The sequence below is a fragment of the Methyloferula stellata AR4 genome (assembly GCF_000385335.1).
Classification (GTDB): Bacteria; Pseudomonadota; Alphaproteobacteria; order Rhizobiales; family Beijerinckiaceae; genus Methyloferula; species Methyloferula stellata.
Genome location: NZ_ARWA01000001.1, coordinates 1,445,740 through 1,560,158, shown reverse-complemented (window position 1 = coordinate 1,560,158; position 114,419 = coordinate 1,445,740). Strand labels below are relative to the sequence as shown.

The following is a 114,419-nucleotide window of genomic DNA, read 5'->3' as shown; positions in this document are numbered from 1 at the left end:
CCGATGTCGTGCTCGTCCACGACCGCGCCGCCGAAGATAAATTCATGGCCGAGGGTCAGGGCGTCGCACGTTTCGATGTGATGTATAATGATTTTATCATTCTTGGCCCCACGGCCGATCCCGCGAAAGCGGCCGGGCATGACGTCGTCAAAGCCTTGCAGCGGATTGCCGAGAGCAAAATCCCTTTCATCTCGCGCGGCGACCGCTCCGGCACCCATGCCGCCGAACTGCGCTATTGGAAGGAAGCCGGGATCGATCCGGCTCGGATCGGCCCTTCCTATAAGGACATAGGCCAAGGCATGGGACCCGCGCTCAACATGGCGGCGGGAACCGGCGCCTATGTCCTTTCCGATCGCGGCACTTGGCTGTCCTTCAAGAATAAAGCCGATCTTGTGATTTTGGTCGAGGGGGACAGCCGCCTCTTCAACCAGTATGGGGTGATGCTGGTGAATCCGGCCAAGCATCCCGATGTGAAGAAGGCGGATGGCCAGAGCTTCGTCGATTGGCTGATCTCGCCCGAAGGGCAAAGCGCCGTCGCAAACTATAAGATCGACGGCAAACAGCTGTTCTTTCCAAATGCCACCGGCGTGCCGACAAATTGAGCACTCAATTCTGCTCGATAAAGAGATGATTGAGGCTGAAGGCAAGGGTGCTCACGGCGAGGCTGATCAGGATCAGCACGAGACCAAGCGCGAGTGCGAAACTGAGATCGCCTTTATTGGTCTCGAGCGCGATCGCCGTCGTCATCGTGCGCGTATAGAAGCGGATATTTCCGCCGACGACGAGAATGGCGCCGACTTCCGAAAGGAGCCTGCCGAAAGCGGTCAGGAAAGCCGTGAGCAAAGCGCCGTAATCCATTCGCAAAAGCTCGCGTCCGATCCGGAAACGCGATGCGCCGGCGATGGTGAATTCGTCGCGATATTCGGCCCAAGACCGCGCCGCCACCCGCTGCACTAAAGCGGCGATGATAGGAATTGCGAGACAGGTCTGCGCCAGGATCATGGCGGCCGGCGTAAATAAAAGCCCCAATCCGCCAAGCGGCCCCGAACGCGACAGCAAAAGATAGACGAAAAGCCCGACGGTCACCGGCGGCAGGCCAAGCAAGGCATGGCAGAAGACGATGGCGCTATGACGGCCCGAGAAAACCCCGATGGCTAGAACAATGCCAAGGGGGACGCCAATCAGGCTCGCGATAAATGTCGCGCTGAGGCTGACGCGGAGCGACAAAAGGACAATGCCCGCGAGTTCCGGATCGAAACGCAGGATCAATCGGAAAGCCGTTAAAAAGGCGCGCGCAATATCTTCCATGCAAATGGCATAGCAACTCGCAACGCTTGATGCATCCGCCCGCATCCGCAAACGGCACGTCTTACACGCACTTGGATATCGTGATCGCCGTCGATTGAGGCGCCGTCCGCCAGCGCTACCACGGTAGCACGCCGCTGACATAGCCACGGGCTTTAGCGCCCATGGCCGTTTACACATCATTATCGAAGCTTGTGAATAAGCCCGGTTTTCCGCCTCTTAGAGGATGCGGCAACGGATTGACGCTCTGATCCCGCGACTCTACCACTTGGCTGCCTTAGAGTGTTCAAAATGCGCGTAGATGCTTCGCGCAAAGAACATCAGGCGAGGAAATGGATCATGCGGCTCCTGGAAAGAGTTCGTCGCGAGTTGCGCTACTTTTTCGGGCTTGTCCGGATTTTGCGCGCCGTCCACCCCGTGGCCACCGAGAAGACTAAGACGGTCGGCCAAGTGATCGAAAATCTCGCGGAAAAATACGGCGATAAGACAGCGCTTGTCTCGACCCGCGAGACTCTGAGCTATCGAGAGCTGAACGCGAGGGCCAATCTCTATGCGCGCTGGGCCCGCGCGCAAGGGTTCGGGCCGGGCGATACCATCGCTCTTTTGATGCCGAACCGTCCTGAATATTTCTGCGTATGGATGGGCCTGGCGAAGGCCGGCTGCGTCACCGCGCTCATCAATACGAATCTCATCGGTCCGGCGCTGGCGCAATGTATCAATGTCGCGCATCCGCGCGCCATTATCGTCGATGCCTGCCTGCTTGCCTCTCTCGAAGCGGTGCGGACTCTCTTGGGTGACGACACACGGATCTTTCTCCACGGAGAGGCCGCGGGCGCGGGTGCGATTCCACGCGTCGATTCGGCGCTTGGCCAATTTTCGGGCGAAAATCTTCCGGCCGCGGAACGCCCTATCATAAACAGCAAGGACCGTTGCCTTTACATCTATACATCCGGCACGACAGGACTGCCGAAGGCCGCCAATCTCAATCATTTTCGCGTTCTGCTGATGATGATCGGCTTTGCCGGCCTCACGGCGGCAAAGCCGACGGACCGGGTTTATAATTGCCTGCCCATGTATCATTCGGTCGGCGGCATAGCGGCTTTCGGCGCCGGACTGATCAAGGGCGGAACCTTGATCATCCGCGAGAAATTTTCAGCACGCGAATTTTGGAGCGATATCGTCCGCTACGATTGCAATATCTTTTGCTATGTCGGCGAATTATGCCGCTATCTTCTGGCGGCGCCGCCCTGCCCGGAAGAAACCGCGCACCACCTGCGGCTTTGCTGCGGCAATGGGCTGCGTCCGGACGTGTGGATGAAATTCAGCGAGCGGTTCCACGTGCCGCGCATTCTCGAATATTACGCGGCGACGGAAGGCAATGTCGCGCTTTTCAATTTCGATTCGACGCCCGGCGCCGTCGGGCGTCTTCCCGATTGGATCAAGCATCGCTTTCCGATCGCGATCGTGCGCTACGACATCGAGACGGAACAGCCCGTGCGCGGCGCGAACGGCTTTTGCATCGCCTGCGCGCCCGGCGAACCCGGCGAAATCATCGGCGAGATCATGAACGACCCGAAAAAGCCCGCCAACCGGTTCGAGGGCTATTCGGACAAGGCTGCTTCGGAGCGCAAGATCCTGCGCAATGTCTTCAAGTCCGGCGACGCATGGTTTGCCACCGGCGACCTGATGATGCGCGACGCCCGCGGCTATTATTATTTCCTCGACCGGGCCGGCGACACATTCCGCTGGAAGGGCGAGAATGTCTCAACGACGCAAGTCTCGGAAGCCATCACGGCCTTCAGCGACATCACCGAAGCCAATGTCTATGGCGTCTCCATTCCGGGCACGGAGGGCCGGGCCGGCATGGCTGCCATCGTCGTGAAGGATATGAGCGCATTCGACCTCGAAACCTTCAGGCAGCATCTGCAGGAAAATCTGCCGCATTTCGCCCGGCCTTTGTTTTTGCGTTTCCAGAATCACCTCGACATCACCTCGACGTTCAAGCCGCGCAAGATGGATCTTGTCGCGCAGGGGTTCGATCCCACCCGCAGCACCGACTCAATCTTTTTCGACGATCCGGAAGCGGGCACTTTCGTCCCGGTCGATCCGGTGCTGCATGAGCACATCACGCAAGGCCGCCGGCGGCTTTAACTATATCCTCGCTGCTTTCGCTTAAGCTTCGTGTCGCGCCGCGTTCCGGCGCGGAATATGCGGCTGGTCATTGCTGCGGCACCGTCTCACGCCCGGACATCATCGAAGTGTTTCTTGGTGAGACATCGACGCCGCCGATGACCCGAGCTTTCCGTTTTCCTTCCCAATTTGGGACGTGCGATGAGTAGCCTTGCTTTCTTCCAGACCGGGATTGCGGACTTGACCGCCGCACGCCCCAAGCCGGCTTCGGCCTTCGAGTCCCAGCAGGAAGAGTTCTTCGCCGAAATCGTGGACCTTGACGAACTCACGCAGCTTCGGCCGGCCTGGGCCGACCTCGTGACGCGCGCGCTCGAACCCAATGTCTTTCTCGAACCGGCTTTTGCCATTCCGCTGCTCCAACATTGCGGCACAAGCGAAAAGCTGGAGTTCCTTTTGGCCTGGGCCAAGGAGGGTGCAAATACCCGCCATAGACTCCTCGGACTTTTGCCGCTGTCCCTGCCGGGCCCCTTCGGATTTTTCGCGCATGGCGCGGCGCACGAACATGCGCCGCTCGGCACGCCGCTCTTCGACCGGGACCGCGGGCAAGAAGCACTTCACGAGATGATCGGCTGGCTGCGCCGGCATCGCCCAGGTCTCACCGGGCTCATGTTGCCGCATCTGCCTAAACAAGGTCCGACCTTCGCCTTGTTGCGCCTTTACGCGGAAGCGAGCCAGACCCGGTTATATCTCTTCAATGAATATGCGCGCGCGGCCTTGTCGAAAGCGGCCAGCGACGCACCCGATGTTATTTCGGCGAAACGGCGCAAACAATATCGTCAGCAAAGACGGCGCTTGAGCGAAAATGGCGAGGTCACCTATCGGTCTGTCCGCGATCCGGCGGAGATCCGGCAAGCGACGGAAGAATTTCTCTCGCTCGAATACAAAGGCTGGAAGGGTGCGCGCAAGACCGCCCTGCTGGCGGCTTCGTCGGGAGCCACTTTCTTCCGCTCAATGACACGCTCCATGGCGCTCGAAGGCAAATGCCGCATCGATACGCTCGAGATCGACGGAGCGCCAATCGCGATCGGCGTTGTGATCCAAAGCGGCGACCGGGCGCTCTATTGGAAGACGGCCTATGACGAGCGCTTTGCCGCCCTGTCTCCCGGCGTCCAGCTCACCCTCGAGCTGACGCAAACCCAGCTTGCCAGCCCGACCGTCGCGCTGACGGATTCTTGCGCCGTCGCCAACCATCCGATGATCGATCATATCTGGAAAGACCGCATCGCCATGACGAACGCGCTTCTCCCGATCCATGCCCAGGGATTGTCTTTCAGCCTCGGTCTGTGGCTTGAAATTGTGCAGGAGCAGCTGCGTTCGAAGGTCAAACCCCTGGTGAAGCGGCTGCTGCGCCGGCGGCACTGAAGCCCGCGCGGCGAGGCCGATGAATCGCCGTGACCTGTAGCCGCGCTTACAAAATGGTCTTGCCGAAAGGCCCGATTCTTTCCATCTTGAGACTTCGTCTTTTCCTTATGACAGGATCGCGGTTTCCGGCACGGCATGGTCGATCGGCAGCGGCTCGACAAATGGTTATGGTTCGCGCGCGTGGTCAAGACACGGACCTTAGCCGCGAGGCTCGTTACCGATGGCCATGTCCGTCTCAACGGGCACCGGATCGGAACGCCGGCGCATCTGGTCGCGGCCGGTGACGTACTGACGATCGCGCTTGAGCGGCAGGTTCGCGTCCTGCGCGTCGTCGCACCTGGGGCGCGGCGCGAGTCCTATCCGGAAGCCAAACTTTTGTTCGATGAACTAACCTCGCCAAGCGAGCCAGTGCCTTGAATTTGTGCCTTGCGCCTGCGGCAACTTTCTTGCGTCGGCGGATCAAAAGCGTTAGGTCGATATTGATAATGGTTCCAAACACCAATTGAAGTGGCCTAATCGGCTTCAGCCTTAAAGTGCCATCATACCGGGAGGCAATTCATGGCCTATGTCGTTCTCGACAATTGCATCAAGTGCAAATACACAGACTGCGTCGAAGTCTGCCCCGTTGATTGTTTCTACGAGGGCGAGAACATGCTGGTCATTCATCCCGACGAATGCATCGATTGCGGCGTCTGCGAACCTGAATGTCCGGCAGCCGCCATCAAGCCCGACACCGCCAAGAAACTCGGCATCTTCCCCCAGCTCAATGCCGACATGGCGAAGATATGGCCGAACCTCGCGATCAAGCGGAAAGCGCTTCCCGAAGCCAAAGAGTTCAACGGCAAAAAGAACAAATATGAGGAAGGCTTGTTCTCCGATAAGCCAGGAGAGGGCGGCGCCAAGGGCAGTAAAAAAGCCAAAGACGAGTGATATTCGGCATCATTCTTGCTTAATGCGAGAGACTTCAACTTAAGAAGTGTGTGATCCTCGCAGTAGGATCACAAATTCTGTGGGCGGCGGGTTAACTATTACCCGTTGAACTCACACACCAGCGTCATATTTTTTGATTTTCGCGGTTCAAGCTGATAAACTGTTTCTTAACAGGCAGCTGAAGCGTGGCCGTTTTCGTTCGCGCCTTGGTGAGCTCCGTCGGGCTTCCAAGGCGATTATTTTTGCGATGTGGGTAGATCCGATGCAATCGAGCGTGGGACCGACCATATAAAAAGGAAATGACGCGCAAAAGCCGTTTTCAGCCCCGTTTCATGGCGGAGTTGAGCCTGCGCGTGGTGGCGAGCCGAGGCTCCGACGCCAGAAATACGTTCCGTCTCCAAAGCGGAACAAAAAAGGAGTGCGCTGCGTATGTCGTCCGTCAAGAAAAACGATAAATCGACCAAAACCAAGGCCGGTTCGAGCAAGACGGAACGGTCTCAAGCCCTTAAACCCAAAGGGAAGACCGCGCCGCGCGCTGTGCCGAAGCTTAAAAAGGCGGCATCTGCCCCCGCGCGCGGTCGCGCGGTTGCGGCTAAGCCCGCCTCGAAAAAGATTGCTTCTTCCAAGGCCAAGGCTCCGAAGGCCGCTGCGTCCCGGGCCAGATCAGGGGCTACCCGGTCAAGAACCGTAGCCGCGACGGCTCCGTCGCGCAGTGCGGCGCGGACCGCCAAGCCCGTGGTTGTGACAAAAGCCTCGCGGGCTGCTGCCTCGGCCAAGAAAGTTCAAACCGCAAAAGCGGTGAAAACCAAGACCGCGACCGCGTCGCGCGCCGCGGCTGCTACGGCGCGGTCGGCCAGTCTCGCCCATAAGACGAAGGCCACGGCGGCGCCCCGCTCGAAGGCCAATGTCCAGGCGGTCGCTGCCGGACTTGTCAAGGCGCGTGCAAAGGCGAGCGCCACATCCAAGCTCACCAAAGGAGCTCCGGCTCCTGCCAAAAAGACCCTCGTGAAAGCCCCGCCGAAGCCAGCGGCCGTGACAAAGGTAAAGCCCGTTTTGACAAAATCAGCAGCGGCTCCGGCCAAACCGTCGAAGACGGTTCAACCGAAGACGGCCGCCACCAAACCCGTCCAAGCTCCGGCCACTGAGAAAAAATTAGCGAGTGGCGCCTTAAATAGTGCTGCGCCCAAGGTAGCGGCTGCCGTATCCTCCCCAGTGAGGCCGACTGAGTCGCTCGCCGCGGCTTTCAAGAAAGCGGTAGAAAAAAACATGATCGGCAAGGCAGCCAAACCACAAATCAATCAAGGCCCCCAGCCGACTCCTCAAGAACCTAAGGCAGAGGCGAAACCCGCCCCGCTCAAGGCTCCAGAGCAGAAAAGCGAAAGGCCGGGCGTCAAGCCGGCGGTTCCGCACAAGCCTGCTGCGCCGAATGGCGGTCGCGGGTTCAAGGTGATGGAATTCATCGTCTATCCGGCGCATGGCGTCGGCCAGATCATCGCGGTCGAGGAGCAGGAAGTCGCAGGTTTCAAGCTTGAGCTCTTCGTGATCAGTTTCATCAAGGACAAGATGATTCTGAAAGTGCCGACGACCAAGGTCGCAAGCGTCGGCATGCGTAAGCTTGCCGAAGCCGATGTCGTGAAGAAAGCGCTCGACACCTTGACTGGCCGCGCCCGGGTCAAGCGTACGATGTGGTCGCGCCGCGCTCAGGAATATGAAGCCAAGATCAATTCCGGCGATCTCGTCGCGATTGCCGAAGTCGTACGCGATCTTTATCGCTCCGATGCGCAGCCGGAACAATCTTATTCGGAACGCCAGCTCTATGAGGCGGCGCTCGATCGTCTCTCGCGCGAAGTCGGAACGGTCCAGAAACTGACCGAGACTGAAGCGCTGAAACTGATCGAGACCCAGCTTCAAAAAGGTCCGCGCCGCAGCAAAGCCGAAGAGGCCGAAGCTGAGGCCGAGGGTCCCGAAGCCGAAGAAGGCGAGATCGAGGAAGCGGCATAAACCCGCTCCCCGAAATGTGAGTCATAAAAAAGGCGGCCCGACACGGACCGCTTTTTGCATTGAGATAATGCGCGCTGATTTGCGTCGGAGCTAGATCATCGCGCCAGCCGCATCCTCGGGATGCCGCTGCAGCAAATACCGCCGCAATTTCTCGATGGCACGGCTTTCGATCTGGCGGACACGTTCTTTTGAAATGCCGAGACGCGCGCCGAGAGCCTCAAGCGTCGTTGCCTCTTCGCCAAGGCGTCTTTCGCGGACAATGCTGAGTTCGCGTTCGGTCAGGCTCTTCAAGGCATCTTCGAGCCAATCGGTCCGGCGGGTGGTGTCGATTGAACTGCTCACCAATTCGTCAGGAAGAGGCTTGTCGTCGACAAGAAAATCCACCCGTTCCGCCGGCATGGATGGATCGCTTTCGGCGACCGTGGCATTCAGCGAAATATCGGGGCCGGACAGCCGCATGTCCATCATCTCGACGTCGGCGCGATTGACGCCCAAGGTCTGCGCAATGTCTTCATAGACGATCGCATTGCTCGACTCGCCCCGTTGCGCCAATTTCGCGCGCAGGCGCCGCAGATTGAAGAACAGACTTTTCTGCGCGGAACTCGTACCGCCGCGAACGATTGACCAATTGCGCAGGACATAATCCTGAATGGCCGCGCGAATCCACCATGTCGCGTAAGTGGAAAAACGCACCTCGCGTTCCGGTTCGAAGCGCATCGCCGCTTCCAAGAGGCCGATATGGCCTTCCTGAATCAGATCGGCGATCGGCAAGCCATAATGTCTGAACTTGACCGCGAGCGCGATCACGAGCCGCATATGGGCCTGGGCAAGCTGATGCATCGCACCGACATTGCCTTCGTCTTTCCAGCGCCTGGCGAGAACTTGTTCTTCGTCGCGCGCAAGAAATGGAGCAGCCATGGCCGTTCGGATGAACTGACGGCCGACTCCTGAAAGTTGAACCATTGCGTTCAATGGACCGTCCCTCCGTGCAGAACGGCATGGAAGGCCGAGACAAACTTCACAGGATCGTGATGACTGTTCTGTGGTATTTGTGAGGGTTCGAAGTGACCGCGGTCAAAAAAAATGATTGCGAACCAGCGCATTAGAAACCTCTGCAAAAGTCGAGGCCCCCAACCCCGCAGCACCTAAACGGTTCACCTATGCAGCTGGTTCCCATCGGCGGCAGGTCTTTTGATCAGAAAAGTTTTACCTCATCCGTCATTCAGTTAGCACATTCATTCCGTTACGATTTTATAGGTTTCACCGCTGCGCAACGATCCGTTGCGATCGATACCATTTAACAAAAGAAAATAATCGAACGGCCGGTCCGGCACGACCATCCGCGAAGCCAAAGTTTCCACGCTATCGCCATCCTTGGCCACGACCATCGTCAGATGCAGCGGATGAACGGCACTAGCCTCGTCCGGCGCGATCCGCCGGAACGAGTTAATCAGAGTCTGAAATCGCGCTTCTGCATCATCGTTCAAACTCCGCACCGCAAAGATCAGCCGATAGACTTCGCTTGGGTCGAAACGAATCACGGCGAGCAGAAAATTCCATTCGCCGGCCCGCGCGGTCGCGGTTGCAGCCTTCATCGTATTGATCTCGGTCGAAGCGACCGAACTTTGAATCAATCCATCGACCCAGCCCGACGCAATATAGGATTCGAGCGAGGTCGATTGCGCCAAGTGAACGCTGTCGAGGCGCAAAGCTTCATTGCCGCCGCCCTTTACGCCCAAGATCGCCTGCGCCGAATTTTCAAGCACGAATCCGTCAGGTGCAACAAAGGTGAAGCCCAAGCGTGGATGGATAAAGCGGCGGCCGCGGATGGACCCTTCGGATGGATCATCGCCGAACAGCAAACCGTCGATGGCAGCCAGATAACCGGCACGGTCCGCGGTGCCTATTCCCGGCGCACCGATTTGCCGCGCGACAATGGTTGCTTGCGACACGCGTTCGGGAGTCGACGGATGGGTTGCGAGCAGATCCGGCTTGTCCGCGTTCGACTGCCCGACGAGCGACGCGCGAAACGTGCTCCAGCGGCCAAGCGAAACGAGGAAACGCGTCGCGCCATAGGGATCAAAGCCGGCCCGCGCCATCTCTTTGATGCCGATCTCGTCCGCTTCAAGCTCTTGCTGGCGCGAGAAGCTTGCGAAAGATTGCTTGGCCGAGGCCACGACCTCCTCGCCTTTCTGCCGGCTTTGAATGACGCTCGCCGCCTGGCTGATGACCGCTGCCCGCTTTTCCTGCTCGGCGCGCTGCATGGCGTGGCGCGCGGTAATATGCGCGATTTCATGCGCCATGACAGCCGCGATTTCCGACGCATCATTGGCAAGCGCGAGAAGCCCGCGCGTCGCATAAAGATTGTTCGGCGGAAGCGCGAAAGCATTCACCACCGGCGAATTCAAAATCGTGACCCTATAGGGCTCGCTTGGACGATCGCCGGCATTGGCCAGCTTGACCAGAATGTCGTTCAGATAACGTTCGGCCTTCACATCATGATATTCGCCGCCAAACAGCGAGACCATGCGCTTATGTTCGGCATTCGCGGCATCGATCCCGACAGTCTTCGGCGCGGCCGCCGGAATCTCGACAGACGCGGGCTTGGTGCCTTGGACCTCGATCGACGAACAGTCGGCGAGAAGCAGCGCTGCGGCAGGCGCGAGTACCAAGCCCACGGCAGCCCATAGGCGGACCCGCATGTCCTGCCGCCCTTGTCCCAGGCCAAACCGTTTCGAGAACTTCATTCAACCCTTCGATCTATGGCTGCACCATCGCAGGGGCGTTTTGCACCGGCTTTGCGGCTTCGCCGGGACGGTCGGCGATTAATTCGACCTCGCTTGGAGCGGTCACTTCGATCTCCGGACCGAAACGCGTTTCAAGCAGTCCCCGCACGCGAAGGGTTTGCCCGATCAGATCGTGAAAATGAAGCCCGGCGGCCTCAAATATCTTGACGTTGCGTTGCAGGACCGTGACCGCCAAATGATCCCGCCGATGCGGCCCGAAAAAAAGCGTGGTTCGCCCAGAACCGTCGCGGACCTCGCTCACGCGGCCTTCGGCCAGAACGAGGCTTCCGGCGTGTTCCGTGAAAGCCAAAGCGTCCGTCGCCGCTATGATATTGTAATAGGGATCGCTCCAAAGCCCCAGCCCGGCCGCGCGGGCAGCCTTTTCAGCCTCCAAAAGCCGCTTTTCGCAGGGGTTTTTGTGCTGATCCGGTGCAACGCGCGCAAAGCCCTGCCGAACCAGACTTTCTCCGGCCGAGGACGGGCTTGCGTCTCCGGGTACCGGCGCCGCGAAAATCACTGTCGGGACACGGCCCCACCGGTCCGGTCGCGCATCGAGCGCCTGATAGGAAATGTCCCGATTTTCCAGCCACGCCATCAGCCAGTCCCGGCCGCGCGTGCCTAGATCCGGATCGCTCGGTGTCGGCCCCGCCGCTTCGACCCCGGCGATCCGGAGGACGCGGCCGTCGGCCAGCGTCAATTCCAATCTCTCGCTTACGGCGGAAACGGCAGCATGACTTCCACCCTTCAACACACAAGCATCGCCTGCCCCGGCCTCTTTCGCGAATGGCCCCGGCGCCAAGCTTAGAAAGGTGAAAAAAATGGCAAGTCCTGCCGGAGCTACAAAGCCCGAAATGGCTTTTTCGAACCCCTTACAAGCTTGGGCATCCGCTCGGTTTTCGCCCATTTTCAAATCGCGGCCACGCTCCCTTAAGAGAACCATCGGCGGTTTTGGAGTTTGCGCCGCCCACAGGCACGGTGCAACAACAGGTAAGCCTGTCGGGTGTGAAGGATCAAAGGCCCCGGTCTGGCCAGAGGCCGGCAGAGATGTTAAAAATTGACGTCAAGAATTTGTCATAGGTGCTTCATCCTTTCGATCATAGATGGCCTTGGCAAAACTGTTTTTACGCGTGAAATGTCCCGGTAGCTCAGCAGGATAGAGCAACGGTTTCCTAAACCGTAGGCCACTGGTTCGAATCCAGTCCGGGACACCATTTCCAGCCGTCAAACCATCCGCGATTCATCGCGTGCTTGATCTGGAACAAGGCTGCGCGCGCCCGAGATAGTTATTGCCAAGCAGAACTGTTTACGCGGCCGCAACGGCCCGCGGTTCCTTATTGGTTGATCACTTGGGAGGGTTCCATGTCAGACGATCATCATCTGCAACAGGCCGTTCTTGCCGAATTGAGTTGGGAGCCAAGCGTGAACGCCGCTCATATCGGCGTCACGGCAAATGCCGGCGTGGTCACTTTGACGGGCCATGTCGAAAGCTATGCCGAAAAACATAATGTCGAGATGGCCGTCCTTCGCGTCAAGGGCGTCAAGGCCGTGGCCATGGAACTCGACGTCAAACTGCCCATGGATGTGAAGCGCGGCGATGATGAAATCGCAGCCGCTGCGGTCGACCGTCTTGGCTGGGACGTGTCCGTGCCGCGCGACACCGTCAAGGTCAATGTCGAGCAAGGCTGGGTGACTTTAACCGGCGAAGTCGATTGGCATTATCAAAAGCTGGCCGCCGAACAAGACGTGCATCGTCTCTATGGCGTTGTCGGCGTATCCAATCAGATCACCATCAAACCGCGCGTCAACACGGAGAATCTCAGCGACGACATCATGCATGCGCTGCATCGGTCCTGGTTCTTCGATCCGCGGACAATCAATGTCAGCGCGCAAGGCGGAAAGGTTCGCCTGAGCGGCACTGCGCCGTCTCTGCATGACCGGCAAGTCGCCGCGGCGACCGCTTGGACCGCCGCCGGCGTCACCGATGTCGAAAACGACATCGCGGTCGTGTAAGGCGAAAGCTTCAAAGCCTGTATCTCTCGCCGTTAGTGTGCCCGCTTTCATGCTGGCGCCTAGCGGCAGAAGTTGCCTCTTGCCTCTTGCATAAAGTTGAGCGAGACGCTTAGTCCGAAGCGCGCAGCGGGCCGGGCGCTGCGACCAACGGACAAAAGATGCCACAGAGCGCCAAGCCAATGTCTCGTACGCTTGCGATCGAGATCGCAACGAAGACCATGGCCGTCATCAATCCGGCTAACCGCGGATTGCGGATGGCCGATCTGCTTGAGAAACACGGGTTTCGTCGCGTGCCGGAGCCCGAACTCGAGATTCTCAGCGATCAAGCCCGCCTTGTGGCGTGGTTGCGCGAGACTTTCAGGGTCGACTAATGCCGTTTCACGGCAACGTGAAACGCAGGGATGAGATCGGATCGCTCGCGGGAAAGCTTTCCTTCAGCGCTTCGGTCAGAAGCTCGTCCTGCTCGGCCTTGAGCTCATCGTCTTCGGCAACCGATGCCGTCGCGGCAGACGGGCCCGCCGCCTGTTTCGCCGACGCATTCCGATCCGCTGGATCGCTTTGCTTTGATTTCCGGCCCGGCATGTCGAAGGTCCTCGAGCGCGCCACATCGGCGCCGCTTTATATGTAGGTCTCGCACGGCCGAAACCTACCCCTGCGCCGATCATCGCGACGCCTTCTGCACCTCCCACAGGGTCAACCCGTGAACAGCTCGACGACGGCCGCATTCTGCGGAATTTCCAGGGAGCGCTCCTTCAGATTGGCCAAATCCGCGAAGGCCATCCCATAGGCGGACCGCGCCTCCATCCTCGACATGTAATCTTCAAAAACCGGATCTAAGCAGAGCTGATAGGCCCTCGCCCATCTGATGCTAAAGCCAAGCATGCAATCGGCTGCGGAAAACTTGGGCCCGCTCGCAAATCCATCGTCTTGCAGCCGCCGGATCAATTGCGGTTCCACTTCATTACGGAATTTCCTGCGATATCGTTCGACGGTCCGGAAGTCGCGTTCACGATGCGGCAGAACATGTTCGTGAATGCGTATCTGCCAAAGCATCATATCCATTGACGCTCCGCAAAAATGGATCATGTGCATGTAATCCGCCCGCTTGCGCGGGTCATTGGGCGGCGGTGCCAAGCGCTCCTCTGGGAACAAGTCCGCGAGAAGGACGATGATCGCGCCGCTCTCGCTAATGCGAATGAAGTCTCCCTCCGGCGCGTAAATCTCCAAAGTCGGCACGCAGTGGTTCGGATTAATTTCGAGATATCTGTCTGTATACTGTTCGGCATCGGCTATCGAGATGATTTCGGTATTGAAATCGGCTTCGCCGATTTCATGCAGCAGCCATTTCACGCGCGCGCTTCGCATACCCGGGCAATGGTAAAGTTTGAACCTGTTCATCGGCATCATCCTCATCGCCCGGGCACAACCTTTACCGGGATGCGGAGCGACGCTAGGGATCTGAAATTTCGGGAAAATGTCGCAAGCGTTACCGCTGTAACCGCGGCGGGCGCGTCATCTAGCCTTCGCCGATGAGCTTCAACCAGTCGGCCTCGCTGATCGTCTCGATGCCATATTCTTCCGCCTTGGCGAGCTTGGAACCGGCGCCCGGCCCCGCCACGACGAGGTCGGTTTTCTTCGACACCGAGCCCGCGACCTTGGCGCCCAATCTTTCGGCCTGCGCCTTGGCTTCATCGCGCGTCATCTGTTCGAGCGCGCCGGTGAAGACCACCGTCTTCCCGGCGACAGGACTGGCGCTCGCAACAGCTTCCATGGGCTGCGGCGTCACCTCCTTGAGAAGCGCATCGAGCACCGTTTCATTGTGCTTTTCACCGAAGAAATCGGCGAGCGCTTCGGCGACGACCCCGCCGAGACCCTCGATATTTTCGATCTCGCTGCGCGCTTCGGATCCAAGCTCCGCGTGGCGAGCCACCTCGCGAAGCGCATCGAAGGACCCGAAGTGCCGCGCGAGCCGCCTCGCATTGGTCTCGCCTATATGCCTTATGCCGAGCGCGTAGATGAAACGGTTGAGCGGCACGTTGCGGCGCGCATCGATCGCGGCGAAGAGGTTGCGCACCGACGTTTCGCCATAGCCTTCGCGATCCTTCAGCTTCTTGAGACTGCGCTTATCGCGCGCCTCGAGCGTGAAAATATCGGGCGGCGTCATGATGAGACCATCGTGATAGAATTGTTCGATCTGCTTGTCGCCCAGGCCCTCGATATCGAAAGCCAGGCGCGAGGCGAAATGTTTCAGCTTCTCGACCGCCTGCGCCGGACAGATGAGACTGCCGGTGCAGCGGCGCACGACATCGGCGACGCCGGTCTTCTCGTCGATTTCGCGGATCGCGGCCGAGCCGCAGACAGGGCAGATCTCGGGAAATTTGTAAGGATGGGAATGCGCCGGGCGCTTCTCGAGCACAGGCCCCAGGACCTGCGGGATCACATCGCCGGCGCGCTGGATGATGACCGTATCGCCGATACGTATATCCTTGCGCGCGATCTCGTCTTCATTGTGCAAGGTCGCATTGGAGACGACGACGCCGCCGACCGTAATCGGCTCCAGCCGCGCGACAGGCGTGAGCGCGCCCGTCCGGCCGACCTGGATCTCGATATCGTGCAGAATCGTCGTTGCTTTTTCAGCCGGGAACTTGTGCGCCGTCGCCCAGCGCGGCGAACGCGACACGAAGCCGAGCCTGTTTTGCAGCGCGAGACTGTCGACCTTATAGACCACCCCGTCGATGTCATAGCCGAGCGTGGCGCGCTGTTCTTCGATCGCGCGGTAATGCGCAAGCAAATCCTCAGCCGAATGACACAGCACCATCAGAGGGTTGACCGGCAGGCCATAATGTTTGAAGGCCCGCACCATGCCCATTTGCGTATCGGCAGGAAGAGCGCTCGCCTCGCCCCAGGCATAGGCGAAAAAATGCAACGGCCTTTGCGCGGTAATCGCCGGGTCGAGCTGGCGCAAGGAGCCCGCAGCCGCATTGCGCGGATTGGCGAAGACGGGCTTTCCCGCCTCGGCCTGGCGCCGGTTGAGGGCGGCGAAATCCGCGTGCGTCATATAGACTTCGCCGCGGACTTCGAAAATGGCCGGAGGCTTGTCTTTCAAATGATGCGGGATCTCGCCTATGGTGCGGACATTGGCGGTGACATCCTCGCCTTCGAACCCGTCGCCGCGCGTCGCCGCCTGTACCAGCGCGCCATCTTCGAAACGCAAGGAACAGGAGAGCCCGTCGATCTTGGGTTCGGCCGTGATCGCCAGAGGCGCCTCTGCCGGAAGCCCGAGGAACCGCCGCACGCGCGCGACAAAATCCTCGACCTCGGCATCGGAAAACACATTGCCGAGCGACAGCATCGGTACTTTATGCCGGACCTTGGCGAATTTCTCCGACGGAGCCACGCCGACCTTTTGCGTCAGCGAGTCGGGCGTCACCAGATCGGGAAATTGCGCCTCCAGCGCCTCATAGCGGCGACGCAATGCATCATATTCGGCGTCGGAGACCGTCGGCGCATCCTCGGCGTAATAGCTCTGGTCATGCGCCGCGATTTCCGCCTGCAACCGCGCATGCTCCGCGCGGGCGGCGGCGAGACCGGCGCGTTGAGGGGCCTCAGAAGGCGCGGAAGACTTTGGCTTTTTCACGCGAGACAATTAACGCAGAAGCCGCATATGGAGAAGTCCGGGAAACCGTGTTCCTGCCCGTCTCTCGGCTAAAACCGAGACCCGCGGTCCCGGTTGTGATCACAAGGCAAGCCGCCAGCCGCCGCCAGCTCAGCGGTTCGCCTAAGAAAAACCAGCCGAGCAAAGTCGCAAAGACGACGCTGGTCTCCCGCAAGGCCGAGACGATGCCCATCGGGCTGTGCTGCATCGCATAGATCACGATACCGTAAGCGACGAGGGCGACCACCCCGCCCGTTAGGGCCACAGCCCAAGCTTTGAGCGGCGCGACCAAAGCTCCTCCGCCACGCATGGCCACGAAATAAACCGGCATCAAAAGAAAGAACGACGACATCCAGGCAATGTAAGCGAACGGATCGCCGGCCATCCGCACGCCCATGCCGTCGATGACCGAATAAAGCGCGATGAAAACGCCGGTGGTCAGCGCCGCGGTTAGGTTCTCACGTTTCATCCGCTGGCCGTGAAAAGCCATGCCGATGATGCCAAGCGAAATAAGCATGATGGCAATCAGCGAGAAGCCGGTCAGCTCTTCCCCCGCGAAGGCGGCCGCGCCCAGCATGATCAGCAAGGGCGAAGCGCCGCGCGCGATCGGATAGGCTTCCCCGAGATCGCCCGTTCTATATTGCCGGACGAGACTCAAATTATAGCCGATATGGATGAGTCCTGACGCTATGAGATAAGGCCAACTCGCAGCGGCTGGCGATGGCAGAAAAGGCAGCGCCAAAAGCGAGGTGCCGCCAAGGCCGATGCTGATGACCGTCATCGACCACAGCCGGTTGCTGCCGCCACGCAGCATGGCATTCCACGCGGCGTGGAGAAGGGCGGCAAACAGGACCAAAGCTGCGATAAGCGGATTCATCGGCCTTCACCCCGCTCCTTCCAACAGGCGACCGGCCGCGGCGCGCGCTTCATCCGTGATGGTAGCGCCCGCCAGCATGCGGGCGATCTCCTCGCGCCGCGCCGCATCGGCAAGACTCGTTACGCGCGTTGCGACCCGGCGGCCCTTCTCGATCATATCCTTGGCAATGCGGAAATGTCCGGCCGCGCGGGCGGCCACTTGCGGCGCATGGGTGACCGCCAGCACTTGAACGCGCGAGGCAAGCCGTGCAAGGCGCTGGCCTATGGCATCGGCGACGGCGCCGCCGACACCCGTATCGATTTCGTCGAAGACGAGCGTCGGTGCCGAACCGCGATCGGCCAGCACCACTTTCAAGGCCAACATGAAGCGCGCAAGCTCGCCGCCGGAGGCGACTTTCATCAAAGGACCGGGGCGGCTGCCGGGATTGGTCTCGACCCAGAATTCCACCTGATCGGTTCCGTCGGGCCCATGGCCTTCGGTGCGCATCTGGGTGAGGAAACGGGCGCTTTCGAGCTTCAGCGGCGCGAGTTCGCCGGTCACCGCCTTGTCGAGATCGCGCGCGGCTTTCTTGCGGCCGGTGGAGAGACTCTCGGCAGCCTTCGCATAGGCGGCCTCGGCGGCGCGCACGGCTTTTTCCAGATGGACGAGGCGCGTCTCGCCGGCATCCAGCGTTGCGAGATCGCCCGCGATCTTTTCGGCAAGCGCCGGAAGCTCATCGACCGGCACGCCATATTTGCGGCTTGCGCCCCGCAAGGCAAAAAGCCGATCCTCGACTTCTTCGAGTTCGCGCGGATCGAACTGCGCATCCCGCAAGGCCTGATCGAGCGCGGTGCCCGCCAGATCGAGCGCATTCAGCGCTGCGTCAAGCGCTTGCAGAGAGGGAGAAATCAAATCCGGGGCCTGTTGCCGCCGCCGGTCGAGACGCCGCAGAACCGAGGCCAGCACCGGAACCGGCGAGCCCTGCCCCGCGACAGCTTCATAGGCGTCGCGGATTTCAGACGTGACTTTCTCGGCCTGCATCATGACGCCGCGGCGATCGGCCAGGCTCGTTTCCTCGCCGATATTGGGGGCAAGCTTACCGAGTTCCGCGTCGGCATGGCGAAGATAATCGACCTCCTTGCGGACTTTCTCGACCGCTTCCTGTTCGCGCGCGAGATCGGCGCGGGCCGTTTGAAGCGCCGCATGCGCGGCGCGCACCGCAGAAAGCTCGGCGCCAAGGCCGCCGAAGGCGTCGATCAGATTGCGGTGCGTATTGGGATTGACCAGCGCGCGGTCGTCATGCTGCCCGTGGATTTCGACGAGCTCACGCGCGATGAGGCGCAAGGTCTGGAGGCTCACCGGCTGATCGTTGACGAAGGCACGGGTACGCCCATCTGCCATTTGCACGCGCCGCAAAATCAGTTCGCCATCGGTTTCGATGTCCTGCGCGCGAGCCGCCGCGAGGGAAGGATGCAGCACCGGGAGATCGAAGACGGCCGTCACCTGACCTTGCGCCTCGCCCTGCCGGACGAGAGTGCCGTCGCCGCGCGCCCCCAAAGCAAGCGAAAACGCATCGAGCAGAATCGATTTGCCGGCGCCCGTCTCGCCGGTGAGGATGGTGAGCCCGATCCCGAGTTCGAGATCGAGCCTATCGATCAGGACAATGTCCCTGATGGAGAGCTGAACGAGCATGGAGTCGAAAAGCCCTCGATGGGTTTCCGGTCAAAACGCAGCCTCGGCCGATTCGGCAAGCCTCGACCGGTACAAAACTAGAACATTTTAGGGCAGGACGGAAGGCTGTTTCTTCGGTTCAGCCGAGTTTGATCTTCTTGAAGGTCTTCGAAATCCACGAGCCCTCGTCTTCGTGCGGCTCGAGACCGCCGCCCTGCAGAAGCGCGTAAGCATCCTTGTACCAGGGCGAGTTCGGAAAATTATGCCCGAGCACGGCGGCCGCCGTCTGCGCCTCATTGGTGAGGCCCAAGGCGAGATAGGCTTCGGTCAGGCGTTCGAGCGCTTCCTCCGCGTGTCGCGTGTTTTGATATTTGCGAAGCACTTCCTGGAAGCGATTGACCGCCCCGGTATAATTATGCTGGTTCAAATAGAAGCGGCCGACCGACATTTCCTTGCCGGCGAGCTGATCGCGCGTGACCTGCAATTTGTAACGAGCGTCTTCGGCATATTCGGATTTCGGAAATTTTTCGACGATCTGCGCGAATACGACCGAGGCCTTCTGGGCGCGATCCTGATCGTGGGATATGTCCGGGATCTGGTTATAGTAGGACATAGCCTCGAGATAATAGACATAGGGCGTGTCGGGGGTTGACGGAAACAGCCCGATATAGCGTTGCGCCGAGCCGATCGCATCGTCGTAACTGCCGTTTTGATAGAGGCTGAACGTGTTCATCAGCAGCGCCTTCGACTGCCATTGCGTATAGGGATATTGCTTTTCGAGGTCGGAGAACTTCTTGCCGGCCGCCTCGTAATCCCTGTTATGCAGACGGGCGAGGCCCTGATTGTAGAGCGTGTCGGCCGGCTGGTCCGGAACAATCTTGGTTTCGTATTTATCCTTGCCCCACAGACTCGTCGGGTCGAAGTCGCCTATATGTTCGAGGGTCGAACATCCCGCGGCCGACAGAGCTAAAAGACCCACGCCCGCGAAACGCAGGAGCAGGGAAGCAGGAAGCCGGCGCGTGAAAAACATTCGATCTCTACTCAAAATACAAAGCCAATCGATTTTCGGCAGGATAACGGAAATCGCCGCTTTGCGCGAGTGAGCAGTGGTCGGGCCAAGAAACGGCATTAATGTGGCAAGCCAGGTTTCAAGCGCTGCCCATTGCGATCTTTTTTATCCAACCGATTGCCGGTTCGAGCCCGGCGCCCGTCGATCACGGTCAAATCAGCGGCTGCCGGCTGCTAGTTGCGATCCGGCGCGAAAGCGGCGGGGACAAGACTTGCCCCCAGATCCGCGTGCATGGGCTGACGGCGCAGCACCGGCGCCTCGACCACCGCATAGGCCGTCGCATCTGAAAAGAGCGCTTCCAATGCCGCGACATTCATCGCATGGCCGCCGCAATAGGACTTGAACCTGCCGAGAATGGGTGATCCGGCAAGGGCGAGATCGCCCAGCGCATCGAGCATTTTATGGCGCACGAATTCGTCGGAAAACCGCAGCCCCTCAGGGTTCAGCACCATTTCGTCATGCAGCGCCACTGTATTTTCGAGCGAGGCGCCAAGCGCGAAACCGGCCTTCCAGAGCCGTTCCACATCGCTCAGGAACCCGAAGGTGCGCGCCCGCGCCAGATCGCGCCGGAAGGCGCCGGGCGCAATATCCATCACTTTTTTCTGGCGCCCGATCGCGCCGCAAGCAAAGTCGATCTCGATATCGAGCGTCAGCCCGCGATCGCTGGGCAGCAGTTCGCAAAAGGAACGGCCGCGTTCGACCCGGACGGGCTTCAAAACTTTCAAATAGCGGCGCGGCGCGTCGAGACTCACGAGACCGACAGCATCGATCGCTTCGACAAAGGCCGCAGCGGATCCGTCGAGGATCGGCACCTCGGGTCCGTCGATTTCGACGACGACATTGTCGAGGCCAAGGCCGGAGAAGGCAGCCATCAGATGTTCGATGGTCGCAATGCTCGCTTGAGACCCGTCGCCAATTACGGTGCAAAGTTCGGTCATGGTCACGCGCGACCAATCGGCTTCGATCGCACGGCTCGAGGCATTCGGCAGGCCTGTGCGACGGAAAACGATGCCTGTATAGGCTTCGGCGGGATTGAGTGCGATGCGCACCGGAATATTGGAGTGAACGCCGATCCCTGAGAGGGTGGTGCGCTCACCAAGCGTGGTCTGTTTACCGGGCCCCATCCACGTCCTGTCCGTTTTCTGGCGCAAAGCAAATCAAGGCTTTGCCGCAAAAAAACCTACGCTTCGGGGATTCACCGGCCAAATCACGGTTTCTTACGCACTGTTACAAGCAGGCTCCCTTTCGGAGACAGAAAAGGCTTTTAAATCAGTCTATTAGCTCTTTGACAAATGTGTAGCAAGGGGTCCGAAGCCGGGTTTTGCCCGGATCGGCCCAAAAATGATCAAGCGTATGAATCTCCGAGTGGAATCCGGATGCCCGACGCGCGACGACAAGCGAGGCTGGCCGGAAAGTCACACCCTCCGGCCAATCGTCGCCTCACGGCCTCAACCGGCAAATATCAGCTCGATTGCCGGCGCAAAAAGGCCGGGATTTCGAGATGATCCTCCTCAGCCGTACGCGGCTGCGGTGCGACACGCCCATGCTGGTCGAGCGGCAATTGCGGCTGCGCCGCGCGCGGTGCGGGCGCCGCAGGACGCTTAGCATATTCGGCATGGATCGCATTGGGCTGGCCGCGGTGCGGTTGAGCGGCCTGTGCCTGCAGCGGCGCGGCGGGCGCCATCTGAGGCTGCGGACGCTCATAAGCTCCCGGTGGGATCACGTCCTCTTGCCGGCTCATCCCGAACGAGGCAAGGCGTTCGAGCAAAGTCCGGCGCTTGACGTCTGGATGCGATTCGGGCGGCAGTTCGCCGCGTTGAGCGCGGAGCTGATTTTGCGCGGGCATGGGAAGATCGTCGATCTGCGGCATGCGATGCGGCCGCAACGCGGGCGATTCCGCCGCGGGCGGAATGAAAGCCTGCTGCGGCTTATAGTCTTCGGCCGGCTGAGATGCGGCCACCGGAGTAGCATATGGATGCGGCTGCGGCTTGACCTGCTGGACTTGCACGCCTTGCGAGATAACCGGCCGCTGGACCGGCGCTTGATGCTGGGGCGGCGGCGGGGCCTGTTCCAGATCGAGCTCTTCCTCCTCGTAAAGATCTTGCGCCACGGGTTGCACGCGGGCCTGCACCGGCTCTGCCTGCCGCATCGCGGTTTGCGCCCGCAGACGGGTCGCGGCTTCGGCGATGCGGGTTTCGGCGGCATTGAGCTCGCGCATATCGGCCGGCTTATCGATGCCGGTCGCAACGACCGACACCCGGACGATGCCGTCGAGATTTTCATCGAAGGTCGCGCCGAGGATGATGTTGGCGTCCTCATCGACTTCCTGGCGGATGCGGCTCGCGGCTTCATCGACCTCGTAGAGCGTGAGATCATTGCCGCCGGTGATCGAGATCAGCAGGCCGCGTGCGCCGCGCATCGAGACTTCGTCGAGAAGCGGATTTGCGATCGCGGCCTCCGCGGCAAGGATGGCGCGCTTGTCGCCGGAGGCCTCACCGGTTCCCATCATCGCCTTGCCCATCTCGCGCATGATCGCGCGGACGTCGGCGAAATCGAGGTTGATCAGACCTTCCTTGACCATGAGGTCGGTGATGCAGGCGACGCCCGAATAGAGCACCTGGTCGGCCATCGCGAAGGCGTCGGCGAAGGTGGTCTTCTCATTGGCGATGCGGAACAGATTCTGGTTCGGGATGACGATCAGCGTATCGACGGATTTCTGCAATTCGCTGATGCCGGAGTCGGCGATGCGCATCCGCCGCGCCCCTTCGAACTGGAAGGGCTTCGTCACCACACCGACCGTCAGCACACCCATTTCGCGGGCGACGCGGGCAATCACGGGCGCGGCACCCGTACCGGTGCCGCCGCCCATGCCTGCGGTCACGAAAACCATATGGGCGCCTGCGAGATGATCGCGGATTTCGTCGATCGCTTCCTCGGCCGCCGACCGGCCGACCTCGGGCTGCGAGCCCGCGCCCAAGCCTTCGGTGACCTGCAATCCCATCTGAATGATGCGCTCGGCTTTGGATGAGGCCAGAGCTTGGGCGTCCGTATTGGCGACGATGAAATCGACGCCGATCAGACCCGAGACGATCATGTTATTGACCGCGTTGCCACCCGCTCCACCGACGCCGCACACCATGATCCTTGGTTTGAGCTCCCGCAATTCCGGAGCTTTGAGATTGATCGTCATCGTCTGGCCTCTCGACGTCGGGGCGTTTGGCCGCCCCTGGGTTGCATGTCATGTGATTCGCAGGAAAAATGAAATGGCCGCCGCGCCCTTTCATGCCTCCTGCGGCTTAAAAACTCGTTTTTAACCAATGGCCGACGCGCGCGACGTAGCCATGTGTTCCCGTTGCTGCCTGTGGCGGAGCCGCACGGCCCAAGCGGAACCGTTCGGCCTTGGCCATTTGCGGATAGATCAGAAGGCCGATGGCGGCCGAGAAAGACGGGCTCTTCGCCGATTCCGGCAGGCCCTTGATTCCGAGCGGCCGGCCAATTCGCGCCTGTTTACCGATGATGCGTTTCGCCTCTTCGGCGAGACCTGGAAGTTGGCTCGCGCCGCCGGTCAGGATCAGCCCATGCCCGGCAAGACTCGAAAAACCCGACTGTTTCAGACGGTCGCGCGCGAATTCCAGCATTTCCTCGACGCGCGGGCGGATAATCCGCACGAGTTGCGATTTCGGAACATAGACGGGACGATCGGGATCTTCGCCGACCGGCATGATCCCGATCGACTCGCGCTCGTCGGAGGCCGACGGCAGGCACGAGCCATAAAGCGTCTTGAGGCGCTCGGCATCGGCAAGCCTGATGTTGAGGCCGCGCGCAATATCCATCGTGATGTGATTGCCGCCCATGGAGAAGGCATCGACATGGGCGAGATGACCGCCGGAGAAAACGCCAACCGACGTCGTGCCGCAGCCGATATCGACAAGCGCGGTGCCAAGTTCGGCTTCATCGTCGACGAGAGTCGAAAGGCCGGCGGCATAGGGTGCAGCCACCATGGCTTCGACCGAAAGATGGCAGCGTTCGACCGCGAGCATGAGATTGCGGACAGCCGCCGAATCGCAGCTCACCACGTTCAAGGCCGCCACGAGGTCGTCACCCACCATGCCCTTGGGGTCGCGAATATTCTGGATTTCCCCCAGCGCGAAATTGGTCGGCACGGAATGCAGGACGATGCGTCCGCGCGGTGCGGCATGCGAGGCGCAGGCCTCAAGCACGCGATGCACGTCGCCTTCTGTGACGGCGCGGCCGCCGATCGCCACTTTGGCATCGTAAAGGTGAGAGGCGAGGCGGCAGCCCGCCGCCGTCACGATGACGCTCTCGACCTGAACGCCGGCCATGCGCTCCGCCGCATCCACGGCGAGCCTTATGGCTTTTTCGGCCTCTTCGAGATCGACAACGGCGCCGGCCTTGATGCCGAGCGAGCGCTGATGACCGATGCCGAGGATACGGCAGCTATGAGTCCGGCCGCGCAACATTTCGGACGCCGCGATCGGATCGAGCCGCGCGATCAGGCAGACGATCTTCGAGGTCCCGACGTCGAGCACCGAAAGGAAGGCGCTGCGGCGTGCCGAAAGCGGACGCAGACGCGGGGGTGTTGTCCGCGCGCTCATGTCTGACCACCTTTCGGCTTCGCCTTATGGGCGAGCAGCGCCGCGCGCACACCCGCCGCTTCTTCCGAAAGGCGCGCGACGACGCGTCCAGACTGGCGCAGATCGAGCGACAGAATATCCTTGTCAAGCACATGAAAATCGCGCTGCAGGCCGGCAAGCACCGCGGCCGCCGCGAGAGGATCTTTCTCAGGCAGCAGGATCTCGACGCCGTTCCACGCCTTCAGGCTCCAGCGCCGTTGCGACACGAACATTCCGGCGCGGATGCGGCCGCGCAAATCGCCGAGCGCAGCGAGGATGGCGATATAATCGCCGAGCTTTTCATTGGCACCGTCGCCGGCGACAAATGGAAGGCCCGCGAAGCGCGCGTCATGCATCGAATCGATCGGCATGCCGTCGGCGGCTATGATCTGGACCTGGCCGTTTCGCTGCCAAAGCGCATAGGGTTCGCGCTCTTCGATCTCGATCAGGAGACGATCGGGGTAAAGTTTCGCGACGCTTGCCTCCTTGATGAGGGGCACGCGTTTCAGCCGCGCGCGGATTTCCGCGACATCGAGAAAAACCAGCGAATTGCGGGGACCTATACCGGCGGCTGCGAGGATTTCAGGCTCGCCCAATTCCCGTTGGCCCGCAATGGTGACGGCTTTGATGCCAAATCCGAGCGTTTTGGCCGCGAGATCCAAGGGGTTTCCGTAAGCATCGACGAAAACCTGATATTCGCCGCCCCTGATCGCGCCGTAGAGACCCGCTCCGGCCAAGAGAATCAAAGTCAGCATCATTTCGGCCGCCCGGGACCTGACGAAGCTTGCGGATTGTTTTGAATGTTTCGGCGCGACCGAAGACCGGCTCGGAGCACGGCTCACGAGTCTATCTTCGAATCCATTCGATCCAGGGGCTCCTGCATAAGCCAAAGACGGAGATGAGAAGCCCGCACTGACCTCCTTCACCGATTGCAGGAGGCGTCTTCCACCATCCATCGTACCAGCTCACCGAAAGAAAGCCCGGCATAGGCCGCCATTTCCGGCACGAGGGAAGTCTCGGTCATACCTGGCTGGGTATTGACTTCCAACACGATGAGCTCGCCCGTACCTCCGGGGCGGTCATCGTATCGGAAATCAGCGCGGCTCACGCCGCGACAGCCGAGCGCCCTGTGCGCCATGAGGGCCAACTCTTGGACATTTTGGTAAACATTTTCTTTAAGAATTGCCGGCAGGACGTGAATTGATCCGCCTTTTGAATATTTTGCGTTGTAATCATACCACCCGCCGTCCGCGGCGCGGATATCGATGACATCCATGGCCCTGTCGCCGATGACGCCGCAGGTCAGCTCGCGGCCGGCGACGAAAACCTCGACCAGCAGGCTGTCGCCATAGGCCCAGTCGCTGCGCGTTAATTCCTGTGGCGGATATGCCTGATCCTCTTTGACGATGAGCACACCGAAGGAAGACCCCTCGTTGAGCGGCTTCACCACATAGGGCGGCGGCAGGACATGCGCCTTGGCGGCCGTCGCGCGATCGACCGTGACACCTTTCGCCACCGGAATACCGGCGGCTTTCAACACGTCCCTGGCGCGATCCTTCTGCATGGCGAGCGCCGAGGCCAGTACGCCCGAATGCGTATAGGGGATCTGCAACATCTCCAGAACGCCTTGGATGATGCCGTCTTCGCCGAAACGGCCGTGCAAGGCATTGAAGGCGACATCCGGCTTCAATTTGACCAGCGTCTCGGCGATCTGGCGGTCGACATCGACGCGCGTGACCGCGAAGCCCTCCGCTTCGAGCGCTTTGGCGCAGGCCTCTCCAGAGCGAAGCGAAACCTCGCGCTCGGCTGAAAAACCGCCCATCAGAACGGCAATATGTTTGGCCATGTTGCTCCCGCCAGCCCTTTTTGACGCATCATCCTTATCCGAAAAGCCTGCGGCTTTTCAGGATCATGCCTTGTCACGCAGCCAGATCGACACTGTGCCCGCATGCCCCGCCAGATGATAGGAGTCGAAAATATCCGCTAAAGCTGGCTCGTGGCGTGCCCAGGCTTCGAGCTCCGGCGTTTCGGTGAGAAGCACGTCCGGCTGGCCGCGCCGCACATCTTCCGCGAACATGGCCTCGTCGGCCAGCTTATAGCGCAGGAGGCTGGCGCGCCGGGCTTCATCGACGCCGCCCCGGCCGAGAAGATATTTCACCGTATAGGACACCCAAAGGCAATTCTGCCGTCCGATCCAGGTACCGCCAAGCTGACGCACCAGAGGATGGCCGAGGTCGAGTTCTTCCGCCAGCGCCGCGATTTTGGGATGCGCGGGCGCGAGACGTTCGACTGCGGCCTTCACGCCGGGAAACTCCTCCTTATTGCCGAAATCGATGGGCGCTCCGAAGAGCAGAGGCGCGATCAGGCTTGCCGGCAGAAAGATCGAGAGCGCAAACCGCCGCCGGCTTGCCGTCTCGTTTTTGCCGAGGAGGCCGAAGGCCATGGCGAGCAGCGCCAAGGCGAAGCCTGGATAGGCATGGTTCATCCAGCCTTTCGATTGGATGAGGAATGTCACCAGAAATCCGATCGAGGCCGCGATCAGAACCGGAAGGCGCGGATCGGTGAAACGGCCGCGCGCGACGTAGAAGAGTATGAGAAGCAATAGAACATTGGCGAGAAACGCTGGAACCATCAGGACAAAGAGGGGTGACTCGCGCGCTGGCACATAGACATTGGTGATCAGCGGCAGCGCTTGCGTGAGATAGGCCGGAAAGAACCAGACGATCGCCACGAAATAGAGGCCGAGAACGAGGCCCATCGTGAAAATTTCAGGCGTAAACAGCAGGCGCCAGGCGCGCCGGTGGAGAACCGCGTAAAGCACCGCCAAGCCGACGGGGAGCACGTAATAGGGTTTGAACGCGAGACCCAGTCCGGCGCCGAGCCCTGCCAAGAGCGCCAGCCAAAGAGCGGGACTTGCGCCGCCCTTCACCCGTGCCGCGCAAAGCGCGAGCAAAGGCAAGACGAGAATGAGCGCCAGATGCTCCCGCTCGGAGAAACAGAAAGCCGGAACCACGAGCAGCACGAAGCTCGCCGCGGCGAGCGCCGGCATCGTCTCGTCTGGCTGCAACAGGCCGGACCTTTTGAGAATGAGCCCCCCGAATCCGATCGAGAGCAAGGCGCCTGCGAAGGCGAGGCAGATGACGACAGGCTCGGCCGCGAGGCCAAGCGCGCGTGCCAACAGGAGGGACGGGATATAGGCGAGAAACGCCACCGGCGGATTAGGGTCGGAGATGTCGATATAGGGCGTCGCGCCGCCGAGAACCTTCTCGGCAAAGGTCATGAACCAGGAGGTGTCGCAATTCACATGGCCAAGCGCCTGCTGCAGCATGGCGATGGCAACGATCGCGACGGTCAGCCAGGGGCTCCGCGCGCAGCGTTTCAAAAGGCTTTCAAGATCAAATGGTAACGCGACATCGGCCCGCGCGGAAGAAGACATGCTCATCGCTTGATTGCCCCTGCGGGAATTTTCCGCCGGATCATCGTCTCTGAGCCTTAATTTTTATGCCTGCCGACCCGCTCGATCTCCCATTCAAGCAGGATTCCGGAAGCGCCCAGGACGCGGCGGCGCACCTCTTCGCCGAGATTTTCGAGATCGGCCGCGGTCGCATGGCCACGATTGACGAGAAAATTACAGTGAAGCTCGGAAACCTGCGCATCCCCCATGACAAGGCCGCGGCAGCCGGCGTGATCGATCAATTCCCAAGCTTTGCGGCCTGCAGGGTTTTTGAAGGTCGAACCGCCAGTGCGCGTATTGACCGGCTGCGTTGCTTGCCGCGCCTCTGCGATCTCCGCCATCTCCTTGCGGATCTGCTCCTGATCGCCCGGCTTTCCGCGCAGCTTCGCGCGCGTGAAAATCACGCCCTCGACGCCGCAATGGCGATAGGTGTAACCCATGTCGTCAAGCGCGAAGGTCCGCAGATCGCCCTGCCGGTCGATGCCCTCGCAGGACACGAAAATATCCTTGATCTCGGAGCCGAAAGCGCCGGCGTTCATCCGCAGCGCGCCGCCGATTCCGCCGGGAATCCCGCGCAAAAACGAAAAGCCCGCGACCGACACCATCATTCCTGCGCTCGCAAGCTTCACGCCGAGCGAGGCGGCTCCGATCGTCGCGATCTCGCCCTGAAACGACATGTCGTTGAAGCCCGGACCCAACGCGATCACGACGCCTTCGATTCCGCCGTCGCGCACGAGCACATTCGAGCCCTGGCCCAAAATGAAGATCGGCACGTCGGGATCGAGATGCGACAGGAAATAAGAGAGATCCTCGGCATCGGCTGGCGTGAAGACGGCCTGCGCGAGACCGCCCGTCTTGAACCAGGTCCAAGGCGCCAATTCGACATTGGCGATAAGCGAGCCGCGCAGTTCCGGCATCGAGAGCGAAAGCGGCGTGACGATATCTTCGAACATGACGGGCCTGGACCGTACCCTCTCCCAGAGGGAGAGGGTGGCTTGCGGAGCAAGCCGGGTGAGGGGTTAGGATCGCGCAATTGAAGGGATGTAACCCCTCATCCGCCTCGCCTTCGCTCGGCACCTTCTCCCACAAGGGGAGAAGGTTCGCAACGATCAGCTTAACGCCGCGAGCTGTCCCGGCAGGGCATAGGCCCATTGCGTGATGTTTCCGGCACCGAGAAAGACAATATAGTCTCCGGGCTTGGCAAGCCCCCGCACTATGCCCGGCAGCGCGTCGGGACCCGAAAGCGCCAAAGCCTGCCTATGGCCATGGGCTTTCAAAGCCGTGACGAGATGATCGCGGTCGGCGCCTTCGATCGGCGCTTCTCCGGCCGAATAGACGTCCGCGACGATGACCGTATCGGCATCGTTGAAACAGGTCGCAAATTCATTGAAGAGCGAATGGAGCCGCGTATAGCGATGCGGCTGCACGATGGCGATGACCTGCGCCTTGGTCGACGCGCGGGCGGCGCGCAGCACGGCGGCGATCTCGACCGGATGATGGCCGTAATCGTCGAAGACCGTCGCGCCGTTCCATTCGCCCGTACGGGTGAAGCGGCGCTTGACGCCGCTGAAACCTGCGAGCGCGGCGCGAATGGCATCGGCCGACATGCCGAGCTGATGCGCGACGGCCAAGGCCGCCGTCGCATTCATCGCATTGTGATGGCCGGGCATGGGCATCATGAGATTGTCGAGGCGCGTCTCGCCGCCCAGCCGATTGCGGATCACGACCGAAAAGCGTGACACGCCGCCCGTCAGATCGACATCGACGAGGCGTGCGTCGGCCTGCGGGTTCTCGCCATAGGTGATGATGCGGCGGTCTTCGATCTTGCCGACGAGCTCCTGCACCGTCGGATGATCGAGGCACATCACCGCGAAACCGTAGAAGGGAAGGTTTTCGACGAAGGCGCGAAACGCCTCTTTGATCGCGTCGAAGGTCTCGAAATGATCGAGATGTTCTGGATCGATATTGGTGACGATCGCAATATCGGCGGGCAGCTTCAAAAATGTGCCGTCGCTTTCGTCCGCCTCGACCACCATCCAGTCTCCGGCTCCGAGCCGCGCGTTGGTGCCATAGGCATTGATGATGCCGCCATTGATGACGGTCGGGTCGAATTTGCCCGCATCGAGCAAGGTTGCTACCAGCGATGTCGTTGTCGTCTTGCCATGCGTGCCGGCGATGGCGACGCATCGCTTGAGCCGCATGAGTTCGGCGAGCATTTCGGCGCGCCGCACCACCGGCAGGCGGCGCTCCCGCGCGGCAACGAGTTCGGGATTGTCGCGCTTGATCGCCGTCGAGACGACGACGACTTCCGCCAGCCCCAAATGCTCGGCCTTGTGGCCTATGTGGACGAGGGCGCCCTTTTCACGCAGCCGCAAGACATTGGCATTTTCCGAAGCGTCCGAGCCTTGCACCGGATAGCCGAGATTGAGCAAAACTTCGGCTATGCCCGACATGCCGATGCCGCCTATGCCGATGAAATGAATTGGGCCCAATTCACGCGGAAGCTTCATGGCCATCCTCCTGGCTCGAAGCCAGTTGTTGCACAAGATCGGCGAGCCGTTCGGCCGCGTCTGCTATTCCGACGCGCTTTGCCAATTCGGCCCGGCAGAACAAATCGCCTTGATCGTTCAGCGCCTCGGTCAAGGCGCCAGCGAGCCATTGCGGCGTGAACCGCGTCTGCGGCACGACGATGGCCGCGCCGCTTTCGGCGAGCTGCGCCGCATTGCCCGCCTGATCCTGATCGATCGCATGGGGAAAGGGAACCAGAAGCGCGGGACGGCCGATGACGGCCAGTTCGGAAACGGTCGAAGCCCCTGCCCGGCCGATCACGAGATGCGCCGCGGCCATGCGCGCCGGCAGATCCGGGAAGAAGCTTCTGACCGCCGCCTCGACGCCGAGGCGCTGATAGAGCCCGGCCACGCGCGCCATATCTTCTTCGCGCGCCTGCTGGACGATGACGAGCTTGCGCCGAATCTCTTCCGGTAGAAGCTCGATCGCCGCGGGCACGACATCCGACATGATGCGCGCGCCCTGGGAGCCGCCCGTCACCAGAATCCGCAGTCGGCCGTCCGTAAAATCGGGAAACGGCGTTTGGGCCGCCTCCAACACCGAAGGGCGCACGGGATTGCCGGTCAATCGCGTTTTGGCGGCGAGCTTCGCATCCGCACCACCCAATGTCTCGAAGCCTTTGGCGATAATATCGACGCGCGACGCCAAAAAGCGATTGGCGCGGCCCATGACGGCATTGGCTTCATGCAGGATCACGGGCACGTGCAGAAAGCGCGCGGCGAGAACTGGCGGCACCGTGGGATAACCGCCAAATCCAACCAAGACCAAGGGCTTCGTCTCCTTCAACAGACGATAGGCCGCGAGCGTGCCCCGCGCGAGTGTAAAGAGCGCCAAAGCCTTGGCAAAAGGCGAACCGCCGCTTGGCGTCGCGGAGGGAATTTGATGAACGGCGCGTGCCGGGAAGTTGCCGCCATATTTCGTGGCACGTTCATCGGTGACGAGTTCCACCGCATAGCCGCGCGCGATCAGCGCATTGCTCAAAGCCTCGGCCGGAAACAAATGTCCGCCGGTTCCGCCAGCGGCAACAAGCACCGGACGCGTCATGCGCCTTGTTCCACAGGCAAATCGTCATGCTGCATGTGATCTTGCGGCATCTCGTGTTCATGCATGTCGAGCATCAAGGCCGAGTGCGGCCTTTTGCGGGTGACGGCGACCAGGAAGCCCATGCCGAGCGCAAGCGAGATCAAGGACGAACCGCCATAAGAGATGAAAGGCAGAGTCATGCCTTTGGCGGGCATCAGATGCAGATTGACCGCCATATTGATCGCGCTTTGCAGGCCAAAGAGCAGCAAAAGGCCGGCTGCCGCGAAACGGCAAAATGGATCTTCGTCGCGCGTCGCCTTGAAGAGGCCGCGCAGCACGATGAAGCCGAAGAGCGTGACGAGGAACAGACAGGTGACGATGCCGAATTCCTCAGCCGTGACGGCGAAGATGAAATCCGTATGCGCGTCCGGAAGAATGCGCTTGATCGTGCCCTCGCCAGGACCTTTGCCGAACCAGCCGCCGGCGAGAAAACTATCGAGCGCCGTATCGACCTGGAACGTGTCGACGATGCCGCCGCTCGTCCCCGGATCGATGAACTTCAAGATACGCGCCCGCACATGCGGCACGAATTTATAGGCGAGCAAGACACCGCTCATGCCTATGCCGCCGATGCCCGCGACCCAGAACCAGTGCAATCCCGCCATGAAAAACAGGCTCGCCCAGACGAGTGAGATCAGCATGGTCTGGCCGAAATCAGGCTGCAGGATCAAGGGTACGATCGTGATGGGCAGCAATAGCAGCGCGAGAAGATTACCCGGCACATCGTTGCGTTTGGCACCTTCCGAAAAGGCCCAAGCGGCGAGAATGACAAAGGCGGGTTTTAAAAACTCCGAAGGCTGAATGCCGAAGATCCAGCGCCGCGCGCCCTTTACCTCATGACCGAACAGAAGCGCGACGATAATCAAAGCCATCGAAACAATGAAGATCAAGAGTGCCGCACGCCGGACGTGACGCGGCGATAGAAACGAGGCCGCAATCAAAACTGCGAGTGCGGGGACGAGAGCCTCCGCCTGGCGATGCACGAAATGAAATGTCGGAAGGCCCAGACGCTCGGCGACGGGCGGGCTCCCCGCCATGGTGAGCACCAGACCGAGAACGATCAAGGTGCCGAGCGCGGCCAAAAGCCAGCGGTCCACGGTCCACCACCAATTGGCCAGAGCTGAACGTTCGACGCGCGAGACCATGATTGCCCCCTTAGACCTTCTCTCGTTCGGCAAGCAACGCTTTCACAAGTCCGCGGAAATAATCGCCACGCTTCTCGAAATCCGGAAACTGATCGAACGAGGCACAAGCCGGCGACAGCAGCACGACCGGCGCATCGAGCGAACTGGCTTCGGCATCGCGCGTTGCCGCGAGAAGCGCGACATCCAGGGTGCCGCAACGCTCGTAAGGCAAATCATCGCCGATGGTACGGGCAAAAAGCTCCGTCGCTTCGCCGACGAGATAGGCTTTCACGACTTTCGGAAACAGGCTTCGCAAAGGTTCGATGCCGCCTTCCTTGGCGCGGCCGCCGATGATCCAGAAAATCTGCTCGAAGGATAAAAGCGCTTTTTCGGCGGCATCCGCATTGGTTGCCTTCGAATCGTTAACAAAGAGTACTTTGCCGAGCTGGCCGACCTCTTCCATCCGATGCGGCAGACCCGGAAAGCTTTGCAAACCCGCCCGGACGCGGTCGAGATCGAACCCATGCGAGCCTAGCGCCGCGACGGCCGCGGCGGCATTCTGGCCATTATGTTTGCCGCGTAACGACGCGATCCCGGCGAGATCCGCGATGGTCAGCGAGCGGCCCTGAACACGCCGGACGAGACGCGTGCCATCCAATACGATCCCTTCGGCGAGATCGTCATGCGTCACCGAAACGGAGGTTCCGGACTTCTTGGCTTTCTTCAAACGATCGGCAATCGCGACGCAGATGTCATCGTCGAGACAGATGACGGCGTTTTCAGCGCCGGCCACCAGCCTTTCCTTGATCGCCGCGTAATTTTCCATCGTGCCATGCCGGTCGAGATGATCCGGCGTGACATTGAGCAAAACGCCGACCCAAGGATTGATCGACGGCGTGAGGTCGATCTGAAACGACGAGCATTCGATGACATGCACGCGATTATCGGCCGGCGGCTCGAGCGCGAGAATGGGCGTGCCGATATTGCCGCCGACCTGCACGTCATAGCCAAAGCTCTTGAACAGATGCGCGACAAGCGCTGTCGTGGTCGATTTGCCATTGGTGCCGGTAATCGCGACGAAGAGCGAGCGCGGCGCGATATGGGCGCGTTCACGGCAGAACAATTCGATGTCGCCAATGATCTCGACATCGGCTTCTTTCGCCTTTTTGACGCTCCAATGCGGCTCCGGATGAGTGAGCGGCACGCCGGGCGCGAGCACGAAGGACGAGAATTGCGTCCAATCGGCGTCATGCAGATCGACGACGTTGAGGCCTGCCTCTCTGGCTTTGTCGCGGGCGCTTTCCTTGTCGTCCCAGACCGACACATTGGCACCCCCGGCAACGAGCGCCTGCGCGCTGACAAAGCCCGAACCGCCGAGACCGAAGAGAGCGACATTCTTATCCTTGAAAGAAGTAATCGGTGTCATCCTTACCTCAATTTCAAGGTCGAGAGGCCGATCAGAGCCAGCGCGAAGGCAATGATCCAGAAGCGGACCACGACCTGCGGCTCCGACCAGCCGAGCTGTTCGAAATGATGATGGATCGGCGCCATCTTGAAGACGCGCTTGCCGGTCAATTTAAAGGATATGACTTGAACGATGACAGACAGCGCCTCGAGCACGAAAAGGCCGCCGACGATGGCCAGCACGATTTCATGTTTCACCGCGACCGCGATCGTGCCAAGCAAGCCGCCGAGTGCGAGCGAACCCGTATCGCCCATGAAGATTTGCGCTGGCGGCGCATTGAACCAGAGAAAACCCAGGCCCGCTCCGATCATCGCACCAACGACAACGGCGAGTTCGCCGGCGCCGGGCACGAAATTAATGCCGAGATAGGTCGAGAAAATCGCATTGCCCGCGAGATAGGCGATGATGCCGAAAGTCGCCCCGGCGATCATCACGGGCACGATCGCAAGCCCGTCGAGCCCGTCGGTCAGATTGACCGCATTGCCGGAGGCCACGATCACGAAAGGCCCGAAGACCAGAAAGAATAGGCCGAGATCGACGACGAACCCATTGATCGCTGGCAAAGCGAGCCCTGTCGTATAGGGACCGCCGAGCCACATCATCGCGGCGCAGGCGATGACCGCGATCAAAGCCTCAAGCAGAAGCCTGATCCGGCCGGAAAATCCATTGTGAGTCTGCCGCGTCACTTTCAAATAATCATCGTAAAAGCCGATGAGGCCGAAGCCGATCATCACAAGCAGAACGATCCAAATATAGGGATTGGTGAGATTGGCCCAAAGCAAAGTCGCGACGATGAGCCCGGAGAGGATCATCAACCCGCCCATGGTGGGCGTACCCTTCTTCGTCAAAAGATGCGATTGCGGACCGTCGGTGCGGATCGGCTGCCCTTTGCCCTGTTTCAGGCGCAGAGCCGCTATGATCTTCGGTCCGAAAAAGAAGACGAAGAACAAAGCCGTCGCCGTCGCGCCACCGGCCCGAAACGTAATGTAGCGAAAGAGATTGAGCGGACCGTGACTTGAAAGTTCCGCAAGCCAAAAGAGCATATTCTAATCCTTAGACCTGCGTCGGGGCGGGCGCTGCGAAATTCTGCTTGAGCGCATTGACGATTTTGCTCATGCGGCTGCCGTTGGATCCTTTGACAATGATGATGTCGCCATGGCGAACCGCATCGAGCAGCAGCGGTTCGAGATCGGCGACATCTTCGCGCCAGGCGCCCCGCGTCTCGACCGGCAGAACCTCGAAGAGAGACTTCATCAAAAGTCCCGCCGCGAAGACGAGATCGATATGATTTGCGCCGACGTCGGAAGCGATTCCCCGGTGCCACGCGGCTTCGTCGGCACCCAGTTCCAGCATATCGCCGAGCACGGCGATACGGCGGCCTTCGGCCTCGACCGGCAAGGCACCGGCAAGCGCCAAAGCCGCGCTCATCGAAGCCGGATTGGCATTATAGCTCTCGTCGATGACCGTAAACGGTCCTTGCGCGGTCTCCAAAATCAGCCTCTGTCCCCGTCCCGCCTGGGCTTGGAAAAAGGCAAGCGACGCGACCGCATTGTCGAGCGCGAGACCTGACGCACGTGCCGCCAGCAGCACAGCCAAGGAATTCACGGCGAGATGCTTGCCCGGCGCGCCGAGGCGATAGGTCACCTCGCGCCCGAAGATACGGGCATGGATCATCGAATGATCGGCTGCAAGCGTAATATCGAGAAGCCGTGCGTCGGCCTTTTCATGCTCGCCGAAACTCAGGATATGCTCGGCGGGAGAGTCTTTCGCATGCGCTTCGAGCCGTTCGAATTGCGCGCTGTCGCGATGGATGATCGCAGTGCCGCCGCGCATCAAGCCTGAAAAGATTTCGGCCTTGGCGTCAGCGATGGCGTCGACGCTGTCGAAATATTCGAGATGAACCGGCGCGACATTCGTCACGATGGCAACATGCGGCCGCACCATCGCAACAAGCGGCGTGATCTCGCCAGCGTGATTCATGCCGATCTCGAACACCCCGTAATGGGCCGATTTCGGCATGCGCGCCAAAGTAAGCGGCACGCCCCAATGATTATTATAGGACGCGACCGAGGCATGCGTCGGACCGCTTTGCGTAAAGACGAGGCGCAGCGCTTCTTTCGTCGACGTCTTGCCGACCGATCCCGTCACCGCGATGATACGCGCGGCGGAGCGCTGACGCGCGGCTTCTCCCAGCCGCCGCAGCGCGGCGAGCACATCGTGTACGATATAAAGCGGGCCCTGCCCCTTGAGCGCATCGGCATGGGCCTCATCGATCACGGCAGCGGCGGCACCTTTTTCAAGCGCGGCTTCGACATAATCATGGCCGTCATTCGCATCGCCCTTGATCGCGAAGAACAGATCGCCTTGCACCAGCGTGCGCGTGTCGATCGAAATGCCATAGGCGGCCGACGGCACATAGCCGCCGACGCGCGCTTCGAGCGGCGCGACGAGGCCAAGGCCGGTCCATAAGGGCTCAAGTGCTGTTGTCATCATATTCACGTGCCGAGGTCCTTGAGGACGGCTCTGGCACAATCGGCGTCCGAAAAGGGCAAGGTGCGATTGCCGACGATTTGGCCGGTCTCATGGCCTTTGCCGGCGATCAAGAGCACATCGCCCGGTTGAAGCGCCTTGATGCTTTCCGCGATCGCTGCGGCACGATCGCCGATCTCGCGAATGCGCGCTGCGGCGCCGGCGCCCTCAAGGATCGCGCGCCGGATCAAAGCCGGATCTTCGCTACGTGGATTATCGTCCGTGACGACGACCTGATCGGCAAGGCGTGCCGCGACGTCTCCCATGATCGGCCTTTTGCCCATGTCGCGATCGCCGCCGCAGCCGAAGACGACGACGAGATTTTTCGCCGTCAGCGCGCGCAAGGTGCGCAGGGTTTTGTCGAGCGCATCTGGCTTATGCGCATAATCGACGAAGACGGGCGCGTCGCGATAGCGCCCGACGAGCTCCAGCCGGCCCGGCGCGCCTTCCAAATGTTCGAGCGCGGCGAAAACTTCGTCCGGCGGACTGCCCGTCGCGATGCAGAGCCCGGCCGCGACTAAGGCATTCGAGACTTGAAAATCGCCGGCAAGCGGAAGCGTCACCGCATAGGTCTTGCCGTCATAGACGACCCCTATATGCGAGATGAGTCCTTCGCGTGTCACCTTCACCAAGCGTAAAGCCGTGCCCTTCGCGCCCACGGTGAAAAGACGAAGCCCACGTGCCTCGCAAGTCGCAATGACTTTATCGGCCACATCGCTGTCGGCATTCACGATGGCCGGCTGACCCTTGTGAAGCAAAGTATCGAAGAGCCGCAGTTTCGCATCGAGATAGTCCTCAAGCGTCGCGTGATAATCGAGATGATCGCGCGAGAGATTGGTGAAGGCGCCCGCTGCGAGACGCACGCCGTCGAGACGCCGCTGGATGATGCCGTGCGAGGAGGCTTCCATGGCGAGATGCGTCACATCCTCATCGGCCAGGCGCGCCATGGCCCAATGCATCTGGATCGGGTCCGGCGTGGTCAAGCTGCCGTAGCTGCCGCCCAAGGGCGCGACGATGCCAAGCGTGCCGAGCGACGCCGCGAGCTTCCCGAGCCTTGCCCAGATCTGCCGCGTGAAAGCGGCAACCGATGTCTTGCCGCTCGTACCGGTGATGGCGACGATCGTCTCCGGCTGCTCTTGGTAGAAACGTGCCGCGCCGAATGAGAGGCTGCTGCGCACGTCTGCGACCTTGACGAAAGCCGCATCTTCGAAGCCCGTCTCGGGATCGCTTTCCGCCACGACAGCGATCGCGCCTTTGGCGACCGCTTCGGGTGCGAAGGCGAGGCCATTGACCTTGGTGCCGGGCACCGCAAAAAATACAAAGCCCGGCTCGATCGTCGCGCTATGGACACTGAGGCCGCGCACCTCCCGCCCGGCGAAACGCGCCGGAATTTCAGCCGTGGGAAGAAAATCGGCCAAATGCATCAATGGCCTCCGTGCCCGGTTTGCGGAATATTGGCCATTCCATAACCGAGTTTAGCCAGCAGCGGAAAAGGCTGCGTCGGCAGATCGATCCTCGGCGCGATGCCGAGCATCGGCCCCGTGCGTTCGATGATCTTACCCGTCACCGAACCAGAATTCCACGCGGCGGTGCGATAGCCGCCGGTTTCCGGCAGACCTTGCGGTTCATCCATCAATGTGAGGAAGAGATATTTCGGCTTATCGGCCGGAAGGATCGCCATGAAGGTCGTGAACACTCTATCCTGGGAATAGTGACCATGCACGATCTTGTCCGCCGTGCCGGTCTTGCCGCCGATGAAATAGCCCGGAATATTCGCAAGCTTGGCGGAACCTATTTCCGCGTTGAGCCGCATGAGATAGCGCATGGTTTCGGATGTCTCGGGCCGCACGACCCGGGGCGCATCCTTCTTCGCATCCTCTTCGCTTCGCTTCAAGAAGGTAGGCGGCACCATGATACCGCCATTGACAAGTGCGCCGACGGCCATGATCGCCTGCAATGGTGCGACATTGAGACCCTGTCCGAAGGCGATCGTCATCGTATTCAATTCACCCCAGTTCTTCGGCACAAGCGGCTCGGCCGATTCCGGCAGCTCCGTGCGGAGCCGTGTCAATTGGCCCATCTTGCGCAAAAACGCCTTATGGCCTTCGACACCGACCATCAAAGCCATGCGGGCCGTGCCGATGTTCGAAGAATAAGTGAAGACTTCGGGCAAAGTAAGGACGCGATGCTGGGCATGAAAATCATGGATCGTGAAGCGCCCGTAGCGCAGCCAGCTCCGCGCATCGATGCGCGAGTTCAAATTCACCTTGCCGGATTCGAGCGCCATCGCGATCGTGATCGCCTTGAAGGTCGAACCCATTTCATAGACACCGACCGACAGACGGTTGATGTGATTGGGATCGAGCGCATCGGCCGGATTGTTCGGATCGAAATCGGGCAATGAAGCCATAGCCACGACTTCGCCCGTATTGACGTCGAGGATGGCGGCTGCACCCGCCTTTGCCTTGAACTTCGCGATTCCCTTTTCGAGTTCTTCGCGCACGACATAAGTCGCTTCGAGATCGAGCGACGTCACGATGGGCTTCAGAGTCTCGGGCGTCAGACTGAAGCCTGCGCCGTGCAGATCTGCGAGCCCCTGCCCGTCGATATATTTTTCGAGACCCGAAATGCCGACGCCGTCGAGATTGGCGAAGCCAAGCACATGCGCCGCGATGGAGCCATTCGGATAGACGCGCTTGTTCTCCGGCAGAAAGCCGACACCCGGAAGCCCAAGGTGATAGACTTCCTGCTGCTGCTTCGGCGTAATCGCCCGCTTGACCCAAACGAATCCCTTGCCCGAACTCAATCTCTCGCGCAATTCCTTCGCGTCGACATCGGGCAGGACGGCGGTCAGAAGTTCGACGGCCTCGTCCTTGTCGATGATGCGGCGCGGCTCGGCGAAAACCGACATCACTTTGATGTCGGTCGCCAGCACTTCGCCATTGCGATCGAGAATATCCGGCCTTGCCGCGGCAACGACTTCCGAAGCACCATGTTTCAAAGCCTGCTGCGTTCCCGAATGCAGGCCAAGCATCACGAGCCTTCCGCAGATGACGCCATAGACAAGCACGAAGATCACAGCCACGAGCTTGATGCGCCGCGTGCTCTTATCGAGCTTCGTCGCGAAGAGCCCGACACAGAAGCGCCACAGCCTGCGCACGCGCGTCGGCTTCGCTGCAGCGTCTTGGCGATCAGGCTGAGAAGAACTGGGCGCGATGCTCATGCGTTTTGCATCTCATCTTGCAGGGCTGGAAGGCGTGACGGAACCGGCGGCATTGCCGTCGCGCGGCGTATTGGTCGGCTCGGCCAGGCCAAGCGCTTCAAGCTTACGGCCGATTTCGTCGACCCTCATGCCGCGATCGGGTAAGGCTTCGGGGCCGACGATCTGGTTCAGCGCCAAGGGCTGCAAATCGAGGAGCTTATCGGCCAGAGGCTGCACCCGTTCAGGGCGGATGACATGCGCCCATTCGGCCTTGAGCATGCCGATCGAATCCTGCTCGTCTTTGATTTGATGTTTGAGCGAAGCGATTTTCTCGGCATGAAAAATCGTCTCGTATTTGATCGAATAGGCATAGATCGCCGAGCCAACCAAGGCGAGGATCGCAAGGAGGTTTAAAAACCGCACCATCTCAGCGGCCTTTCGCATCATGTTGCGGCAAACGGATCAGCTTTGCGAGCGCTTCATCGAGCCCGCGGGGCGCGGCCTCGCTCCTGATGCCGAAGCGCAGCTTTGCCGAGCGCGCACGCGGATTGCGCTTGATCTCATCCTGCGATGGAGCGACGGGCTGACCCTTCGGCAGGCTGAAAGTCGCCTCTTTTGCTTCCGGTTCGCCGGGCAGACGCCGCGAAGCGGCTTGGCCGCGCCCCGAGCGCGTCGCGAAAAATGTCTTCGCGATCCGATCTTCGAGCGAATGGAAAGTGACGACTGCAAGCCGTCCGCCCGGCTTCAAAAGGCTCTCGGCGCCAACAAGCGCCCGCGCGAGCTCGCCGAGCTCATCGTTCACCGCGATGCGCAAGGCTTGGAAGCTCTTCGTCGCCGGATGAATGTCGCTTGGCCGGTTTGGCGCGACGCGGGCGATCATCTGCGCCAAGGCCAGCGTCGTGGTGTAAGGCGTGATCGCGCGATCATGCACGATCGCGCGCGCGATGCGCCGCGAGGCACGTTCCTCGCCGAAGTGATAAAAAATGTCGGCAAGCTCCACCTCGTCCAATGTGTTGACGAGATCGGCCGCACTTGGCCCCTCGGGCCCCATGCGCATGTCGAGCGGCCCCTCGAACCGGAAGGAGAAGCCGCGTTCCGCCTCGTCGAGCTGCATCGACGAGAGGCCGATATCGAGGACGACACCGTCGAAACCGGAAAAGCCGAGATCTCGCGCCGCCCCGGCGAGATTCGAGAATCGGTCCTGAGACAGGATGAGTCGCCCTTGCGCCTCTTCGACGAGGTCAAAGCCTCCGGCGATCGCCGTCGGGTCGCGGTCGAGCGCCAGCACGCGGGTTGCGGGCGTTGCGAGAATGCCGCGCGAATAGCCGCCGGCACCGAAGGTCGCGTCGAGATAGAGTCCGCCTTCCCGAACGTCGAGGGCGGCCAGCGCTTCGTCGCGAAGCACGGGAATGTGCCGGACCGGTCCGCCCGCAGCGGGCCTATCGGCATCGCTGCGGTCCGCACTCATTCCCGTGCTCCATGCGATCGCGGCACCGGCACGTCCGGCGTCGCGGATCCGGAGCTGAGCTGTCTTCGCATATCGCGCACCCGATGTTTGGCCTCCTCGAGATGCGCCTGAAAACGGTTCGGCTCCCAGATCTGAAACTTGTTGCCCTGCCCGACGAAGGTGACGTCGCCCGTCACCCCGGCATAGGCCTTGATCGTCTCCGTCAAAACGACCCGGCCCTCCGGGTCGACCTTCAAAATCTCGCTTGTCCCGAGGAGCGCGGTCGAGAACAGGTCCCGCTCCTCCGAATAGGGAGACAATTTTGCCAGAAGACCATCGATCTCCTGCAAAAGCGCGTTGCCGCCGCAATCCACCGCCTGCTGGTCCAGAGAGGGATGGACGTAAAGCCCCTCGAAACCATCGCGCATCAAGACAGCTCGAAACGGAGCGGGAATCGATATCCTGCCCTTGGCGTCGAGCCGGTTGGTGAAATGCGAGACGAAACGATCCACTCAAACACACCCGCATCGCCCGAAGAGTCAAAACGAGAGCGTGAGCGCTCCGTGCCGTATCCCCAGTGAGGATGCGGTTTGAAGGCCCCTGCCAAATCGAAAAGCTGTACGGGACAGTTTGGGATATCATGGGAGTTTATGGGGGTCAACGCGATCGAGGGACGGAAACACCGCCTTTTGACGGTTCCGTGATTAAGGCGCGTTAAGGTTAAGGACGGGTGAAATTGAGGCCTTCGCGGTAAAGAGGAACGGCGAAGCTGGGCAAAGCACCCGGAAACGGCTTTGAACAGCCGAGCAGAAGGATCAAAAGCCCACGGCCTCAGACGACCGGCGAATAGGCGGCGCGCCCGCTTTTCAGCGCGTCCTCCAGAAGCTCGAGCCGGTCCTGCCCCCAGAACGGCTCGCCGTCCAGCACGTAGCTCGGCGCACCAACGACACCGGCGGCGACGGCATCAGCGGTATTTCTTTCATAGGCAGCCGCAGCCGCCGGGCTCTGCGCCAGCGCAAGCATCTTCTCGGCGTCCAATCCCGCCTCGGCGAGCAGCTCTGCGATCGTCGCCGGATCGGCAAGATTGCGTTCGTTTTCGAACACGCCGGTGAAGAATTGCGGCAGCACGCTTTCCACCGGCGCGCCGCTCAGGACCAGCGCAACGATCGTCCGGTCCGCCAGCGCCGGATCGAGCGGCCAGAATTTGGGGTGCATGCACATCGGCACGCCGCGCTTGTCGCGCCAGCGCTGCAGCTCCACCAGCCGGTAGTTTTGTCGTGCGGGATGGCGCTTCGCGAGGACCAATCCTCCGGTCGCCTCAAAGACGGCGGCGAGCGCTGCTGGTTTATACGCGACCTTGACCCCTTGCCCGGCCACGATCCGCATGAATTCCGGATGGCCGAGATAGGACCAGGGGCTGGAGAGACTGAAATAATAATCGATCTGGCGGGGTGAGCTGCTCGTCATCAGACCGGTTCCAGAGCGGGATGAGCAAAAGTGTGAAGCGGTTTTGCGCACGCATCCCGCTCTAATTTATTCAACCGATCACTTTCCATGGAAAGTGATCTGGCGGCGCGGAGCCGCGAAATTGCGCGACAGCGCCGAAAAGCGCAAGCCGCGCATCGCCAGTTTAGCGCAGCTAATCCAAAAGCCGCGTCGCGGGCAGGCCCGGAAAATCCTCGAAATCCGGCGCAAGCGCCAAATCCAGGAAGAGCTGCGCCGCGGTGACGAAGAGCCCGGCCTCATAGGCCTCGGCGCCAATGTCTTCGCGCAAGAGCTCCATTTCCCGATTGAGAACGGCTTCGAAAAGCTCGGGCGTCATCGGACGATCATCCTCGAAACGCGCTTCCTTTTCGAGCCACCGCCAAACCTGGGCGCGCGAGGCTTCGGCAGGCTGCGCCAATTCCACCACGGCAGGCGTTGTTTCCGCGCCGCTGCTGCGCAGCCAAGCGTCAAGATAGAGCACGGCGGTGCGAACATGTTCGCGCAGCTTTTGCTCGGACAGGGATTCATCGGCCAGACTGCGCGATGCGGCCTCTTTCGCGGTCGGCGCAGAGGCCGGCATAGGCGCCACGCCACGCGCGGCGCTACGCGCCGGCCGCTGCGGCGGCCCCGCCTTCCGCGTGGGACTGCGCGGCGCGCTTATCGGCTTTGCCGCCGGACCTTCGGCCGGTTTCGCTCTCGACGCCGCCGCTGCGGGCCGCGTTGGACTTGTCTTCGGGGGGCTTGGGCGCGTCCGCGGCTTTGACGCGACGGCTCTTGCCTTCGGCGCTTTCGACGCGCCGCCCTTTGGTGCGGTAGCAGGGGATGTTCTAACCGAGGCGGCGATTTTCGATACCGGCTTTACAACCGGCTTGGCAGACAGGGTCTTCTTGGCCGGGGCCTTTTTGGTGAGGGTCTTCTTGGGAAGAGTTTTCTTGGCAACGGCCTTTTGCACGGCGGATTTCCGCGCCACAGTTTTTTTTGCGGGCACCTTTTTCGCGACGGCTTTCCTGACCGCTGTCTTTTTGGCGGCAGCTTTTTTGACCGAGGCCTTTTTGACGGTGGCTTTTCTTGGAGCCGCTTTTTTAGCAACCGTTCTCTTGGCAACGCTCTTCTTGGCGACCGCCTTCTTCGCGACAGCCTTTTTGGCCGGGCTTCCGGTCCCCGTCACCTTGCGTTTCTTTGATGCGGCTCGCGTCTTGGCCTTGCCAGATGTCTTGGATGCCGACGTCTTTTTCACCGTCATAATCCGCTCCACCCTCTTCTCATTCCCGATGCGCTATCATGCGCCACATCGCGCGATTTGCAATCCGTTCTCGACGAATTTGCAGCCTCACATCAATTCGCGACGATGAGTCCCTCGGGCGCGGGACCGCCATAGGCCCAGTCGAGAAGTTCGATCGTATGAACGATCGGCATCGATAGTCCGGCCTCGAGCTGCGTGAGACAGCCGATGTTGCCGGCAGCCACGATGTCGGCATGCAGCTTTTCGATATTGGCGATCTTTCGCGCCCGCAGCCGTCGCGCGAAAAACGGCTGCATCATATTATAAGTGCCGGCCGACCCGCAGCAGATGTGGCCCTCCGGAATATCGCGCACGATGAAGCCCGCCTCCCGCAAAAGCCGCTTCGGCGCATCCGTCACCCTCTGCCCATGTTGCAGCGAACAAGCCGAATGATAAGCGATAACAGACGCGTTCGGCCGCGCCGGAAGAGCGGGAAGATCGGTCAAATATTCACTGATGTCGCGCGTCAAAGCGGAAATTTTGGCGGCCTTCGCGGCATAGACGTCATCGTCGCGCAAGAGAAAGCCGTAATCCTTGACCGTCGTGCCGCAGCCGGACGCGGTGATCAGGATCGCGTCGAGACCACCGGTCTCGATCTCCGCCATCCACGCGTCGATATTGGCGCGCGCAAAGACCCTCGCCTGTTCTTCCCGGCCCATATGTTCGACAAGCGCCCCGCAGCAGCCCTCACCCTTCGCAGCGACGACCTCGATGCCCTGCCGCGCCAGCAGCCGCGCAGCGGCGGCATTGATCGAGGGTTTCAAAACCGGTTGAGCGCAGCCGCCCAGGATCACCACGCGCCGCCGCGCGGTGCCATTCGCAATCTGGGGAGTTGCCGCCTGCTCTGCCGGGGGTATGGGCAGAGTCGTAGGCGCGAGTTCGAGCATCGCCCGCAGCCGGTCGAAGAGACGCGGCTGGTCTTCCTTGGCAGGATCACGCCCCTTCGGCAAAAGCGCCATCAGGGGCCGCGCCAGCGCAGCGGCGCGAAGTGCCAGGCGAAACCGCGCTTGGTAGGGAAGAACATGCGCCAGCAGAGTGCGGAGCAGCCGATCGCTCCAGCCACGCCGATAGGTATCCTCGACATAGGCGCGGGCATGGTCGATGAGGTGCATGTAATGCACACCCGACGGACAAGTCGTCATGCAGGAGAGACAGGACAGGCAGCGGTCGAGGTGCTTCACCACCTCTTCGGTCGCGGGCTTGCCGCCTTCGAGCATGTCCTTGATGAGGTAGATGCGGCCGCGCGGGCTGTCGAGCTCGTCGCCTTCGAGGAGATAGGTCGGGCAGGTCGCCGTGCAGAACCCGCAATGCACGCAGCTGCGCAGAATCTTTTCAGACGCGGCCGTATGGCTTTCGCAAAGCTGTTCCAAAGTGAAGGTGGTTTGCATGGCCTCAATCGTTTCTCAGATCGAGACCGATGGCAATTGCTGCCACTTCGGTCGCGACTGTCTCAAGCGGCTCCTTGCGTTTCAGCTTGAACCTGTTCTTGACCCGCAGCTCGGCAGAGAAATCCTGTTCCACGATGGACGCGCTCGGCATGTGCCTCAGGGCGGCGTGAAGAGCCTCTCTGCGGCTTTGATAATCGGAAAGCTCCTTCGGCCAGAACCGGAACTGCGCCGAAAACACGTGCTTGTAGGTTTCCACGAGTTCCCTGTTCTGGGTTTCGTCCGGCGGCAAGAGACATTGGGGCTCGAAGCGGAAGTCCTCCGACGTCATGGCCTTGATCGATGATTGCAGCATGAAGAGATAGGCCAGCTTGTCATCCGTGGCCGTTGTGGAGAAACCGCCCGCGTCCGGATTGAACTGTTCGAGCGCCATTTCGATCCGCAAAGCCTGACGCGATCCGAAAATCTCGAAGCCGCCTTTGGCAAGCCGCGTTTCCACGCCCATGATTTTCGCGGTCACGTCATGGACCATGACGCATGTATTGTCATAGACGAGGCTCACGCCTTCATTGACATGCGTGCACCAGATCGGAAAGGCGACATCGAGAATGCGCGCCAGACGCTCTTTCAAGGGCAGCGCGAAGAAACGGTCAGCGACCGCGAGATCGACAAAGGCCATGGCTCTCAAATCCCCGCATACATGAGGCCGGGGTTGATGAGATGGTCGGGATCGAAGCTCGCTTTAATCCCGGCGGTGATTTTCATCAAGGGCTCGGCCAGAGGCTGAAACACGGACGTTGCCGCCCGCGTTTCGGCGGGCGCCCGCACCAGCGTCGCGTGGCCGCCGAATTTCGCCACGGCTTGGCGGATCGCCAGCGCACCTGCATCGCCCGCAGCGTTGACGGAGAGCCACAAAAGGCCGCCGCCCCAATCGTAGAAATACCGCATGTCGAGTTGGCTTTTGATCGCGTCGGCGACTTTGGCGCCCTCGGCCGGCGCGACGGAGATGCGCCAAACGGCTCTATCTCTCGGCTCGGCCAGAAAGGCACAATCGCGAATGTCGCGCCAAAGCTGCGCGGTGCGCTCCTTATCGAAAAACTCGCCCGCCGTATAAGAGGCAAGCAAGGTCCGCATAGCCTCGAGGCGGTAGGATACGGCTGAAGCGAAGCCCTCGATCCGGATCAGCGTCAGTGCGCGGTCGCCGGCAAGACCCGCCGGAAGATGCGCCGCGCCCGTCGGTTGAAAGGGGGATGTCAGCGCTGCCGACAGCGCCGCGATGGCGCGCGTATCGTCGAGGCCGACAAGAACCAACGTGCCCGACTCTTCCGTTGCCGGCAAAACCTTGAAAGTGACCTCCGTCAGAACGCCGAGCGTGCCATGCGCCCCGCCATTGAGCTTGACCATATCGAGTCCGGTGACGTTTTTAGTCACGCGGCCGCCGCCCTTGATGCTTTCGCCGCGCCCGTTGACGAGCTTGAGCCCGATGAGAAAATCCCGCGCGGCGCCCAATTGAATCCGGCGCGGGCCAGAGAGATTGCAGGCGGCGATCGCGCCGATCGAAGGCTCGCCCGTGCTGCCCAAAAGCTGGCGATGATCCATGGGCTCGAAGGGCAAACGCTGGCGATGCGCGTCCAATTGAGCCTCGACCTCGGCGAGCGGCGTGCCCGCACGGGCGGAGATGACAAGCTCGGCCGGTTCGTAAAGCGTGATGCCGCGCAGTCTTTCGGTCGAGAGAATATCTTCCGCCTCGGCCGGACGCCCAAGGCTCGAACGCGTTCCGCCTCCCCTTATGGCGAAAGGACGGCGATTGGTCCGCGCCGCGATGACGGCCTCTCTGACTTCGACTTCCGACGCGGGTGAAAAAATGGCCATTTGAACGGAGCTAGAGCCTTTTCATGAGGATGCGATCGACCGGGTAGAAAGCTAAATCGGTGGTGCGCGAACCTTCTCCCTGTGGGAGAAGGTGCCCCGCGAAGCGGGGCGGATGAGGGGTTACGATCTTTCAATTGCGAGTTCGTAACCCCTCACCCGGTTGGCTCCGCCAACCACCCTCTCCCACTGGGAGAGGGGTTCGCGCATAAAGCCGCGTATCTTAATGTCCACCAATCGCAAAATGCCCATAATCCTCACGCCGCTTCGCGGCCGCCGAGCGGAAAGACCTTGGCCGGATTGAGCAGCCAGGCCTCGTCGAACACCGCACGCACGCGCATCTGCTGATCGAGATCGAACTTCGAGAATTGATAGGGCATCAGCTCGCGCTTCTCGATTCCGACGCCATGCTCACCGGTGAGGCAGCCGCCGACCTCGACGCAGAGCTTGAGGATTTCGTCGCCGGCGCGCTCGGCCTTTTCCTGTTCCACGGGATCGTTGCAATTATAGAGAATGAGCGGATGCAGATTGCCGTCGCCGGCATGAAACACATTGGCGACGCGCAACCCGCGTTCCGCGCAGATTTCCTCGATGCGCCGCAGCACGAGCGGCAATTGCCCGGTCGGGATCGTGCCGTCCATGCAGATATAATCGGCAATGCGCCCCGTCGCGCCGAAGGCCGATTTACGGCCTTTCCAGATCGCCGCGGTTTCCATTGCCGATTTTGATTCCTTGATCGTCATCACGCCATGCATCTTCGCAATCGCGACGATGCGCGCGAGATCGGCTTCGATCTCGGCGGGCGAGCCCTCGACTTCGATGATGAGCAGCGCGCCCGCATCGAGCGGATAGCCCGCATGCGCGAAGCCCTCGCAGATTTCGATCGCGAGCTTATCCATGAATTCCATCGCGACGGGCACAAGTCCCGCGCCGATGATCGCCTTGACGCATTCGCCCGCCGCCTCGCTCGACTCGAACCCAAACAGCACCGGCCGCGCGCCTTCGGGCGAACGCAGGATGCGCAAGGTTGCTTCCGTTACGATGCCGAGCTGGCCTTCGGAGCCGACGACGATGCCGAGAAGATCGAGGCCCGCGGCATCGAGATGCGCGCCGCCGATCTCGACCACAGTGCCATCGACCAGCACCATTTTGACGCCCAAAACATTGTTGGTGGTCACGCCATATTTGAGGCAATGCGCGCCACCGGAATTCATACCTATATTGCCGGCGATCGTGCAGGCAAGCTGCGACGAGGGGTCCGGCGCATAGAAGAACCCGTCGCCCATCACCGCATCGCTGATGCCGAGATTGGTCACGCCGGTTTGAACCTTGATCGTACGATTGGGATAGTCGACGGACAGAATCTTGTTCATCTTGCCGACGCCGACGACAACGGCGTCTTCATGCGGGATCGCGCCGCCCGCGAGGCCGGTGCCAGCGCCGCGCGCCACGACCTTGACGCCCGACTTATGCAGATAGGCCATAACGGCCGAGACCTCTTCGGTCGTGCGCGGCAGCACGACCGCGAGCGGCATCCGCCGGTAGGCCGTGAGCGCATCGGTCTCATAGGCGCGCCGCTCGTTCTCGCTCGTCACGAGACAATCGAACGGAACGAGCTCTGCCAAGCCCGCGATGATCGCCTCGCGGCGATCGATGATCGTGGCGTCTGGGGTCGGAAAACGGATGGCGCTCATCGTGCGGCTCGCTTATAGGAACTCTTCTACATTTGCACCCGGTATCAGACCAGGACAACCCTCTTTAGGCTTATATCGGTAAAGTTTTGTTTGAAGATAGAGTGCGGCTGCCCTTCCGCTGGGCGGCAGCCGAAGGCGCGATGGAGACATAAATGACGATTTCGACGGGACCTCTTTCGGGATCCCGCCCCCGTGTCGGGCTCTTCGTCACCTGCCTCGTCGATCTGATCCGGCCGTCGGTTGGATTTGCCACGGTCAAATTGCTGCAGGATGCAGGCTGCACGGTCGAGGTGCCGCTACAGACCTGCTGCGGCCAGCCGGCTTACAATTCCGGCGACCGCGCCACGGCTCGAGCTCTCGCCCGCAAGATCATCGGCACCTTCGAGGTCTTCGATTATGTCGTCGCCCCATCCGGCTCCTGCGCCAGCATGATGGCAAAACATTTCCCCGAACTCTTCAAGGACGATCCCGATTACGCCTCTAAAGCCGATCGCTTCGCCGCCAAGACCTATGAACTTATAAGCTTCCTTACCGACGTGTTGGCGGTTACCTCCGTGGATACATCTTTTCTTCGCAAAGTGACCTATCACGATTCCTGTTCCGGCCTGCGCGAATTGGGGATCGAAGCACAGCCGCGTCAATTGCTGAAAAGCGTGCGCGGTCTCGATCTCGTCGAAATGGAGGAAGCGACGGTCTGCTGCGGCTTCGGCGGCACCTTCGCGGTCAAATATGAAGAGATCTCTTCCGCCATCGCCGATAAGAAAGCGATGAATATCGAAGCCTCCGGCGCGCCCGTGCTGCTTGCCGGCGATCTCGGCTGTCTCATGAATATGGCAGGAAAGCTCGCGCGGCGCGGCAGCGGGGTCGAAGTGCGCCACATCGCCGAAGTCCTAGCCGATATGACCGATACACCGCCGATCGGGCGAGGACAAAAGCCATGAGCATCACGCCGACATCCGCGCAATTCAAGGCCAATGCGCATCAGGCTTTGGGTGATGCCGATCTGCAATCGGCGCTCGCGCATGTGCCGACAGGATTCGTCGCCAATCGCGCCTCTGCCGTCGCAAATCTTCCCGAGTTCGATGCCTTGCGCGACAGCGCCCGCGATATCAAGAACCACACTTTGGCGCATCTCGATCTCTATCTCGAAGCCTATGAGGCGAAGGTCAAGGCAGCGGGCGGGCATGTGCATTTCGCCCGTACGTCGGATGAAGCCAATGCGATCGTGCTCGCTATTTGCAAGGCCCACGATGCGCATATCGTGACCAAGGGCAAATCCATGATCTCGGAAGAGATGGGATTGAACGCCGTGCTCGCAGCCAATGCCATCACGCCGGTCGAGACCGATCTCGGCGAATATATCATTCAGCTTCGCCACGAGACGCCATCGCATATCATCGCGCCGGCCGCGCATCTGACAAAAGCTCAGGTCGAAGGCGATTTCCGCCGCATCCATGTCAACCTCGACATAGCGCGCAATCTCGAAGAGCCCGAGACGCTGCTGGCCGAAGCCCGCACCATTCTGCGGCAGAATTTCCTCAAGGCCGATGTCGGCATCACCGGCGCAAATTTCCTCATCGCCGAAACCGGCACGTCGATCATCGTCACCAATGAAGGCAATGGCGATCTCACCCAGACGCTGCCCAAGGTGCATATCGTTCTGGCCTCGATCGAGAAACTGGTTCCGACATTAGAGGACGCCGCGCAGATCCTGCGTGTCCTCGCGCGTTCGGCGACGGGCCAGGACATGTCGGTCTATACGACGCTCTCGACCGGCCCGCGCCGCCCCGACGACCCCGACGGTCCTGAACATTATCACGTCATCATTCTGGACAATGGCCGCTCCTCCATGCTGGCCAGTCCCTTTGCCGATATGCTGCGCTGTATCCGCTGCGGCGCCTGCATGAATCATTGCCCGGTCTATCAAGCCGTCGGCGGCCATGCCTATGGCTGGGTCTATCCGGGCCCCATGGGGGCGGTGCTGACTCCCGCCTTGATCGGTCTCGATCAAAGCGCCGATCTGCCAAACGCGTCGACCTTCTGCGGCAAATGCGAAGAGGTCTGCCCGGTGCGCATTCCTCTGCCGAAGCTCATGCGGCTTTGGCGCGACCGCGCCTTCGAGCGCCATCTCATGCCTTGGACGCAGCGCGCGGCGCTCGGATTCTGGGCCTTTTTCGCCAAAAATCCGCGGCTTTATCGTGCCGCGACATCCATGGCCATATGGGCGCTTGGGCTTTTCGGGCGCGGCAAAGACAATCTGAATGCCCTACCCTTTCTCAAGGCCTGGACGAAGAGCCGCGATTTCCCCGTGCCGCAGGGCGGCACTTTTCAGGCGCAATGGGCGAAGCGCAATGCGGGACCTCAAACAAGAGCTCCAAGATCATGAGCGACGCGCGCGCAGAGATTTTCGCATCGATTCGCCATGCGCTCGGCGTGACAGGCAAGGAGGCGCCGCGCCGTTCGATCATCGAGGACAGGCTCGACCACGCCCCGAAAGGCGTTGTCCCCGCGCGAGGTCAAGGCGATCCGCCGACTCGCAAGGAGATTTTCAAAACCCAGGCCTTGCGCGCGCAGGCGAGCCTTGCCGAAGTCGCCTCGCTCGACGCTGTTCCAGCCGAGGTCGCAGCCTATCTGCGCGACAATAATCTCGCGGCAAGAATCCGCGGCGGCGCAGACCCCCGGCTCGCCACTATGACCTGGGCGGAAACTGAATTCGTCCTGGAGCTGGCGAAAGACGGCTCGGATCTCACGAGTATCGGTATCGCCTTCGGCGGCATCGCCGAAACCGGCACGCTGGCCTTCGTCTCCGGCACGGATAATCCGACGCATCTCAATTTTCTGCCGGATCATCATATCGCTGTGCTGCAGGCAAGCGACATCGTCAGCGATTACGAGCGGCTTTTGCGCAAATTGCGAATGGTCTATGGCAAGGGCCTAATGCCGCGGGTGTTGAATTTCGTCACCGGGCCGTCGCGCTCCGCCGATATAGCGCATACTTTACTGCTCGGCGCGCATGGGCCGCGGCGGCTGCATATTATCGTTGTGAATGACGTTTAGACTAGGCAGCTAAAGCCATTTCGGGAGGCCAGATGCGCTTCATCTCGATCTTTGGAACAGCCTGCATATTGCTGTTCGCATCGGCGTCCCTTCCCGCACAGGCCTTTGACCAATCGGTCGCGGCCGAGACATTTGCAGGCTATTTCGCGCAAAGACAAAGCCGGATGCAGGCGCCAGGATTGGTCTTACGCGGCTGGAACGGCACGGATTCGAATATCGACGACTCTTCCGTTGAGCGCATTACCGATGCACCCGCGTGGCAGGCTTTATGGGAAAAACATGCGCCAGGCGAAAAAGCACCCGATGTCGATTTTTCTTCGGCGATGGTCATTGCGATCTTCACCGGCGAGGTCCGCACACGCGTCATCCCCAGTATTACTTTAGCCGATGTAGCGGACGGCGATAAAATCACCCTCACCGCCGAAAATTTTTTCAATGACGTCATCACCGAAGATAAGGGAAACCTCTATCTCATCACGGCGCTGAAACGCTCGGTGAAGCCGATGCGCATTATTGCACGCAGCATTTCCATACACGGGCCATCGGAACAGGTGATCGCGGAGTTCCCTGCCTTGGCTCCGGAGAAATAAACGGGCCTAAGCCGAGACCCGCATCACCGGAAAGGTCACTTCGACCAAAGTGCCTTCCTGCTTCTTGCTCTTGATCGAGAAATAGGCGTGATTGGCTTCGACCAGCGCCTTGGTCAACGGCAGGCCGAGGCCCGTGCCCGTCGTCTGACGCGTCGTCGCGAGCTGACGGAAAGGCTCCAGCGCCGTCTCGATGTCGGTTTCCGACATGCCTATGCCCGTATCCCTGATCCGGATCACGGCATGACCCGTATCGTTCCAGGCGGTCGCGACGATCACCTGCCCGCCCGGCTCGTTGAACTTCACCGCATTCGACAGAAGATTGAGAATGATCTGGCGCAATGAGCGCTCGTCCGCGCTGATCGGCGGAAAGTTCGAGGCCAGCGACATGCGCATGATCACGCGTTCGCGATTAGCCTGCGGCTGCATGAGCGTCACGCATTCCGAGATGATGCGATTGGCATCGACGTCGTGGAAATCGAGTTCGAGCTTGCCCGCCTCTATCTTGGAGAGATCCAGCAGATCGTTGACGAGGCTCATCACATGCGCGCCCGACATGTGGATGTCTTTCAGATAATCCTTGTAGCGTTCATTGCCGATCGGCCCGAAGCGCTCGTCCATGATGATTTCGGCAAAGCCCAAAATGGCGTTGAGCGGCGTTCGGATTTCATGGCTTACTTTGGCGAGGAAATCGGATTTCGCCGTGCTCGCGCGCTCGGCTTCCTTGCGCGCCTCGTCGAGCTCCTGCTCGACCTTCTTCCAATGCGTCATGTCGCGCAGCAGCGCGCAGAACTTCAAATCCTTGTCTTCGGCATGGCTGCTGCTGACGCGCCCGAGCGTCATGAAGATCGGAATGAGCCCGCCCTGGCGGGCGCGGCCGACGACCTCGCGGCCGTCGTTCAACAGGCTTTTCACGCCATTCGTTTTCAAGCCTTCGAGATAATCCTCGGCGATCGCGCGGCTCTCGGCATCGAACAGAAGCGAGAAGGGCTCGTCGATCACCTCGTTCTGATCATAGCCGAAGAGCGCTTCGCCCGAGCGGTTCAGCGTCATGATGCGGCCCGCCGCATCGAGAACCGCGACGCCATCGGTCGCCGTATCGAGAATGGCGTTCAGTTCGCGCGATTCGGTCTCATAATGCGTCAGCTTCGCGTCGATCGTCGAATGCGCTTCGCTTTTTTGCGTCGGCTGCAAAATCAAAAGCGTCGCCGGCAGATGATCCCATTCGGCGCATTGCTCGCGCGCGATCATCGGCACGAGAGCACCCTCGCGCGTGGTCAATTCGACCGTGGTCGATCCCTGAGCCGCCGGCTGCGCGAGAAGGCGCGGAAGTCCGCCGCCTTTCTGAAAGGCTTCGAGATCTTCATAGCCTAAAAGATCGAGCAGAAAGCGGTTGGCGAAAATCGGCTCTTCGTTGCGGCTCACGAGCAGGCCTGCGTTCAGATGCGCAAAAATCGCCGCCGCGTTGCGGGTCAATTGCTCGGCCTCGGAGGGAGGTTCCGGCGCCGCCGCCTCCACGACTTCCACTTCCGCTTCCGGCGCGAGCAGGACCTGGTCTTCCGGGGTTTCGATTGCCGCCTGTGTCTCCGCCGCTTCCGGTGCCATCAACGGCGTGGTATCCGCAACGGATTCGGCGGCAGCGATCGTTTCCTCGCGCGCAGCTGGCTCTTCGCTCGCAATCTCTTCATTGGCAAGCGCGCGCGCGATCTCGTGAAACGCGTGCTGTTCCGCGGCCGATAAATCGGGCGTTGGAACCGGTTCGCTCTCCGCGCTCTCGTCCGGCTCGACACCTATGGACTCGATTTTGTCGGCACTAGAATCGGGCGATACCAGTTTGGTCGCCAAAGGCCGCAGGAAGACGACATTTTCCGTATCGTAGGACGGCGTCCAAAACCCCGCCTCCTCGACTTTGACGGCTTCCGCCGCGGCATGATCCAGGTCGAGAGCCGCTGCCAAATGGCCGGCCGGCGCAGGCGCGACGCGGGTGACACAAATCACGCCGAAGCCATGATAGCCTTCAAAATGCCTGCCGCGATCGAAGGTCGGGAGGGCGCCTAGTCCCACAGGCACGATGGTCGCCGTTCCGGCAATCGGCCATAGGACCTCCACGCCGCTCCACGTCTCGCGCTTGGCAAAGGCTTGCGCCAATGCGCCGCTCGGATCGAGGTGCAGCCTCTCCGAGACGTCGCGGATCGTCTGTCCGACGAGATCGGCCGACGCCTCGCCGACGACGGAAGCCAGAGGCGGGGTTATTTCCGTGAAGCGGTCTTCGGCATCCGTGCGCCATAAAAAACGCACGGCCTTTGTCTCGCGCGGCAGCGCCGCGGGCTCGCTCACATCGGTGGTGGTTTCGGGGCGCTTTGCCGCTGGGCGTTCATTCAAAAGCTGCGCTGGCGCATCGAGCACAGTCGCCGCGAACAAAGGCGCTCGACCGGGCCTTGCCACCCAATGGCAGGCGAAGGTGAACATTTGCGTCGTCAGGCCGAAATAAAACCGCAGACGTTCGAGTCTGGGGGCAGCGCTGCTTGATGCTTTCTGTATGAGGCTTGCCAATCGCTTCGCGCCCGGATCGCTGGCGAGGAAGAGGCGGCGGCCAAGCGTATTAAGATCGGCGGAGCTGAAGAGCGAGAGCATGGCGCTATTTGCAAAAAGCATCTGCGGCGGCGCGACGGCGCTTTCCGCGCAGGCGACGAAAGCTGGTTGCGCGGCGGCTTTGTCCAGCGCAAGCCCGCGCAAGGCTGCCTCGGCTTCCTGCTGCGAAGCCGCCGGTTCAAAATAAAAATCGCTCATAGCGGCAAGGGCTTCTCAAAAGCTCGGACACAGGAAGGCAACCTCCGCCGCCACGGATAGCCTTAATCAAATCTTAAATGAGCCCCGACAAACGGTCCACCGCTTTGCCCCGATAGTCCCAAGAATGCGTAACAAGCTTAATATTGCTGCAATGCAAAATATATATTGCAACGCAACATAAAATAAGCTATGTTTTTGCTTGTTCTGAACCGAGGAAAAACAGGGTGCTCACGATGCCACGCAGCCCTTTCGACATCCACGAAACGCTTCGCCAGGCCGTGGAAACCGGACTGGACCAAACGCGCACGACTTATGAAGGCTTCAAAACCGGCGCCGAAGGCGTCACCTCCGCGCTCGACGCGAGTTTCACCGCAGCCTCGCAGGGTGTAGGCGAACTCAACGCAAAAGCCGTCGAAATTCTCCGCAACGAGACTCTGTCCGCTTTCGACCTTCTGCAAGCCATGATGACGACTCAGAGCCTCTCCGAAGTCATGGCTTTGCAAACCCGCCATCTGCAAGCGCATTTCGAATCCGCCACCGCCCAGGCCAAGGATTTCATGCGCCTCGCACAGAAGATCGCAACCGACACGACCACTCCTTTCACCACCGCGCTCGATCGCTAAATCGCCGGGGCTTTTATAAACTCTCGTCACCCATCGGCCAGCGGCCGTGCGGCGCGGCAAACCCTTGCAATCGCGAAACGATGCACTTAGGGTCCCGCTCAAATCACGCCTGCCGCCATAGCTCAGTTGGTTAGAGCGCTAGATTGTGGATCTAGAGGTCCCCCGTTCGAGCCGGGGTGGCGGTACCATGATAAAAACGTATTTATTGCGGCAATAGGCTCCGGCTGACGGCGATCGTCCAGCTCCGCCCGCGGAGCGGCCAAGAACAATTCCAATACAAGACCCAATTCCAATATGAGCGGATCATAACGCTAGACGGCGAAGCGGCGTCCGCGCTGTGCTTATGCGCTCGACTTTCATCACGCTTGCCACAATGCAGTCAGATGATGAAACTGAACGCGCTATTCCCGGGATTCACGACGACAGGGCTATGGAATTGAAGCTGGCCGATGACGTTAAGGAGCTTTATCAGACGAACGGGCTTCGCCTGACGCGGCCGCGCCGGATCATTATGCAGGTGCTCGGCGAATCGACGGACCATCCCGATGCGATCGAGCTTCATCGCCGCGTGGCCCTTGTCGAACCAGGCATCTCGATTGCGACCGTCTATCGGACGCTGAGCCTGCTTGAAGAAAAGGGCGCGCTCGAGCGCCACACGTTCTCGGATGGGCGGGCCCGCTACGAGCCCGCGGACACGAAGCATCACGATCATCTGATCGACATCGAGACCGGCGACGTCATCGAATTCCAGTCGGAAGAAATCGAGAAATTGCAGGAAAAGATCGCGCGCCGGCACGGCTATAAAATCGTCAGCCATCGCCTCGAGATCTATGTCACCCCGCTCGAGCCCCGCCGGAAGTCCAAGGCTGCCAAGCCGGCCGGAAAAGCCTGAGCCGCCGAGCGCCGGCCTCAGCCATGGCCCGGTTCATCCGTCCAGTCTCCGCCATGGCACGTCGACCTCGCCGTCCGGGCGGCGGCGGTCCAGGCTGGGACAATATGACCACCCTTTCAGCACGAATCGGCCGCGTTTGAAGTTGACCTCGGCTATCGGTTGAACCAATCTGCAATTGCGACTTAATCGCAACTAGAGTTTCGGTACCGACCGCAGTCATTCACGAGGATCCGCTCAAAAGGTCGAAGATTTATGGCGCCACGCCTGCCGGATTAGACGGCAGGCTTGGCGCTAGGCTCCATGGCAGTGGCCACGCCGCCGCTGAGTACCACGCCAGGATGAGCCAGTTTCGGCGCGGGTTTGACGTCATGATTGTTGAGTCCCGCTACGAGGACAGACAAATGCTTTTCAACCCTGCCCATTTGCCCTTGTTCGCCGATCGTCAGAAGGCCTTCTGCACGGCGCGAATCGAGGGCATCCTGAAATCGGCCGGCCTTCGCGCGACGCGGCAGCGCCAAGTGCTCGGCGCCCTGCTTTTCGAAAGCGACCATCGCCGCGTCACCGCCGACGACCTGCACAGAGAAGCGTTGAGCCGGGGCGTGCCGCTCTCCCTCGCGACCGTCTACAATACGCTCAATCAGTTCGTCGAAGGCGGCCTCGTCCGTCGCGTGAGCGTCAATGGCGAGCGGACCTATTTCGACACCGATCCCGGCGATCATCACCATTTCTACATCGAGGCCGAGGACCGGCTGATAGATATTCAGCCGGAGGAGGTTTGCTTCAGCCACCTTCCGACGCCGCCGGACGGCTATGCGATCGACAAGGTCGATGTCGTCGTCCATCTGAAAAGAGTGTCCCAGACATCGTAACGCGGCGCCGGGCCACGCTGTCGGCCCGGCCCGGATAGATACATAATATCAACATATTATTGCGTTTTCAGCTGCATTCTCGCGAGCATCGGCCAATCGGCAGAGCCGGGCTCGCGCCGAATTGAATCGCAATCAGCCGCGCGATCCTTATCTTGCGGCAAGATCGTCTCTTGCGCCGGGCTGGGCCCCACCCAGGCGCGTGGGACATTTAGAGCATCTCCGGTTTCTGCCTTCCGAACCCGAGACAGCAGATTACAGTAGGACCATGGACGCGAAACTCGACGCGCCGGCCGGGCTTGCCCGTCCCGAAGAGACGACACTTTTCGCTATTTTGCTGGCGATTTCGTTTTCACATTTGCTGAACGACATCATCCAATCGCTGGTGCCCGCGATCTATCCGGTTTTGAAGACGTCCTTCGCGCTGGATTTCGGCCAGATCGGCCTTATCACGCTGGCGTTTCAACTGACCGCCTCTCTGTTCCAGCCTTTCATCGGGCTTTACACGGATAAATATCCAAGACCCTATTCGCTGGCGATCGGCATGGGCTTCTCGCTCGGCGGCCTGCTTTTGCTGTCGGTCGCACCAAACTTCGGCGTGCTGCTTCTCGCGGCCGCGCTCATCGGCGTCGGCTCGTCGGTGTTCCATCCCGAGGCGTCGCGCGTGGCGCGGATGGCGTCGGGCGGACAGCACGGATTGGCGCAATCGCTGTTTCAGGTCGGCGGCACGGCCGGCGCCGCTCTGGGACCGCTGCTCGCGGCCTTTATCGTCGTGCCGCACGGCCAGCATAGTCTGGCGTGGTTCTCGATCGTCGCCCTTCTCGCGATGATCGTGCTGACTGGCATCGGCCAATGGTACGGCCGGATGCTCGCCGCCACCCGGGCGAAGCCGCGCGCCGCGGCGCATCCTTCTCTTGGTCTCTCGCGCACCAAGGTCTTCGTGACGATCTCGATCCTGCTCATGCTCGTCTTTTCCAAATTCTTTTATACGGCGAGCATCAGCAGTTATTACACCTTCTATCTGATTCAGAAGTTCGGCCTGTCGGTGCAAGAGGCGCAGATCTTTCTGTTCCTCTTTCTCGGCGCCATGGCGCTTGGCACCTTCCTCGGCGGTCCGATCGGCGACCGGATCGGACGGCGCTATGTCATCTGGGCGTCGATCCTCGGCGTCCTGCCTTTCACGCTCGCCTTGCCTTATGCCGGTCTTGTCGCGACCGGCGTGCTCAGCGTCGTCATCGGCTTGATCCTGTCCTCGGCCTTCGCCGCGATCCTCGTCTATGCGCAGGAGCTTCTGCCGGGCAAGGTCGGCACGGTCGCCGGCCTCTTTTTCGGCTTTGCCTTCGGGATGGGCGGATTGGGCGCCGCCGCACTCGGCGAATTGGCCGACATAACCAGCATCACCTTCGTCTATCGCGTCTGCGCCTTCCTGCCGGCGCTTGGGCTCTTTGCCTATTTTCTGCCGCGGCTCGGCGAAGAGCCGATGGCAAACAGCTAGATACTCTTCCAGAGGGCTGCGCTTTAGGAAGATCGTCATTGCGAGCGAAGCGAAGCAATCCAGAAGCAATCGTTCCAAGCATGGATTGCTTCGTCGCTTCGCTCCTCGCAATGACGGCATAGATTGTGCCGGCTATTCGATCGGCTGCGTCGCCGCCTTCAGCCATTTGCGCGCGGCAGGCTCGACCAGCGGCGAGACGATCTTGCGCACCCGCGCATGATAGGCGTTGATCCAATCGAGCTCTTCCGCATTGAGAAGCTTCGGCTCGATCAGATTGCGATCGATCGGCACCAAAGTAATCGTCTCGAAACCATAGCTCTCGCGTTCGGCACCCGCGATCTCCCGCGGCTCGACGATCACCAGATTTTCGATGCGAATACCCCAATGGCCGGCGTTGTAATAGCCGGGCTCGTTCGACAGGATCATGCCCGGTTCGAGCGGCTGCATGCCGACCTTGGCGATGCGCTGCGGCCCCTCATGCACAGAGAGATAAGAGCCGACGCCATGGCCCGTGCCATGATCGAAATCGAGTCCGGCCTGCCAGAGCGCGAGCCGCGCCAGCGCATCGATCTGCGCGCCCGACGTGCCCTTCGGGAACACCGCGCGCGCAATGGCGATATGGCCCTTCAGCACGCGGGTGAAACGGTCGCGCATAGAAGCATTGGGTTCGCCGACCGCGACAGTGCGGGTGATATCGGTCGTGCCGTCTTGATATTGCGCACCGGAATCGATGAGAAAAATGCCGCGCTTGATCTTGCGGTTGGTTTTTTCCGTCACCCGATAATGCGGGATCGCCGAATGCGGCCCGGAGGCTGAGATCGACGGGAAGGAGACATCCTTCAGTTTCTTCGTATCGCGCCGGAAGGTCTCCAACGCCTGCGCCGCTTCGATCTCAGTCAGTTCGCCTTCGGCAGCCTCGCCTTCGAACCAATGGAGGAAGGAGACCATCGCGGCAGCGTCGCGTATATGCGCCTGGCGCATGCCTTCGAGCTCGGTCGCGTTCTTCTTCGCTTTCATTAAGGCGATGGGATCGGTGCCCACGTCCGCGTGGCCGCCCGCCTTCTCAAAAATCTGAATCAATTTGGCGGGCGCGGTGCCCGCGTCGAAGAGCACGCTCTTGCCCTTCTTGGCAAGATCCTGCAGATCGGCCTTCAGGTCTTTCGGTTCGGCCAGCGCCGCAAGCGGCTTGAGTTTCGCCCTGACGCTATCGTCGAGCTTCTCGAAATCGACATAGAGTTTCGGCTTGCCCGTGCGGGTGATGATCGCAAAGGACAAGGGCAAAGGCGTATGCGACACATCCTGGCCGCGAATGTTGAAAGCCCAGGCAACCGCATGCGGATCGCTGACGACCAGCGCATCCTTGCTGCCGAGCGTCGCGACGATGCGCGCGAGCTTCTTCGCCGAGGCTTCGCCTGCGTAACGCGGCGGATGCACTGTGATCTCGCCTTGCGGCGCCTTCGGCCGGTCGGTCCAGATCAGATCGATGAGATTGGGTTCGACCGCGACGAGCTCGGCGCCGGCTTTCGCGGCCGCGACGGCATAACGCGCGATCTGGCCGGGCGTGTGCAGCCATGGATCGTAGCCGATGCGCGAACCCTTGCGCAGTTTCGTCTCAAGCCAGCGGTCGGGTGAGATTTGCGCGAGCGCAACGGGTTCGAAAACCTCCGGATCGATCTGCGACTGCACCGCGAGCGTGTAGCGTCCATCGATAAAGAGCACGGCTTGCCGCCTCAAGACGATCGCAAGCCCGGCGGACCCAGTGAAGCCCGAAAGCCATGCGAGCCGTTCGTCGGCGGGCGCGACATATTCATTCTGATGGCGGTCCGCGCGGGGGATCAAATATCCATCGATCTGATATTTGCGAAACGTGGAGCGCAACGCTGCGACGCGCTCGGCGCTCTGCGAGGAGTCGGCTGAGTCTTCAAAGGTCTGATAAAGGGCTTCGAACATAGGGATGTCTATTCCTGAGCGTTGCGGAGCGACATGCGAAGCGATTCGCGCACGTCAAGTGAATTTGGCGGTTACATAGCAGATATATGACGCGGAGGCATAGGGACGGCCAGAGGTCGCCGAAATCGCCCATATCCTCGGCATTACGCCTCGTTTGCGCCTTCGCCTTTGAGCGGCTCAACATCACCCCGCCACAACCAATCCACCACAGCGAAGGCCAGCGGGTTTAAAAGGATCGACAGGATCGCGCCCGCGAGAATGAGATCGCGTCCGTGCTCCGGCAGCAGATGGAGCCCGATGCCAAGTTCGGCAAGGATGAAAGAGAACTCGCCGATCTGCGCCAAGCTCGCCGAAATCGTCAGCGCCGTGCGCAGCGGATAGCCGAAGGCAAGGACGATCAGAAAAGCGATCGCCGCCTTGCCGAGCACGATGATCGCCAAAGTGCCGAGGATCGGCAGAGGCTCCTGCAAGAGGATCGCCGGCTCGAAGAGCATCCCGACAGAGACGAAGAACAGAACCGCGAAAGCATCGCGCAACGGCAGGGTTTCTTCGGCGGCGCGGTGGCTCAATTCGGATTCGCTTAAAATCATCCCGGCGAAAAAAGCGCCAAGCGCGAGCGATACGCCGAAAAGCTGCGCCGCGCCGAAGGCGACGCATAAAGCAATGGCGAGCACCGCGAGCCGGAATAGCTCGGACGAGCCCATATCGGCGACATATTGCAGGACCCATGGAATGACACGCCGCCCGACAATCAGCATGAAGGCGACGAAGACCAGGAGCTTCACGAGTGTCAGCCCGAGCACGCCCCAGATGTTGAGGCCAAACCGCAAGGCGAGAGGATCCTGCGAAGCGGCATCGCTGGTGCCGAGCAGGCTTGCCAGCGCCGGCAGCAGCACGAGCGTCAGCACCATGGCGAGATCTTCGACGATCAGCCAGCCGACCGCGATGCGCCCGCGCTCGGTCTGCATGAGGTGGCGCTCCTGCATCGCGCGCAGCAGCACGACCGTACTTGCCACCGAGAGGGCCAGGCCGAAGACAAGCGCGGCGCCGATCGGCCATTTCATCCACCAGGCGAGCGCCGCGCCCATGGCGGTTGCAACGGCGATCTGGATGATCGCACCGGGCACGGCGATCGCGCGCACGGAGAGAAGATCTTTGAGCGAGAAATGCAGTCCCACGCCGAACATGAGCAGGATGACGCCAAGTTCGGCGAGTTCGGTCGCGAGGCTCTGATCCGCGACGAAACCCGGCGTGTGCGGACCGATGAAAATGCCTGCCGCAAGATAGCCGACAAGCGGCGGCATGCGCAGCCGATTGGCGATCGTGCCGAAGACGAAGGCGAGCCCGATGCCTGCGACGATCGTGGCAATAAGCGGGGTCTCATGCGGCATATTCTGAGACTTATCCCATTGATCTGAGCATCGGATTTATCCCAAAACCGGTTCCCACTTTTGGGTCCGATGCTTCACCCGATGTCGTCGAACTGATGGCCCGGCTGGCCTTTGGCCTTCCAGCGCGGACCTATGTCGCGCATCTGCGCTTCCAGACATTCGACGTCGAGGCGGATGGCGGCGCCGCCCGAAAAGGTGAGGGTCACCTCTCCTGCGGGCGCGTCGGTTTCGTTGAAGGTGACACTCAGAAGATTCAAAATGAGATCGGCATTGTGCTGATCGAAACCCATGCGGGAGACTTTGAGCACCCGCTCGAAATGAAGACCGGCGCGGCAACGTTCCATCGCGCCCTGGTTCGCCGCGCGCAGCCAGTCGAAACGCGCCGCGACGATGACGAAGCGCTTGGTTGTCGGAAAATAGGCCATGTCGCCAATCTTGACCAAAGCGTCCTGAAGATTGGCGGAGAGAACCGCCAGATCTTCGCTATCGAGCGCAACAAGACGCAAAAGATCGGACATTAAGAATCCTTGAAACAAATTTTCAGTTGCCGTCGCCCTTCGAGGCTCGCATTCCAAGTCGCATAAGTGCGACTTGGAATTCTCGCACCTCAGGGTGAGGGCTATTCTAGCATTTAAAGGCCCTCATGCTGAGGAGCTTGCGTCTCGAAGCACGAGGACTTCAAATCTTCAACCCGGATTCGAAAGGCGCTCGACCAGCGCACCGCACCGGCTGAGCTTTTCTTCGAGATGTTCGAAGCCGCGATCGAGATGATAGACGCGGTTCACCACTGTCTCGCCTTCGGCCGCGAGCGCCGCGATGACGAGAGAGACGGAGGCACGCAGATCGGTCGCCATGACCGGTGCGCCTTGCAAGCTCTCGACCCCTTCGACGAAAGCGATATCGCCTTCGAGCCTGATCTTGGCGCCGAAGCGCGCCAATTCCTGAACATGCATGAAGCGATTTTCGAAAATCGTCTCGGTGATGCGCGAACAGCCCTTGGCCACCGTCATGAGTGCCATGAATTGGGCCTGAAGATCAGTCGGAAATCCCGGGAATGGCGCGGTCGTCACATCGACGGGCGACAGCCCCGCGCCATTGCGCCTGACCCTGATCCCCTCATTGGTGACGCTCACGCCGGCGCCGGCCTGTTCGATGGCATCTAGCGCGCTTTGCAAAAGCGCCGGGCTTGCGCCTTCGAGCAGAACGTCGCCGCCGGTCATGGCGACGGCCATGGCATAGGTGCCGGCTTCGATGCGATCCGGCAGCACCGCATGGCGCGCGCCCGAAAGGCTACCGACGCCTTCGATCTCGATCGCTGTCTGTCCGGCGCCCTTGATCTTGGCGCCCATCTTGTTGAGGCAATCGGCAAGATCGACGATCTCCGGCTCACAGGCGGCATTTTCGATGCGCGTATGGCCATGCGCCAGCGATGCCGCCATCAAAGCCGTATGCGTGCCGCCGACCGTCACTTTAGGGAAACGGATCTCGGCACCGCGCAGTCCCTTCTGCGCCCGCGCATGAACATAGCCGGCTTCGATCTCGACCGACGCGCCGAGCCGCTCGAGCACCATGATCAGAAGATCGACCGGCCTTGTGCCTATGGCGCAACCGCCCGGCAAAGAGACTTTCGCCTCGCCCATCCGCGCGAGCAGCGGCGCCACCACCCAGAAACTCGCCCGCATCTTGGAAACCAGTTCGTAGGGCGCCATCGTATCGACGATGGCCCGCGCCGAGAGATGAATGGTGCGGCTCGCATGCGGCATTTCGCCCGGGCGACGGCCATCGACCGAGTAATCGACGCCATGATGGCCGAGAATCCGCAACAACATGCTCACATCGGCGAGATTGGGCATATTTTCGAGCGTCAGCGTTTCGCTCGTCAGCAGGGACGCGATCATCAATGGAAGCGCCGCGTTTTTCGCGCCCGAGATGGGAATCCTGCCTTCGAGCGTCCTGCCACCAACGATGCGAATGCGATCCATCGAGCCCCCTGACTGCCTTGCGCCTATTCGGGCGCGGTTTTCATTCTGGCGGTGTTTCGTGCCGCCGCGCCGAGATTTGCGCCTTGCGGCGCTTCAGATTCTCGCGCAAAGCCGCGGCGAGCCTGTCTTTCTTCATGTCCTTGGCTGCCGGAGCCTGCGGACCCTTCGTCTGGTCCCGGCCGGATATTTTGCTGGAGTCCTCGCGCCTGTCCTCGGACATAGGACCAGTTCCTTAAGATCCGGCTGATTTTCGATCGATTCGCGCGGTTCAGCCCCTTATCTGAGCCGTTTGTAAGTCTTCCGCCCCGCCCCGACAAGCGGGGCCACTCGGCGCCTCCCGCGCCTGCTTGCCTCGGCTCATGGCCTATGGCACATACCCCGTGCCTTGCGCGCCGCCTTGGAGTCCCATGACGCCGAAAGGCGCCTTGCTGCGGTAGCTCAGTGGTAGAGCACTCCATTGGTAATGGAGAGGTCGACAGTTCAATCCTGTCTCGCAGCACCATTTCATGCTGCGAAACCGCGATTTTTCCCATTATAGAGTCAAACTCATGTGGACGCTGATCTGGGGAATGGAAGTCAACCGTATCCTCAAAACCTGGAATCGCGAGACCTCCAATACGCTCGACGAGGCGATGCACTCGGCGGCCGAAAAGATGAACAATGGCTATGTCGCCCATGCGGTCATCTCGCCCGAGGGAATCGTCCATTTCGACGAAGAGACGATCAAGCAACAATTGAGAGGCGGCCCGAAAGCGTGACGCTGCCGCATCGTCTTGCCGCCGCCTTGCTAGGCCTCTGCGCAATCCTCGCCCTGCCGGCGCCTGCCGACGCGCAAGCGACGTCGGCCGGCTCCATCACGATCGCGCAGCCCTGGGCGCGGGCGACGCCGCCCGGAGCCAAGATCGGCGGCGGCTATTTCACTTTGATCAACAATGGCGATCAGACCGACAGACTGGTGTCGCTCAGCACTGGGATTTCGGATCGCGCCGAAGTGCACGAAATGTCCATGAAGGACGGGATCATGAGCATGCGCGAATTGGCCGATGGCCTCGCCGTGCCCGCCCATGGCTCCGTCGAACTGAAGCCCGGATCCTTTCATGTGATGTTCGTCGGACTGAAACAACCCTTGAAACAGGGCGAGCATTTTCCAGCCACGCTCACCTTCGAGAAAGCCGGGCCGGTCACGGTCGAATTCGCGATCAAATCGATCGGCGCGATGAAGCCTGATCCTTAGGGCCGCGACCGATTGGCACAAACGGTCAAGGTCATCACGCCTTCAAGAAATTCTGAAATGCGATGACTTTAAAAAATCGCTTTTAGATCCATAAACCGATAACGCTGCGGCGCATGATCCTCCGCTCCCGTTACAGCGGAAATATTCACTTCCGGAGACAAAACGAAATGAACCAAGCCTATCTGGCTACCACGCCAGGCGCGAGACCAGTGCCGAGGAGATTGCAGCTTTTCCTTGCGCTGCCGGTTGTCTCGATGCTCGGAAGCGCGCCGGCCTTGAGCGCAGGCTATAGTTATGAGGAGCAAGAGGCCTGCACCGGCGACGCGTTTCGTCTCTGCTCGGACTATATTCCCAATATTCCGCGCATCACGGCATGCATGCAGGCCAAGCGCGATCAATTGAGCCCGAGTTGCGCCAAAATGTTCGAACCCGGCCGCGAGCGGCATATGGACGATCCCGAGCAACATCCCTATGGCGACCCGGACCAGCCTTATTAGGGCCTAGCCAGTACAAGCGGACAGGGTCCAGGCCCTCGCGGTTTTTTGCGCATGATCTTCACGCGCGCGGCCGCGGGTTTCTCGCCTCGAACTCTTTCTGCTTGGCAAATTCATTGCGGACGGTCAGCAGAAAGGTCGCCGATAAAAGCGCGATCGCATCCTGAAATTCCTGCGCGAGCATGTCCATTTGCGCGGGATCGGCGCCGGGCGACGCCGCGACGGCTTCGGCGCCGCGTGCCCAAGCTTTCGTCAGATTTTCCGCGAAGGCCATAGGCTCGTCCAAGTCGAGGGCCAGGATCGTCAGCGCGGATATAGCCGCCGTTTGCAGCGCATGAATGCGCGCGTTCGCCCCGTAGCGAAACCGCTCCAATTCCCGCACACGGTCTTCCAAAGATAGCGACATTTCATTTCCGCAAAAATTAAGGCCTCTCCAACCGGCAGAACCTGCCGACTGAAAAGGCCTTAATTCAGATCGCGCAACCTGTCGCGTGTTTTACATCGTCACGTTTACATTGTCATGGCAGGGACAGCAGCAAGACCGGTGCTCTTCATATAGGCCGTTATGGCCTGTGTGCGCCGATCGCATCCAAGCTTGTCGAGAATGGCCGAGACATGGCTCTTGACCGTGCCTTCGGTGAGCCCAAGCTCCCAGGCGATCTGCTTATTCAAAAGACCGCGGGTCATAAGTTCCAGAATCTGAAACTGCCGGTTGGACAGCGAGGCCAAAACATCGGCCCGCTTGGGCGACGCCGCGGGCGGATAAAAGCTGCGGCCCTCGGAAAGCGCCGTCACCAATTGGACGAGCGCTTCCGCCTCGGCCTCAGGCGCCATGAAGCCCGAGACGCCTTGTTCGCGGAAGAGCCGCAAGGCGGCCGGATCCACCGAGGTCACAAGGCCGAAGGCAACTTTCTTGTCGCTCAGGAAAGCAAAGGCCGACTTGTTGCCGCCCGTGCCCGCAGGACGCAAGACCGTCCAGGCCGGCATATCAGCGAGAATCACATCGCCGGCGCGGGCGTCCTGCAAGGCGGAAGCAGCCGCCTCGGCCGTGGGAAAGCTGCGGATCAGCGCTTGCGAAAAAGCCGGCGCCTCGCGGAGCGCCGATTCGATGCCGCGTCGCAGCAGAGGCATGGACTGAATGACAAAAACCCCGATTCTGTCAGCCCAAGGAGCCGTTTGAATCATATCGGTAACCGTCAAGCCTCTGCTCATTCGCGCTTCTCCCCAGAAGGAACTCGTCCGAAAGAGGGAAATACCGAAGTTTTTCGTTTGCTTCTTGCGAAAAGTCGCAGATTTGCAAATTGTTTGCTAATTCGATTTGCAATGTTACAACTTTTGCATGAGACAAAAGCTCTTTTCTGGAATGCAGGTCCGCCGGCTGCGCGAATCCCATGCGCTCACCCAGCATGCTTTCGCCGAACGCGTTGGAATTTCAGCAAGTTACCTCAATCAGATCGAGAGCAACCAGAGGCCGCTGACCGCCCCCGTCCTGCTCGGCCTCGCCCAGGCTTTCTCGGTCAATCTCGCCGATTTCGCCCAGGAAGATACCGACCGCCTCATTGGCGATTTGCGCCAGGCTCTAGCCGATCCGGTATTTTCCGGCCTTCTGCCGAATAGCCAGGATTTGAAGACGATCGCCGCCAATACGTCCTGGTTCGCGCATGCTTTCTTGAGCCTTCACCTCGCCTTCCGCCGTGCCAATGAGCGGACGCAGATCCTCGATGAAGCCTTCTCCTCCGAACGCACCGAGATGGAACGCGATCCCGGGGCGCTTCTGCCTTATGAGGAAGTCCGGAATTTTCTGCACTATCGCGGCAATTATCTCGACCGCCTCGATCGCAACGCCGAAAGCCTCGCTGAAGAGATCAGCGTCGGCGAGAGCGTCCATGGCACGCATCTCTCCGATTATCTGTTCAAACGGCATGGCATACGCGTGGAGAGCGAGAAGGTCGATCCGACTTCTCTGTTCATTCGCCGCTACGATCGCGTCGCCCGCGTGCTCTGGCTGCGCGATGGCATCGATCACGCGAGCAAGGTCTTTCATATTGCCCATCTGATCGGCCAGATCGAACAGGAAAAAGAAATCGACGCGATCATTTCCGACGCGAGCTTCCGGGCGAATGGCGCCGCCGCCATCACGCGGATCGCGCTCGCCAATTATTTCGCCGGCGCGCTCGTCATGCCCTATGAGCGCTTTCTCAATGCGGCGCGCAGTCTGCGCTATGACGTCGAACGGCTCTGCATCCTGTTTGGCACGAGTTTCGAACAGGTCGGGCATAGGCTCTCGACCCTGCAGCGGCCAGGCGATCGCGGCGTGCCTTTCTATTTCGTCCGCGTCGACCGCGCCGGCAATATTTTGAAGCGCCATTCATCGACGCGCTTTCAATTCGCGCGCTTCGGCGGCACTTGCCCGTTGTGGAACGTGCATGAGGCCTTCTCGTCCGGAGACCGGACCCTCGTCCAGATCGCCGAAATGCCGGATGGCGTGCGCTATCTGAGCGTCGCCCGCGCGGCAACGAAATCGGGCGGCAGCCATCTCGCGCCGCCGCGCCATTTCGCGCTCGGCATTGGCTGCGAGGTCAGCTATGCGCAAGACGTCGTCTATGCCGACGGCATAGATATCAAGACCGCGCCGGTCACCAAAATCGGGGTCAGCTGCCGCATTTGCGAGCGCGGTGATTGCCCGCAGCGCGCCGCGCCGCCAATCGACCGGCCGCTCATCGTCGATCCTGACCGGCGTGACTTTGTGCCTTTTCGGTTTTCTTAGAGCATGATCCCGAAAAGTTGCAGACTTTTCGGATCAAGGTCATGCGTTAAAACAAACCTTAGGCGTGATCGCGATTAGTTAAGACGATCATGTTCCAATCATCGCGATTTGACTCGCGATTTTTCGTCTTTCTTGCCGGCGGTCTTGTCGTTCTTTCCGCCCTTCGATTTGTCGTTCTTCGTGCTCGCCGGTTTGATATCGCCGTTTTTGACGCGCAGCCATTCCTTCGCGACGAAAGCTTGTTCGGCGGCGCCATAGAGGCCCATGACGAAAAAGCTCTTCATTGCCGCTTCGTCCGGATATATCGACGGGTCCGAGAGAATTTCGGGCGGCAGAAAATTTTTCGATGCCAGAACGCCATTGGCGAAATGTGTCGCCTTCGTGTTGCGCGCCGCTATGTCGGGCCGCAGGAGATAATTGATCAGAGCATAGGCGTCGTCTTGATGCGCGGCTTCCTTGGGGATCGCAAGATTGTCGAGCAGAATGAGCGTACCGCCCTTCGGAATGGCATAATCGATCGTCACGCTGCTATTGGAATCCGCCGCCTGTTTGCGCGCCTGAGCCGTGTCGCTCGACCAGCCGAGCGTCAGGCAAGCGTCGCCGCCCACGACATCCGATAGATCGTTTGTAGCGCGAAATTTTTTCACGTTCCGGCGAAGACCATAAAGAAGATCCGCCGCGCGCTTGAGATCGACGAGCGATTTCGAGCGTGGATTCACGCCCATATAGTGCAATGCAGCGGCGAAAAGCTCATGCGGGCTGTCTTGCACTTCGACGCCGCAATCGGCGAATTTCTTCAAAACATCCGGCCGGAAGATCACGTCCCATGAGGCCAGAGCTGCCGGCCCCTGGCGATCTTCGATCATCTTGGCGTTGTAGGTCAGGCCCAACGTGAACCACATATAGTTCACGGCATAAAGGTTGCCCGGATCATAGATCGAAAGCCGCCCCATGATATCCGGCCAAAGCCCTCTGGCCGCGGGGAGTTTCGCCCGGTTGAGTTTGAGCAGAAGATCGTTGGCGATCGCCTTTTGCAGCAGCGGACCGGATAGCACCACGACATCGTAGCCAGAGCGGCCGAGTGCGAGATGCGCATCGAGGGCCTCGCTCGTGTCATAGGTGTCATAGACGATCTTGATGCCGGTTTCCTTGGTGAAATCATCAAGGACCTTGGGATCGAAATAATCCGCCCATGCGTAAAGATTGACGACTCTTTCCTGTGCTATCTTAACTTGCGCTGCCTTATCTTGCGCGCCCTTATTTTGCGCCAAGCCTATATGAGGCCACAACAAAAGAGGCGCCAGAAGCAAAACGAGACAGCGGACAAGGCCCGTCTTGCAGGCTTGCGAAAACCATCCGCGGCCCTGCCTGAAAAAGCCACGGGAGTCTATGCTCTGCAACGGAACATGGAGTGCGGATGTATCTATCCTAAGCCGGTGGTTCACGGGCGCCAGCCTCCAAGTCCGCGGTTCGGTGTGTCCGGGCTCAATGTCGTGGTTCAATATTGGCGGATCAACCGCTCTTCAACGCGGGACCTTTACAAAAGACTGTCTTTCCGGAGTCCGACTGTTTGATGACGAACCCAGAAAGCACTGCAATTTTTCATAGAATTGGATAAAAAGAAACAACGGTGGAGCGCATAACATGGCAGCAAGTGTCGAACCACGCCCGCGGCACACGGTCTTGTCGAGGATTTGGCGCACCTACGCAGGCGTCGTTCGCGTATTGATGGCGCTCATTTTTACAGTGGTTCTCATTTTCCTGGCTGTTTTATTCGTCAATTACGTCGTCCTCTCCACACCGAAAGATCAGGCCTATCGCAATCTCGATCCGAGCCTCCCCATCTGCGCGGAGGGCTTGGCAAAGGGATGGACGGTTCTCGCCGAAACCGGCCGCGAGAAATTGCAGGGAGCCGAGATCAGCGACGATGACGGCTGGATCGACCCTAGCAACGACGAAGCGGAAGTCGCGGCGAGCAGCCCCAAATGGGCCACGGCTTTGCGATGTTCCTTGCAGCGCCACATCGTCCCCGCGACTACACCTGGGGGCAAATCGCTCGACTATAATCTCGGCTTTCTCGAGTTTCAGGAGGATGGCGAGCCCTACGCCCTCGTCTCGGCGGACGCGCATGGCGATAAGCCAATGTCGAGCGCCATGCTCCAGCAAAGCATGGAATCCGAGATGCATGAGAAACATATGACGGCATCCGCCGTCAGGCCGATCATCACGCAGCTCGACGTATTGAAAAAGTTTCTCGCGACGGGATCGCATTATGTCATCGTGTTCATTCACGGCTGGCGCAACGATGCCCATATCGGCAATCAAAACGTCGCAGACTTGCGGCTTTACGCGGCTCATGCGGCCCGCTTTCTCGCCGAGCGCTGCCCCATCCAACCAACCTATTGCGATATGAACGTCACCGCCATTTACATCGGCTGGCGCGGGGCGCGCGTCGATGAAAAAGGGCTGAAGAACCTGTTTGGCACGGCGATCGGGGGATTCGCCGGAAATCTATCGGCCGGCGCAACCCTTTTCGATCGCAAGCCGGTCAGCGAACAGGTCGCGCCGGCAGCGATCTCGGCGCTTCGGACATTGGAAGACGTGCTGACATCCAATGACAACCCGCCGCGTCATAATAAGATGATCGTGTTCGGCCATAGTCTCGGCGGCAATTTGCTCGCCACCGGGCTCAAGGACGATCTCGTCAAGGCGGTGCGCCGTCATCAGTTCGGCGCAACCTTGCCGCCTGTCCTCGGCGATCTTGTGGTTTTGATCAATCCGGCGTCCGAGGCGGCGAAATGGACGGCCGTGCAGCGCGAAGTCTGGAACCGCACCGCCTTTAACGTCGATGCCAACACTTCGGCGGCGGAGGTCGCGCGCGAACACGGCTTCTTTCCAGTGACGCAAAAGCCGGTGGTCGTTTCCGTCACGGCCGCGCTGGCTTTTCCCGTCGGCGGATTACGCGAAGGCGATTGCGAATGGATCGGCCTCGAGATCGACGACAAATATAAAGCGGCTCGCGAAAAGATAAGGGCGCGCCTGGAAAAAAGCGACGCCATGTTCGACGATGGCGTCGATTACGATTGGGCGACGCACGATCTGTTCCCGATGTTCAAATTCGATTTTCGTCCGGCTGCCGAATATCTTGGGCGCACCGCCGCGCGGATCGAAGGGCATCAGCCGCGCGGCCAGACCTGCGCGTCATTTCCCAAGCCGAGCTGGTGGGCGCAGATAAAATCGCTTCCAGCCCGCGTCTTTGCTTTGCTTGCCGGAACCTTCCCGTTTCAAAATTCAGTGCGCGAGGAATCGCATACGATCGGCCATCTTGATCCGGCGCGCCCCGCCAACGGCCTGCTGGCGGATACGCTCCCCTCGGCCGCGCCTTTCGGCACGACGCATGAATTGCTCGGCCTGCACGAGGCCGGTTTCGAGAAACATCATCCCTATGCGACGCTTGCCGACGCGCCGATCAATTGTCCGGCCTCAAACCATTGGCTCATCCGCGCAAGAGCCAATCGGCCGGACCAGGATGGAGCCTATTGGGACAGTGAGAGCCTCGCACCAGCCAACCCCGGCGCGGTGGGTGAAGGCCGGCCCGCGGCGGAATTCGTCCATGGCTTCGCGCTCAGCGGCACGGCCGCGATCACGCTGGGCAATGATCCCTTCTGGAACATGCGCGCCTTCGACAACGCGCTTTCCCGTCACGACGGCTACCGCTTGACCTCATTCATCTGCGCCATGAACCAGCTGGTCATGGATGATATTACTGGCGTCCCCTCAGGTATGCTCAGTAGAATGCAAGACCCGGCGATGATGACCAACCCGAACGACAAGTAAGAGGTTGGAAAGCATGGCCCGGCGCACAGCCCAGTCGTGGGGCCACAGGCTCCTGCACATCTCAAGAGGATGACACATGAACGTTCAAACCGGACAGACGGGGACGCAAAAGCCGCTGGTCGCTTTCGAGGATGAAATCACCGATCTTTGCCGCGACGACAAATACGGCAAGATCGCCGAGAGCTTCGCGACTTTTGTCGCGTCTCATCCCGGCACCAGCTATCTCGCGTTCGAACCCATTCCGGCGAAGATCAGCGACCACCTCATCAAGAAAACCCATTCGCCCGCCGCTTTCATGACGATGACGATCCGCAAGCCGACCTGGACGGACGAACTTCGCAAAGCCTTGAAGGACCCGAAGGCTCTCGAAACCTATGTCGCTTCGCTCGAGGCCGATGTGCAGGCCATCGCCAAGCAAACCAAAAAATAAAGCCGGCAATCCGGGGCCACGGCAACGCTTGGCCCCGCTTGCAGCAACCTCTTCCTTAGGAATCAAGTATTTGCATGCAGATTGCAGGAGTGACACAGAGTCGATAAGTAGATTATGACTGTAAAATATCCTATCCTACAGGATTTTTGTGTGAAACACCCATTATCGTCCCACCTTCGCCGTCTTGAGGCGGAAGCGATCTTCATTTTGCGCGAGGTGGCGGCCGAGTTCGAAAAGCCGGTGATGCTTTATTCGATCGGCAAGGATTCGAGCGTGATGCTGCATCTCGCGCTCAAGGCCTTCTACCCCGGAAAGCCGCCCTTTCCGCTCCTGCATGTCGACACGACGTGGAAATTTCGCGAGATGATCACGTTTCGCGACGAAACCGCGCATCGCGTCGGCATGGACCTGATCGTCCATATCAATCAGGAAGGCGTCGCGCGCGGCATTTCGCCTTTCGCCTCCGGCTCCTCAGTCCATACGCAAGTCATGAAGACGGAAGGGCTGCGGCAGGCGCTCGATAAATATAAATTCGACGCGGCCTTCGGTGGGGCGCGGCGCGACGAGGAAAAAAGCCGGGCGAAAGAGCGCATCTTCTCGCATCGCTCTGCCCTTCATGCCTGGGACCCGCGTAATCAACGGCCGGAACTCTGGCGGCTCTTCAATACGCGGATCAAGCCAGGCGAGTCGATGCGTGTCTTTCCGCTCTCCAATTGGACCGAGCTCGACGTCTGGGATTATATCGCCGCCGAGGAGATTCCGGTGGTGCCGCTTTATTTCGCCAAGGAACGGCCGGTGGTCACCCGCGATGGTGCATTGCTCATGGTCGACGACGATCGCATGCCTTTAGCACCCGGCGAGGTCCCACGGCAGGAGCGGATCCGATTCCGTACGCTTGGCTGCTATCCTTTGACGGGAGCGATCCGATCCGAAGCGGAAACGCTCGCCGACATGATCGCCGAGATGCGAAGCTCCACCTCCTCCGAGCGCGAGGGCCGCTTGATCGACCATGACGAATCGGGCTCGATGGAAAAGAAAAAACGCGAGGGCTATTTTTAATGTCCAAGATGGCTTTCGTGGCGGGGAATGCCGAACCCGTGACGCTGGGCGCGCCGGTGTCGCGCCCAACCTTGCGTTTTCTCACCTGCGGCTCGGTGGATGACGGCAAGTCGACCTTGATCGGGCGATTGCTCTACGAACAGCAGGCGATCTTCGACGATCAGCTCGCAGCGCTCGAACGCGACTCGAAAAAGCACGGCACGGACGGCGACAATATCGATTTCGCGCTGCTCGTGGACGGCCTTGAGGCCGAGCGCGAACAAGGCATCACCATCGACGTCGCCTATCGCTATTTTTCGACGCCCAGACGATCCTTCATCGTCGCCGATACGCCCGGCCATGAACAATATACGCGCAATATGGCGACAGGCGCCTCCAACGCCGATCTTGCGATTCTGCTCGTCGATGCCCGCAAGGGCCTGCTGACGCAAACCTATAGGCACGCGACGATCGTCTCGCTGCTCGGCATCAAGCATGTGGTTTTGGCGGTCAACAAGATCGATCTCGTCGATTTCAAGCAAGACGTCTTCGAGGCCATCGTTGCGGCCTTCCGGACATTCGCGGAACCGCTCGGCTTCAAGACGGTCGTGCCGATCCCCATGTCCGCACGTCATGGCGACAATATTTCGGAGCCGAGCGCGCGTACGGCCTGGCATAAAGGCCCGGCGCTGCTGCCGCATCTCGAAGAGATCGATGTCGACGACGACCGCGCTTTGCTGCCGTTTCGCATGCCGGTCCAATGGGTCAATCGTCCGCATCTCGATTTCCGCGGCTTCTCCGGCACGATCGCGAGCGGCATGATCCGCCCAGGCGATGAGATCGTTATCGCCTCGTCGGGACGCCTTTCGTATGTCGAACGCATCGTGACGATGGATGGCGATCTCGATGTCGCGAGCGCCGGGGATTCCGTGACTTTGACCTTGAAAGACGAGGTCGATATCGCACGCGGCGACATTATCACAACACCGAAAGGGCGCCCGGAAGTCGCCGATCAATTCACCGCGCATCTCATCTGGATGAGCGACGAACGCCTCTATCCGGGCCGCTCCTATCTCATGAAGATCGGCGCCCGCACGGTGCCCGCCGTCGTCACCGAATTAAAATACAGGCTCGACGTCAATAGTCTCGACGAACTCGCGGCCAAGAGCCTCGGATTGAACGAGGTCGGCGTCTGCAATCTCGCAACGACCGGCGTGCTCGCTTTCGATCCTTACGAGAAAAACGCCACGACGGGCGCCTTCATCCTCATCGATCGCGCGACGAATGCGACGGCCGCCGCCGGCCTTTTGATGCACGGCCTGCGCCGCGCGACCAATATTCATCGCCAGGATCTGAACGTCACCAAGGCCGATCGCGCCCAGATCAAACATCAGCGTCCCGCGATCTTGTGGTTCACCGGGTTGTCAGGCTCCGGCAAATCGACGATTGCCAATCTGGTCGAAAGCCAGCTCCAGGCGCGCGGTTTCCATACGGTCCTGCTCGATGGCGATAATATTCGCCACGGCCTCAACAAGGATTTGGGCTTTACCGAAGCCGACCGCGTCGAAAATATCAGGCGCGTCGGCGAGGTCGCGAAGCTCATGACCGAGGCTGGCCTGATCGTGCTCTGCTCCTTCATCTCACCCTTCCGGGCGGACCGGCAAATGGCGCGAGAGCTCGTCGAGGTCGGAGAATTCATCGAGGTTTTCGTCGATACGCCGCTTGAAGATTGCATCGCCCGCGATCCGAAAGGGCTTTACAAACGCGCCATCGCCGGCGAGATCAAGAATTTCACCGGCATCGATCAGCCCTATGAGACGCCGAACGCGGCCGATATTATCGTTGCCCGCGATCACGAAACAGCCGAGGCGGCAGCGAAGCGGATCATCAGCGAATTGGCCGAACGCGGCTTCATCGAGCTTTTCGATAATTTCGCCGATTGGATCATTTAATCCGACGCTCCTTTTCCCGCGTGGGAGACGGGCTGCACCTCATTTTGAATTAGGATGATCGTCAAAAGCGAAAATATAATGCGCTCATGCCCCCGCGTTTGATCGAGCCGCAAGCCCCTGTCGATGGCCGCCAGTCGGAGACGGCGCTTTTCGTCGCGCGCGGCACAAGGCGGCTTTTGCGCGCGATGAAATTTTCTACCTTGACGGAACTCTCGCTCGCCAGCGGGCGGCGCGCCGACATTGTCGCGCTCGCGAACGATGCCGCGATCCATATTGTGGAGATCAAATCCTCGATCGCGGATTTTCGCGCCGACGTGAAATGGCAGGAGTACCGCTTCTTCTGCGACAGGCTCTATTTCGCGATCCCCGAAACCGTGCCGGTCGAGATCATGCCGGAGGATGCCGGCCTCATCGTCGCCGATGCCTATGGCGCAACGATCCTGCGCGACGCGCCGGAACATAAGCTTTCGTCAGGCACGCGGCGCGCCATGCTCATGCGCTTCGCCCATGCCGCGGCGCACAGGCTGCACGGCCTCAGCGATCCCGATGTTTTGACCCTGGGGCCGCTGGAATGAGCTAGAGCGTTTTCGAGCGAAGTGGGCACCGGTTCGCGTAAAGAAAACGCGTCAAAAACAGAATCGTAAAGCCTCACACATGTTCCACGATCAGACTGTAGAGCGCCCCTGGCGTCTTCGCTTTTCGCAGGTTTTCCATGAAAGTCTTATCACGCAAATGCCGCGAGATCGCAGCCAGAGCGGTGAGATGATCCGAACCGGCATTGGCCGGGATCAATAAAAGAAAGACGAGATCGACCGGCTTGTCGTCGACCGCCTCGAAAGGCACAGGCTTCGCCAGCTTGGCGAAAAGACAAAAAAAACTGTCGATGCCCTCGATGCGGGCATGCGGCAGCGCAAAGCCCTGACCAAGCCCTGTCGATCCCAGGCTTTCGCGCGCCAGCAAAGGTTGCAGGATCGCGGCAACATCCTTCTTCAGCTCGGAAGCCGCGCGTTGCGCGAGGTCCCGCAGCAATTGCTCTTTATCATTGGCGCGCGGAACGATGAGGACTTGTTCCGGCTTGATGAGGTCACGAAAATCCATGAATCGGCCTGGGTTAGAGCATCGGACCGAAAAGTGTGCCGCGGTTTTCGGATAAATCCGATGCGATGAAAGATCTAAAAGACCGCTTCGATTCCATTTGAGTATCCAACGCTAATCAGGGGCACGCAGGCGGTAGCCAACGCCGGTTTCGGTCAGGATATGTTTTGGACGCTCGGGATCGGCCTCGATTTTCTGGCGCAGAGCGCGAATATAGATACGCAAATATTGCACATCGACAGCGCTACCCCAAACTTCACGCAAGATGAACTGATGTGTCAGCACCTTGCCGGCATGCGCCGCCAGAAGCCGCAATATATCATATTCGCGCGGCGAGAACTTCACCTCGGTACCACGCACTGTCACAATGCGCCGCACAAAATCCATGCTGAGATCGCCGCTGCGGAAGATTGGCTTTTCGCCATCCTGTTGAAGGCGGTGGCGCTGCGCCGCGCGAATGCGCGCCAAAAGCTCATCGACCCCGAAAGGCTTGACGATATAATCGTCGGCACCGAGATCGAGCGCTTCGACCTTGGAGTTTTCATTGCCGCGGCTTGACAGAATGATGATCGGCAGCGTTTCGCCGGCTTCCCGCACGGTTTTGACGAGGTCGAGCCCGTCCATATCGGGGAGGCCAAGATCGAGCACGATGAGGTCTGTCGCCTTACGGCGTACCATTTCGAGCGCGGAGCGGCCGTCCTTGGCATCGGAGACGACATAGCCCTGCGTTTCGAGCCCTGCCCGAAGAAAGCGGATGATGGCCGGCTCGTCATCGACGACCAGCACACGAAGCGGGCCCGCGCGAGGAGTCATCCTGCGCCCTCCATCGCAGGTTCGCTGGCGGCGGGAACGGGAAGCTTGATGGTGAATACGGCGCCCTTCCGGTCGAAGCGATTGTCAGCCTCGATCGTTCCATGCATGGCTTCGATAAAGCCGCGGCAAATCGCGAGGCCAAGGCCAGTGCCCGCACGCTGACGGTCGGCGCGATGGATGCGGTAGAATTTATCGAAAATATGCTCGCGCTCCGTTTCCGGCACGCCATCCCCTTCGTCGAGGATTTGCAGAAAGACGAAGTCTTCATTCCGCTGTGCGCGGATCTGAATGCACGATCCAGCCGGCGCATATTTCGACGCATTGTCGAGGAGGTTGAACAGGACCTGCTCCATCAGCACCGGATCGAGATCGAGCATGGGAAGCCCCGGCGCAAGGTCGATATCCACCTGATGATTGCCGAGGATCTTATGCGCTCTTTCAAGCGAGCTGCCAATGATATCGGACAGATCGGTCAGGCTCGTCTTCGGCCGCAAAGGGCCGGACTCGAGCCTCGTCATATCGAGGAGATTATCGATGAATCGGTTCAGCCTCTCGGACTCTTCAAGGATCGTGCCGATCAGCTCCTTTTGCAATGATGCATCGAAGGTCTGATCCGGTATCGCAAGACTGCTGGCAGAGCCCAGGATCGAGGCCAAGGGCGTGCGCAGATCATGCGAGATCGAGGTGAGCAGCGCCGAGCGCAAGCGATCCGTCTCGGCTGCGAGACGCGCGAGTTCAATATCTTGCGCGAGATTGACTCGCTCGATCGCAAGCGCGGACTGATCGCACAGCGCATCGAGGAGCCTGCTCTGGATCGGCGAAAGGATCGGGCCCTGCTCATCATTGTCGATGCCGATCACGCCAATGGCGCCGCGCCCGGTGCGCAACGGAATGAAGAGACGCTTTGCTCCGGGCAGCGTATCGGCACCGCGGCCCGCGGCCTGATTGCGCTCGAAGCACCATCGCGCGGCGGCAAGATCGGCCTTGTCGAGTTGATCCTCCGGCGGGAATCCGGCCTTGACCGCGAGCGCCTCTCCTTCCGGCAGAAGGATGACGACCCTCACCTTCAGCATCAAGGCGATCTGATGCACCGTGGCCCATAAAATATCGTCGAGCCCGGCAGCGCCCGCGAGCTTGCGGCTGAAGAGGTAAAGATCTTCGGTTGTCCGCGCACGTTTGCGCGCCGCAATCGCCTGCGTGCGCAAGCGCGCCGCGAGATTGCTGACGATGACTGCGACGACCGCGAAGAAAAACAGGAAGACGACATTTTCCGGATCGGCGATCGTGAATGTATAGACCGGCGGCAGCAGAAAAAAATTATAAGCAAGCACGCTGAGCAGACAGGCGAAGAGCGACGCCCACAGACCGAAAGCAATGGCGCTCGTCAGGATCGCGATCAGAAAGGTCAGCGAAACATTGGAGACGCCCAGCACATGTTTCAGCAAGAGCGCGGCGGCGAGCGCGAGGCCGACAAGCGCGATGCTTGCGGAATAAGCGACGAGGTCGCTGCGCGCTGCCTCCCGGTTTGCTCTGAGCGCCGAGCCCCGCTTTTCGGGCGGCAGAACCTCCGCGTGATCGGCCACGATATGAACATCGGCTTCGCCGGCGGAACGGATCAGCTTTTGCGTAACCGACCCGCCAATGAAACGCCGCCATCCGGCATAGCGCGAACGTGCCACGACGATATGGGTGAAATTATTCGTCTGCGCATAATCGACGAGGGTTTCGGCCACGTCTTCGCCGGGAACCATCAGAGTCTCGGCGCCGAGGCGCTGCGCAAGCCGTAGGCCTTCGGCGACGCGGGCGCGCTCCTTCTCACTCGCCCGCGCGCTTTTCGCGGTCTCGACATGGATGACGGCCCAGGGCGCCCGCAGCCGATCGGCCATGCGTCTCGCCCGCCTGACGAGCGCGCGATGATCGCAGGCGCCATCGAGACCCACAAGAATACGCTCGCCCGCAGCCCAAGGACCGGCGATCGCATGCCGGCGCATATAGTCGACCATTTGCGCATCGACGCGCTGCGCCGTGCGGCGCAAGGCCAATTCGCGCAAAGCCGTGAGATTGCCCGGCGAAAAATAATGTTTGACCGCGCGCTGTGCTTGCTCGGGAACATAGATTTTCCCCTCGTTCAGGCGCGCGATCAGATCTTCCGGCGTGAGATCGACGACCTCTATATCGTCGGCGCGATCGAGGATTGAATCCGGCACACGTTCGCGCACCGTAATGCCCGTGATCTTGGCGACGACATCGTTCAGGCTTTCGAGATGCTGGATATTGAGCGTGGTATAGACGTCGATCCCGGCCTCGAGCAGCTCCTCGACATCCTGGTAGCGCTTCGGATGACGGCTTTCCGGCGCATTCGTATGCGCCAGCTCGTCGACCAGAACGAGCCGCGGCTTGCGCTCCAAAATCGCGTCAATGTCCATTTCGGCAACTTGCCGGCCGCGATAATCGACAAGCTTGCGCGGGATGATTTCGAGGCCTTCGAGCAGCGCTTCGGTTTCGGCGCGGCCATGCGTCTCGACGATTCCGACGACGACATCGACGCCGTCGCGCCGCTTGACCTGCGCCGTCGTCAGCATTTCATAGGTTTTGCCGACGCCGGGCGCGGCGCCGAGAAATACCTTCAGGCGCCCGCGTTCGCTCTCGCGCGCAGCCTGCAGCAAAACGTCCGGCGACGGCCGCCGGTCGTGTACGTCACGCTTTTCAGGTCTTGCCAAAGACAGTGAACTCCGGGCGCGGCATCCTTGCGCGCCCCGTACTATTTAGTGGTCCAATCGATCCAAGGCCAGATTGAGCCTCAATACATTGACGGTAGGTTCACCCAAAATGCCGAGGAACCGCCCATATATATGCGCCTCCACGAGCGTCCGCACCTTGTCTTCGCTCAATCCCCGCGCTTTGGCGACACGCGGCACCTGGAACAGAGCGCCTGCCGGCGTCACATCCGGATCAAGCCCGCTCGCCGAGGCCGTCACGAGATCGACCGGCACCGGAACGCCGGGGTTTTCCGCGGCGAGACTCGCGCTATCCGCCTTGACGCGGTCGACCAAAGCCTGCGACGTCGGGCCATTGTTCGAGCCCGACGAATTGGCGGCATTATAGGGCGCGGGCACGGTCTTGCTCGCATCCTGCGGATCGGGTTCGCTCGTCGCCGACGGGCGGCCATGGAAATATTTGTCGCTCGTAAAATTCTGGCCGATCCATTCCGAGCCGATCACCTGGCCGTCGCGTTCGATAAGGCTGCCCTTGGCCTGATGCGGAAAGAGCACGCCGGCTACGCCGGTCATGGCCAAAGGATAGGCGAGCCCCGTCAAGACCGTCATCAGAACGATCATCGCAAGAGCGGGGCGCAAGTGCTTCAACATTTTTGTCTCCTTAGCCTTCAGGCTAATCTTTGCGCATGATCTTCATCCGAAAAGTCGAGCCAACTTTTCGGGATCATGCGAGACCGGCAGCATTGACCACGAGATCGATGAGCTTGATGCCGACGAAAGGCACGATCAATCCGCCGACGCCATAGATCAGAAGATTGCGGCGCAGGATGATGGCAGCACCTTGCGGCTGATAGGCGACGCCCTTCAAGGCGAGCGGGATCAGCACAACGATGATCAGGGCGTTGAAGATGATCGCCGATAGGATCGCGCTTTGCGGCGTGCCGAGATGCATGATGTTCAACGCCTCCAACTGCGGATAGAAGGCAATGAACATGGCCGGGATGATAGCGAAATATTTCGCGACATCATTGGCGATCGAAAAGGTCGTCAGCGCGCCGCGCGTCATCAGCAATTGCTTGCCGATCTCGACGATCTCGATGAGCTTGGTCGGATCGCTGTCGAGATCGACCATATTGCCGGCTTCGCGGGCGGCCATCGTGCCCGTATTCATCGCGACACCGACGTCCGCCTGCGCCAAGGCCGGGGCATCGTTCGTGCCATCGCCGCACATGGCGACGAGCTTGCCCTTTGCCTGTTCCTCGCGGATGAGCTTCAGCTTGGCCTCGGGCGTCGCCTGAGCAAGGAAATCGTCGACCCCCGCTTCGGCCGCGATGGCCGCGGCGGTCAAGGGATTGTCGCCGGTGATCATCACGGTTCTGATGCCCATGCGGCGCAATTCGTCGAAGCGCTCGCGGATACCGCCCTTGACGATGTCTTTGAGGTGGATGATGCCGAGCAGGCGCCCATCCTTGGCGACGGCCAGCGGCGTGCCGCCCGATTTGGCGACTTCATCCGATTTGGCGATTAATTCGCGAATGGCCGATTCCGAGGCCGCCGATCGCGTCGCAACGAGAACGCCGCCCTCATGCAAAGGATTGGCGAGATCCTTCACATAGGCGAGCACCGCGTCGACGGCGCCCTTGCGGATGGCCATCTTGTCCGTGTCGATCCCGCTCAGCCTTGTCTGCGCGGTGAACGGAATGAATGTCGCGCCGAGCTCGTGCATATCCCGCGCACGAATGCCGTATTTTTCCTTGGCCAGCACGACGATCGACCGGCCTTCCGGCGTCTCGTCCGAAAGCGAGGCCAGCTGCGCGGCATCGGCCAATTCGGCTTCGCTTACACCGCTCACAGGAAGAAATTCGGATGCCTGACGATTGCCGAGCGTGATCGTGCCGGTCTTGTCGAGCAGCAAAGTATCGACGTCGCCCGCGGCTTCGACGGCGCGGCCCGACATGGCGAGCACATTGAAACGCACGAGCCGGTCCATGCCGGCAATGCCGATTGCCGACAAAAGTGCGCCGATCGTCGTCGGAATGAGCGTCACGAACAAGGCGACGAGCACGATGACGGAGACGCTGCCGCCCGCATAGGCGGAAAAACTCGGAATGGTGACGACGGCGAAGACGAAGATTAGCGTCAATCCGGCCAGCAGAATATTGAGTGCGATTTCGTTCGGCGTCTTCTGGCGCTGCGCGCCTTCGACAAGCGCGATCATCCGGTCGAGGAAGGTCGAGCCTTGCGCCGCTGTGATGCGCACCTTGATCCAGTCCGAGAGGACACGCGTACCGCCGGTGACGGCCGAGCGGTCGCCGCCACTTTCCCGGATGACAGGCGCCGATTCGCCGGTGATCGCCGACTCATCGACGGAGGCTATGCCTTCGATCACTTCGCCGTCGCTCGGAATGAAATTCCCAGCATCGACGAAGACGAAATCGCCTTCTTTGAGCTCTGAGGCCGGAACCTCCGTATAGCTCGTCTCGTCGGCTGCTGCGAGCCGCTTGGCCATGGTCTCGGTGCGGGCTCGCCGGAGCGTCGCTGCTTGCGCCTTGCCGCGGCCTTCGGCAACGGCCTCAGCGAAATTGGCAAAGAGCAGCGTGAACCACAGCCAGAGAATGATCTGGAAGGTGAACCAAAGATCATGGCCGCCGCCCGCAAGGTCGCGCAGATAGAGCAGCGTCGTCAGCGCCGCCACGACCTCGACGACGAACATGACCGGATTGCGGATCATAACGCGCGGGTCGAGCTTCCGAAACGATGCTGTGATCGCCGGAATCAGGATCGCTCCATCCCAAAGGGATGTACCGCTGCGCGAAAAGGTTCTCGCTCGCATGATATGCCTCGATCAGAAAAGAGTGCCGGACTGCATGGCCAGATGTTCCGTAATCGGTCCAAGCGCCAGAGCCGGGAAGAAGGTGAGACCGCCGACGATCAGGATCACGCCGATCAAAAGTCCGACGAAGAGACCGCCATCGGTCGGGAAGGTTCCGGCCGATGCGGGAACGATCTTTTTCGCCGCGAGGGAGCCGGCGACCGCGAGCATCGGCACGATGAAAAGAAAACGGCCGATCCACATCGCAAGGCCGAGCGTCGTGTTCCAGAAGGGCGTATTGGCGGAGAGCCCCGCGAAGGCGCTGCCATTATTGCCGGTCGCCGACACATAGGCGTAGAGCGCCTCGCTGAATCCGTGCGGACCCGCATTGGCAAGACCGGCGAGCCCCGGCGCAACAACGACGGCGACGGCGGTGAAGCCCAGCATCGACAAAGGGAGGACCAGAATGGCGAGCATCGCCATTTTGACTTCCTTGGCCTCGATCTTCTTGCCGAGATATTCCGGCGTGCGGCCAACCATCAGGCCGGCGACGAAGACCGCGACGATGGCAAAGAGCAGCATACCGTAAAGACCTGAGCCAACGCCGCCGAAAATGATCTCGCCAAGCATGATGTTGATCATGGGCACCATGCCGCCCAAAGGCAGCAAGCTGTCGTGCATGGTGTTGACGGCGCCGCAAGAGGCGTCCGTGGTGATGGTCGCAAAGAGCGCCGAATTGGCGATGCCGAAGCGAACCTCCTTGCCTTCCATATTGCCGCCGCTCTGCAACGCACCGGCGGCGCTATCGACGCCGAACGAGGCGAAGGCCGGATTACCGTGGCTTTCGCTCCAATAAAGCGAAGCGGTGCCAACCAGGAACAAAAGCCCCATGACCGTGAAAACCACCCAGCCCTGCTTCTCATTGCCGACCATGCGGCCGAACACATTGGTCAAAGCCGCACCGATCGAGAAGATGAGGATCATCTGCACGAAATTCGTGAGCGCCGTGGGGTTCTCGAAAGGATGCGCCGAATTGGCGTTGAGGAAGCCGCCGCCATTCGTGCCGAACATCTTGATGACTTCCTGCGAAGCCACCGGGCCTTGCGCGATCAGCTGCTTGGCGCCCTCAAGCGTCGAGACCTGCGTATAGGCGTCGAGATTCTGCGGTACACCCTGCCAGACAAAGAAGAGCCCGACCACGATCGAGACCGGCAGAAGCACGTAGAGAACGCAGCGGGTCATATCGACCCAGAAATTGCCGATGGTCTTTACCGAACGCCGGGCAAAGCCGCGGATCAGCGCGATGGCAAGCGCGATGCCTGTCGCGGCCGAGACGAAATTATGCACCGTCAGCCCGGCCATCTGCGTCAGATAGCTCATCGTCTGCTCAGGCACATAGGATTGCCAATTGGTATTGGTGACGAAGCTCACCGACGTATTGAAGGCGAGATCGGGCGAGACCGCGTCAAAGCCCTGAGGATTGAATGGGAAGACGTTCTGCAGGCGCTGCAACAGATAAAGCACGACGAAGCCCGCGAGGCTGAAAGTCAGCATCGCGATGCCATAAGTGATCCAAGGCTGCTCTTCGCGCTCGTCGACGCCGCAGACAAAATAGATGCCACGTTCAAGCGGTCGCAGCACGAAGCTCAAAGGCGTGCGCTCGCCATTGAACACGCGCGTCATGTAGAAGCCGAAGGGCTTCGTCAGCGCGATGATGACAAAGACATAAAGCGCGATTTGAAACCAGCCGCTGACAGTCATGTTCAGCCCTTAAAAGCGCTCAGGGCGCAGAAGTGCGAAGACGAGATAGAAAAAGACGCCGAGCGCGACGACGCCACTCAAGATGTAATCGATGATCATGAAGCTCACCATCCGTCACAGGCGGGGAGATAGAGCGCGGTCGCTATAAAGGCGATAACTGCGACAACGATGAACAGAAGATCGAGCATGGGAGTCCATCCACAATCGGTGCGGGCCGCGTCAACCTTGCGCGGCGCCCGCTGGTTTGCGCATTACAGCGCGTGCCGGTGATATGGGCGAAGAGCCATATAGGTTCGATCCTGCTTACGGCAGCGGCCTATATAAAAGCCATATAAATGGCCGCCGCCGAGCCTTAGTTTCGACACGCAATTACAAAGTAAAGTGACAATGACAAAACAAGAGGCCAACGATTTTCGACCGTTAAACCTTAATCGAAGCGGCACGGCCGGACATTGATCTCGCTCAAAAGTGCCAGATCAGATCGCTCGAAACGACGGTCAGGAAATGCTGTGTTCCGTGGTCGAAGGCCGGATTGTCAAGCGAATGATACCAGGCGATTTCCGGGCGGATTTCAACGCTTGGTGAAAACCAATGCTGCAAGCCGAAAGCAACATTGGTGTAGCGCGTGGCCGTGCCGGTGCGCTGGCCGTTCTCATCATTGAAGAATTCGGCGCGCCAGGTAAAATTATCCATCGGCGTGATTTTGTAATTCAGATAGGCGAGGATCGACCATTCCTTGGCCGTGCATTGCACCTGCCCGATCGGACAATGCGCTTCCAATGGTGGATTGACCATATAGGCAAAAGCCGTGCTGCCGTAACCTTGCGAGACGTCGAGCACGCCCTTTTGGTACATGTAATAGGATTCAACTGCGATGTGCCACTTGTCGTCGAACTTGTGATAATAAGTGCCGCCATACCATTGCAGATTATTGTAACCCCAATTGCCGCTATTGATGCCATTGGCGCAGAGATAGATGGCATCATAGGCGCTGTCGGTCTGATATTGGGCGCAGGCCGTCAGCGAAGGCTGAACGCCGGGATCGCGCTTCCCACTATAGCCTGGGCCACCGGTCACCGGGTTGACGAGTGAGATTTGTTTCGCATTCCACGGCATCGTGTCCGAGCCGGCGGTGACGCCCAATTGCAGCATCCAATTCTTGGTCAGTTTCAACGTTCCGATAAGGCCCGTGTTCGTCGCCGCGTCGACGTAGCTTAGCGAATGCGAATACATGTAATTATAAGGCGCGATCTGGGATTCGATGTCGGGGACGCCGGGATAGCGGCCGAGCCTGAACAAAAGACCTTCGGCGACATTGGGAATATAGAGTTCGCCATAGACCATCGGCATGTCGAAGCCGGCGAAATGATTGTGATAGAGGAGCTGGTTACTGAACAGCCCCAAGGCCGTCGCATAGCGATAGTTTTCTCCATAGAGTCCGCTGACTCTAAATCCCCAATCGATATGATCCTTCTGCACCGTATCGGGCACACGCTCTATAAAGAGTACGGCCTGATCGAGCTGAACGATATTGGGCGTGAACATATATTGGGCCGGCGCATTGCCGGCATAGCCCGAAGCCGTGCTGAAATTGCCGCCGGGATTGACCCAGCCATAGATCTGGATATGCGCGTCGTCCAATGTCTTGCCGAGCGGATTACCGGTGCCGACCGCCTTCTGCAAAGGCGCATCGATCGAGTTCGGCAGCGACGCGCCGATCGTCGTCGCGCCGCCGAAAGGCCATTCGGTGAACGGATAGGGCGGCGTATCCACGGGCGAAGGCGGAAAGGGCGAGGGCCGCCGCGAGGCCGGTGCATTCGGGTCGGCCGGTTTGGGCGGACCCCATTCATCCGCATAGGCGTGATAGAGCCGCGAAAAGAAGTTCGACTCATCGGTGGCCACGGGGGGCACCGGCGGCAAAGGCTGGTCGAGATCGTCCGCAAAAGCCTGTCGCGAAAACACGACGAGCAAGAGAGCAAGAGCAACTGCAGCCGTGGGACACTGTTTTCCCATGATCCCTCGATGAAACTAGAAGCGTTACAAAAACGGCTTCATTGCCGTTTGGCAGTTCGAAGTTTCATCGCCGCAGCTTCGTTGCTGTACGGCGGGACTTTTATTCGCCGCAGCGGCTCCATTGCCGCTTGGCCCGGATCTGGATGTCATGCCGCGGCATCGTTGCCATGCGGCCCGGATCTGGGTTGCTTCCGAAGCGGCCTCTTTGCCACCCGGTTCAGTCGACGAGGTTCACCGCATCGCAGACTGATGGCGGCACACTCGAATCTATATGAAATTTATATGCATGCAGCAAAAAAATATACGAGATTCCTATATGTATAAATGCAGATAGGGACGATCGCGCCCTATGCGGCCGCACGTTTAAAATCATTCCGCCCGAATGGAATTGCTTCAAAATATGATTGGGTTGGCGGGGCACAGTCTCTTTTTTAACGCGCCTCAACGAAAAATCCCGAAAAGCCGGATGGCTCTTCGGGATTTGGTTTCAACGCGCCTTGACGCTGGCATACCGATATTCAGAAATGCCAGATCAAATCGCCTGAAGTGACGACCGCCCAGCTCCGATTGGGCGCGATGCCCGCGGCGGAATTGCCGTTAAAGGCCGGAGCTTCGAACGACCTATAATAAACTACCTCAGGCCGGATTTCGACTTGTGGCGAGAACCAATGCTGCCAGCCGAGCCCGGTTTCGAAGTAGCTTGTGGCGATACCCGTGCGTTGACCCTCCAGGTCATTATAGAACTCGGCGCGCAGCGAGATATTGTCCAACGGCTCCGGGCTATAGTTCAAGTAAGTCAGGAACGTGTAGGTGCGTGTCGTGCATGTCAGCGTCACGGTGTTTTTGCACTGGGCCGCATTCGGTGCATTGAAGTTGATTCCATTGAACGCCGATCCTGTTGAGAACGGAGTGCCGCCGTTAGCGACAGCCGCGGCCGCGATCGGGTTGTTCAAATTGGGGACGTTGTGTTGGCCGAGCTCATAAGTTTCGAAGGATATGTGCCAATGCTCATCGAACTTGTGATAATAGGTCAGGCCATACCATTGCAGGTTGTTGTAACCCCATGTGCCGCTGTTCTCCGCATCGGCACAGAGATAGACGTTGTCATTGCCCGCGTCGGTTTGATAGCGGATACACCCGGTGACGGAGGGAATGGCGCCTGGGTCTTTGAGATAACTCGTGCCCGGGAAAAGCGGGTTCGGGTCCGGATTGACAAGCCTCTTGCCGGCATTCCACGGCATCGTATCGCTGCCGACCGACACACCCAATTGCAGAAACAGATTTTTCGTGGCCGCAAGCGTGGCTTGGACACCTGTGTTGGTGTAATTGTCGAAATTATAGGCGAACGAGTGCGTGTACATATAATTGTTGGGCGCAAGCTGCGCCTCGATGTCGGGCAGAGAGATGTAGCGACCTGCCCGAATAATCAGCCCTTCTGCAAGTTGCGGAATGAAGAGTTCGCCATAGACCATCGGCGCGTCATATCCATAGACGCGATTGTGCGTCAGCAGCTGATAGCTCCAAGCACCATAGGCGGTCGTGTACCGATAATTTTCGCCGTAAAGTCCGGAAACTCGAAAGCCCCAATCGATGTGGTCCTTTTGTACCGTATCGGGCACACGTTCGACATAGACTACAAACTGATCGAGCGTCACGGTGTTCGGCGTATAGTCATAGCCGGCAGGTGCATTGCCGCCAGGTCGTCTCGTATTGGAGCTGGCATTGCCACCGACATCCGCCCAACCATAGATCTGGATGTGCTGGTCGCTCAGCCAGTTGCCCACCGCGGTCGGACCGAGGGCGGTCATTAATGGACTGTCGACCGAATTTGGCCGCGACACGCCGAGCGAAGTGGTACCACCGTAAGGCCATTCGGTGAAGGGCATCGGAGGCGTCGTCTCTGGAGTCACAGGCCAATAGTCGCGCCGGGACGGCGGGGCTGGTGGCGCCTTCGGATCAACCGGCGCCGTGGCCAATCCCCATTCAACGTCATAAGCATGATAAAGCCGTGCGAAGAAGTTATCGTCGGCAGGTGTACCTGCTGCAAAGATCGGCGCGGGTGTCACCGCGACGCCGAGATCGGCTGCGTGACCCGCCCCATTTGCGAGTAACGCTATGGCGCTCAGGCCCCCTAAAAATATCTTCTTCACTTTCCCGCCCCCTTTTCAAACACGATCAAGCCCGCAGCTCGATCGCGGCACCCGCATCACACGCACCGAGTGATGGAAAGCTGCTGCGGTTCATGTGCTGATAAATCGAACACCAGTTCATGCCCGCACTTTTGATGTTACGTACGGCAAAGCTTGCCGACGCAACTGACGGAGCCCCCTCCGCCGAACCGCTGCCTTCATGCATCCCTCGGTGCCGGCTCCGAGTCGCAAAAAGCGCATATAGGTTCCAGAAAGGTGTTCCATGGCGGGCATAACAATTCCATATAAACCTCTCGGGACGCCGAATACGCACAGCGGAAAAGTTCGCCCGTGTGACAAGTTTATCTCACGAGATTTTCTCTCGTATTTTCTGTCATCCAATCGAGGTAGAAGACGTTTGCATGGCCCAAAGACCGAAACTTTACCTTGCAGGTCCCGACGTGTTTCTGCCCAACGCGGCCGAAATCGGCCAGCGTAAAAAGGACCTCTGCGAAAGCTTCGGCTTCGAAGGTCTCTATCCGCTCGACAATGAAGCGATGCAGGGATTCTCGGAAGAACGCCGCGATGCTTTCATTTATCGCGCGAATGTCGGCATGATCCATGATGCCGACGCGGGCATCGTGAACCTGACGCCGTTTCGCGGCGTCTCCGCTGACGTGGGCACGGCCTTCGAGCTTGGTCTGCTCACTGGGCTTAACCGACCTGTCTTCGCCTATAGCAATGATGCCGAAACTTTACTCGAACGCACGAAGCGCAACGGCATGGCCACATATGATTCCGCGACATCGTCATGGCGCGATCCGCATGGCCTGCTGATCGAAGATTTCGGCAATGCCGATACTTTGATGCTGACGGAAGCCTTGACGGCGCAAGGCGGTGTGCTCATCCGCATCGACGCGCAAGGCCGCCTCGACGAGTTTGCCGGGTTTATTGCCTGTCTCGAAGAAGCGCAGAAATATTTCTCAGGCTAACGTGCGCCCGAGAAAATCCGGCAAGAACGCGCCTTAACCCGCGTGTCTCATTTCGAACAGAGACGCCTGCACGGACGCTGGCGCATGACCGGCTTCGCTCCGATGCGCCTGCAAAAGATCGGCGATCGCCGCCTTCGCCGCCAGACACAGGCTCTTGCGGTCGCTGCCGCGCTCATAGGCGAGCGGCTTGCCGAAGACGACATTCACGCGCAAAGGCGCGCCGCGCAGGATCTCCCAAAGATGCGGCAGCAGAGTCGCATCGCCGGTCCAGACAGCGTGCGGCGAGGAATAAAAAATCGCCGTGGGCTGGATGAAAACGCTATCGGTGCCGGGATCGCAGGCAAGCAGGTCCCGCGCGGCGGCGACATGCGAGGAATGAAATTTGCCGAGCGCAACGCCATCGCAGGTCGTGGCTTCGGGAAACAGAATCACGCTGCGTTTCTCACTCATCCGCTCCGCCATCGCACGATTGGCGCCCGGGATGCTGCGGCGGCGCTTGCGATCGACAAAGACGGTGCGCTGCGCTTTCGCAAAGGAAGCAATGATCGGCCAGGTCGAGACTTCGCGCTTGGCCAGGAAACACACGGGCTCGACGGCACCGAAGACGAGAATATCGATCCATGACACATGATTGGCAAGGATCAGACGCGGCCGCTCTCGCGACGGCTCACCGATGCAGTCGGTCTCGACCCGCAGTAGGAACAGCAACGCCCTGCAGAGCGCCAACTGCCCGAGCGCCGCGACTGGCAGGTTGAGGCGGACTGCGATGATCTGGAACGGCGTGACGACGACGAAAAAGAACAGCAGGGTCGCCACAATGAAGCCGGCACGAAGATAGGCCATTATCTTCCATTAGGATCGAGTCACAGAATCGCTATAAATCCGGTATGTTTCAACAAGATGAAATCTGCACTTGGCAGCGCTGTCACGGAAACGTGATATCATTTTCGTATGAAAAAGAAACGATTCTCAGAGTCTGAAGATATGGAACGCACAGATCTTAGCACGCCGTTCGGCCTTCCTCGCGCGCCAGACGCTTCCCTCGAATCAGGCCTCGCCCAAAACACATTACCCAATGTCCTAGAGCGGCTTGGTCCTTTCGAGCTGCGGCTCTCTTCTAGCGAGAAAGAGCTGAAGAAGATTCAGGGACTGCGCTTCAAAGTCTTCTATAAGGAAGGCCATGCGATCGCAGATCGGCTTTCGGCCATTCTGCGGCGCGACATTTGTCCCTTCGACTCCGTTTGCGACCATCTTTATGTCGTCGATACCGAAGCCAAGACCAGGCATGGATCGAAAAAGGCGAAAGTGGTCGGCACCTACCGGCTGCTGCGCGGCGACATCGCGGCGCGCCACAGCGGCTTCTACAGCCAAAGCGAATTCGATCTTGCTCCGATCATCGCGCGGCATCCCGAAACGCGCCTGCTCGAACTCGGCCGCTCCTGCGTTCATTCGGATTACCGGGCAAAGCGCGTCATCGAACTTTTGTGGCGCGGGCTTTGGCTTTACGCGAAGCATCACCGCATCGACGTGATGATCGGCTGCGCGAGTCTGCCGACCATGGATGCGGAGCTAGCCTCTGGACCGCTCGCCACCCTGCAGCGTCACGCCAGCCTGCCCGCCGATTGGCAGGTTACGCCGCTGGCCGGCCGCGAAGCCAATATTTCGTCGCTCGATGATGCCGCTCAGGACGATCGATTGATGCTCGCCAACCTGCCGCCGCTGCTCAAGGCCTATCTCCGCGCCGGGGCGCGGTTCAGCAGCGGCGCCGTGCTCGACCGGCAATTCGGGACGATCGATGTTTTCGCGGTCATGCCGATGAGCGAGATCGACAAACGCTATTTGGCGCATTTCGGCGCAGACTGCGGGCTCGCCAGCGGCGAGGTGGCTTAAGGGCTCGCCACGAGTCGTAAAAAACCTCATGCTGAGGAGGTCCATAAGGGCCGTCTCGAAGCACGCAGTTTTTAAAGCACGTCTCGCCCTCGTCCTTCGAGCCGCACGCTGCGCGTGCTCCTCAGGATGAGGGCTTTCAATCGAAATCACCAGCCAGCTCGGTCCGCACATTTTCGGGCAGGACCGCCATATGGCTGTAATTGGGATGCCCGAGCCCCAAGATCACCTGTGCGCCCGGTGTGCGGAAAGCCGCGATCAGCGCCGGCGTGAAGGGAAAATGCACGAATTGGACGGAAGAGGCCTTGCCGTCTTCCCGCGTGCGATCCTGATCGACTTCGGCGACAGCCGCGATCCGATCCGGACCGATCGTGATAAAGGCCGTGTTCTCGATTCCGCCGAGTGTCGCCAACGCACGCGCGCGGCGATCCGGATCATTGATCTCGATCATGAAGGTCGCGACCAATTCCTGACCTTTGGGGATCAACGGATTATAGGCGGCAAGCTCGTCCTTGATCTGCTCGGGGCCGCCCTTTTCGATATAGACCATCTCGTGGACCTGCATCCACATCGTGTCGTAATTCTCGAAATAGAAGGTGACATAGGGCCCGACCTCGATGCGCCGGTCGCGCTTGCGTTCGGAGATTTTGCGGCGGCTTTCGTCGCGGATCTTCCCATATTCCGGAATCGGCAGAATATCTTCGGCCGTCAGTGCATGTTTCGATCCCATGATCCATCCGTTCAGTGTGCGAACCTTCTCCCTGTGGGAGAAGGTGGCCCGACGAAGTCGGGTCGGATGAGGGGTTACAGCCCCTCAATGTTAAGATCGTAACCCCTCACCCGGTCAGCTCCGCTGACCACCCTCTCCCTCTGGAAGAAGGTTTGCTCTAACCTACGCGTTCCTTCCATAGGCGCGTGCGATGTATTGGATCGGATGCGCAAGCAGTGTCGGCTTTGGATTAGAGCCGCCGAGTTTCTCCACGCCTTGCGCGATATGAAGCCCCGCGAGCGGACATTCTGAGCTGACGAAGGTTTTCGCGTTTTCATCGACCTGACGCGCCACCGGCGCGCCGACCTTCAGCGCCGTCTTGAAATTTTCCTTCTTATAGCCCCAGGACCCGCCATGGCCCGAGCAGCGCTCGATCACCGAGACCGCGGCGCCGGGCACGAGGCGCAGCATTTCAGCCGCCTTCTGCCCCATGTTCTGAGCCCGCGAATGGCAGGACATATGAAGCGAAATGCCGCCGTCGACCGCCTGCAGGCCGGGCGCCATTCCTTCTTTCCTGCCGATGTCGACGACATATTCGCTCAAGTCGAACGTTGATTTCGACAGAAGCTTCACATCCTCGTTTTGCGGCAGGATCAAAGGCCATTCGAATTTCAGCATCAAGGCGCAGGATGGTACAAGCGCGATAATGTCATAGCCCTTTTCGATCCAGGGCCGCATCTCGGCGGCAACGGTCTTCGCGCCTTTGGCGACCTCTTCGATCAGGCCTTGTTCCAGCATCGGCATGCCGCAACACTGCGGATAGACTACCTCGGTCGCGACGCCGTTTTTAGCGAGCACGGCCTGCGCCGCGAGACCGATATCGGGATTATGATAATCGACGAAGCAGGTCGCATAGATGACAGCCTTGCGGCCGAAGGCCGGCGCCGTAGGGTCAACGACGGGAGGATTCTCTTTGGTCCGCGCTTCGAAACTCTTGCCCGCATATTTCGGCAGATCCGCGTCGCGATCGAGGCCGGCGAATTTTTCGAGCAGGCCGCGCATGGTTTGATTGGCCTTGTCCATCGCCCAATTGGCGAGCGGCGCCACAAAGCCAGCGATCTTGCCGTTGCGGTCGGTCTTGGCCAATTCGCGATCGGTGAGCGGGATCTGCCCTTTCTTCGCTTCGACGGCGCGATAGCGCAGCATCAGATGCGGAAAATCGAGATTCCATTCGTGCGGCGGCACGTAGGGGCATTTCGTCATGAAGCACATGTCGCAGAGCGTGCAAGCCTCGACGACCGGCTTGAAATCCTTGCTGTCGACCGAATCGAGTTCGGCTGTCTTCGACTCGTCGATGAGATCGAACAGGCGCGGGAAGGAATCGCAAAGATTGAAACAGCGCCGGCAGGTGTGACAAATGTCGAAGACGCGCCGCATCTCGGCGTCGAGCTTCGCTTCGTCGTAAAAATCCGGATTTTGCCAATCGAGCGGATGCCGTATCGGCGCAGCGAGGCTGCCTTCCTTCATGATGCGATCTTCTTGGTTGTTGCGATTAAAGAACGTGAAGGGAAAAGAGCGGCCCGGCCGATTGCACGGCCGGGCCCGTTGGATTAGGCGACCTTCAGCTCGTCGAGAGCCTTCTGGAAGCGGCCGGCATGCGAACGCTCGGCCTTGGCCAGCGTCTCGAACCAATCGGCGATTTCGCCGAAGCCTTCTTCGCGGGCGGTGCGGGCCATGCCAGGATACATGTCGGTATATTCGTGCGTCTCACCGGCGACGGCAGCGCCGAGATTGCTCGAGGTCGGGCCGATCGGCAGACCGGTGGCCGGATCGCCGACCTTCTCAAGGAACTCGAGATGGCCGTGGGCGTGGCCGGTCTCGCCTTCCGCGGTCGAACGGAAAACAGCCGCAACATCATTATAGCCTTCGACATCGGCCTTTTGTGCGAAATACAGATAACGGCGATTGGCTTGCGATTCGCCAGCAAATGCCGCTTTCAGATTGCCTTCCGTTTGGCTACCTTTGAGCTCAGCCATGGTACCACTCCCTTGGACATAGAGGACTTTGAAATTAAGGACTCGGACGGTGAGGACATAAACCGGCGCCGCGACCCGATGGGCCGCTAAGGTGTCGGCTTAGAATTAGTCTAAATATAGCAAAGAGTGGCGTCAATCCCGTTTATTAGAGCGATTTAACTTTTGCTCAAGTCTCCGTGGCGAAAGGTCTTTTCGCGTTTCGGCGAAAGCCGCACGGCAGGCCGACATCGTCCCGAAACGAAAGCATTGCCGGGCTGTCGCGGCAATTTGGCTCCTTTCGGGGAATGGCCAGTCCAACGCTTGACGCAACCTTGCCCGCGCGGCAGGTTCGCCCGCATCCAAGCGGCATCGACGTCCTCAGTCGTCGGAAAGCGTGTCGCGAATATTTCCTCGTCGAACCCATTTGAGCGCCTTGACCGGTTTTCCCACCCCCGGAACCTTTGTCGTCGCGACGGATCCACTATCGCCGCCGCCGGGGCTCGACGGCGCGGTTGTCGCGCTCGGCAATTTCGATGGCGTGCATCGCGGCCATAAAGCAGTCATCGCGCGCGCTTTGGCCATAGCGCATCGGCTTCAACGCCCCTGCGCGGTTTTAACCTTCGAGCCGCATCCGGCCGATTTCTTCAACGGCGCGCATACGATTTTCCGTCTGACGCCGCAGGAAGCCAAGATCGTGACGCTCGCCGCGCTCGGTCTCGACGGCATGATCGTTTTCACCTTCGACGCGGCTCTGTCCGGCCTCCCGGCCGAGGATTTCGTGACGGATATTTTGATCCGGCGTCTGGCCATCAAGGCGGTTGTGGCGGGCTACGACTTTCATTTCGGCAAGGGCCGGTCGGGAACGCCCGCCTTTCTGAAAGAGGCCGGCGTGCGGCATGGGTTCGAGGTCGAAATCGTCGAGCGCATCACCGCCGATGCGGATGGCTCAATCGAAGCGGCCTCCTCGACGGCGACGCGCGCGGCGCTGGAGCAAGGCGATGTCGCGCGTGCGCGCCATTTGCTCGGACATCCTTACGTGATCATCGGCACGGTCACTGAGGGCCAAAAGCTTGGACGGACCATAGGTTTCCCGACGGCGAATATCGTACCCGAGCCAAGCTGCCGGCTGCGGCACGGCGTCTATGCCGTACGCGTCACGGTGGCTGAGAGCATTTATGATGGCGTCGCCAATTACGGGCGGCGTCCGACCGTCGGCGAAGGCCCGGCGCTTTTGGAAGTCTTTCTGTTCGATTTCTCGGGCGATCTTTATGGCCAGACGATCGAAGTGGATTTCATCGGCTTCATCCGCGGCGAGGAGAAATTCGCCTCGCTCGAGGCTCTGACGGCGCAGATCGGCAAGGACGCAGCGCAGGCGAAGGACTTGCTCAAGCAATAGTTGGTTTTAAAAATCCCTCGCCCTTCGAGACGCGCGCCATGCGCGCTCCTCAGGGTGAGGGATTTAAAGCAACGCTGTCCCCCTCATGCTGAAGAGCGCTCCGTCAGGAGCGCGTCTCGAAGCATCGAAGGGCGAGGGCGGCACTAAGAACTCAAATCAGCTTCACGAGCTGCTTGCCGAAATTCTTGCCCTGCAACATCCCGATGAAAGCTTCGGGCGCGGCTTCCAAACCCTCCTCAACGGTCTCCGTCCATCCGAGCCTGCCGTCTTCGAAATAATCGGCGAGTTCGTCGATCGCCTGCGGCCAGAGTGCGCGATGATCGGTGATGACGAAGCCTTCGATGCGGGCACGCCGGTCGAGAATGATCTTGAGATCGCGCAGCGGCGTCGGCGTCGCGCCGTCATAGCCCGACGCAACGAGACCGCAGATCGCGATGCGCGAAAAATCCCGCAGCCGTTCGAGACACAGCGCCAAAGGCTTGCCGCCGACATTTTCAAACACGCAATCCACGCCGTCTGGCAGAGCCGCAGCGAGCCGCGCCTCGAAATCGGGCGCGCGATGATCGATACACAGATCGTAGCCCAGCACCTCCACAGCAAAACGGCATTTCGCTTCGCCGCCCGCGATGCCGATGACGCGCGCGCCAGCCATTTTGGCGAGCTGCCCTGCAACGGAGCCCACCGCGCCCGTCGCCGCTGAGACGGTGACCACCTCGCCCGGTTTCGGCGCAAGGATGGCGTTGATCCCATACCAGGCGGTGATGCCCGGCATGCCAAGAAGCCCGAGAAAAGCCTGGACCGGAATATGCGGCCTTGTGATTTTGCGTAGGCCCTGCCCTGTCGAGCGCGCATAAAGCTGCCAGCCGCCCATGCCCACGACCATATCGCCGACGGCGAAGGCAGGATTTTGCGAGGCGACCACTTCGCCGACCGTCCCGCCGATCATGATGGCATCGAGCTTCTGCGGCTCGGCGTAGGATTTCGCCGCGTTCATGCGTCCGCGCATATAGGGATCGAGCGACAGATAATGATGTCGCACGATCACTTCGCCCCCAGCCGGTTCCGCCACCTCGGAGGTGACAAGCCGGAAATTCTCCGGCCGCGGCGCACCCTCGGGCCGCGACGCAAGCACAAAACCTTTGTTGAGAAACATATATCTTACTCGACGAGGAGCGGCATCGGGTCCAACAGGATCTCGGTGAAATGGCGCGCCCGCAATGCCTTATCGAGCGCCGGCTGCGGAAGCTTTGCGCCAGTAAACAAAGCGCGATGCGACAAAGACGTCGCCGCTTGCGGCGACGCGAAGCCCAAATCCTCTCTCAGCACATGATCGACGCGGCGCGCGATCGCGGGCGCCGGATCGATCCAATCGACCGGCCAGGGCGCCAGACGCGCGAACTCGGCGAGGAGCAAAGGATAATGCGTGCAGGCGAGCACGATGCAATCGGTGCGCTTGCCCTCAGCCTCGATGAAACAAGGCGCGATCTCGCGCAGGATCTCAGCGTCCGAGACAGGCTCGCCCTTCATATAGGCTTCGGCCAGGCTTGCGAGATCGCGCGAACCGACCAGCGTGACCTCACAATGCGCCGCATAGGTGCGGACAAGGTCGTGGGTATAGTCCCGCGCGACCGTGCCCGGCGTCGCGAGGACCGAGATCATATGCGAGCGCGATTGCGCCGCCGCCGGTTTGACGGCGGGCACGGTGCCGACGAAAGGCAATTTCGGATAGGCTGAGCGCAGATGCGGCAGGACAAGGGTCGATGCCGTATTGCAGGCGACGACCACCACATCGGGCGCTGTGCTGGCGATCAGCCGCTCCATGACGGCCATCACCCGCGCGATCAATTGTGTCTCGCCGAGCCGGCCGTAAGGAAAACCGGCGTCGTCGGCGGCATAGAAGAACCGCGCGTCCGGCCGCAATAAGACGGTCTCTGCGAAGACGGTCAGGCCGCCAAGGCCCGAATCAAAGACGAGGATTTTGGGCACATCGGACATATTAAAGAACAAACGGCTCCTGAAAAGGCCATTGGCCGGGGCAAATCATATCACGCGCCATCTTTTGCCTGACGCACGATCCAACCGAAACGTCTGCAACCTTTCGGCATCATCCGTTCATAGCGCGTTACCAGCATAAGATCGATCTTCGCGGCCTCAATGGGGCGGATTGGCCGATCATCGCCTGCAACTCCTGTTTTCGCGGAGCCAATAGCCGTCTTGCGCGTTGGGGCAGGATCGCCGGAGAACAGCCGTGGAACAACGCGCCGCAAAAATGCATCAAGAGACAGACGAGACCCAAGATACGGTCGAAACCAAGGTCCCGGCCCGGCTCGACCGGCTGCCTTTCGGCCGTTTCCATTTGCATGTCATCATCGCGCTTGGAATCACCTGGATTCTCGACGGGCTCGAAGTAACGCTCGCAGGTTCCATGGCCGGCGCCTTGAAAGCGAGCCCCTATCTTCGCATGACTGATAGAGACGTCGGGCTCGCGGGCAGCGCCTATCTTGTCGGCGCCGTGCTCGGCGCGCTCGTCTTCGGCTGGGCGACGGATCGCTTGGGCCGCAAATTGCTCTTCTTCGTGACGCTCGGCCTTTATGTCGTGTCGGCGGCGGCAACAGCCGCCTCCTGGGATTTCGCGAGCTTCTGCGTTTTCCGGTTTCTGACAGGCGCCGGAATCGGCGGCGAATATAGCGCGGTCAATTCGACGATACAGGAATTGATCCCGGCGCGCTTTCGCGGCCAGACCGATATTGCGATCAACGGCTCATTCTGGATCGGCGGCGGCCTTGGCGCGGCAGGCTCGATCGTGCTCCTCGATCCCGCCTATATCAATGTCGAATTCGGCTGGCGGCTGGCCTTTCTGATCGGCGCCACGCTTGGGCTGTTCATCCTGCTTCTGCGCGCCTCGATCCCCGAAAGTCCGCGCTGGCTCGTCATCCACGGAAAAGAAAAAGAGGCCGAAAAGATCGCGTCTGACATCGAAAAACTATTCGAAGAACGCGGCGCCAAGCTCGAGGATCCCTCCAAGCTGAAACCGATGAAGATCAGGCCTCGCAAATACACGCCGCTGAAAGAAGTCTTCACCACCTTGTTCGTGGCCAATCGCCAGCGCGCGCTTGTCGGCCTCTTGCTCATGGGCTCGCAGGCCTTTTTCTATAATGCGATCTTCTTCACTTACGCGCTTGTGCTGGAGGATTTCTATCAGATCAAATCCCAACATGTCGGCTGGTACATCCTGCCTTTCGCGCTCGGCAATGTGCTCGGGCCTTTGTGCCTCGGACATTTCTTCGATACCATTGGACGCAAGAAGATGATCGCATTCACTTATGCGACGTCCGGGATTCTGCTCGCGGCGACCGGCGCGGCTTTCGCCGCCGATCTGCTGACGGCCACGCAGCAGACGATTGCCTGGAGCGTGATCTTCTTTTTCGCGTCGGCCGCCGCCGGCTCGGCCTATCTCACCGTCAGCGAGACCTTTCCGGTCGAGATCCGGGCGCTCGCCATCGCGGTTTTTTATGCGGCCGGTACGGCCTTGGGCGGCGTGCTGGCGCCCTCTTTCTTCGGGCTTTTGATCTCGACGGGATCGCGCGGCTGGGTTTTCTTCGGTTATCTTGTCGGCGCGGGACTGATGATATTCGCAGCCGTGGTGCAGGCGATCTGGGGCGTAGCGGCGGAGGGAAAGCCGCTGGAATCGGTCGCAAAGCCGCTCTCGTCGGCGTGAGTGTTTGCAGGCGTAGGAAAACGATTTCAGGCGCCCTCGTCCTTCGAGACGCGAGCTTCGCTCGCCCTCAGGATGAGGGCTAGATGCTGGATGCCTCAGTAGCCCTCATCCTGAGGAGCGCGAAGCGCGTCTCGAAGGACGAGGGCGTTCGAACGTGCTAGAAGCCCCGCGACGACACTGACAAGGCCTCACATGCAAATTCGCATCATCGACAAAGGCGCGGGCCGACTCGCGGAGGCTCTGACGCAAGCGCCGATCTCCCTAGCGCTTAAAGGTGCCATCCTTGGTCAGCTCTTGAACCAGCGCCTTCTCGATTCCGGCGGCGACGGCATCTTCGAGGCGCACCCGCAAGCCGCATCCGGAACAGACGATTACATCGTCGAGCTTCGGCTCGGGCAGGCCGGAGAAGTCTTTGTGACCGCATTGCGGACATTCGGCCCGGATGTCATCTAGGAAGTTCGAGGTCATGGATCGGCTGGCTCTTTGGTGTCAGCCGGCTTTTTGCGCTTTTCCGCCTCAGTGCGCGGCCCCTCGACGAGCCGCACGATCAGGCCGCGCAGCGTCCGGACATCCTGCTCGGTCAGCCGCATCTTGTGAAAGATGTTGCGCAGATTGCGGCGCATCACCGGCAGCTTGCTCACCGGCCGGAAGAAGCCCGCACGCTCGGCCTCGGTCTCGAGATATTCGAAAAAGGACGTCACCATCTCGCGCGGCGCGGCGGGCCAGCGCTCGGGCTCGGTGAAAGGCGCTTTGGCTTCGGATGAGGCGCGCATCCACTCATAGCCGACGAGCAGAACCGATTGCGCCAGATTGAGCGAGGCATAGGCCGGGTTCACCGGAAAGGTGATGATCGCATCGGCCAGCATGATTTCGTCGTTCGACATGCCGGTGCGCTCCGGGCCGAAGAGCACGCCATGCTTTTCGCCCAGCGCCAATTGCGCGGCGGTTTCGGGCATGGCCTCTGCCGGCGTCAGCACGCGCTTTGCCTGCCCGCGCTCGCGCGCGGTCGTCGCCCAGACGAAATTCAAATCGGCGATGGCTTCTTCGACCGAGTCATAAAGTTTCGCCGCATCGAGCAGATGCACGGCGCCGGCCGCCGCCGCATTGGCGCCCTTCTTCAAGGCACCGGTACGCGGCCAGCCTTCGCGCGGCGAGACAAGCCGAAAATCGCTGAGGCCGAAATTTGCCATGGCCCGCGCGCACATGCCGATGTTCACGGCAAGTTGCGGACGCACGAGAATGATGGCGGGGCCGCCCTCAAGACTTTTCTTGGAATGATCCGTTCCGGCGCCGGTCATGACTATTTGTTTTGAAACATGGAGATTAATCCGCCATCGGCCGAAGCTTATAGGATTTGCTTCGTCTTTTGAACATGAGATCCCAAAGCGCATCTTCTCCGATCACCCGGCCGATTTCGCGAAACGCGAAAAAGGGGGCGAGCGAGACGAACAAGATCGCAACCACGCATAGCCAGCCTTTCAATGTGCCGCCACCGATTTGCGGAACACTTTCCGCGGCGCTTTTACCGTGCCACAGCCCCAGGAGCACGCTTTCGGCCACATGAAAGGCAATGAACAGGACAGAGAAGGCCAGCGCCTTGTAGAGGATCGGATAGATCAGCGGCCTGTCTTTGAACCGGTCCGCAAAACTCATATCCTCGGCAACCAACAAAACCTTCGCCATGACCAGCGCATTGATGATCGCGAAACCATGAGTCGCGAAATTAATGTGCTCCCGTCCGAGAATAACGGTTTCATCGAGCACATATAATCCGAAGACCACATAGAGATATAGAACCATGATAAGGAGGCGCTTGACCTCCCGGACCGCCTTGGCAATCGCTAGCTGCCGGCGTCGGCCCGGTATGACTTGCTCATCCATGTCATCGTCTCCCGATCCCGCCGGGGAAGTCTAGCCGAGTTCAGGCAAAATGTCCGGTCCGATAAGGCCCCGGCGCACGGCAGCCTAGCTCAGAGCCAGCCGTGTGACCTGCTCCAACGCCACATCGTCTATGCCCTTCAATTCGCCGCGCGCGAGCCTCTTGGGCGCCGCCACGACCATCAAACCCTCGATCTGCGCCGCGATCAGCGCGGCCCTGAGCTGGCAAGCCTGTTTCGGCAGGCCCGGGTTGATGTCGAAGATCATGTCCTCGATCTGCGCGCGCATACGGGCGTAGAAAATATCCATCATCTTTGCGATTGCACTGCTCTGATTGGCCATGGCCCACATTTCCAGAAGAAGCGAGCGCGAACGCGGTCTTTTATTCTCTTCGATCATGTACCTTATGGCATAGAGGAAGATCCCCATTTTATCTCCGGCATCGACGGGGATGCTCTTGCGGAATCGTTTCTCCCATCGATCGAAAATATATTCCGCGAGCTGCTCCATGAGCTGCTCTTTGCTCGCGAAATAATAGCTCACATTGCCGACGGTCATGCCTGTACGTTTGGCAATCGCCCGGAAGGACAGCGCCGAAAACCCTTCTTCGACGACGATATTCTTCGCGTCCTCAAGGATCATCGCGATGCGTTCGCCGCCCTTATCGGTCGTTGCCTTGGAAAATGCGTTTGCGTTCGTCATGAGACATGTCTTCGGCAACTGATGGCGTAGCGGCGCGAGCGATAAACACATTCATACACCAGCGCGGGCACGATATGTAGCGATAATTCCGAACGCCTGCGCATCATTTGTGCATCCGCAGATATTTCACATTTTGGACAGTCGTCCTATTTTATTTTCCGGCGGAAGCGATATCATCAACAGCGCCAATCAAGAAGCCTAGACAAGGCTTCGCATAACAAGATCAAAATCCGGAGGAGATACCGATGACCGTTCTCGATGAACCCGTGATCGTGCGAGGCGCATGCCCGCAGGACTGCCCCGATACATGCGCCTTTCTCTATCATGTCGAGGACGGCAAGCTTGTCGAGGTGACCGGCGATCCCGCACATCCGATGACGCGCGGCGGCCTTTGCGTGAAGCTCAAGGATTTCGCCGAGCATCACTATAATCCGGATCGCATTCTTTATCCGATGAGACGCGTCGGGCCGAAAGGCAGCGGGCAGTTCGAGCGCATGTCTTGGGACGAAGCGCTGGCCGAGATCAAAAGCCGTTGGACCCAAATCATCGATCAATATGGCGCCGAGGCGATCATGCCGCACGCCTATCTCGGTCATCAAGGCACGTTGAACGGGCTGACCGCGGGCGATGCCTTCTTCAACCGGCTCGGATCGACGGTCGCGGAAAAGACCTATTGCGAGTCGGGCTCTTCCACAGCTTGGCACATGACGGTCGGCGGCAGCGGCGGCCTCGATATCGAAAGCTTCGCCTACGCGAAATATATCATCGTGTGGGGCATGAACATGATCAGCACCAACCTGCATGGTTGGCCGTTCCTGCTCGAAGCACAAAAGAACGGTGCGAAAATCGTCGTGATCGACCCGGTCCGCACCCGCACCGCAAAGGCGGCCGATTGGCATATCGCGATCAAGCCCGGCACGGATGGCGCTTTGGCGCTCGGCATGATGAATGTCATCATCGGCGAGAACCTCGTCGATCAGGACTATGTCAAGAATTACACCGTCGGTTTCGAGGAGCTGAAGGAACGCGCGTCGCATTATCCGCCGGAGCGCGTCGCCGAGATCACCGGCATATCCGCCGATGATATCCGCAAGCTCGCGCGCGAATATGCGACGACACCGCCGGCCGCCATCCGGCAGGGCGTGGCGCTCGAACGAAGCCGCGGCGGCGGCCAGGCGATCCGCGCGATCACCTGTCTGCCCGCGCTGATCGGCGCCTGGCGTCATGTCGGCGGCGGCACGATGGAAATGCCGATCTGGGAGTTCCCGACGCTTTTCGACCGGATCTGCCGTCCCGATTGGATCAAGCCCGGCACGCGTGTCATTAACGAACTCAAACTCGGCGCCGCGCTGACCGGAGAAATGCCGCTCGACCCGCCGATCAAATCGCTCTTCGTCTATAATTCGAACCCGGTATCGCAGGCGCCGGCGCAAGCGAAGATCGTGCAAGGGTTGCTGCGCGAGGATCTGTTCACGGTCGTGAGCGAACTTTTCATCACGGATACGGCGCGCTACGCCGACATCCTTCTGCCAGCCACCATGCAGGCCGAACAGCTCGACATCATGGTGACCTGGGGGCATCTCTATTTGATGCTCAACATGCCGGCCATTCCGGCGCCCGGCGAATGCGTGCCCAATGTCGAGCTATTCAGGCGGCTCGCCAAGACCATGGGCTTCAAGGACGATTATTGGGACCGCACCGACGAGGAAATGCTGCGCGACTTCTACGACTGGAGCGCGCCGCAGCTCAAAGGCATTACGCTCGATCTCTTGAAAGAGCGCGGCTATATGCGGCTCAATGTCGGGATGCCGAACGAGCGAGCACCGCATGTGAAAGGCAACTTCCCGACGCCCTCCGGCAAATGCGAGTTCAAATCGAGCCTTGCGGAAAAGGGCAATTTCGTCATTCCGGTCTGGCGCTCGATGTATGACGGCTTCCAGCCCGGCGATCCGATCGATCCGCTGCCAGACTATATTCCGCCGCATGAGTCCAAGGCCTCCGCGCCCGAGCTGTCGCAGCGGTTTCCTTTGTCCATCGTCTCGCCGAAGCCGCATGCATTTCTCAATACGCAATATGCCAATGAGACGCCGAAGCAGCAGCGGCAGGGCCAGCAGAAGGTCTTCATACACCCAGGCGATGCCGCGGCCCGCGCCATCCATACCGGCGATCTGGTGCGCGTCTTCAACGACCGCGGCTCTTTTGAAGCGCCCGCCGAACTGACCGAGGATGTGATGCCGGGCCTTATCATGGCAAATGTCGGCTATTGGCTGAACGCGAACCGGTCGGACACGGCCGTCAATTCGATCAGCTCCGATGTGTCCTCGGAAATGGGGAATGCCGGGTCCTTTTCGGACAATCTTGTCGAAGTGGCGCATGCCGGCGCATAGCGCTCAAGACTGCTTGAAGACGATGGCCTCATAACGCCGCAGCAGCGGCGTCACCATCGGAATCGACAGCATGGTGCTGGCCACGGCCATCAGCAAAGTGGCCGTGAAGGTTTCGCTGGTGATGATGCCTTTGTCCAAAAGGATATTGACGAAGATGATCATGATCAGCGCCTTGGTTTGCAGCAGCCAGCCGATGATCGAAGCCTCTCCCGTCTTCCACTTGAGGATCTTGCCGGCGATCTGAACGCCGGCAAGCTTTCCGCCGACGGAGGCCAACAGCAAGGCCGCCGCGGCGCCAAACACCGCCAAGCCGCCAACCTGCCAATTCGTGCGCAGACCCGTGCTCAGGAAAAACACCGGCATGACGGTGAGCAGGACGTGGTTGCGGAACTGATCCATCTGGTTCTGGTCGAACAATTCGGCTTCGAGCACCGCGCCGGACAGAAAGGCGCCAACCATGAAATGCAGCCCGGACCAATCGGCGGCGAAACCAATGGCGGCGAGCCAGATCAGGCCGAGATAGAAGCGGTCCTTGGCCGGCACCCGTCGCATCAGCTTGCGCATGCCGAAAGCGGCGACGCCAAAAACCACCAGAAAGGCGAGCTGGCGCTCGACCCGGCTCCAATCGAGAAGGATCAAGGCCAGGATGCCCCAGATGGCGACATCGTCGAGGCTCGCATAGCGCAGGATGCGCTGGCCGAGCGGCTGGCGCAGGATCTCCAGCTTCTCCATGAATAAGACGAGGATCGGCAGGGCCGTCACCGCGCAAGCCATGCCTATGCCCAGCACCACTTGCCATGTGGCGCCCTGCGTCCCGACCCAGCCTTGACTGAGGCCCAGCATGCCGGCCGCCGCTGCGCAGCCAAAAAGCAGAGGAGTTATGAGCGCCAGACCCGCGGTGATCCCGGTCTCCCGCCGCTTTATCCAGGCCTGTTTCAGATCGAGTTCGATCCCGGCGACCCAGACGAAGAGCATCACCGCCCACCAGGCGATACCGTTGAGCGCGGCGATCACCTGCGGATTGAAGACGAAACCATAATAGGCGGGGAATATTGCACCCAGAATGCCCGGCCCGAGCAATATGCCGGTGATGATCTGCACCACAACCAGCGGCGCATAATAGTCCGTCCCGCCGAGCCGCCATGCAAGATAGGGGACGGTGAGGATGATCAGCATTGCGATCAGGAAGACTTCCGAAGCGCTCACGTCAGGATGGGATCCAGCGCTACGCTCCAGAGATCATGGTCGGCCACGTCCTTGAGCGTGACCACCATCTGCCGCGTCGCGCCATCTATGCCGACATGGCCGAAGAATTGGTAGCCCGCCGCAGGTGAGAGATTGAATTGGCCGGGTGGCGGCGCTTTCATGAATTTCACCTGCGGGCCGAAGGTAGCATCAAGCCTGTTGGGACCAAACGTGCCGGCGTTCAAAGGCCCGGACACGAATTCCCAGAACGGATTGAAGTCCTGGAACTGGGCCAAGTTTGGATCATAATAATGCGCCGCCGTATAGTGCACATCGGCGGTGACCCAGATACAGTTTTTGATATCTGCGCGCTTCATGAAGGCGAGAAGATCGGCGATTTCGAGTTCGCGTCCAAGCGGCGGCCCATTGTCGCTTTGCGCCACGGCTTCCGAGCCGAAGTTGCGATCCATGTCATAGACGACGACAAGGCTCAACGGCATGTCGGCGGCGATGACTTTCCAGGTGGCTTTCGAGGCCTGCAATTCGCGCTTCAGCCAGGCGAGCTGAACCGGACCAATGAAATAAGAGTCGGGTCCATAAGTGGTCTGCCTATTTTCGCCATTCGGCCCGCGATAGGTCCGCTCGTCCAGCATGAAGACGTCGAGCAAAGGCCCATAGGAGATTTTGCGATAGACGCGGCCGGGCTCCGACGGCTCGAAGCGCATCGGCATATAGTCGTGGAACGCGCGGGATGCGCGAGCGGCCAGAATCAACCCGTTCTTTTCCGTGTATTTCTTGCGCACGAGTTCGGCGCGCGTCATCGGCTCGCCCGGCCACCAATTGTTGAAGACCTCGTGATCGTCCCATTGCGCCAGGATGGGGATCTGGGCATTCATGGCGAGAAGGTTCTTGTCCAAGAGATTATATTTATAGGCGCCACGAAATTCGGCGAGCGTTTCGGCCGGTTTCGACTTCTCCTCGGTGACGATGTTTTTCCAGAGCGTACCGTCGGGCAACGGCACCTCGGCCTGAAGCGGCCCGTCGGCATAGATCGTGTCACCCGAATGCAGAAAGAAATCCGGCCGGTTCTTCAGCATGGTCGCATAGATCGTCATGCCGCCGCGCGTCTCGTCGATCCCCCAGCCTTGGCCGACCGTATCGCCCGACCAGCAAAAGGACACGCTTCGCAGGTCGGCGGGCGCCGTCTTGAAATGGCCGACGCGCGCTTCGCCCGTGATCGCCGGTTCGAAGAGATCTGTGAGCGTCACGCGATAGAAAATATCCTGGCCTGCCGGAAGATCGTTCAAGGCGACTTTGGTGATGAAGTCGCTTTCGGGCAGCGCGTCGGCGAAAGTGCTGTGAAGCACAGTCTTGAACGTATCGGTCGTCGCGACCTCAATGATCGCGCGCGACGGTCTGTCGGCCCGGCTCCAGACGATGGCGGAATTGCCGGACACATCGCCGGATTGCAGCCCATGCGAAAGCTGCGGACGGTCGGCGGCGCGGCTGATGCGCGGCATGGCGATGCTGCCGGACAGCGCAAGGCCTGATGTCGCGCCAGCCTTGAGAAGAGAGCGGCGGCTCAAACGATAGGGTCGCGTGCGAGTGTCCATTGCCTATCCGTTGGTCGAGAGAGATGCGTTGCCTTTGGGCCGCGAGCGGACTGACGGCTTTCAAGCAAGCAGGCCATGCGAGAAGCGGACCCTACATTCATCACTCTGTTTGGTTTGCCCGGAGGATTATTCGCGTCGAAACGTCATAACCAATACATCGCGCCAGGCGGGTCGGGTTGGATCAAGTGGATGAATCGAAGTCACCCCATGATAGACGCGGGCGTCATCCACCAGAGCTGAATCGAACGGTTCGGTAAGGACAAAACCTCCGATGGAATTTCGCTGAAGATCGGCAATCCTGGTTTCGCCGCTGGCCACGTTTTCGCGTCTCACAAGCAATGCCAAGACCCAATCCACACCATCTTGATGCATACCTTCTGGCGTGGGTTCTCCTTTAATGTCCGAATTTGCCTCGATACGAAACTGATGCATCTCGACGTGCCAGCCATTCGGTCGTCTGTCCTTTGGTGTCAACGCAGTGAAAAGCTGGTCGCAGACGTGGATCGTGGCAAGCGTTACCGGATGTCTCTGTATGTCCTCGATGACCGGATCAAACCACCGCGCGATGCCGCCATTTAGCGGATTGTAGTCGCGACTTTGATAATGGGGCTGATGAAGCTTCCTGAGAACTTCGCCTCCTCGCACGGTGAATGTTGCAAACCGCCGACGGCGATACCGGCCTCCATCAGCCATATAGCGGTCGACGCCAAGATCGTCCCAGCTGGCAGCGAAGCGATCCCAGTCGGCGAGCCCCTCTGCTTGCAACGCCGCTCGCATGATTGGAGCATGGACATAAGCAAAGCCATTCGTCTTGAGCAACTTGGCCGCATTCTCCAGATGAGATGGAACCGAAGGAGGGGTAAACGTCATCTGATGATCCGCATAACTCGCTGGCTTGTCTTTGCGCCGATCACAAAAAGCCAATGACCGAAATTAAGCCTTCAATCGGTATCCGGTTTTGAAAACCCAACTCACGACTACGAGGCAGGCACCCAAAAAGAACAAGGTTACGCCAAGGCTGATCGCAATGTTCAGGTCGGATGCCCCAAAGAAGCTCCAGCGAAAGCCGCTGACGAGATAAACCACCGGATTGACCAAAGTCACAGCACGCCAAAACGGCGGCAGCATGTCGATGGAGTAAAAGCTGCCACCAAGGAAGGTCAAGGGTGTGACAACGAGGAGCGGAATCAATTGCAGTTTCTCGAAATTATCGGCCAAAATGCCGATGACGAAGCCGAATAGGCTGAAGGTCACGGATGTAAGTAAGAGGAAGAAAATCATCCAAACTGGATGATCGATCCGAAAATCCACAAAGAGCCTGGCTGTTCCCAGTGTGATGACCCCGATGATGACGGATTTGGTTGCGGCTGCGCCGACATAACCGGTGACAAGCTCGAGTGGCGAGACGGGTGCCGAAAGCAGCTCGTAAATCGTGCCAACAAAGCGCGGAAAGAAAATACCGAACGACGCATTCGATATGCTTTGTGTTAATAGCGCCAGCATGATCAAGCCAGGCACGATGAAAGCGCCATAACTTACGCCGCCAATTTGCGTCATATGCGAGCCGATGGCGGCGCCGAATACGATGAAATAGAGCGATGTGGATAGAACGGGCGATACGACGCTTTGCAGCAACGTACGGCCAGTCCGCGCCATCTCGAACATGTATATGGCTTGGATCGCGCGGATATTCATGGAGTGTCCCTGACCAGGCTTATGAAGATGTCTTCCAACGTGCTTTGTTTCGTTTGCAAATCTCGGATGGAAATATTTGCCATTACGAGATCGCCTAGAAGCTCCCTGACACCAGCGCGCGCTGTGTCATAGGTATAAACAAGTTCCAACCCGTCCGCGGAAATGGTCAGCGCGTATTTTGCCAATTCGTCCGGCACATGCGTCAATGGTGTCTCTAGAAACAGGGTCAACTGCTTCTTGCCGAGCTTGCGCATCAGTTCGTTTTTGTCTTCGACCAAAATCAATTCGCCCTTGTTGATCACGCCAATGCGATCGGCCATCTCTTCCGCTTCTTCGAGGTAATGCGTCGTGAGAATGATCGTGACACCTTGATCGCGCAACGAGCTGACCAAACGCCACATGTCACGCCGCAATTCGACGTCGACGCCGGCGGTCGGTTCGTCCAAAAACAAGATCTGCGGTTCGTGAGATAAAGCTTTGGCAATCATGACCCGCCGCTTCATGCCACCTGAAAGCGTCATGATCTTGCTGTCTTTCCTGTCCCAAAGAGACAGCTCTTTTAGTATTTTCTCGATGAGCGTCGAGTTGGGGCTCTTGCCGAAAAGTCCCCGGCTGAAAGTGACTGTTGCCCAGACTGTCTCGAAGGCGTCCGTCGTGAGTTCCTGCGGCACGAGGCCGATCTTCGATCGCGCTTGGCGATACTCCTTTATGATGTCATGCCCATCGACCTTCGCACTGCCGGAACTAGGTGTGACAATCCCGCAGAGGACACTGATGAGGGTCGTTTTACCGGCACCATTCGGACCGAGCAGGGCGAAGATTTCGCCGCGCCGGATGTCCAGCGACATTTCCTTAAGAGCAACGCGGCCGGACGCATAGATTTTTGAAAGATGGCTTATGGAGAGGATTGGCTGCATGAACAGAAGAACTTCTCAAGAGAGTGCCGACTGAAAACGTAGCCGGAGATTTGGGCAGGATGGTCTTGTCTGCTTTCAGGAACGCTGAACGCGCTGTCAAGCGGCCCATAGTGGGCGCAAAGCGGCCATCTGATGTCGAAAACCACCAAACACAAAATGTCCGGCCTCTTGCGAGACCGGACATTCCGAGGATCGGCACTTAAAGATCGGATCGGCGAAACTTACTGGTTGAACACCGGGGCGCTCGCCGTCGTGAGTTCGAGATTGGCGGCACCGAGACCGAAGGACACGCCAACCGCCATGGGCGCGGTCATCTGCTGGAAAACGACCTTGCTGCCGTTATCGCGGAACATCACCTTGCCGCCGTCGCCGACCCCGATGGCCGTTTCAGCCGAAGGGCCCGCATGGGCGCCAGCCAGCATGCCCGGCTCCGCGACGCCGCCCGGCGTATAGACTGCCCAGCGCATCGCCTGCTTCGGCATGACGCCGACATCGAGACCGACGCGCGACAGGGTCGCCTCATAGGTCTGGCTGTAGGAATTGGCGCCGGGATGATCAAAGATGCAGGTTGCGGTGCGGCTCGAGCCGACGAACATGCCGAAGCCCTGCTGAACCATGCACGAGAGCGTGCCTGCCTGTTGCAAATCGGCGTCCATGACGGCCGGCCGCACGGGCGGCAGCGGCACGGGGCGCATGGTGGCTTGAGCCCCCGAGACATCGGCGATCGAAAGAGCAGCGACAGCCGCGAAAACGATGTTTTTCATGATGAAGTCCCCCAGAAGCCGCCTTCGGCGGTTAGATTTAGCCGCCGGGATAACGCGCCAAACGCGGTTTGGTTCATTCCCGGCACCAGCGATGGTTAAAAATCGCATGCGTCCCAGAGGAAGAATGTGTTAACGCGCACAAGAAGGGCTCAGGCAACGATATCGGGGGTTTCCCAGGCGAGGTGCTGGCCGGCGTCGACCGCGATCATCTGGCCGGTGACATTGTGGGCCTCCGCCAGATAGAGCACGGCATCGGCTATGTCGTCCATGCTGACCGCCTGTTTCAGCGGCAGGCCCTGAACTTCTTTCTCAAACCCGGCCTCGCCCTGGGGACCGTTCGGCAGGACCGGCCCCGGCCCGATCGCATTGACTCTGATCCGGCGCGGCGCGAAGGCCTGCGCCATGGTCCGCGTCGCCATCCAAAGCCCGGCCTTACTCAAAGCATAAGAGAAGAACTGCGGCGTCGGGCGCAGCACGCGCTGGTCGATCATATTGACGATGGCGCCATGCTCGTCCGGCGGCAATTGCGCCGCGAAATCGCGCGCGAGAATGGATGGTGCCCGCAGATTGACCGCGAAATGCCGCTCCCAAAGCGCAGGATCGAAATGGTCGGCCGTGTCCGGTTCGAAGATCGAGGCATTGTTGACGAGAAGCGAGAGCGGCCCGGCGATCGCATTGGCCTCGGCGATGATCTCGCCTGCCCGCACCGGATCGGCAAGATCGCCCGCGATCACGCCTGCCACCACGCCCATCTGGGCGATGCGCATGGCGGCGGCGGTGGTCTCGGGCAGCGTCGCCGGGCTGCAATGTAAAATGACGTCATAGTCCTGCTGGGCGAGGCGTTCGGCGATCCGCAGACCGATCCGCCGCGCGGCGCCCGTCACCAAAGCCAAGCGCGATGGCGTCAATCGTATCACCTGAGCCCCCTCCATGTTTTTACGATCTTCGTCGGGCTTGGCGAGGCTGAGGTCAAGATCACTCACGTCGCCGGGCAGAAGAGCCCATTCGATTAACCACGCTAAACTCGCTAGTCTTAAAAGGAACTCGCCTGAGATCGTATGTATCAAGGAGCTATATTTTGGCTATTAGACAGAAGCCTAAAATATATATCTATTATAGTTAAGTTTTTTGGTTAAAGAACCACGCATCTCTATAATAAAAACTTTGGTAATATTGTTATTTCACTTTTAGATAACCGCATCACGGTAAACCTTTTCTCCGGAAGGCACTTCCCACGCGGTCTTCACCTGGCCGCAAAGCCCGGCTGACAGGCCCCCAAAAACGCGCGGATCGAAGCTGGCGCATGGCCCGCCCGGAAGGAGATTTAACATGAAACGGATCGCGCCGATCACCGGCATCGCAATGTCGCTCTTCACCGGTTCCGCCCTTGCGGCCGATCTGCCGATGCGGGACCAAGCGCCCTTTTACCCGGCGCCCATCTTCACCTGGACCGGCCTCTATGCCGGTATCAATGGCGGCCTTTCCTTCGGCGGCTTCACCAATGGCGGCAGCTCCTTCTTCGGCAGCTCCGGCGGCGGAATGGTCGGCGGAACGGTCGGCTATAATTTCCAAGGTGGGCCGCTTGTCGTCGGCGTCGAAGCCGACCTCGATTGGGCCGATATCAACGGGAGCGCCTCGCCCTTCCCCGCCGTCAGCGCCCAGGGCACCATCAACGAGACGAATACGGTCCGGGCGCGTCTTGGCTATTCCTTCGACCGCGCTTTGGTCTATGCGACCGGCGGCTGGGCCGGCGCCTCGGTCAGCGGCAATCTCTCGAACTTCCTGACGACGCCCGGTCTTATCATCAATCAATCGCATTACATGAACGGCTATGCGGTGGGTGCCGGTATTGAATATTCGATTACGCCGCGCGTTTCGGTCAAAGCCGAATATCTCTTCACGGCGCTCGGGCCGAATACTTATTTCGGCGGCACCTGGAACGCGATCAATACCGGCGTCAATTACTCGACCGTACGGGCGGGCATCAACTATCATTTCTAGGATCAGGACCTAATCAAATTAGTGCCTCGGCGTCATTGCGAGGAGCAGAGCGACGAAGCAATCCATGGGCAAACGCTGGATGTGGCCCTGGATTGCTTCGCTACGCTCGCAATGACAATCGAATAATTGAGGCCAGACCTTAGATAGGAAGACATGGAGCGGCGATCGCCGCTCCATCAAGGCTGCACGAAGCGCGTCGCCTCAAAGGCCGGAACCTCGGCCGAAAAAGCATTGAGCCAGCCGACAAGGTTCGGGTGCTCGGCGCGCCATTTGCCGTCAAATCTGAGATCGAGATAGCCGAGCGCGCAGGCAAGGCCGATATGGCTGATGTCGCGACTACCCTTCGGCGGCGCCGCCTCGAAACAGGCAAGCGTCCGGGCGACCTTCTCGGCCTGAAGGGTAATCCAGGCCGGTTCTTGTTTCTGCGGCTCGCGAAAGCGGTTTTCGTAGACGAGCAGGAGCGCCGCATCGGTCAGGCCGTCGGCCTGCGCCGCCTGCGTCAAAACCACGAACCGCGCGTCGGGCTCGGCCGGAATGAGGCGATTGCCGCCGGCGCGATAGTCGAGATATTCGAGGATGACCCGGCTGTCGAAGAAGATCCGGCCGTCCTCCAGAATCAGCGCCGGAATTTTGCCGAGCGGATTTTGTGTGCGAATCGAATCCGCCGGATCATTCGTGTCGGCGAGAACGACCTCGATCTGATCTCTCAATCCAAGGAGGGAAGCGGCAATTTTGACTTTCCGTCCGAAAGGCGACGGCAGGGAAGAACGCAGAATCAT

Annotated in this window: 102 protein-coding genes, 3 tRNA genes and 1 pseudogene (2 of these 106 only partly in view); 36 read left to right on the top strand and 70 right to left on the bottom strand. The window is 59.9% G+C overall.

The features are described from left to right. On the top strand, positions 1–602 hold the 3' portion of the coding sequence (locus tag A3OQ_RS0107625; RefSeq protein WP_020174782.1) for an ABC transporter substrate-binding protein. 259 nt of this gene lie to the left of the window's left edge; only the last 602 of its 861 coding nucleotides appear in the window; the start codon falls outside the window, past its left edge; it ends in the stop codon at positions 600–602. 4 nt (positions 603–606) lie between these two features. Here the strand turns inward: A3OQ_RS0107625 and A3OQ_RS0107620 are convergent, their stop codons facing one another. Next, complete coding sequence (locus A3OQ_RS0107620) at positions 607–1,308, bottom strand: ABC transporter permease (protein ID WP_020174781.1); 702 nt, start codon at positions 1,306–1,308, stop codon at positions 607–609. A 288-nt stretch (positions 1,309–1,596) separates the two neighbouring features. On the opposite strand from A3OQ_RS0107620, the gene A3OQ_RS0107615 reads away from it, so the two are divergent. The 4 genes from A3OQ_RS0107615 (at position 1,597) to fdxA (ending at position 5,787) form a co-directional block, all read left to right on the top strand. After that, positions 1,597–3,456 carry a long-chain-acyl-CoA synthetase gene (locus tag A3OQ_RS0107615; RefSeq protein ID WP_152428354.1) on the top strand — a complete coding sequence of 620 codons (1,860 nt, stop codon included), beginning with the start codon at positions 1,597–1,599 and terminating at the stop codon, positions 3,454–3,456. A gap of 180 nt (positions 3,457–3,636) precedes the next feature. Then, positions 3,637–4,857 carry a GNAT family N-acetyltransferase gene (locus tag A3OQ_RS23460; protein WP_020174779.1) on the top strand — a complete coding sequence of 407 codons (1,221 nt, stop codon included), beginning with the start codon at positions 3,637–3,639 and terminating at the stop codon, positions 4,855–4,857. A 135-nt stretch (positions 4,858–4,992) separates the two neighbouring features. Further along, entirely contained in the window at positions 4,993–5,274 is a 282-nt protein-coding gene (locus A3OQ_RS0107605) for an RNA-binding S4 domain-containing protein (protein ID WP_020174778.1), read from the top strand. 141 nt (positions 5,275–5,415) lie between these two features. Beyond that, on the top strand, positions 5,416–5,787 hold the full coding sequence (gene fdxA / locus A3OQ_RS0107600) for a ferredoxin FdxA (RefSeq protein WP_020174777.1): 372 nt from the start codon (positions 5,416–5,418) through the stop codon (positions 5,785–5,787). A gap of 782 nt (positions 5,788–6,569) precedes the next feature. On the opposite strand, the gene A3OQ_RS25030 is transcribed toward fdxA, so the two are convergent. Then, entirely contained in the window at positions 6,570–6,758 is a 189-nt protein-coding gene (locus A3OQ_RS25030; RefSeq protein WP_244427108.1) for a hypothetical protein, read from the bottom strand. Between the two features lie 295 nt (positions 6,759–7,053). Between A3OQ_RS25030 and A3OQ_RS25025 the strand changes: the two genes are divergently transcribed. After that, positions 7,054–7,788, top strand: a complete 735-nt coding sequence (locus A3OQ_RS25025; RefSeq protein ID WP_244427107.1) for a CarD family transcriptional regulator — start codon at positions 7,054–7,056, stop codon at positions 7,786–7,788. Between the two features lie 90 nt (positions 7,789–7,878). Here A3OQ_RS25025 and A3OQ_RS0107590 read toward each other — a convergent pair whose 3' ends face one another. The 3 genes from A3OQ_RS0107590 to A3OQ_RS21650 all read right to left on the bottom strand — a co-directional run bounded on the left by A3OQ_RS0107590 (position 7,879) and on the right by A3OQ_RS21650 (position 11,271). Beyond that, positions 7,879–8,751 carry an RNA polymerase factor sigma-32 gene (locus tag A3OQ_RS0107590; RefSeq protein WP_026595609.1) on the bottom strand — a complete coding sequence of 291 codons (873 nt, stop codon included), beginning with the start codon at positions 8,749–8,751 and terminating at the stop codon, positions 7,879–7,881. Between the two features lie 272 nt (positions 8,752–9,023). Then, a complete protein-coding gene (locus A3OQ_RS0107585; protein ID WP_020174774.1) occupies positions 9,024–10,535 on the bottom strand; it encodes a M48 family metalloprotease in 1,512 nt (503 codons plus the stop codon). Between the two features lie 13 nt (positions 10,536–10,548). Next, positions 10,549–11,271, bottom strand: a complete 723-nt coding sequence (locus tag A3OQ_RS21650) for a thermonuclease family protein (RefSeq protein WP_161607315.1) — start codon at positions 11,269–11,271, stop codon at positions 10,549–10,551. 437 nt (positions 11,272–11,708) lie between these two features. Between A3OQ_RS21650 and A3OQ_RS0107575 the strand changes: the two genes are divergently transcribed. From A3OQ_RS0107575 to A3OQ_RS0107565, 3 genes are all read left to right on the top strand, one after another. Then, positions 11,709–11,785: transfer RNA gene (locus tag A3OQ_RS0107575), tRNA-Arg, on the top strand. Positions 11,786–11,933: 148 nt separating this feature from the next. After that, positions 11,934–12,584, top strand: coding sequence for a BON domain-containing protein (locus A3OQ_RS0107570; protein ID WP_020174772.1), 651 nt, complete (start codon positions 11,934–11,936; stop codon positions 12,582–12,584). Between the two features lie 179 nt (positions 12,585–12,763). Then, a complete protein-coding gene (locus tag A3OQ_RS0107565; RefSeq protein ID WP_020174771.1) occupies positions 12,764–12,955 on the top strand; it encodes a hypothetical protein in 192 nt (63 codons plus the stop codon). Between the two features lie 7 nt (positions 12,956–12,962). Here the strand turns inward: A3OQ_RS0107565 and A3OQ_RS21645 are convergent, their stop codons facing one another. From A3OQ_RS21645 to A3OQ_RS25020, 26 genes are all read right to left on the bottom strand, one after another. Beyond that, the gene (locus tag A3OQ_RS21645) at positions 12,963–13,166 is read right to left on the bottom strand and encodes a hypothetical protein (RefSeq protein WP_020174770.1); all 204 of its coding nucleotides are present in this window, start codon (positions 13,164–13,166) and stop codon (positions 12,963–12,965) included. Between the two features lie 111 nt (positions 13,167–13,277). After that, positions 13,278–13,982, bottom strand: coding sequence for a glutathione S-transferase family protein (locus A3OQ_RS0107555; RefSeq protein ID WP_200859993.1), 705 nt, complete (start codon positions 13,980–13,982; stop codon positions 13,278–13,280). Between the two features lie 118 nt (positions 13,983–14,100). Then, positions 14,101–16,221, bottom strand: a complete 2,121-nt coding sequence (ligA, locus tag A3OQ_RS0107550) for an NAD-dependent DNA ligase LigA (RefSeq protein ID WP_026595607.1) — start codon at positions 16,219–16,221, stop codon at positions 14,101–14,103. Further along, positions 16,190–17,116, bottom strand: coding sequence for a DMT family transporter (locus tag A3OQ_RS0107545; protein WP_020174767.1), 927 nt, complete (start codon positions 17,114–17,116; stop codon positions 16,190–16,192). Before A3OQ_RS0107545 ends, ligA begins: the two co-directional genes overlap by 32 nt. 6 nt (positions 17,117–17,122) lie before the next feature. Then, positions 17,123–18,787, bottom strand: a complete 1,665-nt coding sequence (recN, locus tag A3OQ_RS0107540; protein WP_020174766.1) for a DNA repair protein RecN — start codon at positions 18,785–18,787, stop codon at positions 17,123–17,125. A 118-nt stretch (positions 18,788–18,905) separates the two neighbouring features. Next, positions 18,906–19,796, bottom strand: a complete 891-nt coding sequence (locus A3OQ_RS0107535) for an outer membrane protein assembly factor BamD (RefSeq protein WP_020174765.1) — start codon at positions 19,794–19,796, stop codon at positions 18,906–18,908. 212 nt (positions 19,797–20,008) lie between these two features. Then, entirely contained in the window at positions 20,009–20,959 is a 951-nt protein-coding gene (gene lpxC, locus A3OQ_RS0107530; RefSeq protein ID WP_020174764.1) for a UDP-3-O-acyl-N-acetylglucosamine deacetylase, read from the bottom strand. Between the two features lie 338 nt (positions 20,960–21,297). Beyond that, on the bottom strand, positions 21,298–23,025 hold the full coding sequence (gene ftsZ / locus A3OQ_RS0107525; RefSeq protein WP_020174763.1) for a cell division protein FtsZ: 1,728 nt from the start codon (positions 23,023–23,025) through the stop codon (positions 21,298–21,300). A 106-nt stretch (positions 23,026–23,131) separates the two neighbouring features. Further along, on the bottom strand, positions 23,132–24,451 hold the full coding sequence (gene ftsA / locus A3OQ_RS0107520) for a cell division protein FtsA (protein ID WP_026595606.1): 1,320 nt from the start codon (positions 24,449–24,451) through the stop codon (positions 23,132–23,134). Then, complete coding sequence (locus A3OQ_RS0107515) at positions 24,448–25,227, bottom strand: cell division protein FtsQ/DivIB (RefSeq protein ID WP_244427106.1); 780 nt, start codon at positions 25,225–25,227, stop codon at positions 24,448–24,450. Before A3OQ_RS0107515 ends, ftsA begins: the two co-directional genes overlap by 4 nt. Positions 25,228–25,391: 164 nt before the next feature. Next, on the bottom strand, positions 25,392–26,315 hold the full coding sequence (locus A3OQ_RS0107510; protein ID WP_020174759.1) for a D-alanine--D-alanine ligase: 924 nt from the start codon (positions 26,313–26,315) through the stop codon (positions 25,392–25,394). Positions 26,316–26,378: 63 nt separating this feature from the next. After that, positions 26,379–27,905 carry a hypothetical protein gene (locus A3OQ_RS0107505; protein ID WP_152428353.1) on the bottom strand — a complete coding sequence of 509 codons (1,527 nt, stop codon included), beginning with the start codon at positions 27,903–27,905 and terminating at the stop codon, positions 26,379–26,381. Between the two features lie 56 nt (positions 27,906–27,961). Next, positions 27,962–28,876 carry a UDP-N-acetylmuramate dehydrogenase gene (murB, locus tag A3OQ_RS0107500; protein ID WP_020174757.1) on the bottom strand — a complete coding sequence of 305 codons (915 nt, stop codon included), beginning with the start codon at positions 28,874–28,876 and terminating at the stop codon, positions 27,962–27,964. A gap of 156 nt (positions 28,877–29,032) precedes the next feature. After that, positions 29,033–30,433 carry a UDP-N-acetylmuramate--L-alanine ligase gene (gene murC / locus A3OQ_RS0107495; protein WP_020174756.1) on the bottom strand — a complete coding sequence of 467 codons (1,401 nt, stop codon included), beginning with the start codon at positions 30,431–30,433 and terminating at the stop codon, positions 29,033–29,035. Continuing rightward, complete coding sequence (gene murG, locus A3OQ_RS0107490; protein WP_020174755.1) at positions 30,417–31,535, bottom strand: undecaprenyldiphospho-muramoylpentapeptide beta-N-acetylglucosaminyltransferase; 1,119 nt, start codon at positions 31,533–31,535, stop codon at positions 30,417–30,419. The genes murC and murG overlap by 17 nt, the downstream gene beginning before the upstream one ends. Then, a complete protein-coding gene (locus tag A3OQ_RS0107485) occupies positions 31,532–32,719 on the bottom strand; it encodes an FtsW/RodA/SpoVE family cell cycle protein (RefSeq protein ID WP_020174754.1) in 1,188 nt (395 codons plus the stop codon). Before A3OQ_RS0107485 ends, murG begins: the two co-directional genes overlap by 4 nt. Before the next feature lie 10 nt (positions 32,720–32,729). Further along, a complete protein-coding gene (gene murD, locus A3OQ_RS0107480) occupies positions 32,730–34,124 on the bottom strand; it encodes a UDP-N-acetylmuramoyl-L-alanine--D-glutamate ligase (RefSeq protein WP_020174753.1) in 1,395 nt (464 codons plus the stop codon). Positions 34,125–34,126: 2 nt separating this feature from the next. Then, on the bottom strand, positions 34,127–35,206 hold the full coding sequence (mraY, locus tag A3OQ_RS0107475; RefSeq protein WP_020174752.1) for a phospho-N-acetylmuramoyl-pentapeptide-transferase: 1,080 nt from the start codon (positions 35,204–35,206) through the stop codon (positions 34,127–34,129). 10 nt (positions 35,207–35,216) lie between these two features. After that, positions 35,217–36,653 carry a UDP-N-acetylmuramoylalanyl-D-glutamyl-2,6-diaminopimelate--D-alanyl-D-alanine ligase gene (locus A3OQ_RS0107470; protein WP_040580732.1) on the bottom strand — a complete coding sequence of 479 codons (1,437 nt, stop codon included), beginning with the start codon at positions 36,651–36,653 and terminating at the stop codon, positions 35,217–35,219. A gap of 5 nt (positions 36,654–36,658) precedes the next feature. Further along, positions 36,659–38,116, bottom strand: coding sequence for a UDP-N-acetylmuramoyl-L-alanyl-D-glutamate--2,6-diaminopimelate ligase (locus A3OQ_RS0107465; protein WP_020174750.1), 1,458 nt, complete (start codon positions 38,114–38,116; stop codon positions 36,659–36,661). Next, positions 38,116–39,915 (bottom strand): peptidoglycan D,D-transpeptidase FtsI family protein, encoded by a 1,800-nt coding sequence (locus A3OQ_RS0107460; RefSeq protein WP_020174749.1) that lies wholly within the window; start codon positions 39,913–39,915, stop codon positions 38,116–38,118. Before A3OQ_RS0107460 ends, A3OQ_RS0107465 begins: the two co-directional genes overlap by 1 nt. A 12-nt stretch (positions 39,916–39,927) precedes the next feature. Continuing rightward, a complete protein-coding gene (ftsL, locus tag A3OQ_RS0107455) occupies positions 39,928–40,320 on the bottom strand; it encodes a cell division protein FtsL (RefSeq protein ID WP_020174748.1) in 393 nt (130 codons plus the stop codon). Between the two features lies 1 nt (position 40,321). Beyond that, positions 40,322–41,362, bottom strand: coding sequence for a 16S rRNA (cytosine(1402)-N(4))-methyltransferase RsmH (gene rsmH, locus A3OQ_RS0107450; protein ID WP_020174747.1), 1,041 nt, complete (start codon positions 41,360–41,362; stop codon positions 40,322–40,324). Continuing rightward, a complete protein-coding gene (locus A3OQ_RS0107445) occupies positions 41,359–41,853 on the bottom strand; it encodes a division/cell wall cluster transcriptional repressor MraZ (RefSeq protein ID WP_020174746.1) in 495 nt (164 codons plus the stop codon). The genes rsmH and A3OQ_RS0107445 overlap by 4 nt, the downstream gene beginning before the upstream one ends. 319 nt (positions 41,854–42,172) lie before the next feature. Further along, a complete protein-coding gene (locus A3OQ_RS0107440; protein WP_020174745.1) occupies positions 42,173–42,808 on the bottom strand; it encodes a 2-hydroxychromene-2-carboxylate isomerase in 636 nt (211 codons plus the stop codon). A gap of 172 nt (positions 42,809–42,980) precedes the next feature. Next, positions 42,981–43,307, bottom strand: coding sequence for a hypothetical protein (locus A3OQ_RS25020; protein ID WP_020174744.1), 327 nt, complete (start codon positions 43,305–43,307; stop codon positions 42,981–42,983). A 4-nt stretch (positions 43,308–43,311) separates the two neighbouring features. On the opposite strand from A3OQ_RS25020, the gene A3OQ_RS25275 reads away from it, so the two are divergent. Further along, positions 43,312–44,178 (top strand): hypothetical protein, encoded by an 867-nt coding sequence (locus tag A3OQ_RS25275; protein WP_020174743.1) that lies wholly within the window; start codon positions 43,312–43,314, stop codon positions 44,176–44,178. On the opposite strand, the gene glcF is transcribed toward A3OQ_RS25275, so the two are convergent. From glcF to A3OQ_RS0107410, 4 genes are all read right to left on the bottom strand, one after another. After that, entirely contained in the window at positions 44,162–45,496 is a 1,335-nt protein-coding gene (gene glcF, locus A3OQ_RS0107425) for a glycolate oxidase subunit GlcF (protein ID WP_020174742.1), read from the bottom strand. The genes A3OQ_RS25275 and glcF overlap by 17 nt on opposite strands. A gap of 4 nt (positions 45,497–45,500) precedes the next feature. Beyond that, positions 45,501–46,172, bottom strand: coding sequence for a hypothetical protein (locus A3OQ_RS0107420; RefSeq protein WP_020174741.1), 672 nt, complete (start codon positions 46,170–46,172; stop codon positions 45,501–45,503). Positions 46,173–46,177: 5 nt separating this feature from the next. Beyond that, positions 46,178–47,365, bottom strand: coding sequence for a glycolate oxidase subunit GlcE (glcE, locus tag A3OQ_RS0107415; protein ID WP_020174740.1), 1,188 nt, complete (start codon positions 47,363–47,365; stop codon positions 46,178–46,180). Between the two features lie 254 nt (positions 47,366–47,619). Continuing rightward, positions 47,620–49,056, bottom strand: a complete 1,437-nt coding sequence (locus A3OQ_RS0107410) for an FAD-linked oxidase C-terminal domain-containing protein (protein ID WP_020174738.1) — start codon at positions 49,054–49,056, stop codon at positions 47,620–47,622. A 152-nt stretch (positions 49,057–49,208) separates the two neighbouring features. Here A3OQ_RS0107410 and A3OQ_RS0107405 point away from each other — a divergent pair, with 152 nt between their 5' ends. From A3OQ_RS0107405 to A3OQ_RS0107390, 4 genes are read left to right on the top strand one after another with little or no spacing between them, the layout of a single operon-like run. Continuing rightward, entirely contained in the window at positions 49,209–49,997 is a 789-nt protein-coding gene (locus A3OQ_RS0107405) for a (Fe-S)-binding protein (protein WP_020174737.1), read from the top strand. Continuing rightward, positions 49,994–51,442 (top strand): LutB/LldF family L-lactate oxidation iron-sulfur protein, encoded by a 1,449-nt coding sequence (locus A3OQ_RS0107400; protein WP_020174736.1) that lies wholly within the window; start codon positions 49,994–49,996, stop codon positions 51,440–51,442. The genes A3OQ_RS0107405 and A3OQ_RS0107400 overlap by 4 nt, the downstream gene beginning before the upstream one ends. After that, a complete protein-coding gene (locus A3OQ_RS0107395; RefSeq protein WP_020174735.1) occupies positions 51,439–52,113 on the top strand; it encodes a LutC/YkgG family protein in 675 nt (224 codons plus the stop codon). Before A3OQ_RS0107400 ends, A3OQ_RS0107395 begins: the two co-directional genes overlap by 4 nt. Before the next feature lie 32 nt (positions 52,114–52,145). Beyond that, positions 52,146–52,703 (top strand): hypothetical protein, encoded by a 558-nt coding sequence (locus A3OQ_RS0107390; RefSeq protein WP_020174734.1) that lies wholly within the window; start codon positions 52,146–52,148, stop codon positions 52,701–52,703. 6 nt (positions 52,704–52,709) lie between these two features. On the opposite strand, the gene A3OQ_RS21630 is transcribed toward A3OQ_RS0107390, so the two are convergent. Next, complete coding sequence (locus A3OQ_RS21630) at positions 52,710–55,490, bottom strand: ATP-binding protein (protein WP_020174733.1); 2,781 nt, start codon at positions 55,488–55,490, stop codon at positions 52,710–52,712. Between the two features lie 233 nt (positions 55,491–55,723). On the opposite strand from A3OQ_RS21630, the gene A3OQ_RS0107380 reads away from it, so the two are divergent. The 5 genes from A3OQ_RS0107380 to A3OQ_RS0107350 all read left to right on the top strand — a co-directional run bounded on the left by A3OQ_RS0107380 (position 55,724) and on the right by A3OQ_RS0107350 (position 59,366). Continuing rightward, on the top strand, positions 55,724–56,113 hold the full coding sequence (locus tag A3OQ_RS0107380; RefSeq protein ID WP_152428352.1) for a phasin family protein: 390 nt from the start codon (positions 55,724–55,726) through the stop codon (positions 56,111–56,113). A gap of 111 nt (positions 56,114–56,224) precedes the next feature. Continuing rightward, positions 56,225–56,301 (top strand) — tRNA-His (locus A3OQ_RS0107375). A 242-nt stretch (positions 56,302–56,543) separates the two neighbouring features. Beyond that, complete coding sequence (locus A3OQ_RS0107370; RefSeq protein ID WP_020174731.1) at positions 56,544–57,005, top strand: Fur family transcriptional regulator; 462 nt, start codon at positions 56,544–56,546, stop codon at positions 57,003–57,005. Between the two features lie 401 nt (positions 57,006–57,406). After that, positions 57,407–57,874 carry an iron response transcriptional regulator IrrA gene (gene irrA, locus A3OQ_RS0107360; protein ID WP_020174729.1) on the top strand — a complete coding sequence of 156 codons (468 nt, stop codon included), beginning with the start codon at positions 57,407–57,409 and terminating at the stop codon, positions 57,872–57,874. A 265-nt stretch (positions 57,875–58,139) separates the two neighbouring features. After that, positions 58,140–59,366, top strand: a complete 1,227-nt coding sequence (locus tag A3OQ_RS0107350; RefSeq protein ID WP_020174727.1) for an MFS transporter — start codon at positions 58,140–58,142, stop codon at positions 59,364–59,366. A gap of 132 nt (positions 59,367–59,498) precedes the next feature. On the opposite strand, the gene A3OQ_RS0107345 is transcribed toward A3OQ_RS0107350, so the two are convergent. The 5 genes and pseudogenes from A3OQ_RS0107345 to A3OQ_RS24815 all read right to left on the bottom strand — a co-directional run bounded on the left by A3OQ_RS0107345 (position 59,499) and on the right by A3OQ_RS24815 (position 64,909). Continuing rightward, the gene (locus A3OQ_RS0107345; protein ID WP_020174726.1) at positions 59,499–61,316 is read right to left on the bottom strand and encodes an aminopeptidase P family protein; all 1,818 of its coding nucleotides are present in this window, start codon (positions 61,314–61,316) and stop codon (positions 59,499–59,501) included. 194 nt (positions 61,317–61,510) lie between these two features. Next, a pseudogene (locus A3OQ_RS21625) lies at positions 61,511–62,707 on the bottom strand (cation:proton antiporter domain-containing protein); the annotation flags it as partial. A gap of 74 nt (positions 62,708–62,781) precedes the next feature. After that, complete coding sequence (locus tag A3OQ_RS0107335) at positions 62,782–63,225, bottom strand: DUF2948 family protein (protein ID WP_020174724.1); 444 nt, start codon at positions 63,223–63,225, stop codon at positions 62,782–62,784. Positions 63,226–63,393: 168 nt separating this feature from the next. Beyond that, entirely contained in the window at positions 63,394–64,689 is a 1,296-nt protein-coding gene (gene murA / locus A3OQ_RS0107325; RefSeq protein ID WP_020174723.1) for a UDP-N-acetylglucosamine 1-carboxyvinyltransferase, read from the bottom strand. Between the two features lie 40 nt (positions 64,690–64,729). Then, positions 64,730–64,909: a hypothetical protein gene (locus tag A3OQ_RS24815; RefSeq protein WP_020174722.1), complete on the bottom strand. Its 180-nt coding sequence runs from the start codon at positions 64,907–64,909 to the stop codon at positions 64,730–64,732. 207 nt (positions 64,910–65,116) lie between these two features. On the opposite strand from A3OQ_RS24815, the gene A3OQ_RS0107315 reads away from it, so the two are divergent. The 4 genes from A3OQ_RS0107315 to A3OQ_RS0107300 all read left to right on the top strand — a co-directional run bounded on the left by A3OQ_RS0107315 (position 65,117) and on the right by A3OQ_RS0107300 (position 66,420). Beyond that, positions 65,117–65,191 (top strand) — tRNA-Thr (locus A3OQ_RS0107315). A 46-nt stretch (positions 65,192–65,237) separates the two neighbouring features. Beyond that, positions 65,238–65,447 carry a hypothetical protein gene (locus A3OQ_RS24810; protein ID WP_020174721.1) on the top strand — a complete coding sequence of 70 codons (210 nt, stop codon included), beginning with the start codon at positions 65,238–65,240 and terminating at the stop codon, positions 65,445–65,447. Further along, a complete protein-coding gene (locus tag A3OQ_RS0107305; RefSeq protein ID WP_020174720.1) occupies positions 65,444–65,923 on the top strand; it encodes a copper chaperone PCu(A)C in 480 nt (159 codons plus the stop codon). Before A3OQ_RS24810 ends, A3OQ_RS0107305 begins: the two co-directional genes overlap by 4 nt. A 167-nt stretch (positions 65,924–66,090) precedes the next feature. After that, positions 66,091–66,420 (top strand): hypothetical protein, encoded by a 330-nt coding sequence (locus tag A3OQ_RS0107300; RefSeq protein ID WP_152428351.1) that lies wholly within the window; start codon positions 66,091–66,093, stop codon positions 66,418–66,420. 58 nt (positions 66,421–66,478) lie between these two features. On the opposite strand, the gene A3OQ_RS0107295 is transcribed toward A3OQ_RS0107300, so the two are convergent. Further along, positions 66,479–66,823 carry a hypothetical protein gene (locus A3OQ_RS0107295; protein ID WP_020174718.1) on the bottom strand — a complete coding sequence of 115 codons (345 nt, stop codon included), beginning with the start codon at positions 66,821–66,823 and terminating at the stop codon, positions 66,479–66,481. Positions 66,824–66,927: 104 nt separating this feature from the next. Next, positions 66,928–67,629: a response regulator transcription factor gene (locus tag A3OQ_RS23450; RefSeq protein WP_020174717.1), complete on the bottom strand. Its 702-nt coding sequence runs from the start codon at positions 67,627–67,629 to the stop codon at positions 66,928–66,930. Between the two features lie 127 nt (positions 67,630–67,756). On the opposite strand from A3OQ_RS23450, the gene A3OQ_RS0107285 reads away from it, so the two are divergent. Continuing rightward, positions 67,757–69,184 (top strand): helix-turn-helix domain-containing protein, encoded by a 1,428-nt coding sequence (locus A3OQ_RS0107285; protein ID WP_026595599.1) that lies wholly within the window; start codon positions 67,757–67,759, stop codon positions 69,182–69,184. Positions 69,185–69,282: 98 nt separating this feature from the next. Here the strand turns inward: A3OQ_RS0107285 and A3OQ_RS21610 are convergent, their stop codons facing one another. Then, complete coding sequence (locus A3OQ_RS21610) at positions 69,283–70,476, bottom strand: extracellular solute-binding protein (protein WP_244427105.1); 1,194 nt, start codon at positions 70,474–70,476, stop codon at positions 69,283–69,285. Positions 70,477–70,828: 352 nt separating this feature from the next. On the opposite strand from A3OQ_RS21610, the gene A3OQ_RS0107275 reads away from it, so the two are divergent. The 5 genes from A3OQ_RS0107275 (at position 70,829) to A3OQ_RS0107255 (ending at position 77,016) form a co-directional block, all read left to right on the top strand. Beyond that, positions 70,829–73,021, top strand: a complete 2,193-nt coding sequence (locus tag A3OQ_RS0107275) for a hypothetical protein (protein WP_020174714.1) — start codon at positions 70,829–70,831, stop codon at positions 73,019–73,021. Positions 73,022–73,097: 76 nt separating this feature from the next. Beyond that, complete coding sequence (locus A3OQ_RS0107270) at positions 73,098–73,451, top strand: hypothetical protein (RefSeq protein ID WP_020174713.1); 354 nt, start codon at positions 73,098–73,100, stop codon at positions 73,449–73,451. 114 nt (positions 73,452–73,565) lie between these two features. After that, complete coding sequence (gene cysD, locus A3OQ_RS0107265) at positions 73,566–74,510, top strand: sulfate adenylyltransferase subunit CysD (protein ID WP_051116023.1); 945 nt, start codon at positions 73,566–73,568, stop codon at positions 74,508–74,510. Further along, positions 74,510–76,441 carry a sulfate adenylyltransferase subunit CysN gene (cysN, locus tag A3OQ_RS0107260; protein ID WP_020174711.1) on the top strand — a complete coding sequence of 644 codons (1,932 nt, stop codon included), beginning with the start codon at positions 74,510–74,512 and terminating at the stop codon, positions 76,439–76,441. The genes cysD and cysN overlap by 1 nt, the downstream gene beginning before the upstream one ends. Before the next feature lie 86 nt (positions 76,442–76,527). Continuing rightward, positions 76,528–77,016: an MmcB family DNA repair protein gene (locus tag A3OQ_RS0107255; RefSeq protein ID WP_020174710.1), complete on the top strand. Its 489-nt coding sequence runs from the start codon at positions 76,528–76,530 to the stop codon at positions 77,014–77,016. Between the two features lie 73 nt (positions 77,017–77,089). Here A3OQ_RS0107255 and A3OQ_RS0107250 read toward each other — a convergent pair whose 3' ends face one another. From A3OQ_RS0107250 to A3OQ_RS0107210, 9 genes are all read right to left on the bottom strand, one after another. Continuing rightward, the gene (locus A3OQ_RS0107250; RefSeq protein ID WP_020174709.1) at positions 77,090–77,539 is read right to left on the bottom strand and encodes a PTS sugar transporter subunit IIA; all 450 of its coding nucleotides are present in this window, start codon (positions 77,537–77,539) and stop codon (positions 77,090–77,092) included. A gap of 111 nt (positions 77,540–77,650) precedes the next feature. Then, positions 77,651–78,349 carry a response regulator transcription factor gene (locus A3OQ_RS0107245; protein WP_020174708.1) on the bottom strand — a complete coding sequence of 233 codons (699 nt, stop codon included), beginning with the start codon at positions 78,347–78,349 and terminating at the stop codon, positions 77,651–77,653. Next, a complete protein-coding gene (locus tag A3OQ_RS0107240; protein ID WP_020174707.1) occupies positions 78,346–81,069 on the bottom strand; it encodes a sensor histidine kinase in 2,724 nt (907 codons plus the stop codon). The genes A3OQ_RS0107245 and A3OQ_RS0107240 overlap by 4 nt, the downstream gene beginning before the upstream one ends. Positions 81,070–81,114: 45 nt before the next feature. Next, positions 81,115–81,717 carry a K(+)-transporting ATPase subunit C gene (locus tag A3OQ_RS0107235; RefSeq protein ID WP_020174706.1) on the bottom strand — a complete coding sequence of 201 codons (603 nt, stop codon included), beginning with the start codon at positions 81,715–81,717 and terminating at the stop codon, positions 81,115–81,117. Between the two features lie 73 nt (positions 81,718–81,790). Beyond that, positions 81,791–83,899: a potassium-transporting ATPase subunit KdpB gene (gene kdpB, locus A3OQ_RS0107230; RefSeq protein WP_040579925.1), complete on the bottom strand. Its 2,109-nt coding sequence runs from the start codon at positions 83,897–83,899 to the stop codon at positions 81,791–81,793. A 12-nt stretch (positions 83,900–83,911) separates the two neighbouring features. Further along, entirely contained in the window at positions 83,912–85,639 is a 1,728-nt protein-coding gene (gene kdpA, locus A3OQ_RS0107225) for a potassium-transporting ATPase subunit KdpA (protein ID WP_020174704.1), read from the bottom strand. A 9-nt stretch (positions 85,640–85,648) separates the two neighbouring features. Next, entirely contained in the window at positions 85,649–85,738 is a 90-nt protein-coding gene (gene kdpF / locus A3OQ_RS21605; RefSeq protein ID WP_020174703.1) for a K(+)-transporting ATPase subunit F, read from the bottom strand. 363 nt (positions 85,739–86,101) lie between these two features. Next, a complete protein-coding gene (locus A3OQ_RS21600) occupies positions 86,102–87,652 on the bottom strand; it encodes an outer membrane beta-barrel protein (RefSeq protein WP_152428350.1) in 1,551 nt (516 codons plus the stop codon). 518 nt (positions 87,653–88,170) lie between these two features. After that, entirely contained in the window at positions 88,171–89,802 is a 1,632-nt protein-coding gene (locus A3OQ_RS0107210) for an outer membrane beta-barrel protein (RefSeq protein WP_020174701.1), read from the bottom strand. Positions 89,803–90,203: 401 nt separating this feature from the next. Here A3OQ_RS0107210 and A3OQ_RS0107205 point away from each other — a divergent pair, with 401 nt between their 5' ends. Continuing rightward, positions 90,204–90,773 carry a nucleoside 2-deoxyribosyltransferase gene (locus A3OQ_RS0107205; RefSeq protein WP_040579922.1) on the top strand — a complete coding sequence of 190 codons (570 nt, stop codon included), beginning with the start codon at positions 90,204–90,206 and terminating at the stop codon, positions 90,771–90,773. Positions 90,774–90,806: 33 nt separating this feature from the next. Here A3OQ_RS0107205 and A3OQ_RS0107200 read toward each other — a convergent pair whose 3' ends face one another. Beyond that, positions 90,807–91,616 carry a lysophospholipid acyltransferase family protein gene (locus A3OQ_RS0107200; protein ID WP_020174699.1) on the bottom strand — a complete coding sequence of 270 codons (810 nt, stop codon included), beginning with the start codon at positions 91,614–91,616 and terminating at the stop codon, positions 90,807–90,809. A 141-nt stretch (positions 91,617–91,757) separates the two neighbouring features. Here A3OQ_RS0107200 and A3OQ_RS0107195 point away from each other — a divergent pair, with 141 nt between their 5' ends. Then, complete coding sequence (locus A3OQ_RS0107195) at positions 91,758–92,663, top strand: GNAT family N-acetyltransferase (RefSeq protein ID WP_020174698.1); 906 nt, start codon at positions 91,758–91,760, stop codon at positions 92,661–92,663. A gap of 136 nt (positions 92,664–92,799) precedes the next feature. Here the strand turns inward: A3OQ_RS0107195 and A3OQ_RS0107190 are convergent, their stop codons facing one another. The 3 genes from A3OQ_RS0107190 to A3OQ_RS0107180 all read right to left on the bottom strand — a co-directional run bounded on the left by A3OQ_RS0107190 (position 92,800) and on the right by A3OQ_RS0107180 (position 95,405). Then, positions 92,800–93,390 carry a DUF3501 family protein gene (locus A3OQ_RS0107190; protein ID WP_020174697.1) on the bottom strand — a complete coding sequence of 197 codons (591 nt, stop codon included), beginning with the start codon at positions 93,388–93,390 and terminating at the stop codon, positions 92,800–92,802. Positions 93,391–93,552: 162 nt separating this feature from the next. Beyond that, the gene (locus tag A3OQ_RS0107185; protein WP_020174696.1) at positions 93,553–94,896 is read right to left on the bottom strand and encodes a heterodisulfide reductase-related iron-sulfur binding cluster; all 1,344 of its coding nucleotides are present in this window, start codon (positions 94,894–94,896) and stop codon (positions 93,553–93,555) included. An 83-nt stretch (positions 94,897–94,979) separates the two neighbouring features. Beyond that, the gene (locus tag A3OQ_RS0107180; RefSeq protein ID WP_020174695.1) at positions 94,980–95,405 is read right to left on the bottom strand and encodes a rubrerythrin family protein; all 426 of its coding nucleotides are present in this window, start codon (positions 95,403–95,405) and stop codon (positions 94,980–94,982) included. A 403-nt stretch (positions 95,406–95,808) separates the two neighbouring features. Between A3OQ_RS0107180 and A3OQ_RS0107175 the strand changes: the two genes are divergently transcribed. Next, the gene (locus tag A3OQ_RS0107175) at positions 95,809–96,780 is read left to right on the top strand and encodes a bifunctional riboflavin kinase/FAD synthetase (RefSeq protein WP_020174694.1); all 972 of its coding nucleotides are present in this window, start codon (positions 95,809–95,811) and stop codon (positions 96,778–96,780) included. Between the two features lie 151 nt (positions 96,781–96,931). Here the strand turns inward: A3OQ_RS0107175 and A3OQ_RS0107170 are convergent, their stop codons facing one another. Both A3OQ_RS0107170 and murI read right to left on the bottom strand, forming a co-directional pair. Further along, positions 96,932–97,933, bottom strand: coding sequence for an NADP-dependent oxidoreductase (locus tag A3OQ_RS0107170; RefSeq protein WP_020174693.1), 1,002 nt, complete (start codon positions 97,931–97,933; stop codon positions 96,932–96,934). Positions 97,934–97,938: 5 nt separating this feature from the next. After that, positions 97,939–98,775 (bottom strand): glutamate racemase, encoded by an 837-nt coding sequence (murI, locus tag A3OQ_RS0107165; RefSeq protein WP_040579919.1) that lies wholly within the window; start codon positions 98,773–98,775, stop codon positions 97,939–97,941. 274 nt (positions 98,776–99,049) lie between these two features. Between murI and A3OQ_RS0107160 the strand changes: the two genes are divergently transcribed. Then, positions 99,050–100,498 carry an MFS transporter gene (locus tag A3OQ_RS0107160; RefSeq protein WP_026595595.1) on the top strand — a complete coding sequence of 483 codons (1,449 nt, stop codon included), beginning with the start codon at positions 99,050–99,052 and terminating at the stop codon, positions 100,496–100,498. Positions 100,499–100,690: 192 nt separating this feature from the next. After that, positions 100,691–100,951, top strand: a complete 261-nt coding sequence (locus tag A3OQ_RS0107155) for a hypothetical protein (protein WP_020174689.1) — start codon at positions 100,691–100,693, stop codon at positions 100,949–100,951. Between the two features lie 11 nt (positions 100,952–100,962). Here A3OQ_RS0107155 and A3OQ_RS0107150 read toward each other — a convergent pair whose 3' ends face one another. The 3 genes from A3OQ_RS0107150 to A3OQ_RS0107140 form a co-directional block, all read right to left on the bottom strand. After that, a complete protein-coding gene (locus tag A3OQ_RS0107150) occupies positions 100,963–101,796 on the bottom strand; it encodes an RNA methyltransferase (protein ID WP_020174688.1) in 834 nt (277 codons plus the stop codon). 25 nt (positions 101,797–101,821) lie between these two features. Then, positions 101,822–102,379, bottom strand: a complete 558-nt coding sequence (locus A3OQ_RS0107145) for a hypothetical protein (protein ID WP_020174687.1) — start codon at positions 102,377–102,379, stop codon at positions 101,822–101,824. Positions 102,380–102,463: 84 nt separating this feature from the next. Further along, complete coding sequence (locus A3OQ_RS0107140) at positions 102,464–103,078, bottom strand: TetR/AcrR family transcriptional regulator (RefSeq protein WP_020174686.1); 615 nt, start codon at positions 103,076–103,078, stop codon at positions 102,464–102,466. A 245-nt stretch (positions 103,079–103,323) separates the two neighbouring features. On the opposite strand from A3OQ_RS0107140, the gene A3OQ_RS0107135 reads away from it, so the two are divergent. Beyond that, the gene (locus A3OQ_RS0107135; RefSeq protein ID WP_020174685.1) at positions 103,324–105,465 is read left to right on the top strand and encodes a molybdopterin-containing oxidoreductase family protein; all 2,142 of its coding nucleotides are present in this window, start codon (positions 103,324–103,326) and stop codon (positions 105,463–105,465) included. A 3-nt stretch (positions 105,466–105,468) separates the two neighbouring features. Here the strand turns inward: A3OQ_RS0107135 and A3OQ_RS0107130 are convergent, their stop codons facing one another. From A3OQ_RS0107130 to A3OQ_RS0107100, 7 genes are all read right to left on the bottom strand, one after another. Beyond that, positions 105,469–106,671 (bottom strand): cation:proton antiporter, encoded by a 1,203-nt coding sequence (locus A3OQ_RS0107130; RefSeq protein WP_020174684.1) that lies wholly within the window; start codon positions 106,669–106,671, stop codon positions 105,469–105,471. After that, positions 106,668–108,263, bottom strand: coding sequence for an alkaline phosphatase D family protein (locus A3OQ_RS0107125; RefSeq protein ID WP_020174683.1), 1,596 nt, complete (start codon positions 108,261–108,263; stop codon positions 106,668–106,670). The genes A3OQ_RS0107130 and A3OQ_RS0107125 overlap by 4 nt, the downstream gene beginning before the upstream one ends. 126 nt (positions 108,264–108,389) lie before the next feature. Further along, positions 108,390–109,133: a 2OG-Fe dioxygenase family protein gene (locus A3OQ_RS0107120; protein WP_026595594.1), complete on the bottom strand. Its 744-nt coding sequence runs from the start codon at positions 109,131–109,133 to the stop codon at positions 108,390–108,392. A gap of 63 nt (positions 109,134–109,196) precedes the next feature. Next, positions 109,197–109,958: an ABC transporter permease gene (locus A3OQ_RS0107115; protein WP_020174681.1), complete on the bottom strand. Its 762-nt coding sequence runs from the start codon at positions 109,956–109,958 to the stop codon at positions 109,197–109,199. Continuing rightward, entirely contained in the window at positions 109,955–110,875 is a 921-nt protein-coding gene (locus tag A3OQ_RS0107110; protein ID WP_020174680.1) for an ABC transporter ATP-binding protein, read from the bottom strand. Before A3OQ_RS0107110 ends, A3OQ_RS0107115 begins: the two co-directional genes overlap by 4 nt. Before the next feature lie 221 nt (positions 110,876–111,096). Next, positions 111,097–111,639: a DUF992 domain-containing protein gene (locus A3OQ_RS23445; protein WP_020174679.1), complete on the bottom strand. Its 543-nt coding sequence runs from the start codon at positions 111,637–111,639 to the stop codon at positions 111,097–111,099. A gap of 149 nt (positions 111,640–111,788) precedes the next feature. Beyond that, complete coding sequence (locus A3OQ_RS0107100; protein ID WP_051116022.1) at positions 111,789–112,571, bottom strand: SDR family oxidoreductase; 783 nt, start codon at positions 112,569–112,571, stop codon at positions 111,789–111,791. 397 nt (positions 112,572–112,968) lie between these two features. Between A3OQ_RS0107100 and A3OQ_RS0107090 the strand changes: the two genes are divergently transcribed. Beyond that, entirely contained in the window at positions 112,969–113,640 is a 672-nt protein-coding gene (locus A3OQ_RS0107090) for an outer membrane protein (protein WP_020174676.1), read from the top strand. 176 nt (positions 113,641–113,816) lie between these two features. Here the strand turns inward: A3OQ_RS0107090 and A3OQ_RS0107085 are convergent, their stop codons facing one another. Next, a protein-coding gene (locus A3OQ_RS0107085; protein ID WP_020174675.1) for a glutathione S-transferase crosses the window boundary here: on the bottom strand, positions 113,817–114,419 show its 3' portion. Its footprint extends 3 nt past the window's final position; 603 of the gene's 606 nt are visible here — the last part of the coding sequence; its start codon lies off the right edge, out of view; the stop codon is at positions 113,817–113,819.

What these genes read in the sequence shown, in the direction of transcription:
- A3OQ_RS0107620 (WP_020174781.1), bottom strand. Translation starts at nt 1,308, where the DNA reads ATGGAAGATATTGCGCGCGCCTTTTTAACGGCTTTCCGATTGATCCTG.
- A3OQ_RS0107615 (WP_152428354.1), top strand. Translation starts at nt 1,597, where the DNA reads ATGCGCGTAGATGCTTCGCGCAAAGAACATCAGGCGAGGAAATGGATC.
- A3OQ_RS23460 (WP_020174779.1), top strand. Translation starts at nt 3,637, where the DNA reads ATGAGTAGCCTTGCTTTCTTCCAGACCGGGATTGCGGACTTGACCGCC.
- A3OQ_RS0107605 (WP_020174778.1), top strand. Translation starts at nt 4,993, where the DNA reads ATGGTCGATCGGCAGCGGCTCGACAAATGGTTATGGTTCGCGCGCGTG.
- fdxA (WP_020174777.1), top strand. Translation starts at nt 5,416, where the DNA reads ATGGCCTATGTCGTTCTCGACAATTGCATCAAGTGCAAATACACAGAC.
- A3OQ_RS25025 (WP_244427107.1), top strand. Translation starts at nt 7,054, where the DNA reads ATGATCGGCAAGGCAGCCAAACCACAAATCAATCAAGGCCCCCAGCCG.
- A3OQ_RS0107590 (WP_026595609.1), bottom strand. Translation starts at nt 8,751, where the DNA reads ATGGTTCAACTTTCAGGAGTCGGCCGTCAGTTCATCCGAACGGCCATG.
- A3OQ_RS0107585 (WP_020174774.1), bottom strand. Translation starts at nt 10,535, where the DNA reads ATGAAGTTCTCGAAACGGTTTGGCCTGGGACAAGGGCGGCAGGACATG.
- A3OQ_RS0107570 (WP_020174772.1), top strand. Translation starts at nt 11,934, where the DNA reads ATGTCAGACGATCATCATCTGCAACAGGCCGTTCTTGCCGAATTGAGT.
- A3OQ_RS0107565 (WP_020174771.1), top strand. Translation starts at nt 12,764, where the DNA reads ATGTCTCGTACGCTTGCGATCGAGATCGCAACGAAGACCATGGCCGTC.
- A3OQ_RS21645 (WP_020174770.1), bottom strand. Translation starts at nt 13,166, where the DNA reads ATGCCGGGCCGGAAATCAAAGCAAAGCGATCCAGCGGATCGGAATGCG.
- A3OQ_RS0107555 (WP_200859993.1), bottom strand. Translation starts at nt 13,982, where the DNA reads ATGAACAGGTTCAAACTTTACCATTGCCCGGGTATGCGAAGCGCGCGC.
- A3OQ_RS0107545 (WP_020174767.1), bottom strand. Translation starts at nt 17,116, where the DNA reads ATGAATCCGCTTATCGCAGCTTTGGTCCTGTTTGCCGCCCTTCTCCAC.
- recN (WP_020174766.1), bottom strand. Translation starts at nt 18,787, where the DNA reads ATGCTCGTTCAGCTCTCCATCAGGGACATTGTCCTGATCGATAGGCTC.
- A3OQ_RS0107535 (WP_020174765.1), bottom strand. Translation starts at nt 19,796, where the DNA reads ATGTTTTTCACGCGCCGGCTTCCTGCTTCCCTGCTCCTGCGTTTCGCG.
- lpxC (WP_020174764.1), bottom strand. Translation starts at nt 20,959, where the DNA reads ATGGGGCCCGGTAAACAGACCACGCTTGGTGAGCGCACCACCCTCTCA.
- ftsZ (WP_020174763.1), bottom strand. Translation starts at nt 23,025, where the DNA reads ATGACGATCAATCTCAAAGCTCCGGAATTGCGGGAGCTCAAACCAAGG.
- ftsA (WP_026595606.1), bottom strand. Translation starts at nt 24,451, where the DNA reads ATGAGCGCGCGGACAACACCCCCGCGTCTGCGTCCGCTTTCGGCACGC.
- A3OQ_RS0107515 (WP_244427106.1), bottom strand. Translation starts at nt 25,227, where the DNA reads ATGATGCTGACTTTGATTCTCTTGGCCGGAGCGGGTCTCTACGGCGCG.
- A3OQ_RS0107510 (WP_020174759.1), bottom strand. Translation starts at nt 26,315, where the DNA reads ATGGCCAAACATATTGCCGTTCTGATGGGCGGTTTTTCAGCCGAGCGC.
- A3OQ_RS0107505 (WP_152428353.1), bottom strand. Translation starts at nt 27,905, where the DNA reads ATGTCTTCTTCCGCGCGGGCCGATGTCGCGTTACCATTTGATCTTGAA.
- murB (WP_020174757.1), bottom strand. Translation starts at nt 28,876, where the DNA reads ATGTTCGAAGATATCGTCACGCCGCTTTCGCTCTCGATGCCGGAACTG.
- murC (WP_020174756.1), bottom strand. Translation starts at nt 30,433, where the DNA reads ATGAAGCTTCCGCGTGAATTGGGCCCAATTCATTTCATCGGCATAGGC.
- murG (WP_020174755.1), bottom strand. Translation starts at nt 31,535, where the DNA reads ATGACGCGTCCGGTGCTTGTTGCCGCTGGCGGAACCGGCGGACATTTG.
- A3OQ_RS0107485 (WP_020174754.1), bottom strand. Translation starts at nt 32,719, where the DNA reads ATGGTCTCGCGCGTCGAACGTTCAGCTCTGGCCAATTGGTGGTGGACC.
- murD (WP_020174753.1), bottom strand. Translation starts at nt 34,124, where the DNA reads ATGACACCGATTACTTCTTTCAAGGATAAGAATGTCGCTCTCTTCGGT.
- mraY (WP_020174752.1), bottom strand. Translation starts at nt 35,206, where the DNA reads ATGCTCTTTTGGCTTGCGGAACTTTCAAGTCACGGTCCGCTCAATCTC.
- A3OQ_RS0107470 (WP_040580732.1), bottom strand. Translation starts at nt 36,653, where the DNA reads ATGACAACAGCACTTGAGCCCTTATGGACCGGCCTTGGCCTCGTCGCG.
- A3OQ_RS0107465 (WP_020174750.1), bottom strand. Translation starts at nt 38,116, where the DNA reads ATGCATTTGGCCGATTTTCTTCCCACGGCTGAAATTCCGGCGCGTTTC.
- A3OQ_RS0107460 (WP_020174749.1), bottom strand. Translation starts at nt 39,915, where the DNA reads ATGAGCATCGCGCCCAGTTCTTCTCAGCCTGATCGCCAAGACGCTGCA.
- ftsL (WP_020174748.1), bottom strand. Translation starts at nt 40,320, where the DNA reads ATGGTGCGGTTTTTAAACCTCCTTGCGATCCTCGCCTTGGTTGGCTCG.
- rsmH (WP_020174747.1), bottom strand. Translation starts at nt 41,362, where the DNA reads ATGAGTGCGGACCGCAGCGATGCCGATAGGCCCGCTGCGGGCGGACCG.
- A3OQ_RS0107440 (WP_020174745.1), bottom strand. Translation starts at nt 42,808, where the DNA reads ATGACGAGCAGCTCACCCCGCCAGATCGATTATTATTTCAGTCTCTCC.
- glcF (WP_020174742.1), bottom strand. Translation starts at nt 45,496, where the DNA reads ATGCAAACCACCTTCACTTTGGAACAGCTTTGCGAAAGCCATACGGCC.
- A3OQ_RS0107420 (WP_020174741.1), bottom strand. Translation starts at nt 46,172, where the DNA reads ATGGCCTTTGTCGATCTCGCGGTCGCTGACCGTTTCTTCGCGCTGCCC.
- glcE (WP_020174740.1), bottom strand. Translation starts at nt 47,365, where the DNA reads ATGGCCATTTTTTCACCCGCGTCGGAAGTCGAAGTCAGAGAGGCCGTC.
- A3OQ_RS0107410 (WP_020174738.1), bottom strand. Translation starts at nt 49,056, where the DNA reads ATGAGCGCCATCCGTTTTCCGACCCCAGACGCCACGATCATCGATCGC.
- A3OQ_RS0107405 (WP_020174737.1), top strand. Translation starts at nt 49,209, where the DNA reads ATGACGATTTCGACGGGACCTCTTTCGGGATCCCGCCCCCGTGTCGGG.
- A3OQ_RS0107400 (WP_020174736.1), top strand. Translation starts at nt 49,994, where the DNA reads ATGAGCATCACGCCGACATCCGCGCAATTCAAGGCCAATGCGCATCAG.
- A3OQ_RS0107395 (WP_020174735.1), top strand. Translation starts at nt 51,439, where the DNA reads ATGAGCGACGCGCGCGCAGAGATTTTCGCATCGATTCGCCATGCGCTC.
- A3OQ_RS0107390 (WP_020174734.1), top strand. Translation starts at nt 52,146, where the DNA reads ATGCGCTTCATCTCGATCTTTGGAACAGCCTGCATATTGCTGTTCGCA.
- A3OQ_RS21630 (WP_020174733.1), bottom strand. Translation starts at nt 55,490, where the DNA reads ATGAGCGATTTTTATTTTGAACCGGCGGCTTCGCAGCAGGAAGCCGAG.
- A3OQ_RS0107380 (WP_152428352.1), top strand. Translation starts at nt 55,724, where the DNA reads ATGCCACGCAGCCCTTTCGACATCCACGAAACGCTTCGCCAGGCCGTG.
- A3OQ_RS0107370 (WP_020174731.1), top strand. Translation starts at nt 56,544, where the DNA reads ATGGAATTGAAGCTGGCCGATGACGTTAAGGAGCTTTATCAGACGAAC.
- irrA (WP_020174729.1), top strand. Translation starts at nt 57,407, where the DNA reads ATGCTTTTCAACCCTGCCCATTTGCCCTTGTTCGCCGATCGTCAGAAG.
- A3OQ_RS0107350 (WP_020174727.1), top strand. Translation starts at nt 58,140, where the DNA reads ATGGACGCGAAACTCGACGCGCCGGCCGGGCTTGCCCGTCCCGAAGAG.
- A3OQ_RS0107345 (WP_020174726.1), bottom strand. Translation starts at nt 61,316, where the DNA reads ATGTTCGAAGCCCTTTATCAGACCTTTGAAGACTCAGCCGACTCCTCG.
- A3OQ_RS0107335 (WP_020174724.1), bottom strand. Translation starts at nt 63,225, where the DNA reads ATGTCCGATCTTTTGCGTCTTGTTGCGCTCGATAGCGAAGATCTGGCG.
- murA (WP_020174723.1), bottom strand. Translation starts at nt 64,689, where the DNA reads ATGGATCGCATTCGCATCGTTGGTGGCAGGACGCTCGAAGGCAGGATT.
- A3OQ_RS24815 (WP_020174722.1), bottom strand. Translation starts at nt 64,909, where the DNA reads ATGTCCGAGGACAGGCGCGAGGACTCCAGCAAAATATCCGGCCGGGAC.
- A3OQ_RS24810 (WP_020174721.1), top strand. Translation starts at nt 65,238, where the DNA reads ATGTGGACGCTGATCTGGGGAATGGAAGTCAACCGTATCCTCAAAACC.
- A3OQ_RS0107300 (WP_152428351.1), top strand. Translation starts at nt 66,091, where the DNA reads ATGAACCAAGCCTATCTGGCTACCACGCCAGGCGCGAGACCAGTGCCG.
- A3OQ_RS0107295 (WP_020174718.1), bottom strand. Translation starts at nt 66,823, where the DNA reads ATGTCGCTATCTTTGGAAGACCGTGTGCGGGAATTGGAGCGGTTTCGC.
- A3OQ_RS23450 (WP_020174717.1), bottom strand. Translation starts at nt 67,629, where the DNA reads ATGAGCAGAGGCTTGACGGTTACCGATATGATTCAAACGGCTCCTTGG.
- A3OQ_RS0107285 (WP_026595599.1), top strand. Translation starts at nt 67,757, where the DNA reads ATGAGACAAAAGCTCTTTTCTGGAATGCAGGTCCGCCGGCTGCGCGAA.
- A3OQ_RS0107275 (WP_020174714.1), top strand. Translation starts at nt 70,829, where the DNA reads ATGGCAGCAAGTGTCGAACCACGCCCGCGGCACACGGTCTTGTCGAGG.
- A3OQ_RS0107270 (WP_020174713.1), top strand. Translation starts at nt 73,098, where the DNA reads ATGAACGTTCAAACCGGACAGACGGGGACGCAAAAGCCGCTGGTCGCT.
- cysD (WP_051116023.1), top strand. Translation starts at nt 73,566, where the DNA reads ATGACTGTAAAATATCCTATCCTACAGGATTTTTGTGTGAAACACCCA.
- cysN (WP_020174711.1), top strand. Translation starts at nt 74,510, where the DNA reads ATGTCCAAGATGGCTTTCGTGGCGGGGAATGCCGAACCCGTGACGCTG.
- A3OQ_RS0107255 (WP_020174710.1), top strand. Translation starts at nt 76,528, where the DNA reads ATGCCCCCGCGTTTGATCGAGCCGCAAGCCCCTGTCGATGGCCGCCAG.
- A3OQ_RS0107250 (WP_020174709.1), bottom strand. Translation starts at nt 77,539, where the DNA reads ATGGATTTTCGTGACCTCATCAAGCCGGAACAAGTCCTCATCGTTCCG.
- A3OQ_RS0107245 (WP_020174708.1), bottom strand. Translation starts at nt 78,349, where the DNA reads ATGACTCCTCGCGCGGGCCCGCTTCGTGTGCTGGTCGTCGATGACGAG.
- A3OQ_RS0107235 (WP_020174706.1), bottom strand. Translation starts at nt 81,717, where the DNA reads ATGTTGAAGCACTTGCGCCCCGCTCTTGCGATGATCGTTCTGATGACG.
- kdpB (WP_040579925.1), bottom strand. Translation starts at nt 83,899, where the DNA reads ATGCGAGCGAGAACCTTTTCGCGCAGCGGTACATCCCTTTGGGATGGA.
- kdpA (WP_020174704.1), bottom strand. Translation starts at nt 85,639, where the DNA reads ATGACTGTCAGCGGCTGGTTTCAAATCGCGCTTTATGTCTTTGTCATC.
- kdpF (WP_020174703.1), bottom strand. Translation starts at nt 85,738, where the DNA reads ATGATCATCGATTACATCTTGAGTGGCGTCGTCGCGCTCGGCGTCTTT.
- A3OQ_RS21600 (WP_152428350.1), bottom strand. Translation starts at nt 87,652, where the DNA reads ATGGGAAAACAGTGTCCCACGGCTGCAGTTGCTCTTGCTCTCTTGCTC.
- A3OQ_RS0107205 (WP_040579922.1), top strand. Translation starts at nt 90,204, where the DNA reads ATGGCCCAAAGACCGAAACTTTACCTTGCAGGTCCCGACGTGTTTCTG.
- A3OQ_RS0107200 (WP_020174699.1), bottom strand. Translation starts at nt 91,616, where the DNA reads ATGGCCTATCTTCGTGCCGGCTTCATTGTGGCGACCCTGCTGTTCTTT.
- A3OQ_RS0107195 (WP_020174698.1), top strand. Translation starts at nt 91,758, where the DNA reads ATGGAACGCACAGATCTTAGCACGCCGTTCGGCCTTCCTCGCGCGCCA.
- A3OQ_RS0107190 (WP_020174697.1), bottom strand. Translation starts at nt 93,390, where the DNA reads ATGGGATCGAAACATGCACTGACGGCCGAAGATATTCTGCCGATTCCG.
- A3OQ_RS0107185 (WP_020174696.1), bottom strand. Translation starts at nt 94,896, where the DNA reads ATGAAGGAAGGCAGCCTCGCTGCGCCGATACGGCATCCGCTCGATTGG.
- A3OQ_RS0107180 (WP_020174695.1), bottom strand. Translation starts at nt 95,405, where the DNA reads ATGGCTGAGCTCAAAGGTAGCCAAACGGAAGGCAATCTGAAAGCGGCA.
- A3OQ_RS0107170 (WP_020174693.1), bottom strand. Translation starts at nt 97,933, where the DNA reads ATGTTTCTCAACAAAGGTTTTGTGCTTGCGTCGCGGCCCGAGGGTGCG.
- murI (WP_040579919.1), bottom strand. Translation starts at nt 98,775, where the DNA reads ATGTCCGATGTGCCCAAAATCCTCGTCTTTGATTCGGGCCTTGGCGGC.
- A3OQ_RS0107160 (WP_026595595.1), top strand. Translation starts at nt 99,050, where the DNA reads ATGCATCAAGAGACAGACGAGACCCAAGATACGGTCGAAACCAAGGTC.
- A3OQ_RS0107155 (WP_020174689.1), top strand. Translation starts at nt 100,691, where the DNA reads ATGCAAATTCGCATCATCGACAAAGGCGCGGGCCGACTCGCGGAGGCT.
- A3OQ_RS0107150 (WP_020174688.1), bottom strand. Translation starts at nt 101,796, where the DNA reads ATGACCGGCGCCGGAACGGATCATTCCAAGAAAAGTCTTGAGGGCGGC.
- A3OQ_RS0107145 (WP_020174687.1), bottom strand. Translation starts at nt 102,379, where the DNA reads ATGGATGAGCAAGTCATACCGGGCCGACGCCGGCAGCTAGCGATTGCC.
- A3OQ_RS0107140 (WP_020174686.1), bottom strand. Translation starts at nt 103,078, where the DNA reads ATGACGAACGCAAACGCATTTTCCAAGGCAACGACCGATAAGGGCGGC.
- A3OQ_RS0107135 (WP_020174685.1), top strand. Translation starts at nt 103,324, where the DNA reads ATGACCGTTCTCGATGAACCCGTGATCGTGCGAGGCGCATGCCCGCAG.
- A3OQ_RS0107125 (WP_020174683.1), bottom strand. Translation starts at nt 108,263, where the DNA reads ATGGACACTCGCACGCGACCCTATCGTTTGAGCCGCCGCTCTCTTCTC.
- A3OQ_RS0107120 (WP_026595594.1), bottom strand. Translation starts at nt 109,133, where the DNA reads ATGACGTTTACCCCTCCTTCGGTTCCATCTCATCTGGAGAATGCGGCC.
- A3OQ_RS0107115 (WP_020174681.1), bottom strand. Translation starts at nt 109,958, where the DNA reads ATGAATATCCGCGCGATCCAAGCCATATACATGTTCGAGATGGCGCGG.
- A3OQ_RS0107110 (WP_020174680.1), bottom strand. Translation starts at nt 110,875, where the DNA reads ATGCAGCCAATCCTCTCCATAAGCCATCTTTCAAAAATCTATGCGTCC.
- A3OQ_RS23445 (WP_020174679.1), bottom strand. Translation starts at nt 111,639, where the DNA reads ATGAAAAACATCGTTTTCGCGGCTGTCGCTGCTCTTTCGATCGCCGAT.
- A3OQ_RS0107100 (WP_051116022.1), bottom strand. Translation starts at nt 112,571, where the DNA reads ATGGAGGGGGCTCAGGTGATACGATTGACGCCATCGCGCTTGGCTTTG.
- A3OQ_RS0107090 (WP_020174676.1), top strand. Translation starts at nt 112,969, where the DNA reads ATGAAACGGATCGCGCCGATCACCGGCATCGCAATGTCGCTCTTCACC.